At 64.5% G+C, this 110,113-nt stretch carries 106 protein-coding genes, 1 other RNA gene and 8 pseudogenes (2 of these 115 cut by a window edge); 49 read left to right on the top strand and 66 right to left on the bottom strand.

The window, feature by feature from the left end; all coding sequences use genetic code 11:
* From phnD to LOKO_RS17420, 6 genes are all read left to right on the top strand, one after another.
* Positions 1-570: the 3' portion of a phosphate/phosphite/phosphonate ABC transporter substrate-binding protein gene (gene phnD / locus LOKO_RS17445; RefSeq protein ID WP_083517653.1), read on the top strand. It extends 432 nt beyond the left edge of the window; 570 of the gene's 1,002 nt are visible here — the last part of the coding sequence; its start codon lies off the left edge, out of view; its stop codon occupies positions 568-570.
* Positions 571-661: 91 nt separating this feature from the next.
* On the top strand, positions 662-1,468 hold the full coding sequence (gene phnC / locus LOKO_RS17440; protein WP_066451964.1) for a phosphonate ABC transporter ATP-binding protein: 807 nt from the start codon (positions 662-664) through the stop codon (positions 1,466-1,468).
* Positions 1,455-2,273 carry a phosphonate ABC transporter, permease protein PhnE gene (phnE, locus tag LOKO_RS17435; RefSeq protein ID WP_066451963.1) on the top strand — a complete coding sequence of 273 codons (819 nt, stop codon included), beginning with the start codon at positions 1,455-1,457 and terminating at the stop codon, positions 2,271-2,273. The genes phnC and phnE (LOKO_RS17435) overlap by 14 nt, the downstream gene beginning before the upstream one ends.
* The gene (phnE, locus tag LOKO_RS17430; RefSeq protein WP_066451962.1) at positions 2,267-3,076 is read left to right on the top strand and encodes a phosphonate ABC transporter, permease protein PhnE; all 810 of its coding nucleotides are present in this window, start codon (positions 2,267-2,269) and stop codon (positions 3,074-3,076) included. The genes phnE (LOKO_RS17435) and phnE (LOKO_RS17430) overlap by 7 nt, the downstream gene beginning before the upstream one ends.
* A 105-nt stretch (positions 3,077-3,181) precedes the next feature.
* On the top strand, positions 3,182-3,610 hold the full coding sequence (locus tag LOKO_RS17425) for a host attachment protein (protein WP_066451961.1): 429 nt from the start codon (positions 3,182-3,184) through the stop codon (positions 3,608-3,610).
* A gap of 108 nt (positions 3,611-3,718) precedes the next feature.
* The gene (locus LOKO_RS17420) at positions 3,719-5,779 is read left to right on the top strand and encodes a methyl-accepting chemotaxis protein (protein WP_066451960.1); all 2,061 of its coding nucleotides are present in this window, start codon (positions 3,719-3,721) and stop codon (positions 5,777-5,779) included.
* A 21-nt stretch (positions 5,780-5,800) separates the two neighbouring features.
* Here LOKO_RS17420 and LOKO_RS17415 read toward each other — a convergent pair whose 3' ends face one another.
* On the bottom strand, positions 5,801-6,727 hold the full coding sequence (locus tag LOKO_RS17415) for a LysR family transcriptional regulator (protein WP_066451959.1): 927 nt from the start codon (positions 6,725-6,727) through the stop codon (positions 5,801-5,803).
* Between the two features lie 116 nt (positions 6,728-6,843).
* Between LOKO_RS17415 and LOKO_RS17410 the strand changes: the two genes are divergently transcribed.
* On the top strand, positions 6,844-7,650 hold the full coding sequence (locus LOKO_RS17410) for a ferredoxin--NADP reductase (RefSeq protein WP_201025340.1): 807 nt from the start codon (positions 6,844-6,846) through the stop codon (positions 7,648-7,650).
* A 347-nt stretch (positions 7,651-7,997) separates the two neighbouring features.
* On the opposite strand, the gene glnK is transcribed toward LOKO_RS17410, so the two are convergent.
* The 3 genes from glnK to LOKO_RS17395 all read right to left on the bottom strand — a co-directional run bounded on the left by glnK (position 7,998) and on the right by LOKO_RS17395 (position 10,136).
* Positions 7,998-8,336, bottom strand: a complete 339-nt coding sequence (gene glnK / locus LOKO_RS17405; protein WP_043518541.1) for a P-II family nitrogen regulator — start codon at positions 8,334-8,336, stop codon at positions 7,998-8,000.
* A gap of 156 nt (positions 8,337-8,492) precedes the next feature.
* On the bottom strand, positions 8,493-9,743 hold the full coding sequence (locus LOKO_RS17400; RefSeq protein WP_066451958.1) for an ammonium transporter: 1,251 nt from the start codon (positions 9,741-9,743) through the stop codon (positions 8,493-8,495).
* Between the two features lie 54 nt (positions 9,744-9,797).
* Positions 9,798-10,136 carry a P-II family nitrogen regulator gene (locus LOKO_RS17395; RefSeq protein WP_066451957.1) on the bottom strand — a complete coding sequence of 113 codons (339 nt, stop codon included), beginning with the start codon at positions 10,134-10,136 and terminating at the stop codon, positions 9,798-9,800.
* Between the two features lie 285 nt (positions 10,137-10,421).
* Here LOKO_RS17395 and LOKO_RS17390 point away from each other — a divergent pair, with 285 nt between their 5' ends.
* The gene (locus LOKO_RS17390) at positions 10,422-10,775 is read left to right on the top strand and encodes an accessory factor UbiK family protein (protein WP_066451956.1); all 354 of its coding nucleotides are present in this window, start codon (positions 10,422-10,424) and stop codon (positions 10,773-10,775) included.
* A 72-nt stretch (positions 10,776-10,847) separates the two neighbouring features.
* Positions 10,848-12,353 (top strand): YifB family Mg chelatase-like AAA ATPase, encoded by a 1,506-nt coding sequence (locus tag LOKO_RS17385; RefSeq protein WP_066451955.1) that lies wholly within the window; start codon positions 10,848-10,850, stop codon positions 12,351-12,353.
* A 30-nt stretch (positions 12,354-12,383) separates the two neighbouring features.
* Here LOKO_RS17385 and LOKO_RS17380 read toward each other — a convergent pair whose 3' ends face one another.
* On the bottom strand, positions 12,384-12,881 hold the full coding sequence (locus LOKO_RS17380) for a hypothetical protein (protein WP_066451954.1): 498 nt from the start codon (positions 12,879-12,881) through the stop codon (positions 12,384-12,386).
* Entirely contained in the window at positions 12,878-13,855 is a 978-nt protein-coding gene (locus LOKO_RS17375; RefSeq protein ID WP_066451953.1) for an alpha/beta hydrolase, read from the bottom strand. The genes LOKO_RS17380 and LOKO_RS17375 overlap by 4 nt, the downstream gene beginning before the upstream one ends.
* Positions 13,856-14,155: 300 nt before the next feature.
* Here LOKO_RS17375 and LOKO_RS17370 point away from each other — a divergent pair, with 300 nt between their 5' ends.
* Both LOKO_RS17370 and LOKO_RS17365 read left to right on the top strand, forming a co-directional pair.
* Positions 14,156-16,330: a malate synthase G gene (locus tag LOKO_RS17370; RefSeq protein WP_066451952.1), complete on the top strand. Its 2,175-nt coding sequence runs from the start codon at positions 14,156-14,158 to the stop codon at positions 16,328-16,330.
* A 170-nt stretch (positions 16,331-16,500) separates the two neighbouring features.
* Positions 16,501-16,914: a PaaI family thioesterase gene (locus LOKO_RS17365; protein ID WP_066451951.1), complete on the top strand. Its 414-nt coding sequence runs from the start codon at positions 16,501-16,503 to the stop codon at positions 16,912-16,914.
* A 68-nt stretch (positions 16,915-16,982) separates the two neighbouring features.
* On the opposite strand, the gene LOKO_RS17360 is transcribed toward LOKO_RS17365, so the two are convergent.
* A complete protein-coding gene (locus tag LOKO_RS17360; RefSeq protein WP_066451950.1) occupies positions 16,983-17,360 on the bottom strand; it encodes a DUF423 domain-containing protein in 378 nt (125 codons plus the stop codon).
* Positions 17,361-17,455: 95 nt separating this feature from the next.
* On the opposite strand from LOKO_RS17360, the gene thiS reads away from it, so the two are divergent.
* The 3 genes from thiS to trmB all read left to right on the top strand — a co-directional run bounded on the left by thiS (position 17,456) and on the right by trmB (position 19,290).
* Entirely contained in the window at positions 17,456-17,656 is a 201-nt protein-coding gene (gene thiS / locus LOKO_RS17355) for a sulfur carrier protein ThiS (protein ID WP_066451949.1), read from the top strand.
* Between the two features lie 62 nt (positions 17,657-17,718).
* Positions 17,719-18,516 carry a thiazole synthase gene (locus tag LOKO_RS17350; RefSeq protein ID WP_066451948.1) on the top strand — a complete coding sequence of 266 codons (798 nt, stop codon included), beginning with the start codon at positions 17,719-17,721 and terminating at the stop codon, positions 18,514-18,516.
* A 27-nt stretch (positions 18,517-18,543) separates the two neighbouring features.
* Positions 18,544-19,290: a tRNA (guanosine(46)-N7)-methyltransferase TrmB gene (gene trmB / locus LOKO_RS17345; RefSeq protein WP_066451947.1), complete on the top strand. Its 747-nt coding sequence runs from the start codon at positions 18,544-18,546 to the stop codon at positions 19,288-19,290.
* Here trmB and LOKO_RS17340 read toward each other — a convergent pair.
* Complete coding sequence (locus tag LOKO_RS17340) at positions 19,217-20,155, bottom strand: DMT family transporter (protein ID WP_066451946.1); 939 nt, start codon at positions 20,153-20,155, stop codon at positions 19,217-19,219. The two genes, trmB and LOKO_RS17340, sit on opposite strands and share 74 nt — an antisense overlap.
* Before the next feature lie 86 nt (positions 20,156-20,241).
* Between LOKO_RS17340 and LOKO_RS17335 the strand changes: the two genes are divergently transcribed.
* The gene (locus LOKO_RS17335; RefSeq protein WP_066451945.1) at positions 20,242-21,150 is read left to right on the top strand and encodes a LysR family transcriptional regulator; all 909 of its coding nucleotides are present in this window, start codon (positions 20,242-20,244) and stop codon (positions 21,148-21,150) included.
* A gap of 788 nt (positions 21,151-21,938) precedes the next feature.
* Here LOKO_RS17335 and LOKO_RS17330 read toward each other — a convergent pair.
* A complete protein-coding gene (locus LOKO_RS17330) occupies positions 21,939-22,967 on the bottom strand; it encodes an IS110 family RNA-guided transposase (RefSeq protein ID WP_066451944.1) in 1,029 nt (342 codons plus the stop codon).
* A 338-nt stretch (positions 22,968-23,305) separates the two neighbouring features.
* Positions 23,306-24,220, bottom strand: coding sequence for an AEC family transporter (locus LOKO_RS17325; protein ID WP_066451943.1), 915 nt, complete (start codon positions 24,218-24,220; stop codon positions 23,306-23,308).
* A gap of 122 nt (positions 24,221-24,342) precedes the next feature.
* On the opposite strand from LOKO_RS17325, the gene LOKO_RS17320 reads away from it, so the two are divergent.
* Together LOKO_RS17320 and LOKO_RS17315 are read left to right on the top strand one after the other, a co-directional pair.
* Positions 24,343-24,855 (top strand): hypothetical protein, encoded by a 513-nt coding sequence (locus LOKO_RS17320; protein WP_066451942.1) that lies wholly within the window; start codon positions 24,343-24,345, stop codon positions 24,853-24,855.
* Complete coding sequence (locus tag LOKO_RS17315) at positions 24,852-25,448, top strand: SCO family protein (RefSeq protein WP_066451941.1); 597 nt, start codon at positions 24,852-24,854, stop codon at positions 25,446-25,448. Before LOKO_RS17320 ends, LOKO_RS17315 begins: the two co-directional genes overlap by 4 nt.
* A gap of 1 nt (position 25,449) precedes the next feature.
* Here the strand turns inward: LOKO_RS17315 and LOKO_RS17310 are convergent, their stop codons facing one another.
* From LOKO_RS17310 to LOKO_RS17280, 7 genes are all read right to left on the bottom strand, one after another.
* Entirely contained in the window at positions 25,450-26,490 is a 1,041-nt protein-coding gene (locus LOKO_RS17310) for an alpha/beta hydrolase family protein (protein WP_066451940.1), read from the bottom strand.
* A 10-nt stretch (positions 26,491-26,500) separates the two neighbouring features.
* Positions 26,501-27,184, bottom strand: coding sequence for an FKBP-type peptidyl-prolyl cis-trans isomerase (locus tag LOKO_RS17305; protein ID WP_066451939.1), 684 nt, complete (start codon positions 27,182-27,184; stop codon positions 26,501-26,503).
* 124 nt (positions 27,185-27,308) lie between these two features.
* Positions 27,309-27,752 carry a universal stress protein gene (locus LOKO_RS17300; RefSeq protein WP_066451938.1) on the bottom strand — a complete coding sequence of 148 codons (444 nt, stop codon included), beginning with the start codon at positions 27,750-27,752 and terminating at the stop codon, positions 27,309-27,311.
* 32 nt (positions 27,753-27,784) lie between these two features.
* Positions 27,785-29,068 (bottom strand): TRAP transporter large permease, encoded by a 1,284-nt coding sequence (locus LOKO_RS17295; RefSeq protein WP_066451937.1) that lies wholly within the window; start codon positions 29,066-29,068, stop codon positions 27,785-27,787.
* Positions 29,069-29,094: 26 nt separating this feature from the next.
* The gene (locus LOKO_RS17290) at positions 29,095-29,673 is read right to left on the bottom strand and encodes a TRAP transporter small permease (RefSeq protein WP_066451936.1); all 579 of its coding nucleotides are present in this window, start codon (positions 29,671-29,673) and stop codon (positions 29,095-29,097) included.
* Positions 29,674-29,850: 177 nt separating this feature from the next.
* A complete protein-coding gene (locus LOKO_RS17285; protein WP_066451935.1) occupies positions 29,851-30,870 on the bottom strand; it encodes a TRAP transporter substrate-binding protein in 1,020 nt (339 codons plus the stop codon).
* Positions 30,871-30,972: 102 nt separating this feature from the next.
* A complete protein-coding gene (locus LOKO_RS17280) occupies positions 30,973-31,497 on the bottom strand; it encodes a TIGR02444 family protein (protein WP_083517651.1) in 525 nt (174 codons plus the stop codon).
* Positions 31,498-31,670: 173 nt separating this feature from the next.
* Between LOKO_RS17280 and LOKO_RS17275 the strand changes: the two genes are divergently transcribed.
* On the top strand, positions 31,671-33,635 hold the full coding sequence (locus LOKO_RS17275; RefSeq protein WP_066451933.1) for an ATP-binding cassette domain-containing protein: 1,965 nt from the start codon (positions 31,671-31,673) through the stop codon (positions 33,633-33,635).
* A 197-nt stretch (positions 33,636-33,832) separates the two neighbouring features.
* Here LOKO_RS17275 and dtd read toward each other — a convergent pair whose 3' ends face one another.
* From dtd to thiD, 3 genes are all read right to left on the bottom strand, one after another.
* Positions 33,833-34,270: a D-aminoacyl-tRNA deacylase gene (gene dtd, locus LOKO_RS17270; protein ID WP_066451932.1), complete on the bottom strand. Its 438-nt coding sequence runs from the start codon at positions 34,268-34,270 to the stop codon at positions 33,833-33,835.
* A gap of 54 nt (positions 34,271-34,324) precedes the next feature.
* Positions 34,325-35,170, bottom strand: coding sequence for a universal stress protein (locus LOKO_RS17265; protein WP_066451931.1), 846 nt, complete (start codon positions 35,168-35,170; stop codon positions 34,325-34,327).
* An 82-nt stretch (positions 35,171-35,252) separates the two neighbouring features.
* On the bottom strand, positions 35,253-36,065 hold the full coding sequence (gene thiD / locus LOKO_RS17260; protein WP_066451930.1) for a bifunctional hydroxymethylpyrimidine kinase/phosphomethylpyrimidine kinase: 813 nt from the start codon (positions 36,063-36,065) through the stop codon (positions 35,253-35,255).
* A gap of 45 nt (positions 36,066-36,110) precedes the next feature.
* On the opposite strand from thiD, the gene LOKO_RS17255 reads away from it, so the two are divergent.
* Positions 36,111-36,542 (top strand): YqaA family protein, encoded by a 432-nt coding sequence (locus tag LOKO_RS17255; protein WP_066451929.1) that lies wholly within the window; start codon positions 36,111-36,113, stop codon positions 36,540-36,542.
* A gap of 29 nt (positions 36,543-36,571) precedes the next feature.
* On the opposite strand, the gene LOKO_RS17250 is transcribed toward LOKO_RS17255, so the two are convergent.
* From LOKO_RS17250 to LOKO_RS17230, 5 genes are all read right to left on the bottom strand, one after another.
* Positions 36,572-37,975: a TRAP transporter large permease gene (locus LOKO_RS17250; protein WP_201025425.1), complete on the bottom strand. Its 1,404-nt coding sequence runs from the start codon at positions 37,973-37,975 to the stop codon at positions 36,572-36,574.
* 10 nt (positions 37,976-37,985) lie between these two features.
* The gene (locus LOKO_RS17245; protein ID WP_066451928.1) at positions 37,986-38,534 is read right to left on the bottom strand and encodes a TRAP transporter small permease subunit; all 549 of its coding nucleotides are present in this window, start codon (positions 38,532-38,534) and stop codon (positions 37,986-37,988) included.
* A 92-nt stretch (positions 38,535-38,626) separates the two neighbouring features.
* Positions 38,627-39,463, bottom strand: a complete 837-nt coding sequence (locus LOKO_RS17240) for an endonuclease/exonuclease/phosphatase family protein (protein WP_066451927.1) — start codon at positions 39,461-39,463, stop codon at positions 38,627-38,629.
* A 15-nt stretch (positions 39,464-39,478) separates the two neighbouring features.
* Positions 39,479-40,129 (bottom strand): thiol:disulfide interchange protein DsbA/DsbL, encoded by a 651-nt coding sequence (locus tag LOKO_RS17235; protein WP_066451926.1) that lies wholly within the window; start codon positions 40,127-40,129, stop codon positions 39,479-39,481.
* Between the two features lie 179 nt (positions 40,130-40,308).
* On the bottom strand, positions 40,309-40,929 hold the full coding sequence (locus LOKO_RS17230; RefSeq protein WP_066451925.1) for a c-type cytochrome: 621 nt from the start codon (positions 40,927-40,929) through the stop codon (positions 40,309-40,311).
* A gap of 261 nt (positions 40,930-41,190) precedes the next feature.
* Between LOKO_RS17230 and yihA the strand changes: the two genes are divergently transcribed.
* The gene (gene yihA / locus LOKO_RS17225; RefSeq protein ID WP_066452423.1) at positions 41,191-41,802 is read left to right on the top strand and encodes a ribosome biogenesis GTP-binding protein YihA/YsxC; all 612 of its coding nucleotides are present in this window, start codon (positions 41,191-41,193) and stop codon (positions 41,800-41,802) included.
* Between the two features lie 16 nt (positions 41,803-41,818).
* Here the strand turns inward: yihA and LOKO_RS17220 are convergent, their stop codons facing one another.
* The 7 genes and pseudogenes from LOKO_RS17220 to argH form a co-directional block, all read right to left on the bottom strand.
* Entirely contained in the window at positions 41,819-42,574 is a 756-nt protein-coding gene (locus LOKO_RS17220) for an HAD family hydrolase (protein WP_066451924.1), read from the bottom strand.
* Between the two features lie 5 nt (positions 42,575-42,579).
* Positions 42,580-43,494, bottom strand: coding sequence for a tyrosine recombinase XerC (locus LOKO_RS17215; RefSeq protein WP_066451923.1), 915 nt, complete (start codon positions 43,492-43,494; stop codon positions 42,580-42,582).
* A complete protein-coding gene (locus tag LOKO_RS17210) occupies positions 43,487-44,206 on the bottom strand; it encodes a DUF484 family protein (RefSeq protein ID WP_066451922.1) in 720 nt (239 codons plus the stop codon). The genes LOKO_RS17215 and LOKO_RS17210 overlap by 8 nt, the downstream gene beginning before the upstream one ends.
* A 34-nt stretch (positions 44,207-44,240) precedes the next feature.
* Entirely contained in the window at positions 44,241-45,074 is an 834-nt protein-coding gene (dapF, locus tag LOKO_RS17205) for a diaminopimelate epimerase (protein WP_066451921.1), read from the bottom strand.
* Complete coding sequence (lysA, locus tag LOKO_RS17200) at positions 45,074-46,357, bottom strand: diaminopimelate decarboxylase (protein ID WP_066451920.1); 1,284 nt, start codon at positions 46,355-46,357, stop codon at positions 45,074-45,076. The genes dapF and lysA overlap by 1 nt, the downstream gene beginning before the upstream one ends.
* Before the next feature lie 47 nt (positions 46,358-46,404).
* Positions 46,405-46,521: pseudogene (gene lptM / locus LOKO_RS19030) on the bottom strand (LPS translocon maturation chaperone LptM); the annotation flags it as partial.
* Positions 46,518-47,954, bottom strand: coding sequence for an argininosuccinate lyase (gene argH, locus LOKO_RS17195; protein WP_066451919.1), 1,437 nt, complete (start codon positions 47,952-47,954; stop codon positions 46,518-46,520). The gene argH and the pseudogene lptM, both read right to left, overlap by 4 nt.
* Positions 47,955-48,217: 263 nt before the next feature.
* On the opposite strand from argH, the gene hemC reads away from it, so the two are divergent.
* Genes hemC through LOKO_RS17175 form a run of 4 tightly spaced genes read left to right on the top strand, consistent with a single transcriptional unit; the run spans position 48,218 to position 52,775 of the window.
* Entirely contained in the window at positions 48,218-49,156 is a 939-nt protein-coding gene (hemC, locus tag LOKO_RS17190; RefSeq protein WP_066451918.1) for a hydroxymethylbilane synthase, read from the top strand.
* Positions 49,156-49,953, top strand: a complete 798-nt coding sequence (locus LOKO_RS17185) for a uroporphyrinogen-III synthase (protein ID WP_066451917.1) — start codon at positions 49,156-49,158, stop codon at positions 49,951-49,953. Before hemC ends, LOKO_RS17185 begins: the two co-directional genes overlap by 1 nt.
* Positions 49,954-49,959: 6 nt before the next feature.
* Positions 49,960-51,522: a uroporphyrinogen-III C-methyltransferase gene (locus tag LOKO_RS17180; RefSeq protein ID WP_066451916.1), complete on the top strand. Its 1,563-nt coding sequence runs from the start codon at positions 49,960-49,962 to the stop codon at positions 51,520-51,522.
* On the top strand, positions 51,519-52,775 hold the full coding sequence (locus LOKO_RS17175) for a heme biosynthesis protein HemY (RefSeq protein ID WP_066451915.1): 1,257 nt from the start codon (positions 51,519-51,521) through the stop codon (positions 52,773-52,775). Before LOKO_RS17180 ends, LOKO_RS17175 begins: the two co-directional genes overlap by 4 nt.
* Before the next feature lie 197 nt (positions 52,776-52,972).
* On the opposite strand, the gene LOKO_RS17170 is transcribed toward LOKO_RS17175, so the two are convergent.
* Positions 52,973-55,306, bottom strand: coding sequence for a mechanosensitive ion channel domain-containing protein (locus tag LOKO_RS17170; RefSeq protein ID WP_066451914.1), 2,334 nt, complete (start codon positions 55,304-55,306; stop codon positions 52,973-52,975).
* 295 nt (positions 55,307-55,601) lie between these two features.
* Here LOKO_RS17170 and LOKO_RS17165 point away from each other — a divergent pair, with 295 nt between their 5' ends.
* Entirely contained in the window at positions 55,602-55,994 is a 393-nt protein-coding gene (locus LOKO_RS17165; RefSeq protein WP_066451913.1) for a fluoride efflux transporter FluC, read from the top strand.
* Positions 55,991-56,398: a fluoride efflux transporter FluC gene (locus LOKO_RS17160; protein WP_066451912.1), complete on the top strand. Its 408-nt coding sequence runs from the start codon at positions 55,991-55,993 to the stop codon at positions 56,396-56,398. The genes LOKO_RS17165 and LOKO_RS17160 overlap by 4 nt, the downstream gene beginning before the upstream one ends.
* Before the next feature lie 2 nt (positions 56,399-56,400).
* On the opposite strand, the gene pgi is transcribed toward LOKO_RS17160, so the two are convergent.
* The 11 genes and pseudogenes from pgi to LOKO_RS17120 form a co-directional block, all read right to left on the bottom strand.
* The gene (pgi, locus tag LOKO_RS17155) at positions 56,401-58,050 is read right to left on the bottom strand and encodes a glucose-6-phosphate isomerase (protein WP_066451911.1); all 1,650 of its coding nucleotides are present in this window, start codon (positions 58,048-58,050) and stop codon (positions 56,401-56,403) included.
* 49 nt (positions 58,051-58,099) lie between these two features.
* Positions 58,100-58,582, bottom strand: a complete 483-nt coding sequence (locus tag LOKO_RS17150; RefSeq protein WP_066451910.1) for a methylglyoxal synthase — start codon at positions 58,580-58,582, stop codon at positions 58,100-58,102.
* Positions 58,579-58,830 (bottom strand): annotated as a pseudogene (locus tag LOKO_RS20335) (pyruvate kinase alpha/beta domain-containing protein); the annotation flags it as partial. The pseudogene LOKO_RS20335 and the gene LOKO_RS17150, both read right to left, overlap by 4 nt.
* Before the next feature lie 14 nt (positions 58,831-58,844).
* Positions 58,845-58,982, bottom strand: a pseudogene (locus LOKO_RS20765) (hypothetical protein); the annotation flags it as partial.
* A gap of 69 nt (positions 58,983-59,051) precedes the next feature.
* Positions 59,052-59,381, bottom strand: a pseudogene (locus tag LOKO_RS20760) (methyl-accepting chemotaxis protein); the annotation flags it as partial.
* Between the two features lie 282 nt (positions 59,382-59,663).
* A pseudogene (locus LOKO_RS20755) lies at positions 59,664-60,455 on the bottom strand (PAS domain-containing protein); the annotation flags it as partial.
* A 123-nt stretch (positions 60,456-60,578) separates the two neighbouring features.
* The gene (locus LOKO_RS17140) at positions 60,579-61,538 is read right to left on the bottom strand and encodes a carbohydrate kinase family protein (protein ID WP_066451908.1); all 960 of its coding nucleotides are present in this window, start codon (positions 61,536-61,538) and stop codon (positions 60,579-60,581) included.
* A gap of 38 nt (positions 61,539-61,576) precedes the next feature.
* Complete coding sequence (locus tag LOKO_RS17135; RefSeq protein WP_066451907.1) at positions 61,577-62,593, bottom strand: aldose epimerase family protein; 1,017 nt, start codon at positions 62,591-62,593, stop codon at positions 61,577-61,579.
* Between the two features lie 19 nt (positions 62,594-62,612).
* Positions 62,613-63,581, bottom strand: coding sequence for a glucokinase (glk, locus tag LOKO_RS17130; protein WP_066451906.1), 969 nt, complete (start codon positions 63,579-63,581; stop codon positions 62,613-62,615).
* Entirely contained in the window at positions 63,578-65,467 is a 1,890-nt protein-coding gene (gene edd / locus LOKO_RS17125; protein WP_066451905.1) for a phosphogluconate dehydratase, read from the bottom strand. Before edd ends, glk begins: the two co-directional genes overlap by 4 nt.
* Positions 65,468-65,582: 115 nt before the next feature.
* Positions 65,583-66,977 carry an aldehyde dehydrogenase family protein gene (locus LOKO_RS17120; protein ID WP_066451904.1) on the bottom strand — a complete coding sequence of 465 codons (1,395 nt, stop codon included), beginning with the start codon at positions 66,975-66,977 and terminating at the stop codon, positions 65,583-65,585.
* 118 nt (positions 66,978-67,095) lie between these two features.
* Between LOKO_RS17120 and LOKO_RS17115 the strand changes: the two are divergent.
* The 6 genes and pseudogenes from LOKO_RS17115 to surE all read left to right on the top strand — a co-directional run bounded on the left by LOKO_RS17115 (position 67,096) and on the right by surE (position 71,737).
* Positions 67,096-68,228 (top strand): annotated as a pseudogene (locus LOKO_RS17115) (GNAT family N-acetyltransferase).
* A 59-nt stretch (positions 68,229-68,287) separates the two neighbouring features.
* Positions 68,288-68,644 (top strand): cell division protein FtsB, encoded by a 357-nt coding sequence (gene ftsB, locus LOKO_RS17110; protein ID WP_066451903.1) that lies wholly within the window; start codon positions 68,288-68,290, stop codon positions 68,642-68,644.
* Positions 68,637-69,374, top strand: a complete 738-nt coding sequence (gene ispD / locus LOKO_RS17105; protein ID WP_066451902.1) for a 2-C-methyl-D-erythritol 4-phosphate cytidylyltransferase — start codon at positions 68,637-68,639, stop codon at positions 69,372-69,374. The genes ftsB and ispD overlap by 8 nt, the downstream gene beginning before the upstream one ends.
* Entirely contained in the window at positions 69,375-69,884 is a 510-nt protein-coding gene (gene ispF / locus LOKO_RS17100; RefSeq protein WP_066451901.1) for a 2-C-methyl-D-erythritol 2,4-cyclodiphosphate synthase, read from the top strand.
* On the top strand, positions 69,881-70,951 hold the full coding sequence (truD, locus tag LOKO_RS17095; protein WP_066451900.1) for a tRNA pseudouridine(13) synthase TruD: 1,071 nt from the start codon (positions 69,881-69,883) through the stop codon (positions 70,949-70,951). The genes ispF and truD overlap by 4 nt, the downstream gene beginning before the upstream one ends.
* Positions 70,952-70,990: 39 nt before the next feature.
* Complete coding sequence (surE, locus tag LOKO_RS17090) at positions 70,991-71,737, top strand: 5'/3'-nucleotidase SurE (RefSeq protein WP_066451899.1); 747 nt, start codon at positions 70,991-70,993, stop codon at positions 71,735-71,737.
* Between the two features lie 53 nt (positions 71,738-71,790).
* Here the strand turns inward: surE and LOKO_RS19020 are convergent.
* A pseudogene (locus LOKO_RS19020) lies at positions 71,791-72,012 on the bottom strand (pyruvate kinase); the annotation flags it as partial.
* Positions 72,013-72,291: 279 nt separating this feature from the next.
* On the opposite strand from LOKO_RS19020, the gene gap reads away from it, so the two are divergent.
* Both gap and LOKO_RS17075 read left to right on the top strand, forming a co-directional pair.
* Entirely contained in the window at positions 72,292-73,314 is a 1,023-nt protein-coding gene (gene gap / locus LOKO_RS17080; protein WP_066451897.1) for a type I glyceraldehyde-3-phosphate dehydrogenase, read from the top strand.
* Between the two features lie 173 nt (positions 73,315-73,487).
* Positions 73,488-73,733: a hypothetical protein gene (locus LOKO_RS17075; RefSeq protein ID WP_066451896.1), complete on the top strand. Its 246-nt coding sequence runs from the start codon at positions 73,488-73,490 to the stop codon at positions 73,731-73,733.
* 88 nt (positions 73,734-73,821) lie between these two features.
* Here the strand turns inward: LOKO_RS17075 and LOKO_RS17070 are convergent, their stop codons facing one another.
* The 3 genes from LOKO_RS17070 to LOKO_RS17060 all read right to left on the bottom strand — a co-directional run bounded on the left by LOKO_RS17070 (position 73,822) and on the right by LOKO_RS17060 (position 77,646).
* Positions 73,822-75,120 carry an aspartate kinase gene (locus tag LOKO_RS17070; RefSeq protein ID WP_066451895.1) on the bottom strand — a complete coding sequence of 433 codons (1,299 nt, stop codon included), beginning with the start codon at positions 75,118-75,120 and terminating at the stop codon, positions 73,822-73,824.
* Positions 75,121-75,267: 147 nt separating this feature from the next.
* Entirely contained in the window at positions 75,268-76,440 is a 1,173-nt protein-coding gene (nspC, locus tag LOKO_RS17065) for a carboxynorspermidine decarboxylase (RefSeq protein ID WP_066451894.1), read from the bottom strand.
* A 6-nt stretch (positions 76,441-76,446) separates the two neighbouring features.
* Positions 76,447-77,646 carry a saccharopine dehydrogenase family protein gene (locus tag LOKO_RS17060; protein WP_066451893.1) on the bottom strand — a complete coding sequence of 400 codons (1,200 nt, stop codon included), beginning with the start codon at positions 77,644-77,646 and terminating at the stop codon, positions 76,447-76,449.
* A 372-nt stretch (positions 77,647-78,018) separates the two neighbouring features.
* Between LOKO_RS17060 and LOKO_RS17055 the strand changes: the two genes are divergently transcribed.
* Positions 78,019-78,780, top strand: a complete 762-nt coding sequence (locus LOKO_RS17055; protein WP_316935858.1) for a Crp/Fnr family transcriptional regulator — start codon at positions 78,019-78,021, stop codon at positions 78,778-78,780.
* Positions 78,781-78,925: 145 nt separating this feature from the next.
* Positions 78,926-79,291, top strand: coding sequence for a zinc-binding metallopeptidase family protein (locus LOKO_RS17050; RefSeq protein WP_066451891.1), 366 nt, complete (start codon positions 78,926-78,928; stop codon positions 79,289-79,291).
* Positions 79,292-79,959: 668 nt separating this feature from the next.
* Here LOKO_RS17050 and LOKO_RS17040 read toward each other — a convergent pair.
* The 13 genes from LOKO_RS17040 to LOKO_RS16980 all read right to left on the bottom strand — a co-directional run bounded on the left by LOKO_RS17040 (position 79,960) and on the right by LOKO_RS16980 (position 95,650).
* On the bottom strand, positions 79,960-83,169 hold the full coding sequence (locus LOKO_RS17040) for a type I restriction endonuclease subunit R (RefSeq protein ID WP_066451889.1): 3,210 nt from the start codon (positions 83,167-83,169) through the stop codon (positions 79,960-79,962).
* Positions 83,170-83,508: 339 nt separating this feature from the next.
* Positions 83,509-84,249, bottom strand: a complete 741-nt coding sequence (locus LOKO_RS17035) for a DUF3800 domain-containing protein (protein WP_066451888.1) — start codon at positions 84,247-84,249, stop codon at positions 83,509-83,511.
* Between the two features lie 18 nt (positions 84,250-84,267).
* Entirely contained in the window at positions 84,268-85,212 is a 945-nt protein-coding gene (locus LOKO_RS17030; protein WP_066451887.1) for a GIY-YIG nuclease family protein, read from the bottom strand.
* The gene (locus LOKO_RS17025; protein WP_066451886.1) at positions 85,209-86,573 is read right to left on the bottom strand and encodes a restriction endonuclease subunit S domain-containing protein; all 1,365 of its coding nucleotides are present in this window, start codon (positions 86,571-86,573) and stop codon (positions 85,209-85,211) included. The genes LOKO_RS17030 and LOKO_RS17025 overlap by 4 nt, the downstream gene beginning before the upstream one ends.
* On the bottom strand, positions 86,570-88,549 hold the full coding sequence (locus LOKO_RS17020; protein ID WP_066451885.1) for a type I restriction-modification system subunit M: 1,980 nt from the start codon (positions 88,547-88,549) through the stop codon (positions 86,570-86,572). The genes LOKO_RS17025 and LOKO_RS17020 overlap by 4 nt, the downstream gene beginning before the upstream one ends.
* Before the next feature lie 86 nt (positions 88,550-88,635).
* Positions 88,636-89,034, bottom strand: a complete 399-nt coding sequence (locus tag LOKO_RS17015) for a hypothetical protein (protein WP_066451884.1) — start codon at positions 89,032-89,034, stop codon at positions 88,636-88,638.
* A 196-nt stretch (positions 89,035-89,230) separates the two neighbouring features.
* Positions 89,231-89,770 carry a helix-turn-helix domain-containing protein gene (locus tag LOKO_RS17010; RefSeq protein ID WP_066451883.1) on the bottom strand — a complete coding sequence of 180 codons (540 nt, stop codon included), beginning with the start codon at positions 89,768-89,770 and terminating at the stop codon, positions 89,231-89,233.
* A 106-nt stretch (positions 89,771-89,876) separates the two neighbouring features.
* Positions 89,877-90,383, bottom strand: coding sequence for a hypothetical protein (locus tag LOKO_RS17005; protein WP_066451882.1), 507 nt, complete (start codon positions 90,381-90,383; stop codon positions 89,877-89,879).
* On the bottom strand, positions 90,373-90,702 hold the full coding sequence (locus LOKO_RS17000) for a hypothetical protein (RefSeq protein ID WP_066451881.1): 330 nt from the start codon (positions 90,700-90,702) through the stop codon (positions 90,373-90,375). The genes LOKO_RS17005 and LOKO_RS17000 overlap by 11 nt, the downstream gene beginning before the upstream one ends.
* Position 90,703: 1 nt before the next feature.
* The gene (locus LOKO_RS16995) at positions 90,704-93,061 is read right to left on the bottom strand and encodes a toprim domain-containing protein (RefSeq protein ID WP_066451880.1); all 2,358 of its coding nucleotides are present in this window, start codon (positions 93,059-93,061) and stop codon (positions 90,704-90,706) included.
* A 244-nt stretch (positions 93,062-93,305) separates the two neighbouring features.
* Entirely contained in the window at positions 93,306-93,563 is a 258-nt protein-coding gene (locus tag LOKO_RS16990) for a helix-turn-helix transcriptional regulator (protein ID WP_066451879.1), read from the bottom strand.
* A 108-nt stretch (positions 93,564-93,671) separates the two neighbouring features.
* Positions 93,672-94,307: a hypothetical protein gene (locus tag LOKO_RS16985; protein ID WP_066451878.1), complete on the bottom strand. Its 636-nt coding sequence runs from the start codon at positions 94,305-94,307 to the stop codon at positions 93,672-93,674.
* Positions 94,308-94,420: 113 nt separating this feature from the next.
* Entirely contained in the window at positions 94,421-95,650 is a 1,230-nt protein-coding gene (locus tag LOKO_RS16980; RefSeq protein ID WP_066451877.1) for a tyrosine-type recombinase/integrase, read from the bottom strand.
* Between the two features lie 122 nt (positions 95,651-95,772).
* On the opposite strand from LOKO_RS16980, the pseudogene LOKO_RS19010 reads away from it, so the two are divergent.
* Positions 95,773-95,868: pseudogene (locus LOKO_RS19010) on the top strand (transposase domain-containing protein); the annotation flags it as partial.
* A gap of 319 nt (positions 95,869-96,187) precedes the next feature.
* Here LOKO_RS19010 and ssrA read toward each other — a convergent pair.
* Positions 96,188-96,567: a transfer-messenger RNA gene (gene ssrA, locus LOKO_RS16975) on the bottom strand.
* 98 nt (positions 96,568-96,665) lie between these two features.
* Entirely contained in the window at positions 96,666-97,157 is a 492-nt protein-coding gene (smpB, locus tag LOKO_RS16970; RefSeq protein ID WP_043511136.1) for an SsrA-binding protein SmpB, read from the bottom strand.
* A 128-nt stretch (positions 97,158-97,285) separates the two neighbouring features.
* Here smpB and LOKO_RS16965 point away from each other — a divergent pair, with 128 nt between their 5' ends.
* Together LOKO_RS16965 and LOKO_RS16960 are read left to right on the top strand one after the other, a co-directional pair.
* Positions 97,286-97,720 carry a type II toxin-antitoxin system RatA family toxin gene (locus LOKO_RS16965; protein WP_066451876.1) on the top strand — a complete coding sequence of 145 codons (435 nt, stop codon included), beginning with the start codon at positions 97,286-97,288 and terminating at the stop codon, positions 97,718-97,720.
* Entirely contained in the window at positions 97,710-98,027 is a 318-nt protein-coding gene (locus LOKO_RS16960) for an RnfH family protein (protein ID WP_066451875.1), read from the top strand. Before LOKO_RS16965 ends, LOKO_RS16960 begins: the two co-directional genes overlap by 11 nt.
* Positions 98,028-98,061: 34 nt before the next feature.
* On the opposite strand, the gene LOKO_RS16955 is transcribed toward LOKO_RS16960, so the two are convergent.
* Positions 98,062-98,547 (bottom strand): outer membrane protein assembly factor BamE, encoded by a 486-nt coding sequence (locus LOKO_RS16955; protein WP_066451874.1) that lies wholly within the window; start codon positions 98,545-98,547, stop codon positions 98,062-98,064.
* Positions 98,548-98,619: 72 nt separating this feature from the next.
* Here LOKO_RS16955 and fur point away from each other — a divergent pair, with 72 nt between their 5' ends.
* On the top strand, positions 98,620-99,036 hold the full coding sequence (gene fur / locus LOKO_RS16950; protein WP_066452422.1) for a ferric iron uptake transcriptional regulator: 417 nt from the start codon (positions 98,620-98,622) through the stop codon (positions 99,034-99,036).
* A gap of 134 nt (positions 99,037-99,170) precedes the next feature.
* On the opposite strand, the gene recN is transcribed toward fur, so the two are convergent.
* On the bottom strand, positions 99,171-100,847 hold the full coding sequence (gene recN, locus LOKO_RS16945) for a DNA repair protein RecN (RefSeq protein WP_066451873.1): 1,677 nt from the start codon (positions 100,845-100,847) through the stop codon (positions 99,171-99,173).
* A 254-nt stretch (positions 100,848-101,101) separates the two neighbouring features.
* On the opposite strand from recN, the gene grpE reads away from it, so the two are divergent.
* The 3 genes from grpE (at position 101,102) to dnaJ (ending at position 105,048) form a co-directional block, all read left to right on the top strand.
* Positions 101,102-101,731, top strand: coding sequence for a nucleotide exchange factor GrpE (grpE, locus tag LOKO_RS16940; protein WP_066451872.1), 630 nt, complete (start codon positions 101,102-101,104; stop codon positions 101,729-101,731).
* 121 nt (positions 101,732-101,852) lie between these two features.
* Entirely contained in the window at positions 101,853-103,787 is a 1,935-nt protein-coding gene (gene dnaK, locus LOKO_RS16935) for a molecular chaperone DnaK (RefSeq protein ID WP_066451871.1), read from the top strand.
* Between the two features lie 106 nt (positions 103,788-103,893).
* Positions 103,894-105,048: a molecular chaperone DnaJ gene (gene dnaJ, locus LOKO_RS16930; protein WP_066451870.1), complete on the top strand. Its 1,155-nt coding sequence runs from the start codon at positions 103,894-103,896 to the stop codon at positions 105,046-105,048.
* Positions 105,049-105,117: 69 nt separating this feature from the next.
* Here the strand turns inward: dnaJ and LOKO_RS19005 are convergent, their stop codons facing one another.
* Positions 105,118-106,062, bottom strand: coding sequence for an HNH endonuclease (locus tag LOKO_RS19005; protein ID WP_158509958.1), 945 nt, complete (start codon positions 106,060-106,062; stop codon positions 105,118-105,120).
* A 145-nt stretch (positions 106,063-106,207) separates the two neighbouring features.
* Between LOKO_RS19005 and LOKO_RS16920 the strand changes: the two genes are divergently transcribed.
* The 6 genes from LOKO_RS16920 to carA all read left to right on the top strand — a co-directional run.
* The gene (locus LOKO_RS16920; protein ID WP_066451868.1) at positions 106,208-106,489 is read left to right on the top strand and encodes a DUF2218 domain-containing protein; all 282 of its coding nucleotides are present in this window, start codon (positions 106,208-106,210) and stop codon (positions 106,487-106,489) included.
* Entirely contained in the window at positions 106,486-107,397 is a 912-nt protein-coding gene (locus LOKO_RS16915) for a DMT family transporter (RefSeq protein WP_235588895.1), read from the top strand. Before LOKO_RS16920 ends, LOKO_RS16915 begins: the two co-directional genes overlap by 4 nt.
* Positions 107,398-107,507: 110 nt before the next feature.
* Positions 107,508-107,789 carry a type II toxin-antitoxin system RelE/ParE family toxin gene (locus LOKO_RS16910; protein WP_066451866.1) on the top strand — a complete coding sequence of 94 codons (282 nt, stop codon included), beginning with the start codon at positions 107,508-107,510 and terminating at the stop codon, positions 107,787-107,789.
* A 25-nt stretch (positions 107,790-107,814) separates the two neighbouring features.
* Positions 107,815-108,117, top strand: a complete 303-nt coding sequence (locus LOKO_RS16905; RefSeq protein WP_066451865.1) for a HigA family addiction module antitoxin — start codon at positions 107,815-107,817, stop codon at positions 108,115-108,117.
* A 52-nt stretch (positions 108,118-108,169) separates the two neighbouring features.
* Positions 108,170-108,973: a 4-hydroxy-tetrahydrodipicolinate reductase gene (gene dapB, locus LOKO_RS16900; protein WP_066451864.1), complete on the top strand. Its 804-nt coding sequence runs from the start codon at positions 108,170-108,172 to the stop codon at positions 108,971-108,973.
* Between the two features lie 427 nt (positions 108,974-109,400).
* Positions 109,401-110,113, top strand: the 5' portion of a protein-coding gene (gene carA, locus LOKO_RS16895) for a glutamine-hydrolyzing carbamoyl-phosphate synthase small subunit (protein ID WP_201025424.1). 442 nt of this gene lie beyond the right edge of the window; 713 of the gene's 1,155 nt are visible here — the first part of the coding sequence; the start codon lies at positions 109,401-109,403; the stop codon falls past the right edge of the window.

Below are 110,113 nucleotides of genomic sequence, written 5' to 3'. Positions count from 1 at the left end.
ATGGGTTCCGACGACGGCCAGTTTGGCTATACCCTGCAGGTCTACACCCACGTCGATTCCGGCATAGACGACCTTGAAGACCTCAAGGGCAAGCGGGTGGCGCACACCTCGCCCACCTCCAACTCGGGCAATCTTGCGCCCCGCGCCCTGTTCCCCGATCTTGGCATCGTTCCCGACGAGGACTACGAGGTGGTCTACTCCGGCAGCCATGACCAGTCGATGCTCGGCGTGGTGGCCCGCGATTACGACGCCGCCCCGGTGGCCTCGGAGGTGGTCGAGCGCATGGCTGCCCGCGGCCTCTATGACGAAGAGGACGTCAAGATCATCTACGAGACCGATGCTTTCCCCACCACCTCCTATAATTATGCCCACAACCTGCATCCCGATCTGGTCGAGAAGATCGAGGAGGCCTTCTTCACCTTCGACTTCGCCGGCACTGCCCTGGGCGATGAGTTCGAAGGCGTCGACAAGTTCGTGCCCATCAACTACCAGGAGCATTGGGAGGTGATCCGTACTATCCAGGCAGCCAATGACGTGCGCTACACCCGCGAAGACCTGGACCAGGAGTAAGCCCTGACAGACCCGCGGGTCTCCTGTCCAAGATGGTGTGAGCCCCCGGCCGCTGGCCGGGGGTCGGTTTTCTGCATAGCGAGGTGGGTGAATGCTGGAGATCTCCAAGCTGGTCAAGCGCTACGGCCATGACAAGCCGGTACTGCAAGAATTGGATCTCGTGGTGGAGGGTAGCAGCGTGGTCTCCATCGTCGGCGCATCGGGGGCCGGCAAGAGCACCATGCTGCGCTGTATCAACCGACTGGTGGAGCCGACCTCGGGCTCGATCCGGCTAAACGGCAATGAGCTGGTCAAGCTGAGAGGGGCTGCTCTCCGTCGGGCCCGGCGTAAGATCGGCATGGTGTTCCAGGGTTTCAACCTGATTGATCGTCTGACCGTGATGGAGAATGTGCTGGCGGGCCGGCTCGGCTACGTCAGCCTCTACCAGGCCATCTCGAGGCGTTATCCCAAGGAGGATATCGAGCGGGCATTTACGCTCATGGAGCGGGTGGGTATCGCTCACTATGCCAACAAGCGTGCCGACGAGCTTTCCGGTGGTGAACGCCAGCGGGTCGGTGTCGTGCGTGCGCTGATGCAGGAGCCCGAGATCCTGCTGGCCGACGAGCCGACAGCATCGCTTGACCCCCGGACCTCCGAACAGATCATGAAGCTGCTGCAGAGCCTGGCAAGCGAACTGTCGCTGCCGGTGCTTATCAACATCCACAATGTTGCCCAGGCGAAGACCTATACCGAACGTATCGTTGGCCTGCGCCATGGCAAGATGATATTTGACGGGGCGCCGAGCGATTTCACCAAGGATGCGCTTGACGCTATCTATGGTGGCATCGAGGCACCGGAAGAGGAGCTCACCGCCGAGCCCGACAAGGCCCAATCGGGAGTGCCTCATGACCAGACCTGACGCCCCCGGCACGACGCCGGGGCCCAGAACCTGGCGCAAGCCTTCCTTCATCGCCAATCCGGTCCTGCGCTATGGCCTGTGGCTAGTGGTGCTGGTCTATCTGATCTGGGCCTTCGGCAGCCTGCCGTTCAACTGGACGCGCATCGCCGAGGGCTTGCCGAGGGCGGCAAGGATCTTCGGCAGCGGCTTCCCGCCCAGCTTCGAGCGTGGGGGCCTGCTGCTCACCGGGTTCAAGGAGAGCTTCCAGATCGCCATCCTGGCAACCCTGCTGGGGGTTGCGCTGTCGATTCCCTTCGCGGTGATGGCAGCACGAAACATTGCGCCGCTGCCGATCTATCTGTTCGGCCGTGCGGTAATCATCATCTCGCGCAGCTTTCATCCAGTGATCGTCGCCATCCTGTTCGTGGCGGCGGTGGGGTTCGGTCCCTTGGCGGGCGTGCTGACCCTGACTCTCTACTCCATCGGTTTCGTCGGCAAGCTGCTGGCGGAAGAGATAGAAGAGATCGACTGGGGGCAGGTCGAGGCGATGAAGGCGACCGGCGCGGGCTATTTCTCGATTCTGGTCTACGCCGTCTTCCCCCAGATCCTGCCGCGCCAGGTGGGGCTTTCCATGTACCAGCTCGACAGTAACCTGCGAGCCTCGGCCGTGGTGGGGATCGTTGGCGCCGGGGGAATCGGTGGCACCTTGATGAACGCCTTCGGACGATACGACTACGACTTCGCCTTCGCTATCCTGTTGATCATTATTGCGGTGATCCTGGTCAGTGAGGGCATTAGCGGCTGGGTGAGGAAAAAGATATGGTAGATCAAACCGACGCCCTCGCCGCTCGTATCTGGCATCGCTATGACCGCAAGGAGCGCCTGATCCGCTATGCCGTGCTGCTGGTGACCGTGATGGTGGTCTACTGGGCGGTTCGCGATATCGACATCTTCTGGCCGTGGGTGTGGGATGCGCCCAACCAGATCTCGAGCCTCGGTGCGCGGATGTGGCCGCCGGACCCGCGGCGGCTGGAGCAGATCATCGGCGCCATGATCGAGACGGTGCATATCGCTACGCTGGCGACGATGCTGACGATCTTCATCGCCCTGCCGGTCTCCTACATCGCCGCCCAGAACACCACGCCGAACCGCGCCTGCCTGTGGCTGGGGCGCTTCATTCTGGTCTCCAGCCGTTCGGTGAACACCATCATCTGGGCGCTGCTCTTCGTGGCGATCTTCGGCCCCGGTGTGCTGGCGGGGATCCTGGCGATCATGTTCCGCTCCATCGGTTTCATCGGCAAGCTGATGGGCGAGGCGATCGAGGAGATCGATCGTCGTCCGGTGGAGGCCATGGAGGCCACTGGTGCCTCCAAGCTCAAGGTGATTGCCTATGCCGTCGTGCCCCAGGTGATGCCCGCCTTCTTCGCCATCGTCATACTGCGCTGGGACATCAACATCCGTGAGTCCACGGTGCTGGGGCTGGTGGGCGCCGGTGGTATCGGGGTACTTCTGCAGGGTTCCATCGACACCTTCGCCTGGCCCACCGTGGCCACCATACTGATTGCCATTGTCATCCTGGTACTGATCGGTGAAGCCATTACCAGCATTCTGCGGCGCAAGGTCATCTAGACGTGGCTGGGTTTGACCCCGGGAAGCCACCTTGCCATGTTGAAGGGGAAGGCGGGGCATCGTCCCATGGCGTGCCCTTCCGTCAATCCGTATCAAGGAGAGGCTATGACAACGTATATCGTGGTGGCCGATGCAGCACGGGCGCGTGTCTTTACACGCGACGCCCTCAAGCTGCAGGAGAAGGAAAGTCTCGTGCATCCTGCAGGGAGGCTGCATGAGGGCGATCTGGTGACCGATGGCGGTGCCGACGTGCAGGAATCCAGAGGACCCGGGTCACGCTCCTCTTATCGGGAGGACATCGCCTCCGAGCACGAAGACCAGCTCTTTGCCAAGCAGGTAGCCGAGCGGATCTATCGCGCTCGTGTCGAGAATCTCATGGACAAGCTGATTCTCGTGGCGCCTCCCAAGTTTCTCGGCCTACTGCGTGAAGAGCTGGATGCCCCCACCCGCAAGCTGGTCATTCATACCCTTGCCAAAGACTTGAGCAAATCCGATTTGGAGAGCATTCAGCAAGCGGTCAGCGACATGCGCTGATCGCATACGCCCGTTACACCTCAAGAGTCGGGCGCTCTTGCCGATATCAAGGAAGGCACAGCCGCGGTTTGATGCCGCCGAGCTTATCCTTACTCAGCGAGAGCGCCCATGCACCTCAAATCGATCCGCCAGTATGTGGTTCTGCTGGCAGGCCCCTGCTTGCTGGCAGTGGTGGCGGCCCTGGTCGTCTATAGCCTGTTCTCCTCCTCCCGCACCCAGGTGATCGTCGAGAACCACACCCGAGGATTGCTCGAGGGGGCCATTGATGAGCGACTGGCGGTGCTGGCGGATGCCGAGGCGGGCCGCATTCAGCGAGAGCTCGAGCATGCCTTGACCCTGGCTACCCAGCTGGCAACTGCCAATGCAATGATGGGACAGCGCGACGATAGCGGACGCCTGGCCCTGTCCATGAGCCGTCGCGAGCTCTCCAACCTGGTGCGCCAGACCGTTGTCGAAAACCCCTCGCTACTGGACGCCTTCATCGGCTGGGAGCCCGACGCCTTCGGTAGAGACGACCTGCATGCCGACCTGGGCGAGGCGGAGGGATACGATGGCTCGGGGCGTTTCATGCCCTGGTGGTACCGCACCGACAGCGGAAGCGTGGAAGTACTCCCACTGGGCGACACCATGGAGAGTGACACTCTGCTGGGCAGCGGTGTTCGCGAAGGCGAGTACTACCTCTGCCCGCGGGAGACCCTGGCACCCTGCATCATCGACCCGGCGCCCTACGACTTCGGCGGTGAGATGCTGATGGTTACTTCCTTCAACGTGCCGATTCTGGTCGACGGTGAGTTTCGCGGCGTTGCCGGGGTCGATCTGGCGCTCGACTTCATCCAGGCGCTGTTGCTTGAGGCCAACCAGTCTCTCTATGACGGTGCCGGCGAGCTGGCGCTGATCGCCGGCCAGGGCGGTCTGGCCGCCTATACCGCCGATGCCGAGCGACTGGGTATGCCGGCCAGCGATGCGCTGGGAGCGGACATCCTGGCCTCGGTGAATCAGGCCCGCGATGAGGAAGTCACGGCCAGCGTGTTTCGCAATGGCATGATCGAGCGCTATCAGCCCTTCACCATCGGCGCGAGCGAGACACCCTGGGTGCTGATGGTCCGACTGCCGGAGCAGGCAGTGATGGGTGACCTGACGGCCCTGCAGAATCTGCTCGACGATCAACGGCGTACCGACACCCTGGGCATGAGCCTGGTGGGTCTGTTGCTGGCGGCCCTGGGCATGGCGGCGCTGTGGATAGTCGGCGGTCGGGTCTCGCGGCCGCTGCGCCTGCTCGCCGATCGCATGCGCGGGATCGCCACCGGCAATGGCGACCTCACCCAGCGGCTGCCCGTTAAGGGACGTGACGAAGGTGCCGAGCTGGCAGCGCAGTTCAATGCCTTCGTCGACAAGGTGCATGATGTGCTGATCGATGTGCGTGACAGCAGCGAGTCGGTTCGCCTTGCGGCCAACGAGATCGCCATGGGTGGGGAGGACCTTTCGCGGCGCACCGAGCAGGCGGCCGCCAGCCTCCAGCAGACCTCCGCTTCCATGGAGGAGATCTCGAGTACCGTCGAACATACCTCTGCCTCGTCACGGGAAGCCAACGCCCTGTCGAAGTCGGCCGCTCAGGTGGCGCAGCAGTCGGGCGAGGCGGTGAGCCAGGTAGTCAGTACCATGGACGACATCAGCGACGCGTCGCGGCAGATCGGCGATATCGTCAAGGTCATCGATGGCATCGCCTTCCAGACCAACCTGCTGGCGCTCAACGCTTCCGTCGAGGCGGCACGAGCCGGTGAGCATGGCCGCGGCTTTGCCGTGGTGGCCGGCGAGGTACGCCAGCTGGCGACCCGCAGCGCCGAGGCGTCGCGGGACATCAGGGGGCTGATCCAGGCCTCCGGCCAGCGGGTGGCCGCCGGTACGGAGCTGGTCGGACAGGCGGGGGCCACCATGGGCGAACTGGTCGCCAGCGTAAACCGTGTGGCCAGCATGCTGGGCGAGATCAGCGTGGCGGCCAGTGAGCAGAGCGACGGCATCAGCCAGGTCAGCGTGGCCGTGGCGGACCTGGACCGCATGACCCAGCAGAATGCCGCCATGGTCGAGGAGTCGACCACCGCCGCCGAGCGGCTGAGCGACGAGGCGGACCGGCTTGCCGGCGTGATCGGAGGCTTCAAGCTGCGCCAGTGACGGCGTGCCTGGCGGGAGGGGTCAGGGCACCGGCGGCAGGCCGATTTCGTCGCTGCGCTGAATCCCTTCGGTCATCTGTCGGCACAGCCGCAGGAATTCGCGCATGCCGGTGGCGAGGTACTTGTGGCGGTGCCAGATGAAGGCGAACTGGCGGCTCAGGTCCAGCTCCGGCGTGGGGATCGGCACCAGGCTGCCGCGGCGAAAGGCATCGCGCAGGGCCAGCTTCGATACACAGCCGATACCCAGACCCGACTCCACCGCTCGCTTGATCCCCTCGGTATGCTCCAGCTCCAGCAGGATGTTGAAGCGGCCGCGCCGATGGCGGGTGGCATGTTCCAGCGTCAGCCGCGTGCCGGAGCCCTGCTCGCGCATGATCCAGTCGGCACGCAGCAGCTTGTCCATGTCCACCTCGCCGACATTGGCCAGCGGATGACGAGGTGAGCAGAAGACGGCCAGCTCGTCCTCCACCCAGGGCTGCATCACCACGTCCTCATGCTGGCAATCGCCCTCGATCAGACCCAGGTCAAGTTCGTGATGCACGATCCGCTCGATAATGGCACTGGTATTGCGCACCTGCAGCCGTACCCGGCTGTCGGGATGGCGCTGCATGAAATCGCTGATCAGCAGCGTGGCGAGGTAGTTGCCGATCGTCAGCGTTGCCCCCACGTCCAGCGAGCCGACGCCGCGCTGGCCGCGCAGCAGTTCCTCGACTTCCTCGGCCCGGTCGAGCAGGGCCACGGCCTTGGGCAGCAGTTGGAAGCCCAGCGCATTTAGCTTCAGGCGCTTGCCGATACGGTCGAGCAGCTGGCAATCGAACTGCCGCTCGAGCTCCGAGAGCGCCGTGCTGGCCGCCGCCTGAGATAGCGACAGTACCCTGGCTGCGTGGGAGACGCTCTCGTGCTGGGCGACGGCGACGAACACTTCCAGTTGGCGCAGGGTGTAGCGCATGGCATCTCTCCGGGCAGTGGTATATTTACATTATAGATATGCTTTATCCAAACTACCCATTTAACAGATATGCTGCCAGCGCTTAGAATTAGTATCAAAGTTGAAGGGGCGCTGTTATGCGTCAATGGAATATCAAGGAGCCGGTCGTGAGCAAGTTTGCCCTGGAAGAGGTTCTTAGCGTCCACCACTGGAACGATACGCTATTCAGTTTCCGCACCACCCGCGAGCGCAGCCTGCGCTTCAAGAACGGTCAGTTCGTCATGATTGGCCTGGAAGTGAACGGCAAGCCGCTGATGAGAGCCTATTCCATTGCCAGCCCGAACTATGAGGATCACCTGGAGTTCTTCAGCATCAAGGTCCCCGATGGTCCGCTGACATCGCGGCTGCAGCACCTCAAGGTGGGCGACCAGATCATGGTCAGCCGCAAACCGACCGGTACCCTGGTGACTGACGACCTGCTGCCGGGCCGCAACCTCTACCTGCTCTCCACCGGCACCGGCCTGGCGCCGTTCATGAGCCTGATCCAGGATCCCGAGGCCTACGAGCGCTACGAGAAGATCGTGCTGGTTCACGGCGTGCGCAGCGTGAGCGAGCTCGCCTATGCCGACTTCATCCAGAATGAGCTGCCGGCCCACGAGTACCTGGGCGACGAGATCAGCGAGAAGCTGGTCTACTACCCCACTGTGACCCGTGAGGAGTTCCACACCATGGGGCGACTGACCGACCATATCCGCAGCGGCAAGCTGGCCGAGGATACCGGCCTGCCCCAGATGGACCCCAAGCAGGATCGGGCCATGATCTGCGGCAGCCCGGCGATGCTCGACGAGACCAGCGCCCTGCTCGACGACCTGGGGTTCAATATCTCGCCACGCATGGGCGAGCCCGGCGATTACGTGATCGAGCGGGCCTTCGTCGAGAAGTAAATCCCACCGACGGAAAAACCACCTGTGCAGACAGGTGGTTTTTTCTCGTTCATCGCATTTTTGGCGTGAACTTGCTCTGCATAGGCTGCATTGCGGAAGGGGGCTCGACGACAGCGACGCAGGCGCTCCTTGTTGGAGCGCTGGTTCCCATCGCGACTGGCGCCGATAGGCGCCCGGCGGAGGCTGCCGCGCTGGCAATAACCGCGACCATCGGTAACGCCGCCGGGAGTCCTTCGGCCTCCAGTCGTGATCTGAAGATACTCCTACAGCGCGGCCATGACTTCCCTTGCCATTTCACGCCAAAGTGTGAAGATCCTTTTTGGTTCGGCGCCGCCTATTTTCTCTGACTACACGGCATCCTTGCCGGTTTCGCCGGTGCGGATGCGAATCACCTGTTCCAGCGGCGTGATGAAGATCTTGCCGTCGCCGATCTTCCCCGTGTTGGCGACCTGGGTGATGGCATCGATGACCTTCTCGGACATCTCGTCATCCACGGCGATCTCGACCTTCACCTTGGGCAGGAAGTCGACCACGTACTCGGCGCCCCGGTAGAGCTCGGTGTGACCCTTCTGGCGGCCGAAGCCCTTCACCTCGGTCACGGTGATGCCCTGAACGCCGATTTCGGAGAGCGATTCGCGAACGTCGTCGAGCTTGAATGGCTTGATGATGGCGGTCACCAGTTTCATGGTCTTTTCCTCGTAATTCAGGGAGGGCTCGCTGGGTGCAGCCCCTCGCAGTGTGGGGTTTCGTTGGGTTCAAGCATACACCGCGACGAGCGGGAATAAAAAAGCCCCCTCGGAAGGGGGCCAGGTGGAGCACGCCAGCTCACGGGGTCTGCGTCGTTACTTGTTGGCGACGCTGAACTCGGGGTAGGCCTCCATGCCGCACTCGGCAATGTCGACGCCCTCGTACTCTTCTTCCTCGCTGACCCGAATGCCCATGACGGCCTTGAGTATCAGCCAGACAGCCAGGCTGGCAAGGAAGACCCAGAGGAAGATGGACAGGCCGCCGATGATCTGCGGGCCGAAGCTCGCGTCGCCGTTGGTGAGCGGTACGGCCAGCAGGCCCCAGATTCCGACGACACCGTGAACCGAGATGGCACCGACAGGGTCATCGATCTTCAGCTTGTCGAGGCCGACGATGGCGGCCACGACGATGGCGCCGCCCACGGCACCGATCAGGGTGGCGCCCAGCGCCGTCGGCTCCAGTGGCTCGGCAGTGATGGCCACCAGGCCGGCCAGGGCGCCGTTGAGGGCCATGGTCAGGTCGGCCTTGCGGAACCACACCTTGGCGAGGATCAGGGCAGTGATCACCCCACCGGCAGCGGCGGCATTGGTGTTGACCAGAACCTGGGCCACGTTGTTGGCAGAGACCACGTCCGAGAGCTTCAGCTCCGAGCCGCCGTTGAAGCCGAACCAGCCCATCCACAGGATGAAGGTACCCAGTGTGGCCAGCGGAAGGTTGGCACCGGGGATGGCGTGGATGCTGCCGTCCTTGCCGTACTTGCCCTTGCGAGGACCGAGAACCAGCACCCCGGCCAGGGCCGCGGCGGCACCGGCCAGATGCACGATGCCGGAGCCGGCGAAGTCGGAGAAGCCCATGGCGTCCAGCCAGCCTTCGCCCCAGGTCCAGTAGCCCGAGACCGGGTAGATGACGCCGGTCATCACCACGGCGAAGGCGAGGAAGGCCCACAGCTTCATGCGTTCGGCGACGGCGCCGGAGACGATGGACATGGCGGTTGCCACGAACACCACCTGGAAGAAGAAGTCGGCGCGCATCGAATAGTAGGGTGCATCGTCGCCCCCGGCGGTGACGGCCGCCACGCTGTTCTCGCCGCCGATCAGGAAGCCGAGGTTGGGCAGGATGCCGCCTTCATTGCCCGAGTACATGATGCTATAGCCCACCAGCAGGTACATGGTGCAGGCGATGGCGAACAGCGCGATGTTCTTGGTCAGGATCTCGGCGGTGTTCTTGGAGCGCACCAGGCCGGCCTCGAGCATCGAGAAGCCCGCGGCCATCCACATCACGAGCACGCCACAGATCAGGAAGTAGAAGGTGTCGAGCGCGTAACTCAACTCTGCCAGTTCAGTCATTGGAATCTCTCCAGAGCCCTTGAAAACAGCTTGTCATTGCAAGCGGTGTCGTTATCAGACGGCGTCGGCGCCGCGTTCGCCGGTACGGATGCGGATGACATCCTCCAGGGGCGTGACAAAGACCTTGCCGTCGCCGATCTTGCCGCTGTTGGCAGCGTTGCAGATGGCCTCCAGTACGCCTTCCAGGCGCGCATCATCCACGGCGACCTCGACCTTTACCTTGGGCAGGAAGTCGACCACGTACTCGGCACCGCGGTAGAGCTCGGTATGCCCCTTCTGGCGACCAAACCCCTTCACTTCGGTCACGGTGATGCCCTGGACGCCGTTGTCGGCCAGCGCCTCGCGGACGTCGTCCAGTTTGAATGGCTTTATGATGGCGGTAATGAGCTTCATCTCGAATCTCCCGGCTTGGATGGCACGACGGCGCTCTGCCGTCGGATGAGTTACGCTTGCCAAGCGATATGCGTGCCGGTTTGTTATAAAGCTGATTAATTTCATATTGTTACAATATGTTTTTCCGTTGCATTCCTCGCCGCTGACGGCCTATGCGAAGCGCCCTGCACCACAATGATGCCCGGCAATGGTGCAGGTGCTTCGCAATGGGGCGGCAAAGGAGAATGCGCGAGTCAAGGCCGTTGCGTATCCTGTAGACAAACTCAATGCGTTGGAGAGAGAACCATGGCGAGTCAAGATCCCATCAGCCGGCTGGCCCAGCAGCTGGGCGAGCGACTGCAGGGTGCCTCACAGGCACCGGAGGAGATCCACAAGGGGGTGCAGCAGGTCGTGCGCGGTGCCTTCGATCGCCTGGATCTGGTGTCCCGAGAGGACTTCGACATCCTCATGGACGTCATGCAGCGCACCCGCATTCGCGTGGAAGCGCTGGAGCAACAGGTAAGCGCACTCGAGGCGGCGCTGGCATCTCGCCAAGACGAGGTGACCACATCAGGCGAGGCAACAACAGCCGGCAAGGCACCGAAAGTCGACGACGGCCATCCCGAGGAAGACGCTGGCGGCGGCGAAGCCGGGCGTTGACGGGCCGCTCGGCGGTCTTTATGCAGCGGTGCTAATCTATAGTGATCAAGCACACTGACTGCGAGGGACCGCATGATGCTGGCAATCGTTGCCACCCGGGCCGGACTGGGGCTGGAGGCCCCCGAGGTTCTCGTCGAGGTACATCTGGCCAACGGCCTGCCGGGCATGACCCTGGTCGGCCTGCCGGAGACTGCGGTCAAGGAGAGTCGCGAACGGGTGCGCAGCGCCCTCACCAACGCCGGCTTCGACTTCCCCAATACTCGTCGTATCGTGCTCAACCTGGCGCCCGCCGACCTGCCCAAGGTCGGCGGGCGCTTCGACCTGCCCATCGCTCTGGGCATCCTGATGGCCTCCGGCCAACTGCCCGGCGATGCCCTCGAGGGTATCGAAAGTGTCGGTGAACTGGCGCTGGACGGTCGGCTGCGCCCGATCAGCGGCGTGCTGCCGCTGGCCCTGGCCGCGCGCAGGGCGGGGCGGAAGCTGATCGTGCCGCGGGAGTGTGCCGATGAGGCCGCCCTGGCCGGGGACCTTCAGGTGCTCCCCGCCGACCACCTGCTGGAGGTGGTCGCCCATTTGCTGGGCCAGACACCGATCGCGGCGCACCAGTTGGAAGCACCGCCGTTATCTCCGGTCATCGAGGGGGATCTGGCCGAGGTGCGGGGTCAGCACCAGGCGCGCCGGGCGCTGGAAATCGCCGCCGCGGGAGGCCACAACCTGCTTTTCTCGGGCCCGCCAGGCACCGGCAAGACCATGTTGGCGAGCCGCCTGCCGGGCATCCTGCCGCCATTGACCGAGGAGGAGGCCCTGGAAGTGGCCGCCGTCCGGTCGGTCTGTGGCCTGCCGCTGTCGGAGCAGTGGGGGCGTCGCCCCTTTCGTGCGCCCCACCATACCGCCAGCGCCGTGGCCCTGGTGGGCGGCGGCTCCTGGCCGCGTCCCGGTGAAATATCCCTGGCCCACCAGGGGGTGTTGTTTCTCGATGAGCTGCCCGAGTTCAGCCGCCATGTCCTCGAGGTGATGCGCGAGCCCATGGAGTCTGGACAGATCCATATCGCCCGGGCCAACCACGAAAGACGCTTTCCCGCTAGATTTCAACTGGTGGCGGCAATGAATCCGTGTCCCTGTGGCCACCTGGGGGACCCCCGCCAGGCCTGCCAGTGTACCGCCGCTCAGATCCAGCGCTACCAGTCGCGACTCTCGGGGCCGCTGCTGGATCGAATCGACCTGCAGGTGGAGGTGCCGGCGCTGCCGCCGGAACAGCTGACCTCCCGCGAGACGGGGGAAAGCTCGGCGGAGGTGCGTGAGCGAGTCATGGCGGCCCGCGAGCGCCAGTATGCCCGGGAGGCGCTCAATGCCTATCTGGGAAGCCGGGAGCTGGAGGCGGCCTGCGCCCTGTCGACGGCGGATCGTGCCTGGCTGGCCGGGGTGCTCGAGCGGCTGCGGCTCTCCGCTCGGGCCTATCATCGAGTGCTGCGGGTGGCGCTGACCCTGGCCGACCTTACCGGCAAACCGCAGCCGGAGCGCGGCGAGCTGATGGAGGCGATCGGTTATCGCCAGCTGGATCGTCAGCGCCAGGGCTAAGAGGCTGTTTACACGCTACTGCGCTGAGGCCTATAGCGCCGTGGCATCGAAGGCGCCCTCGATCTCGGTCTCCCACAGCGCGCTGTCGGCATCGGGGCGATAGAGCGACAGGGTAAGACGGTAGGGCAGCAGTTCGCGGTCGGAGAGCTGCAGGCGCGGCGCAGTGGCTTCCAGCCGGCTCTCCAGGCGCCACTGATGATCGCCGCTGTCGCCGGCCATGGCGGGGCGCCAGTCCAGCACCTGCGGGCCATCCGAAATCCGCAGCATGGCCCGGGTGAGATTTTCCAGAAAGCGTTCGGAGGCGATGCTCAGACTGGTATCCACCGAAGGCGTATCGAGCAGCAGCACCTGCTCCTGGGGGGGCTGTATTTCGGCCACGTTCATCAGGCGAACGGCGGCACGGTCGCTCAGGTTCTGCAGGGCTCGGCGAATCGGGTCGGGCTCGGGAGGCTGGGTGGCGCAGCCCGCCAGTAACAGGGCCGTCACTAGCAGCGTGGTGTATTTCAGTATCGGACTGAATTTCGTCATCGGGGCAAAGGCTCGTCGGCAATCTGGGAGGGAAGCTCGAGATCGACGATGAAGTCGTCCAGGGCCGCGAACAGCGTATGGCGGATGGCCTCCGCTTCATTGACCAGATGATGACGCGCTTCCGGGTGGCGATGAATTTGCGCATTGGGAAACTTGCGCTCCAGCACCGAAAGATTCCACTCCCAATCTACGGTCAGGTCCTGCTCTCCCTGTAGGATCAGGGTTGGTAGCTGGCTGGGGGGAAGCGCCAGCATCTGCGGCATCCAGCGGCGCATGGCGCTGACCCAGATCATCGACAGGTGCTCGGGCTGCAGCGGGTCCTGCTCACGCAGGAAGGCGGCGAACTCGCTATCGGTGGAGTTTTCCCGGAACCGCCGGGGCAGTGTGCGCACGAAGGGGCCGACCAGCAGATGCAGCCAGCTCGACTGGGACCAGCCAGAAGGGCGTACCAGTGGCGCCAGCAGAACCAGGCCGGACCAGTGCCCATCATCGGGTCGGCTGAGGGCATCGGTGGCGAGGATTGCCGCGCCGGTGCTCTGGCCCACCCCAAGCCACGGTTTTGGTGCAAGGCCACGGTCGCTCAATTGATCCTGCAGGGCGCGCAGGCACTCCCCATAGTGGTCGAAATCGTCGATGCAGGCGCGTCGCCCACTGGAGAGGCCGTGGCCCGGCAGGTCCCAGAGCACCACGCGCCAGCCGCGCTCCAGCAGGCGCTCCAGCAGGTGGCGGTACAGGCCCAGATGATCGAAGTAACCGTGAACCACGAAGGCGGTGCCTATCGCCTGGCGAGGGCTCCAGACCTGGGTCCAGAGCTGATAGCGCTCCGTCTCCAGATACCCGACATAGAGACCCACGTGCTCGGTCAGCAAGGGTGACAGCCCATAATAGTCGAGGTAGTCGGCCAGCGGCTCTCCGGCATCCGAGCCGAAGGGGGCGATGGGCCCCAGGGCCTGCAGTGGGGTGAAGTCGGTCATCATGTCCTCCGACAGGTAAGCCGGTTGTCTTGCGAGTCGTTCATGGCTGCTGGCAGTCGAATGGCGCTGAAGCCGCAGTTTACACAGGAGTCGTCTAGCCTAGCGATAGGCATGGGGCAAAGTGGCTTGACCAAATGGTCAAAATTCTTCCCCTTAACCCTATGTCTAGTGCGCCTGACCCTTCACTTGGGTTTACATATGGAACGATTTTCCACAAAATTGGCGCCATAGAGTGGTTTCACCCCCACGGATTGCGGCTGCGGATTGTGTCTCGTCCGTCGCCATCACGAGGAGATTCCCATGTCAGAACGCATCACTCGCCACCGTCTTCAGGTGGCCGCCGAGCTGGACGCTTTCATTACCGAGCAGGCCCTGCCGGGCACCGGCATCGATGCAGAAACTTTCTGGGCGGGCGTCGACGCCATCTTTCATGATCTGACAGCAAAGAATCGGGATTTGCTCGCAGAGCGCGAGAGTCTGCAGCAGCGGCTCGATACCTGGCACCGGGAAAACCCCGGCCCGGTGAGTGATATGGCTGCCTACCGCGGCTTTCTGAAGGAGATCGGCTACCTGGCGGATGCTCCTGCGCAAGTCAAGGTCACCACCGGTAACGTCGATAGCGAAGTCGCCATTCAGGCCGGCCCGCAGCTGGTGGTGCCGGTGAGCAATGCCCGCTATGCGCTGAATGCGGCCAACGCACGCTGGGGTAGCCTCTACGATGCGCTGTACGGTACCGATGCCATCTCCGAAGAGGATGGTGCCGAGAAAGGCTCGAGCTTCAACCCCAAGCGCGGTGAGAAGGTCATCGCCTATGCCCGTGGTGTGCTGGACCGCGCCGCCCCGCTTGCCACCGGATCGCACCGCGAAGCCGTGAAGTATGTCCTGCGTGACGGCCACCTGGTGGTGACCCTTGAAGGCGGCCGCGAGACCGGCCTCAAGGATGCCGGCAAGCTGGTGGGCTACACCGGCGAGGCGGCAAGCCCCGATTCGGTGCTGCTCGCCAATCATGGCCTGCACCTGGAGATCCAGATCGACCCGACTCACCCGATCGGCAAGACCGACCCGGCCGGCGTCAAGGATCTCGTGGTGGAGGCGGCACTGACCGCCATCATGGACTGCGAGGACTCCGTGGCGGCGGTGGATGCCGAGGACAAGGTGGGTGTCTATCGCAACTGGCTGGGCCTGATGCGGGGCGACCTGGAAGAGCAGGGCGCCAAGGGTGACAAGACCATCACCCGCCGCCTGCATGGCGACCGAGACTACACCACCCCCGATGGCGGCCAGCTGACCCTGCCGGGCCGCTCACTGATGTTCGTGCGCAACGTCGGCCACCTGATGACCACGCCGGCGGTGCTCGATGCCGACGGCAATGAGCTGCCGGAGGGCATCCTCGATGCCATCGTCACCGGCCTGCTGGCGCTCCACGATCTCAACAAGGGAAGCGATGCGCCACGTAACTCGCGCGCCGGCTCCGTCTACATCGTCAAGCCCAAGATGCATGGCCCGAAGGAAGTGGCGTTCTCCAGCGAGCTGTTCGGACGGGTGGAAGACCTGCTGGGCATGGCCCGCGATACCCTCAAGATGGGCATCATGGACGAGGAGCGTCGCACCACGGTCAACCTGAAGGCGTGTATCGCCGAGGCCACTTCCCGGGTGGTGTTCATCAATACCGGCTTCCTCGACCGCACCGGCGACGAGATGCACACCGCCATGGAAGCGGGTCCGATGATCCGCAAGGGCGACATGAAGAACGCCGCCTGGATCGCCGCCTACGAGAAGAACAACGTTCAGGTCGGCCTGGCCTGCGGCCTGCGCGGCCGCGCCCAGATCGGCAAGGGCATGTGGGCCATGCCGGACCTGATGGCGGCGATGCTCGAACAGAAGGTCGGCCACCCCAAGGCCGGGGCCAACACCGCCTGGGTACCGTCGCCCACCGCCGCCACACTGCATGCGCTGCACTATCATCAGGTCGATGTGACCGGCATACAGCGTGAGCTGGAAGCCCAGGGCGAACCGGACCTGCTCGATGACCTGCTCTCGGTGCCGGTGGCCGCCGAGGCGAACTGGTCCAGCGACGAGATCCAGCAGGAGCTCGACAACAACTGCCAGGGCATCCTCGGCTACGTGGTGCGCTGGGTCGAACACGGGGTGGGCTGTTCCAAGGTGCCGGATATCCACAATGTCGGCCTGATGGAAGACCGCGCCACCCTGCGCATCTCCAGCCAGCATATCGCCAACTGGCTGCACCATGGCGTGGTGGATAGTGCCCGGGTCCAGGAAACCCTGGAGCGCATGGCCAAGGTGGTCGACGAGCAGAACGCCGGGGACCCCACCTACACGCCGATGAGCGCCGACTTCAAGGGCTCCACGGCCTTCCAGGCCGCCTCCGACCTGATCTTCAAGGGTCGCGAGCAGCCCTCCGGCTACACCGAGCCGCTGCTGCACCACTGGCGCGCCGTACACAAGTCGAAGTAGGTCTGCGTTGGCCCCCGATGGGCCGCACGCCAGGCGTCACGCCCCCGCGACCCAGCCGCGGGGGCGTTTTCGTTGATGCTGGCGACGTTCGACGACTGGGCGGGGCGGGTCGCCTCGTTTATCGTGGTCCGATCGTCCCACGATTACCTCTTTCCCCAGGGAGCCATGCCATGACCGTGATGACCGCCGCCGCCATCGAAGACTTTCTCGACGAGATATTTCCCCAGCGCGCGGGGACCATCGAGGGCGTCGGCCCGATGCGGGCCACCATGAGCCTGGCCATCGAGGATGAGCACCTGCGGCCCGGGGCCAGCGTATCGGGTCCGACCCTGATGGGACTGGCCGACGTCTGCCTCTACGTGGCCATCCTTGCCCAGATCGGCCCGGAGCCCATGGCCGTGACCAGCGACCTGCACTGCCGCTTCCTGCGCCGGCCTCGGGGGGATCGCGATATTATTGCCAATGCCCGGATCATGAAGCTGGGCCGTCGTCTGGCGGTGGGCGAGGTGCAGCTGTTCTCCGCCGGCGACGAGGCGCCGGTGGCGCTGGTGACGGCAACCTATGTGCTGCCCGACAGCGACTAGGCACTGTCCGAGACTGGCTGCGTTCGGTGACTTTTCTGACCAGTGCCTAGGCACTTGTCAGGTTCGGCCTAGGCGCGGTCGCGCAGGGCACACACCGCCAGTGCCAGCCAGCCGCCGATCATCAGCAGGCCGCCGATGGGTGTGATCATGCCCAGCCCGCGCAGGCCGGTCAGCGCCATGACATAGAGTGAGCCGGAGAACAGCACGATTCCCGCTGTCCAAAGCCCCAGCACCACGCCCTGTCCCCGACGCGGGTGCGCAGCGCGCCAGGCCAGCACGGCCAGCATCGCCAGGGTGTGCCAGGCCTGATAGCGCACCCCCGTCTCGAAGGCGGCAGCCAGCCGCGGGGCCAACTGGCCCTCCAGGGCATGAGCGCCGAAGGCGCCTGCCATGACCACCAGGGCACCAGACACCGCTGCCATGCCCCACCAGGATCGGTCCTGCATCGATGTCACTCCCTGTCGGTTGGTATCGCTGCTCACCGTACCCCGAGGGGACGTAACCGGCTACAATATTGGCCCGTCAACGCAGAGAGGACGCCATGCAGATCCAGCTCAACGGTGAGGCCCATGATCTGGCCGCCGATCTCACGGTGGCGCAACTGATCGATACCCTGGGCCTGACAGGACGACGGATAGCCGTCGAGCTCAACGAGGAGATCGTGCCCCGGAGCGAGCACGACACGACCCGCCTGAGCCAGGGAGACCAGGTCGAAATCGTCCACGCTATCGGCGGTGGATGAGTGGATAGACGAACGCGTCCGATGAGCCGTTCTTTTCCAGATACCCTACGAAGGCATACTCGATGACAGACTTCTTTCAGGATCAACCGCTGCGAATTGCCGGCCACACCTTCGCGTCACGGCTGCTGGTGGGTACCGGCAAGTACAAGGATTTCGACGAGACGGCCGAAGCCATTGCCGCTTCCGGTGCCGAGGTGGTCACCTTCGCCGTGCGCCGCAGCAACCTGGGTCAGGAGGCCGGCGAGCCCAACCTGCTGGACGTGGTGCCGCCCGAGCGCTTCACCCTGCTGCCCAATACCGCGGGCTGCTACACGGCGAAGGATGCCGTGCGTACCTGCAAGCTGGCTCGGGAACTGCTTGATGGCCACAAGCTGGTCAAGCTGGAAGTGCTGGGCGACGACCACACCCTCTATCCCAACGTGGTCGAGACCCTCAAGGCGGCCGAGGTGCTGCTCAAGGATGGCTTCGACGTCATGGTCTACACCAGCGACGACCCGATCGTGGCCCGGGAGCTCGAGCAGATGGGCTGCTGCGCCATCATGCCGCTGGGCTCCTTGATCGGCTCCGGCCACGGTATCCAGAACCCGCACAACGTCCGGCTGATCATCGAACAGTCCGGCGTGCCGGTGCTGGTCGACGCCGGCATCGGCACCGCCTCGGATGCGGCCATGGCCATGGAGCTGGGCTGCGACGGCGTGCTGATGAACTCCGCCATCGCCCATGCCCGTCAGCCGGTGCTGATGGCCAGTGCCATGAAGAAAGCCGTCGAAGCCGGCCGTGAAGCCTTCCTGGCCGGGCGCATGCCGCGCCGCCAGAGCGCCGATCCCTCGTCGCCCTTTGCCGGCCGCATCAACGGCTGAATTTCCTACCAGAGCCCAATCGATTCCATGAGCGACCAGCGCCACGACAACGTCACCTCGAGCACCGGCCCGGAAGGGCCGGATGCCCCCCTGCACCGCCGCGGCATCAAGAGCTATGTGCTGCGTGCCGGACGCATGACCCAGGCCCAGACGCGCGGGCTGGAGGAGGTCTGGCCTCGCCTGGGACTGACCCTGGCGGATGGGCGACAGGACCTCGATGCCCTGTTCGGACGCCAGGCGCCCCGGGTGGTAGAGATCGGCTTCGGCATGGGCGGCTCGTTGATTGAGCAGGCGGAGAGCCACCCCGATACCGACTTCATCGGTATCGAGGTGCATGCCCCCGGCGTAGGCAAGCTGCTCGACGAGGCCGACAAGCGCGGCCTGGGCAACATCCGCATCTATCGCGAGGATGCGCTGGCGGTGCTTGAGCAGTGCCTGCCGGAAGCCAGCCTGGATACGCTGCAGCTCTTCTTCCCCGACCCCTGGCCGAAGAAGAAGCACCACAAGCGGCGCATCGTCCAGCCCGCCTTCGTCGAGCTGATCCGCACGCGCCTGAAGATGGGCGGCACGCTGCACATGGCCACCGACTGGCAGGCCTACGCCGAGTGGATGGCCGACGTCATGGAAGCCGCTCCCGGCTATGCCAACACTGCCTCGCCGGAGACCGCGCCCTACGTCCCCCGGCCGTCGTTTCGCCCGCTCACGAAGTTCGAGGTTCGTGGCGAGCGATTGGGGCACGGGGTCTGGGACCTGCTGTATCGACGCTGTGCATAGCCAGGCCCGCGCCGGCGATGGCGATCGCCATGCCGGCGATGCCCTGGGCACTCGGCAGCTCGCCGAACATGGCCGCCGCCCAGAGCAGGGTCACCGCGGGGGTAAGATAGACCAGCGATGAGGTCATGGTCACGCCGAGCCGGCGCAGGCTCGCGACGAAGAAGCCGTACCCTCCCAGGCTGGAAAGCATCACCAGCCAGCCGATCGCGGAGATGCTGAGCCGATCGGTGGGCAGGGCCGGCGCGCCCCCCGCCACGATCATTGCCGCCAGGGTAAATATCCCGGTGGCGGCGAACAGCTGTACCATCAGGGTCGCCGCCAGCGGCATGGCGGTCGCCCAGCGAACGGAGAGCAGGCTGCCGAGAGTCACGGCCACTACCGAACCCAGCGGCAGCGCATAGGCCCACAGCGGCGCACTGCCGCCGCCATGCTCGATATCATCCACCACATAGAGCAATACACCCAGCGTGGCGATGGCCATGCCTGCCCAGCCCCGGGCCGACAGGCGTTCACCGAGCCAAGGCCCTGCCAGCGCCGCGGCGAGCAGCGGCTGCAGCGCCGTGATCAGGGCGGTCACGCCGGTGCTGACGCCCTGCTCGAGCGCCAGTATCACCCCCAGCAGGTAGCCGCCCATGGTCAGGCTGCCGACGGCCATTTCCCGCACCACATCGCGCTGGGCCAGTCGAATACCACTGACCAGTCGCCACCAGAGCGCGACCAGCAGGCTCGCCAGCAGAAAACGCCAGGCGAACAGCGACAGCACGGGCGTATCGGCCTCGGTCGCCAACCTGCCTCCGACGAATCCGGAACTCCAGCACACCACGAAGCCCATGGCGATAAGCGGTGAAACCCATGACGCTCGCATTTCTCCTCCCTCCTGGGTGAACGGCCTTGAGCATGAGGGAGAAATGGATTTCAATGAATCGATAACTATTCGAGTGAGCATTCAACATGTCTGAAGTCTCGTCTGCGGCGCTGGACCTGGAGCTGTTGCGCAGCTTTCAGGCGGCCGCCCAGCTGGGGTCGCTGGCCGCCGCGGCACAGCAGCGCCATCGCACCGTCGGCGCCATCAGCATGCAGATCAAGCGCCTCGAGGAGGCGCTGGGATCTCGGCTGCTCGAGCGGGGCTCCCGGGGCGTGAAGCCCACGGCGGTAGGCGAGGCCCTGCTGCTGGAGTCCCGCGAGCTTTTGCGGCTGCATGACGGCATGCTCTCGCGCTTCACCGGGCGCGGCCTGGGGGGCAAGCTGCGCCTGGGCTTGCCGGAAGACTATGCGCGGGAGCTGCTGGGCAGCGTGCTGCCGGAGTTCATGGCGCACCACCCCGATGTCCTGCTCGAGATCGTGACCGCCACCAGTGGCGAGCTGGCCCGACAGCTGAGCCGCTCCCAGCTGACGCTGTCGGTGCTGCTGGACCGCCCCAACCCGCTGCCCGGTGGCGAGGTACTGTGGCATACCTCGCCGGTGTGGGCCGGCCCCCGGGTCGGCGACCTGAGCGACAGGCCACGCCTTCCCCTGGCACTCCACGAGGTGGATTGCCCCTATCGGGCCCTGGCCATCGAAGCGCTCGAGGCGATCGGCCGGCCCTGGCATGCGGTCTTTACCAGCACCAGCATCCACGCCGTCGAAAAGGCGGTGGAAATGGGCCTGGCGATCAGTGTCCTCGACCGCGAGCGACTGACCGGGGCCATGCGCGAGCTGGGCCCCGCGGAGAATATGCCACCGCTCAAGCGCTGTGAGGCGAGGCTCCATTTCGCCCCGCATATCCCCCCCGCCTCCCAGCCGGCGGCAGAAGCGATGGCCCACCTGCTACGCGATCGCCTGACCCATCGCGGGCCCTGGCGCGGTGCTGGCGCGCCCTGAGAGAAGCGGCAGCGTCGGCGGATAGGATCGCTGTTGGAGCGCTCGGTTCGGCGCTCCGACTCTGCATCGCGACTGGTGCCGTCAGGCGCCTTGGCGGAGGCGGTAACGCTGGTGCTCATCGCCAGCGCTGGCAACACCGCCGGGAGCCCTTCGGCCTCCAGTCGCCGATGCGTCGGACCGGAGCTAAAGCTTCCTCCAACAGCGATGTGGCAGCGTCGGTGGAGAGAATCATTGTTGGAGCGCCGCTCCGCGTCGCGACTGGCGCCGCCAGGCGCCTCGGCGGAGGCGGCAACGCTGGCGGTTACCGCCAGCGCTGGCAACACTGCCGGGAGCCCTTCGGTCTCCAGTCGTGAGCTAAAGCTTCCTCCAACAGCGATGTGGCAGCGTCGGTGGAGAGAATCATTGTTGGAGCGCCGCTCCGCGTCGCGACTGGCGCCTTGGCGGAGGCTGAAACGCCGGTGATGGCCGCGAACGTTGGCAACCCCGCCGGGAGGCTTTCGCCTCCAGTCGCGATCTAAAGATGCTTATATGGACCAGTCCCGTTGTGCAAGCCCGAAACGTATCGGCGGGGGTGAGACTGCACGCTTATATCCGGCCTGTCAGCGGCACTGCATCGGTGCCTGGCCATGATGGGATGCGCGCTCTCCGAGCTGATCTCCGACTCGGCCTCAACAGCGGCCATACATCTTCACAGCGTGGCGGAGAGCCGGTCTGACCTGTCCTGCCATCTACGTTCGTACCTGCGCAACCTCGGGGAAAAATCGTGACTATGTCATCGCGTCATCGCATTACGGGGTGGCCGCGTAGACCGTGTCTCGCACCATCACCGCCCAGCAGATCCTGCCCAGCTTGTTCGCCAGGGCGACAGTGGCCTTGGCCGCCCCACGCCGTGCCGCCAGGGCGCATGCCCAGCGAGCCAGCCGATCCGGCTGCTGCTGGCACTGAAAGGCACGCAAGGCCGCTCGGGCCCCATGCACGAGCTGCCGACGCACCTCACCGTTGCCCCGTTTGGAGATGCTCAGCAGTCGTTCCTTGCCGCCGCTCGAGTGCTGGCGGGGCACCAAGCCAATCGAGGCACTGAAGGATCGACCATTGGCAAACCGCCTGGGGTCACCGATATGACTGGCCAGTAAGGTCGCATTGACCGGCCCGATGCCGGGCACGCTCATCAGGCGTCGACAAACCGGCGTCGCCCTGGCCAGCCGTGCCAGGCGCTGATCGTAGGCATGAATGCGCGCATCCAGCGAGAGCCACTGATCCAGAACATCATCCAGCACCACGAAGAGGTCGTCGCCGAGCTGGGCCCGGTGCTCGGCGAGTAAGCGCCGGACCTCACCCTGGCGAAACACCGAGTGACCCTTCGCCACGCAGATGCCCATTTCGGCGAGCAAGCCATGCAGCTCATTGCCCAGGGCCGTGCGGTTGGCAATCGCCCGGGAGCGCACGCGATGCATGGCTTGCAGCGCCTGCTGTTCCAGTGTCTTGGGCGCCACCCGTGGCGTGGCATCGCGGGCCGCTGCCTCGGCGATCGCGCGGGCATCCCGGGCATCGCTCTTGTGGCCCAGCACAAAGGGCTTCACGTACTGGGGAGGGATCAATTGGACCTCATGCCCCAGGGCCTGGATCTCCCTTGCCCAGTAGTGGGCACCACCGCATGCCTCCATGGCGACGCGGCAGGGAGGTACCTGGGCCAGCGTCAGGCGTAAGCCCGAGCGAGACACCTTCTTGCTGAATATCTGGCGGCCTTTGGGATCGACCGCATGAAGTTGAAAGACATGCTTGGCAAGATCAATCCCGACGATGCTAATGTGATTCATGGATGGACCCTCTCTTCAAGATGCCGTGTGGTGCCCCATGCACCCAGATGGCGTTGCAAACTCATCTTGGCACAGGGAGGGACGGGTCCATCCCATTTCCAACAGCGGTGTGGCAGCGTCGGTGGATAGAATCGCTGTCGGACCGCAGCTAACAAAAAAAGCGCCCTCAGGGAGGGCGCAGGCAAGACCGTGACTAGCAAATGAGGGGAGAAACCATAACGAGGAACTGGCGATCCTCTTATGGGTGTGGCGCCTCATCAAACGCCACACCCACACTGTAATCATTCTCGTTTATGCCGTCAACACAAATGCGAATACTTTTTATTAAGTTTCATTGACTAGCCGACCAGTCGCAGCCAGAGCGGCAGCGTAGCCATGGCCAGCAGCGTTTGGCCGGTGATCAGGGCGGCCATCAGCTCGGCATCTCCTCCCAGTTGGCGGGCCAGGATATAGGCCGAAGTGGCGGTAGGTAGCGCGGCGAACAGCAGCGCCACGTCACGGCTGACCGGGTCCAGCCCCAGCACCATGGCGAGCAGCAGCACCACGGCCGGCATCAGCGCCAGCTTCACCAGGTTGGATGTCCAGACGCCGCGGTCCAGGCGCATCAGCGCCCGGGGGCGCAGCGCCACACCCACCGCGACCAGGCCCAGTGGCAGGGCGGCTCGTCCCAGCAATTCCACCGTGGCGCCGCTCCAGCCGGGAAGTCCGATGCCGGTCAGGTTCAGGGCGATGCCGACCAGGCAGGCAAGAATCAGCGGATTGCGTACCAGCGCCAGCAGGCTCTTGCCCAGACTGGAGGGGCCCAAGGTGCCGGCGGCAATGAAGCTCCCCACGCAGAGGACGTTGACCACCGGTACCATCAGTGCCACGGCCACCGCTGCCACGGTAGCACCGGCAGAGCCGTGCAGAGCCGCCGCCCCGGCAACCCCCACGTAGGTGTTGAAGCGCACGGCGCCCTGAAATACCGAGGTGAAGGCCGCCGAGTCGATTCCCAGTTTCGGCCGAATGACCCAAAGCAGGGCGGCGAAGAGCAGCATGGTGCCGAGCAGTGCCAGGGCCAGGCGAACAACGGGTACCTGGCCGACATCGGCGTTAGCCAGGGTGGCCACCAGCATGGCCGGAAACAGCAGAAAGTAGATCAGCCGCTCCATGGCGGGCCAGAAGTTGTCGCCGGGCAGCCGGCGCCAGCCCAGCACGGCGCCCAGCAGTATCAGCAGAAACAGCGGTCCCAAAGCCTGCGCCACACCTTCCATTCGTACTCCTTTCAACCCTTGCAAGGCCGCTGCCCTGCGACATCCATCCACGGTCGACGCCCGGCAAATGCTGTTAAGCTTACCGCTCTGTCGCCTCTCATCGGAGTGTTGCTTTCACCGTCATGAGCTCACCCTCTCACCCAGACCAAAGGGAAATCCGCTTTCCCGGCATTCGCCTGATGATGCTCGCCACCCTGGTGGCGCTGGCGGTTGCCTTATGGTACCTGGTTTCTCATCTGGTGCGGGGCGACCAGAGCATCGCCTGGTATGCTGCGGCTACCCCCTGCGAGTTGCACCGGTCGTCCTGTCAGGCGATGCTGGGCGGCTCCCGTCGCCTGAGCCTTGCGGCCGATGCGCCGGGGGGGATTCGGGCGCTGGACCTGCTGCCCCTGACGGTAACGCTGGAGGGCGTGGAGGCCACTGCCGTTCATGTCGACTTCGTGGGACGCGATATGGAGATGGGCTTGCACCGCTTCCCCCTCGAAGCGCAGGATAATGGCCGCTACGAGGGCTTGGCCCAGGTGCCGATCTGCACCGAGGCGACCATGCCCTGGCTAGCCCAGGTCGTGGTGGAGACCGCCGATGGCCGACTGGGCAGCCGGTTCGATTTTACTGTGGAGCGAAGTGGGCCATGAAGCGACAGGGTATCTGGAAGGTGTTGGGTGTCGTGGTCGTGCTGGCCGTGGCTCTCGGTGGCTACGGCTGGTATGAGCAGCAGAGGACTGCGGACGAAAGCGGTCCTCGGGGTGGTCCGGTAGAGATGCCCTCTACGCAGGGAGACTTTTCGTTGACTCAGATGGATGAGGACCAGGTTGCCATCCTCTTCTTCGGCTATACCTACTGCCCGGACGTCTGCCCCATGAGCATGGCGGTGATTCGTCAGGTGATGCAGGGGCTGGATGACGAGCAGCGCCAGCGCGTGGTGCCGGTGATGATCACGGTGGACCCCGAGCGCGATACGCTGGAGCGTCTGGAAGAGTACGTGGGCTTTTTCGGCGATGACTTCATCGGTGTGGCCGGCAACGAGGAGCAGCTAGAGGAGCTGGCAGGGCGCTATAACGTGGTATGGCGCCGGGTGGAAACGCCGGATTCGGCAATGGAGTATACCGTCGACCACAGTTCCTCGCTCTATCTGGTCGACCGTGACGGCCAGATCCTGCAGCGGGTGCTCTATTCGCCGACGCCGCACCCGCTTCGCTCGGCGCTGGAGAGCGAGCTGGGCGGGTAGGTCATTCGTCCCCGGCCGGTTGCTCCTCCAGTCTGTCGATCATGGCCATCAGCGCTCGTACCTGGACCCCTTCACGGGTGTCGTGCAGGGGGTCGAGCTGCCAGGTGCTCTCGGTAAAGCCCCACCAGTCCCAGCAACCCTGGGGATTGGCCAGGCTAGTCTCGGCCTGGGGGTAGAGCACCACCCGTTGATTGGCCACGGCCCATTCGTTGAGGCCACTGTGGCGTACGAAGGCCTCGCCGATTTGCTTGCTGTCCATCCCGCAGCCATGCAGGGCCAGAGTCAGGTCACAGCCCCCCGCCTGGCACGCCTCGGGGATCAGCGCATACCCCACCGAGCCCATCCCGCGTACCGCAAAGTCCTCCTGATCGAAGCGCAGCAGCTGCGTCATATCGACCTCTTGCGCCGGGGCAAGCTCACCATGCAGCCAGGCCAGTGCCTCGCCGGCAATGTCCGTGCCGCAGGCCAGCAGGTGAGTTCCGCCGCCGCCGCGACACTCGGCCAGCCAACTGGGCGGAATCTGCTCGTCGGATCGTATCGGCCAGCCGTGGCCGGCTGTCGGAGCCAGGTTCACCTTCAACTGGTCCCTTGGGTTGGCCAGCCAGCCGGACAGCTGCTCGGCCAGGGCTTCTCCCAGAGAGGCATCGACCACGTTGTCGGCTTCGCCGTGCCAGACATAGGCACGCAGCTCGGCCAGGTCGGAGGCATCACCCACCAGCTCACGTGCCTGGTAATCGCGCAGCTTCAGGTTCAGGGCGGCCAGGTCCGGTGGGCCGCGTCGGGTTGACATGCACTGGCCCAGTGCGCGGCCGAGGCCGCCCTGGGCGCAGCTCCAGGGGCCGGCGGCGAGTACCGCCAGGCCCTCGAATCGCTCCGGCCATGCCACGGCGAGCTGGGTGGCCATATAGCCACCTGACGATATTCCTATGACGCTGATAGCATCGGGCGACGTGCCGAGTGGTGGTAGCTCCGGCAGCGGGTCGTTCGCCAGGGCGCCGGCCGAGAAAAGCAGGCCGGCGACAAGTGGGGGGAAGGCTCTCATGGGTTGGCTGTCAATCCATCACGTCGAGGAGTTCGACCTGGAAGATCAGCGTCTCGTTGGGTCCGATGGGTCCTTGCCCCTGAGCGCCATAGGCGAGCTCCGGGGGAATGAAGAGCATCCAGGTGTCGCCGACGCTCATCAGCTGCAGTGCTTCCTGCCAGCCTTCGATCACCTGGTCCACCCGGAAGTTGACAGACTCGTTGCGATCGAAGGAGCTGTCGAAGACGGTGCCGTCGACCAGCGTGCCTTCGTAGTGGACTTCCACGTGGGAGGTCGGACCGGGACTGGCGCCGTCACCGGCTTCCAGCACCTCGTACTGCAGGCCCGTTTCGGTGGTCTCGACGCCCTCCCTGTCGGCATTCTCGGCCAGGAAGGCTTCCCCCTCGGCGAGATTGAGCTCGGCTATTTGCTCGTTTTCGGCCTGGCGGTTGGCAATGGCCTGCTCCTGAAACCGGCTCAGGGTCTCGGCCATGTCATCGGCACTCATGGCCAGTTCATTCTCTTCGATGACATCACGTATGGCGTCGGTGAAAGCATCCACGTCCAGGTCGGCATACTCCTGTGCGATGCTCTGGCCATAGGCAATCCCCAGGCTGTAGCTGAGGCGCTCATCCTCGGTCTCCGGTGCGGCCAGGGCAAGCGGTGCTGCGGCCATCAAGGTGACCAAGGAGGCGGAAGTCAGGAGTGTCTTCATGCAGAATCCTTTGGTAATAGAAGCAGTGAGGCGTGAACCCGTTGGCAGCTAATCGGACTCTAACAGGGCCGGTCCGGTTCCGCACCCGCTGACAAAGGGGGGACCGGGCCGGTGTAGGGGTAGGTCAGACCACCAGCGTCGGGCAGTGGGCGGAGCCCGCCACGCGCTGGGCGACGCTGCCCAGCAGCAGGCTCTTTTCCCCGTTGGTGCCCTGGGCGCCGATCACGATCAGGTCGCACTCACGCTTGCGGGCGAATCGCACGATAGTGCGTGAGGGCCGCCCGCCCTTGACGAAAGCCCGCAGGCGCGAGGGATCGGTGCCCAGTTCCACCGCTTCCCCCTTGGCATGCACGGCGATCTCGGTGGCGTACTCCTTGAGCGCGTCATCGGGAATATCCAGCTTGTCGGGGCGCACCATGGAGAGCGAGGCTTCCAGCAGGCTGTGGTGCTTGAACACACAGAGAACATAGAGTTCGGCACCGGTCAGCAGGTGTAGCCCCACGGCCTTTTCCAGCGCCTTCATCGCGCCTTTCGAGCCATCCACCGGTATCAGTATACGATTGAACATCACCATCTCCTTAAGCAGGTCGTGCTCACCGATCAACGGAAGGCCAGGTCACGCAGGAACAGCGCGATCTGCGGGAACATGATGATCAGGGCCGCCGAGAGGACCAGCATGAAGACAAAGGGTGGCGTGCCGCGGATCACCTCCCAGTAGGGTCGCTTGAAGATGGCGATGGCCGTAAAGATGTCACAGCCGAAGGGTGGTGTCGCCGAGCCTATCGCCACCTGCAGGGTGATCAATACACCTACATGCACGGGGTCCAGGCCCGAAGCGGCGATGGCCGGTGCAAAGATAGGCGTCAGTACCAGGATGACCACGATGGGATCGACGAACATGCAGGCGACAAAGAAGGCAATGGAGATCGCGATCAGTACACCAACCGGGCCTGCCTCGTTGATGCCGAAGGCGGCGAGCAGGGTCTGCGGGATCTGGGCGAAGGAGATGATCCATGAGAAGCCGTTACCCACGGCCACCAGGATGAACACCACGGCGGTGATAAGGCCGGTGGACTTGGCGATGGTGTAGATATCCGGCATTTTCAGCGAGCGGAAGATCACGAACTCCAGCAGTACCGCATAGAGCACGCAGGCGGCAGCCGCTTCGGTCGGGCTGAAGATACCACCATAGATGCCGCCAATGATCAGCACGGGGAAACCCAGCGGCCATAGTGCGTTACGCACAGCAAGCGTGCGCTCCTTCCAGCTCGACTTGGGCTCGGTGGGCACCTTGTGGTAGATCGCGTAGAACACGCAGTAGATCGAGAACAGGAGCAGGATCAGCAGGCCCGGGCCGATACCGGCAATGAACAGTTCGCCGATGGAGGTGCCGGAAATGACCCCGTAGATGATCATGCCGATGCTGGGGGGGATCAGGAAGGCGATATCGCTGGAGTTGATGATCAGCGCCAGGGTGAAGGGATCCTTGTACCCGGCCTTGAGCATGCGCGGGCGCAGCGGCGAACCGACCGCCACCACGGTGGCCTGGGTGGAGCCGGAAACGGCACCGAACAGGGTGCAGGAGGCAGCGGTGCTGACGGCAAGGCCGCCCTTCACGTGGCCGACGAAACTCATGACCATGTCGATGAGCCGCCCGGCGGACTGGCCGCGGGTCATGATGTCGGCGGCGAGAATGAACATGGGCACGGCGATCAGCGCCGTGGGCCGTATGCCCCCCATCATCTGCTGGATGAGGGTCTCCATCTGTCCGGTGCCGCCAAAGGTCATGTAAAAGCCGACAAAAGCCGCCGTGACCAGAGGAATCATCATCGGGAAGCCGAGCAGCAGCAACACGATCATGAGGGAAACGATTATGGTTGTCATGGTGGTGTAATCCTCTCGTGCTCAGCTCAGACTTCGGTTTCCGTGTCCTTGTAGCCATCGACCACATGGGTCGACAGATAGACATCACGGGAGGTGAGGTTCTTGATGGCGGTGAGCAGGTACTGGATGCCGGTGATGGTGAACCCGACCGGGACCCAGAGGTAGATGATCCAAACCGGAATACTCAGAGAGGGGAGGACCCGTCCACGGCCATACAGCGTGCTGATATAGCCGATGGAGTAGTAGCAGAGCACGAACATCACCAGAGAGGTGAACAGACAGATGAAGATCATCAGCCAGCGCCGGCCACCGGTGGGCAGGGCATCATAGAAGGCGGACATGCGGATATGACGACCGTGACGGGCGGCATAGCCGAGCCCGGCGAAGGTGATCATCACGATCAGGATGCGGTTCACCTCTTCGGCGAAGTGCAGGCTCTCGCCGAGCAGGAAACGACTGAGCACGTTGGCCACCGTGTTGATGGCCATCAAAATCACCCCCACGGCCAGGATCGTTGACTCAGCCTTGCTGATCCAGGTGTCGACGACGCCCAGGGGGCCGGGGAGCGTCGAGCGATAGTTCTTCTCGGATTCTTCTTCTGTCATGCGACCGGACTCCTGAGTCTTTCCCTGCGAAGGGAGTGAAATGCCATATCCACCCTCAAGGGTAAGCAGCGCGGTACGGCTCCGTCCCGCGGGGCGTCAACGCTGATTGGCCGGGACGGAAACAATAAGGGGGTAGCCGGCGGGCTACCCCCTCGCACGATGAGTCGCCCTTGAGGCTTACTCCTCGCCGGTTACGGCTTCCAGGTCGGCCTTGAACTGCTCGAGCAGCTCCTGGCCGCGCTCACCGGTCATTTCGATGAAGCGCTCCTCGACCTGCGGGGCACGCTCGCGGAAGGCCTGGATCTGGTCTTCGTCGAGGCGGGTTACGGTAACTTCGTCGGATGCCTCCTGGATCTTTTCCAGGGATTCATCGGCGAGCCCGGAGATGTGGTCGATGATGTGCTCATAGGCCGCTTCGGTGGCGTCACGGACCAGCTGCTGTTCCTCTTCGGAGAGACCGTCGAAGAAGTCCTGGTTGGCCATCATGGCGGTGGTGAACCAGCCATGGCCGGTGAACACCAGATGCGGCGACACCTCGTAGAGACCGCCGGACTCGATCCAGAAGATCGGGTTTTCCTGCCCCTGGATGATGCCGGTCTGCAGGCCGCCGTACACTTCGCCCCAGGGCAGCGGGGTCGGGGTGGCGCCGAAGGCGCGGTAGGTCTCGGAGAGCAGCGGGTTGGTCATGGTGCGGATGTTCTTGCCGCGCAGATCGTCCGGGCTGGTGAAGGGTTCATCCAGGGTGACGACCATCTCGCCTTCCGGGTACATCTTGAGAAGCTCGAGGCCCTGCTCTGCATAGAGCTCCGGGAACATCTCGTTGATGGCCTCGCTGGTGTTGAAGAACTCGATGACCGACTCTTCATCGGTGGGCAGCAGGTAGGGAATGAAGAAGATCTGCGCTTCGGGAATCAGCGAGCCGGTGAAGCCGGGGGACTGGTTGACGAACTGCAGGATCCCGGCCTGTGTCTGCTCCATGATGTCATCGGACTCGCCCAGTTCGCCAAAGCGGTAGATCTGAACGGTGTTATCGGAATTCTCCTCGATATATTCCTTGAAGGCGACGGCGAATACGTCCTGCACATCACCCTCGAATTCCTCATGCGCATAGCGCCAGTTGGCGGATTGTGCCGCGGCCGACATGCCGAACAGCAGCGCGCCGATACTGGCAGTGGTCAACAGCTTGGTTGCCTTCATTATTGTGTTCTCCTCGCAGGTTGGGCCTGTGAAACTCGATCACATCTCCAGGCATCGCGCAGCCTCATGGACTGCATAGCTTTTTTCAGGCTAGCGTGGCACTTAGGGGGGGTCAAGCTGGCTTTCGATGGTTTGAAGCGCTAAAAGTTGTGCTTTTTTCTGCAATTGCCAGCGCGATGCCAGAGAAAATGCCAGTTTCGAGCGACAAGTCGGTTGGCAAACGAGACCTTCGCCGCGCTCGGCCAGTGCCTGCATGCGAGCCAGAGTTTCCTGCTCAGCGGCAAGCTCGGCGCGTTGCACCTGCTGTCGCACTTCGGCCACGCCGGGGCTTTTTTCGGCCTCGCCTTTCAGTTGCCGGCGCAGGGCGCGCAGCACCGACGTGACCTCCCGCTGCCACCGTCGGATCGCCGCTAGTTCATCAGGCTCCGCTTCCAATGTCAGGCCATGGTGGTGGAGCCAGCAGTGCCACAGCAGCTCGCAGACGTCCACGCCGGCTTCATCCTGCAGTGCCAGGCAGGCGGTCTCCACGCCGGGACGCGTATAGAGTGCCAGGGCGAAGTCCCATAGCGGATCCGCCGCCAACCGGCTCCGCAGAGCCCTCTCCAATCGGGTAGAATCGACACTCATGATCAGGCTGTCGCCATTTACCGTTACTGTCTTCTATTGGGTATTGCCGCCGGCGGGCGGCAGCATCGTTATCTACTAAGGAAATGCTGAACAAATCGACGAGCGAGATGAAGCGCAACGAAGCGATTCACTCGCACAGTCATTTGTGCAGTGTTTCCCTAATTGGAGTCTGCATGATTGCACTGCGCCAGGTCACCCTGCAACGCGGCACCCAGACCCTGCTCGAGGGGGCAGAGCTGACCCTGCACGCCGGCCACAAGGCCGGTATCGTCGGGGCCAACGGCGCCGGCAAGTCGAGCCTGTTCAGCCTGTTGCTGGGAAGCCTCGCGCCGGACCGGGGCGAGGTCGAGATGAGCGGCGGCCAGCGCATCGCCCACATGGCCCAGGATGTGGCGGCACTCACGCGTCCTATCGTCGACTATGTGCTCGATGGCGACCGGGAGCTGCGCGAGACCGAAGCGGCCCTGGCGCGGGCGCAAGAGCAGGGCGAGGCCCATCGAGAAGCCGAACTGCACGGTGCCATCGAGGCCCTCGACGGTTACAGTGCTCCGGCCCGTGCCGCCCAGCTGCTGATCGGCCTGGGCTTTACCCAGGCTGACCTCGAGCGCCCGCTATCGGACTTCTCCGGCGGCTGGCGGATGCGCGTCAACCTGGCGCGCACGCTCTTCATGCCGTCGGACCTGCTTCTCCTCGACGAGCCCACCAACCACCTGGACCTGGACGCGCTGCTGTGGCTCGAGCAGTGGCTGACGCGCTACCCCGGAACGCTGCTGCTGATTTCCCACGACCGGGATTTCCTCGATGCCGTCTGCGACCACATCGTGCATTTCGATCGCCGCTCCCTGGTGCTCTACCGCGGCAACTACTCTCTCTTCGAGCGTACCCGGGCCGAGAAGCTGGCACTGCAGCAGGCCGAAGCCGCCAAGCAGCAGGCCCGCCGAGCGGAGATCGAACAGTTCGTGGCGCGCTTCCGGGCCAAGGCCACCAAGGCGCGCCAGGCCCAGAGCCGCCTGAAGATGCTCGAGCGCATGGGCGACATCGCCGTCGCCCATGCCGATTCCCCCTTCCACTTCACCATTCCCTCCTCCGACAAGACCTCACATCCGCTGCTGGTGCTCGATGAGGCTCGGCTCGGCTATCGGGACGAGTCGGGCAGCGAGCCAGGAGGGGAGAAGGTGCAGCTCGACGGGGTGAAGGTGAGCCTGTTGCCGGGGCAGCGAATCGGCCTGCTGGGCCCCAACGGGGCCGGCAAGTCGACGCTGATCAAGTCCCTTACCGGCGACCTGCCGCTGCTGGCCGGCAAGCGCATCCCGGGCGAGCACCTGGCCATCGGCTACTTTGCCCAGCATCAGCTCGAGAGCCTGGACCTGACCTCCACGCCGTTCCAGCACGTCCTGCGACTCTCGCCCACGGCAAGCGACCAGGCCATCCGCAACTTCCTCGGTGGCTTCGGCTTCCACGGTGATACCGTCTTCGCCGAGGTGGGCAGTTTCTCCGGTGGCGAGAAGGCGCGCCTGGCCCTGTCGCTGGTGGCCTGGCAGAAACCCAACCTGCTGCTGCTCGACGAGCCGACCAACCACCTCGACCTGGAGATGCGCGAGGCGCTGACCGAAGCCCTGGCCTCCTTCGAGGGCACGGTGATCATCGTTTCCCACGACCGTCACCTGCTCCGGGCCACCGTGGATGAATTCTGGTGTGTGGCGGACCACCGGGTCGAGCCCTTCGACGGCGACCTGGAGGATTACCGCGCCTGGCTCAAGGCTCGGCTGGAGGGCGTGCGGCGTGAGGCGCGGGCCGACAAGGCCGAGCGACAGGCGGAGAGCGCCGCACCGAAGGAGGACCGCAAGGCGGCCCGCCGCGCTGCCGCCGAACTGCGCGAGAAGCTGCGGCCGTTGAAGAAGGCGCGCGACCGCGCCGAGCAGGCCATGGAGAAGGTCCAGGGCGAGCTCGCCACGGTGGAGGAGGCGTTGGGCGATGCCGAGCTCTACACCGACCCGGCACGCAAGGCCGAGCTCACCGAGCGGCTGGCGCGCCAGGGCGAGCTGAAGTCGCGTCTCGATACCCTCGAAGCGGAATGGCTGGCCGCCGAGGAGGAGCTGGAAGCGATGGAGGCGGAGCTGCAAGAAAACGGGGCCTGACTGACCGGCTATGTCACCGACCGTCAGCAGAGCGAGCCATGTCTGTGTGGCCCGCGGCTGATCCGGCGTCAGGCCCCGGGGCGCCGGACCGTCGATGAGGCGCTGTGAACCCATCCCTGGGCGCTACATTTGCCATCCATGGCAAATGACCTCCTCTTCGGCCTGCCCCCGGCGCCGCTCGTTTCGGCGGCGCTGCTTCAGCTCTCCAGCAGAAACGTCACCGGCCCGTCATTGACCAGCTCCACCTGCATGTTGGCGGCGAACTCGCCGCAGGCGACCTTCGGCCAGGCCGCCCGGGCGCGGTCGAGCAGGTAGTGGAACAGCCGCTCGCCCTCGGCCGGCGGCGCGGCGCTGGAGAAGCTGGGGCGCAGCCCCTTGCGGGTATCGGCGGCCAGGGTGAACTGGGAGACCAGCAGTAGCCCGCCGTCGACCTGCTGCAGGTCGAGGTTCATCTTGTCGGCTTCGTCGGCGAAGACCCGGTAATGCAGCAGCTTGTGCAACAGCTTGTCGGCGGCGGCCTCGTCGTCCCCCTTCTCCACGCCGACCAGGGCCAGCAGGCCACGATCGATGGCCCCCACGGTCCGCTGGTCGACCACTACGCTGGCGCGCCGTACGCGCTGTATCAGGGCTTTCATCCGGCAAGCTTCCCTCTGGCTGTGGATCAGCCGGAAGGGTATCACGCACCCTGTCTACCAGGCGCGGCACAACATGATGTCGCAATGCGGCTCCGAGAGCAGCGCCTCGGTGATATGACTATGGCGGCCGAGCTGGCCACGGCTGCCCAGCGCCAGCAGGTCCGGCGGCTGGCGGCGCAGCCGGGTCAGCAGCACCTCCAGGGGATCACCCTGCTCCAGCACCAGCTCCAGGTCCGGTACGCTGTCGAGCTCTCTCATCAGCTCTTCGGTTTCACGTTCCAGCTGGTAGCGCAGGCGCTCCACCTCCCGGTCGCGCCAGCGGGCATACTCCTTGTCGGAGCCCAGCTCCCGCTCGCCGGGGATGTCCCAGGCGTGGAGCAGCGTCAGGCGCGCCTCCGGAAAGCGCTTGAGTGTTTCGCGCAGGACATGGCGGCTGCCCAGGGAGAAGTCCACCGGGACGAGGATATCCTGCCAGTCGCGGTTGGCAGGCTGGCTGACCGAGAGCACCGGGCAGGGGGCGCTGCGCAGCACTCTTGCCAGGGTGGTGCCGGCGACCAGGTCGGGCTGGCCGCGCTTGCGGTGGGCACCGAGTACGATCATGTCCACTTCACGGTCATGGGCTTCGCGGATGATCTCGGCATAGGTGGCCCCGGCCACCGTCTGCAGCAGGGTGCGTGGTTCGGGCAGGGCGTAGTCCTCGCGGATATCCGTCAGCATGGCCTGCATGTCGGCCACCACCGCTTCCTCCAGGTCGTGAAGAACCCGGCGTGGCAGGTAGGGGTCCAGCACATGAATCACATCGAGGCGTGCGCCACCTTCATGGGCCAGACGAATGGCTCGTGCGTAGGCGGCGCGGTTCTCTTCCGAGAGGTCGCAGGCAAACAGCAGCGTCTGGGTCATGATGTCGCTCTCCGTGAAGGTGGGCCTGACGGGGACAGACTTCAGCATGGGTGGGAGCCGGCACGCGCGCAAGGCGGGTTTGCTACCACCAGCGGTGAAAGTGATGCACCGGGCCGTGTCCATGACCCACATCAAGCCGCGTGCTCTCGGTCAGCGCCGTTTCCAGCCACTGCTTGGCACTGGCCACGGCCTGGGACAGCGGATCGCCCAGGGCCAGGCGGGCCGCGATGGCCGACGACAGCGAACAGCCGGTGCCGTGCAGGTTCGAGGTCGCGATGCGGGTTCCCTCCAGCCACCGGCGTTCGCCAGGGGTTATCAGCAGGTCGGGGCAGCTCTCGCCCTGCAGGTGGCCCCCCTTGAGCAGGACGGCCCCGGAACCCAGAGCCTCAAGCTGAGGAGCCATGGCTTCCATGTCGGCGCGAGCCAGGGGGGTGTCGCAGCCCAACAGCACTGCGGCTTCCGGCAGGTTGGGCGTCATCAGGTCGGCCAGCGGTACCAGCACCTCGCGTACGGCGGCGATGCCCACGTCCTCGACCAGGACATCGCCGCTCTTGGCGACCATCACCGGATCGAGCACGATCCAGCGGGGACGCCTGGCTTCGAGCGCATCTCGGATGGTTTCGGCCACCTCGCGGGAGGCGACCATGCCGATCTTGACCGCATCGATGGCCACATCGTCGAGCAGCGTGTCGAGCTGCAGGCGGATGAAATCCTCGGGCACCGGGTGCACGCCGCGGACGCCGCGAGTGTTCTGAGCGGTCAGGGCGGTGACGACGCTGGTACCATAGGCGCCCAGCGCGGAGAAGGTCTTGAGGTCGGCCTGGATCCCGGCGCCGCCGCTGGGATCGGAGCCGGCGATGGTCAACACATTGGGAATGGAGCGATTCGAGGTCATGACGTCATTGTCTCGCAAGCGGGTCAAGGGTAGCCAGGGGTCGACATGCTGAGTCTGTTCGTGGTGGCGCTGGTCAGTGCCACCCTGCTGCCGGGTGGCTCCGAGGTGTGGCTGGCCCGGCTCTGGTGCCTGGGCGAGCCAGTGATGATGCTGTGGCTGGTGGCCACCTCCGGCAATACCCTGGGCAGCCTGATCAACGTCTGGATGGGGCGCTATGCCCGCCGTTTCCAGGACCGGCGCTGGTTTCCCGCCTCGCCCCGGGGGCTGGCCCGGGCCGAGCGCTGGTATCACCGTTTTGGTGAGTGGAGCCTGCTGATCTCCTGGGCGCCGGTGATCGGCGACCCGCTCACCGTACTGGCCGGCGTCTTCCGGCTGCCCTGGTGGCGGGCCATCCTGCTGATCACCCTGGCCAAGGGAGCCCGCTATGCCGTGGTTCTTTACCTGGCGCAGGCCTGGTTGGCGCCGCTCTGTCAGTAAACCCAGTTCAGTTTGCCGCAACCTTGCCGCTACAGCACCGAAGGCAGCCAGGTGGCCAGCCCCGGGAACAGGGCCAGTGCCACCAGCATGCCCAGCTGGATCAGGATGAAGGGGATCACGCCCCGGTAGATCGCCGAGGTCGGCACCGACTGGGGCGTGACCCCGCGCAGGTAGAACAGGGCGAAGCCGAACGGCGGCGTCAAAAACGAGGTCTGCAAGTTCACCGCGATCATGATGCCGAGCCAGATCGGGTCGAGGCCCATCATCAGCAGCACCGGCCCGACGATCGGCACCACCACGAAGGTGATCTCGATAAAGTCGAGAATGAAGCCCAGCAGGAAGATCACCAGCATCACGATCAGGGTCGCCCCCACCACGCCGCCGGGCATCGCCTCGAACAGTCCGGTGACCAGCTCTTCGCCGCCATAGGCGCGGAAGACCAGTGAGAACAGCGCCGCCCCGATCAGGATCAGGAAGACCATGCTGGTCACCTGGGCGGTGGTGCGCACCACCTCGCGCAGCATCGGCAAGTTGAGGCGACGGTTGACCAGGGCCAGCAGGAAAGCGCCCATGGCGCCGACCGCGGAGGCCTCGGTTGGCGTAGCGAAACCGCCGAGTATGGACCCCAGTACCGCGACGATCAGCAGCACCGGGGGGATCAGGCCCTTGATCAGCAGCGGCCAGACGCTGCCGCGATGGCCCAGCTCATCCATCAGTGACTGACGGTCGGCGGCGGGGGCGGTTTCGGGTTTCAGCCAGGCTACCGCCGTCAGGTAGACGATATAGGCCACCACCAGCAGCAGGCCGGGGATCAGCGCGCCGACGAACAGGTCGCCCACCGACACCGTCTTGGGGCTCCACACCCCCATGGCCAGCTGGGCTCGCTGATAGGCGTTGGAGAGCACGTCGCCCAGCAGCACCAGGGCGATAGAGGGGGGAATGATCTGGCCCAGGGTGCCGGTGGCGCAGATGGTGCCGGTGGCAAGCGAGGGCGAATAGCCGCGCTTGAGCATGGTGGGCAGCGACAGCAGCCCCATGGTCACCACGGTGGCGCCAACGATGCCGGTGGAGGCGGCCATCAGCATGCCCACCAGGATCACCGAGATTCCCAGGCCCCCGCGCAGCGTGCCGAACAGAAGCGCCATGGCATCGAGCAGGGTTTCGGCGATTCGCGACTTCTCCAGCAGCACGCCCATCAACACGAACAGTGGCACCGCCAGCAGGGTGCTGTTGGTCATGATGCCGTAGAGCCGGTTGGGCATGGCGCCCAGCATGCGCGACTCGAAGTGAACCGGCACCCCCATGTTCTGCAGCAGGATGCCGAGGCCGGCAAACATCAGGGCGGTGCCGGCCAGTGCCAGCGCCACCGGGTAGCCCAGCATCAGCACCAGGCAGACGGTAAAGAAGAGAATCAGCGGCATGAAATCGAGCAGGAATTCCACGTCAGAGCACCTCCCCGTGGTCGGGGGTATTGCCCGGCGCCTTGCCGCGCAGAATCAGCACCTGACGGATCACCTGGGCAACGCCCTGAATGAACAGCAGGGCCATCATCACCAGGATCAGCGACTTGAGCAGGTAGACCCCGGGTATACCAGCGTCAGGCGAGCGCTCGAGAATGGCCCAGCTGCTCCTGACATAGCCATAACTGCCAATGCCGATAAAAAGCACCACCGGGAACAGCAGGAACAGCGTTCCCAGCAGGTCGATCCAGGCGCGGCCACGGTCGGACAGCTTGCGATAGAAGATGTCGACACGCACATGGCCATCGTGGCGCAGGGTCCAGGCGGCACCCAGCATGAATACCATGGCATGCATGTACATGACCGACTCCTGCATCACGACGCTGTGAATGCCGATGACGTAGCGCATCACCACGATGGCGAATTGCACCAGCATCATGATGATCACCAGCCAGGCGATAAAGCGGCCCACGACCTCGGTAAAGCCGTCGAGCCATGCGAGCAGGACCGGGTCACGGTTCGCGGTTGGCATGGGGGTCTCTCGTTGTCGAAACGGATAGGGGACGCATCATCGCCGATTCAGCGTGACGCGTCATCCCCACGTCTCAACGACAGGGGATGAGTTCAGGCCGGATGGAAGCGGGTATGGTGCTTGAGCAGGTCGTCGAGTATGTCCCGGCACGCTGCGGGGAGCGCCAGGTCGACGGCGATCGGCAGGTGGTCTGAAAAGAGATGATCGAGTACGCGGACGTCGCGAGCCTCAAGCGAATCGGAGATCAGGATGTGGTCCAGGGCGCGGCGGGGCTGCCAGGAAGGGTAGCTGAGCAGCGGACGCACGGGATGCAGTGGCAGCGAAGCGCAGAAGCGTGAGTGGCTGTGCAACTGGTCCGGGGTGCAATTGAGATCGCCCATCACCACCACATGGCGCAGCGGCTGGATGATCTCGCTGAGGTAGTCGAGCTGGCGAACCCGGCCGCGATGGCTCAGGGCCAGGTGGGCGACGAACAGGTGAAGCGCATCCGGCCCATCCCCGTAGCGGGCATGGATGGCGCCCCGGCCGGGCAGCGTGCCGGGCAGGCGATGCTCTTCGATCTGCGTGGGAGCGAGGCGTGACAGCAGCCCGTTGCTATGCTGGGCGAAGCGCCCCAGGTTGCGGTTCAGCTGTTGGTAGTGGTGGGGAAAGCCGCCATGGGTGGCCAGGTACTCGACCTGATTGACATGGCTGGAGCGAAAGCTTCCCCCGTCGACTTCCTGCAGCCCCACGATGTCGAAGCGTCCCAGCACCTCGCTGACCATGCTGAGACGGTTCATGCGCTTGGGGTGCGGCAGCAGATGCTGCCAGCTGCGTGTCAGGTAGTGATGATAAGCCGACGTCTGAATCCCCACCTGCATGTTGAAGGTGAGGAGTTTCAGATGACCGCCATCGAGCGGCGGTGTCTTCGCGTCGGCTAGCCGGGACATCTCTTTCGACACGGCTTATTCTTCTCGTTCCTGACGCACCCTTTCTACCAGGGCATCGGCTATCTGGGGCATGTTGTCCAGGCTGCCGGCACTGCTGGGCGTAACCAGGTAGCGGCCGTCCACGACCAGCGCCGGGACGCCCATCAGGCGCATGGCACGCATGCGGGCATGGGCCTGATTGACCCGGGACTTCACGGAGAAGGCATTCAGCGCCTGGCGCGCGTCGTCTTCGCTGACGCCGTAGCCGCTGAAGAAGGCGGCAATGCTGTCGGGGTCGGTCAACTGCTGGCCATTCTGATGGATGGCATCAAAGATGTCGGCATGCGCCTCTTCGCGAATACCCAGCTCCTCGGCGGCATAGAAGACCGCCGCATGGGTATTCCAGTCGCCCCCCATGGTGGCCGGCAAGTGGACGATACTGACGTCTTCGCCAAGCGTCTCGTACCAGGCTTCGACGGAGCTCTGCAGGTTGTAGCAGTGAGGGCAGCCGTACCAGAACGCTTCGGTGACCTCGATCTGGTCGTCGGCGACACGGGTCTCGACGCGCTCGGGCAGCACCTCGTAGTGCTGGCCTTCCACCAGGGTGGCGGCTGAAGCCAGCGTCGACAGGCCGAGGCCGGCCAGGGCCATCAGTGTGGTCTGGATGAAGCGGGTAGACTGGGACATTGTGTTGTCACTCCTTGGGAATGCCGTTTTCGCCTGGCGAATGGCGGTTCAGCGCCGGTTACGCTCGTCACTTGGAGCCCCGGGAGAGGCCAGGGTTCCGAGTCGGCGCGAAACAGCGAAGGCGGCCAAAGGCCGCCTTCCTTGATCGGCCAATGAGCCGGGCCGCGCTGATGCCTGAATCAGTGCAGGCCGAGGATGTAGTTGGCCACGGCTGCCATGTCATCGTCGCTCATCTTGGCGGCGATATCGCTCATCATGTTGCTGGGGTCATTTGTCCGCTCACCCGAGGCGAAGTCCTGCAGGGTGGCAATGGTGTACTCGGCGAACTGGCCGGAAAGGGCCGGGTAGATGGCAGTATGAATGCCTTCGCCGGCAGGACCGTGACAGGCTGCACAGGAGGGGATGCCCTTGGACATGTCGCCGGCGCGGTAGAGTTCCTGGCCGCGGGCGATCAGCAGCTCATCGGGGTCGGCCTGGCCGATGTTGGCATCCTGCTCCGCATAGAAGGCGGCCACGTCCCAGGCGTCCTGGTCGGAGAAGTCATCGACTTGGCCGATCATTTCAGGGACCAGCCGTTCGCCGTCACGGATATCCATGATCTGCTTGGCCGTGTAGGTCATCTGCTGACCCGCCAGATGCGGGAAGGAGCTGGCGGGGCTGATGCCGCTTTCTCCATGACAGGCGGCGCAGGTCTGCGCCAGTTCGCGTCCGGCTGCCGCGTCGGCATCCGCTTCCAGGTCCGCGTGGGCGGCGCCAACGGCGCCGATGGTAAATGCCAGGCTTGCCAGTAACTTTCTCATCGCTGTTTCACTATGCCGTTGTGTTGTTTACCGGTACGCACCCTGGGTGCCGCCCGGTCCTCGCAGGTTCCAGGCCGGGTTTGCCCTGTCCGAAGCGCCGGTTGCGCCGGTCGCTGACGGCAAGAGCGCGGTGGTACACTAGCGCGCCCAGGTCGCAGAGAAAAAGACGCTGCATTATAACGAATCAAGCCCGTCTCGGGAATGCAGGTCAAGCCCCCGGGGACGGGATACATCTACTCCTTTCGGCAGGACCTCGACGCCATGGCCCAATTCAATTACCAGACTGCGCGCTTCATGACCAGTGCGCCGACCCTCGCCCATTGCCCGCCCGACGAAGGGGCAGAGGTCGCCTTTGCCGGCCGCTCCAATGCGGGAAAATCCAGCGCCATCAACACCCTGACGCGGCAGAAGGCCCTGGCGAGGACCTCGCGCACCCCGGGGCGCACGCAGCTGATCAACCTCTTCTCGCTGGGCGACGACACCACGCGACGGCTGGTCGACCTGCCCGGCTATGGCTATGCCAAGGTGCCCGAGGAGGTCAAGCGCGAGTGGCAGCGCCACCTGGCGGAGTACCTGCGCGCGCGCCAGTCGCTGAAGGGCGTGGTGCTGGTCATGGACGTTCGCCATCCGCTCACCGAGTTCGACCAGACCCTGCTGGGCTGGGCCGATGAACAGGAGATGCCGGTTCATATCCTGCTGACCAAGTCGGACAAGCTGAAGTCCGGTGCCGCCAAGAGCGCGCTTCAGCAGGTGCGAACCCGCCTGCGCGAGTGGGATGACCTGGTCAGCATCCAGCTCTTCTCTTCGCTCAAGCGCGAAGGCGTCGACGAGGCCAGCCGGCGCCTCGACGGCTGGTTGGCCGGTCCCGAGTAGCCGTTCCGGTACGTTATCAGCCTTGCTCCCCCCCGACCAGCCGCAGCAGCTCGGGCAGTTCCCGCACGTGATTCAGCCGGTGGATGCCGGCAGGCAAGGGCATGTCATCGATATGCGGTGAAATCCAGGCGACCTGCATGCCCAGGCGGTGAGCCGGTTCGACGTCCTCGCGCCAGGAGTCGCCCACGTGGAGGGTCCGGGCGGGCGTCGTGCCGAGCCGAGCCAAGGCAGCCAGGAAGGGGCGCGCATCGGGCTTGGGGGCGAGGAGCTCACCGGCGGCGATGGCCACCGGGAAGTGGCGGCCCAGCGGCAGTCGATGTATGTCCACGTTGCCGTTGGTGATGCTGGCGAGCCGGTAGTGCTGGCCGAGCGTCGACAGCAGCGACTCCACCTCCGAGTGCGGCGTGACTTGATGGCGCAGCACCATGAAACGCTCCATGGCGGCTGCGGCCCACGACCGGGCGGCGTCGCTGTCCAGCCCATACGCTACCAGCAGCCTCTGCAGGGCCTGTTCACGCAGCCAGGTGAAGTCCCCGCGGCGCAGCGGGTAGGCGGCGGCCAGTTCACGGCGTTGGTCCAGGAAGGCTTCCAGCGGAAAACGCTCGGCGAAGCGTCGTGCCGGGGGCTGGCCGCGGTTGCGCTGCCACGCCTCCAGCGCCTCGTCGAGCCAGGCATAGTGTCCGGTCTCTGTCTCGACCATGACGCCATGGTTATCCCACAGGGTATCGTCGAGGTCGAAGGTCAGGGCCTGGAATGGCGTCGTTGTCGGCATTTCGGTCACTCCCCGGACGGGTCGGCGGGGCGTCGGCGAGCGCGGGGGTGCGCCGCGTCGTAGGTGGCGGCCAGGTGCTGCCAGTCGAGCTTGGTGTAGACCTGGGTCGTGGAGAGGTTGGCATGCCCCAGCAGCTCCTGGACGGCACGCAGATCCTGGCTCGACTCCAGCAGGTGGCTGGCGAAGGAGTGGCGCAGCCGGTGCGGGTGAAGATGCTCCGGCAGGCCCCGGCGCCGGGCCAGTTCGGCCAGGCGCTTCTGGATGGCGCGATGCCCCAGCCGTGCCCCCCGCGAGCCGACGAATAGTGCTTGTTCCCCCGGGGCTGCCAGGGCGGGGCGTAGGCTCAGCCATTGTTCCAGTGCCCGCCTGGCACTGCCGCCTACCGGTACCTGGCGCGGCTTGCTGCCCTTGCCCATCACCCGCACCCGGCGCGGCTCCAGGTCGCCCAGGTCGAGACCGGCGAGCTCGGCCAGGCGCAGCCCGCTGGAGTAGAACAGCTCCAGCATCGCCTGGTCGCGGGTCGCCAGGGGCGAGCCGTCATGGGGGGTGTCGAGCAGGTGGGCCAACTGGTCCACGTCCAGCGGCTTGGGCAAGTGGCCGGGCTGGCGCGGTGTCGGCACCAGCTCGACCGGGTTGTGGCCCAGCAGGCCGGCGTGGCGCAGGAAGTTGGCGAAGTGCGAGGCGGCCGCCCGGCGACGGGCCAGGCTGCGTGGCGCCAGCCCGCGGCTGCGTTCGGCCCCGAGGAAGCGACGTACCGTGCCGACCTGCAGCTCGGCCCCGTCCTCGATTCCCTGCGACTCCAGGAATACAGCCAGTGCAGCCAGGTCCTGGCGATAGGCCGCCACGGTAGCGGGGCTTGCGGTGCGAGCCAGCTCGCCCAGGCACTCGTCGAGCTGGCGGCGAAGGGCGCTCTCAGCCATGGGGCGAGGGGCTCAGGCGCATCAATAGCCGTGCCAGCACGTCGCCGAGGTACTCGGTGAACAGGGTATCCATGCTGGCTCGGAAGTGGTCGGGGTCGGGGCTGGCCATGACCAGGTAGCCCATCGGTTCCCCCAGGGTCAGGCGTGCCAGGGCGCAGGAGCCGGCCTGGCGGGGCGCCTTGGCATGGGGGAGCAGGCGGCTCCAGTCGGTCTGGGTCAGCCGGGTGCAACGGCTGGCGCGGCCGTCGAGCAGGGCGGCCAGGCGGACGCCGGCATGATCGTCCAGCACCTGGCGCGGGGCCTGGGGAGGCAGCGGTTCATGATCCGTGAGCTCCGCCGGGCACCACAGGGCCACGGCCGGTATCTGGAATCGCTCGGCCATCTGGGTGGCCAGCGTCTGGCCCAGGGTGTCGGCATCTTCGGCTTCGAGCAGCGCGAGCACCAGTTCGCGGGTTCGTCGGAACTGGGCTTCGTTGTGGCGCGCAGACTCCAGCAGCTGTTCCAGGCGCCATTCGGCCTGCTCGGCGCGACGCCGCAGGTCATAGACCAGGCGCTCCAGTAGCGAGGTGGTGCCCTGGGCTTCGGGGTGCGGCACCTTGAGCTGCTGCAGCAGCCCTTCGCGGCCGACGAAGAAGTCCGGATGGCGTGCCAGCCATTCTGCTACCCGATCGGGATCCAGGGTCTTGCGCGGTTCGGGGGCGGCTCGGGTCATGCAGATGCTCCTTGATGATGGGCTTCAGCCCGGGTCAAGCCAGGGCGACGCGACCGTCGAAGACGCGCTCGGCGGGGCCGGTCATGCGCAGCGAGGCCTCCTCGGCCGGCCACTCGATGCGCAGGTCGCCACCTCTGAGATGCACGGTGACCGGGCTTTCCAGCAGCCCCTGGCGGATGCCGCAGGCCACCGCCGCGCAGGCGCCGGTGCCACAGGCCAGCGTCTCCCCGCTGCCGCGCTCATGAACCCTGAGGCGGATCTCGTGGGGCGACACGACCTCCATGAAGCCTACATTGACCCGGCGTGGAAAGCGCGGGTGATGTTCGATGGCGGGCCCGAGGCGCTCGACGGGCGCCCGCTCGACGTCGTCGACCCGCAGTACCACATGGGGGTTGCCCATGGAGACCGCACCCACCTCGACGCGTTCACCGTCCACCTCCAGCTCATGGCGCAGCAGGTCCTCGTTGGCCTCGAAGGGCAGCGCCTGGGGGGCGAAGCGCGGGACGCCCATGTCCACCGTCACCTGGCCGTCGTCCTCGACCAGCAGGGTCAGGGGGCCGCCGGCGGTCTCCACATGGATCTCGTGCTTGTGGGTCAGGCGCTGATCGCGCACGAACCGCGCGAAGCAGCGCGCTCCGTTGCCACAGTTCTCCACTTCACTGCCGTCGGCATTGAAGATGCGGTAGCGGAAGTCCATGTCCGGGTCCCGCGGCGGCTCGACGATCAGCAGCTGGTCGAAGCCGATGCCGAAACGGCGATCGGCCAACTGTCGAACCTGCTCGTCCCGCAGCCGGGCGCGCTGGGTGACCAGGTCGATGACCATGAAGTCGTTGCCGAGGCCATGCATCTTGGTGAAGTGGAGCAGCATCAGCGTGTCTCCCCGGCGGCGTCGTCGGGCAGCAGAGACTCGCCGGCCCACAGGTCCTCGATCGACTCGCGTTGGCGCACCACATGGTAGGTGTCGCCATCCACCATGACTTCGGCCGGGCGCGGGCGGCTGTTGTAGTTGGAAGCCATGGTGAAGCCGTAGGCGCCGGCCGAGCGTACCGCCAGCAGGTCGCCGGGGGCGATGGCGAGTTCGCGATCCTTGCCCAGGAAGTCGCTGGTCTCGCAGACCGGGCCCACCACATCGTAGAGCGCGCTGTCCCTGGGATGACGCGCATCCACCGGAATGATCGCCTGCCACGCCTGGTAGAGGGACGGGCGAATCAGGTCGTTCATGCCGGCATCGATGATGGCGAAGTTCTTGGTCTCACCGTGCTTGAGGTACTCCACCTGGGTCAGCAGTACGCCGGCGTTGGCGGCAATGGAACGGCCCGGCTCGAACAGCAGGGTCAGGTTCGCACCATGGGGCCACTGTCCCAGGCGTTCCAGCAGCGAGGCCGCATAGTCGAAGGGCTGGGGTGGGCGCTCGTCACGGTAGGGCACGCCCAGGCCGCCGCCCAGGTCCAGGTGCTCCACCGTGATGCCGCGCTCGCGGAGGCGCTCCAGCAGCAGCAGCAGGCGGTCAAGGGCATCGAGGAAGGGAGCGAGCTCGGTGAGCTGCGAGCCGATATGGCAGTCCAGGCCAACGATCTCGATGCCGGGCAGGGTGCTGGCCAGTTCATAGACCGCGAGCGCCTCGTCCACCGGAATGCCGAACTTGTTGCCCTTCAGGCCGGTGGAGATATAGGGGTGGGTGCCGGCGTCGACGTCCGGGTTGACCCGCAGCGACACCGGAGCCACCTTGCCCAGCCGTTGGGCCACGGCGCTGAGGCGCTCGAGCTCCGGCCGCGACTCCACGTTGAAGCACTTGATGCCCACTTCCAGCGCCCGGGTCATCTCGGCTGCCTGCTTGGCTACGCCGGAGAAGACCACCTTCCCCGGGTCGCCGCCGGCCGCCAGCACACGCTCCAGCTCGCCCACGGAGACGATATCGAAGCCGGCGCCGAGACGGGCCAGCAGGCCCAGCACCGCCAGATTGGAGTTGGCCTTCACCGCATAGCAGATCAGGTGGGGGTGGCTGCCCAGCGCCTCGGTATAGGCGCGGAAGTGTCGCGCCAGGGTCGCCTTGGAGTAGACGTAGCAGGGGGTGCCGACCTCATCGGCCACCCGCGATAGCGGGACTTCCTCACCGTATAGCACGCCGTCGCGGTATTCGAAGTGGTCCATTTTCAGCTCTCGTCTTCGGAGTCGGCCGCATCGGAAGCGGCCGGGTTGCCGTAGCGCTCGGCGGCCTGCTCGTCATCCGGCAGGTAGAGCGGCCCCGTCTGGCCGCAGCCGGCCAGTAGCAGTACGGCCAGGATCAGGGGGGCCAGGGCGAGTCGATGGCTCATGCCCGGTCGCTCCGGAGCCCATGGGAGGCGAGTGCGGCCAGGGCGTCGCGGGCCCGCTGGGCGGCGGCCCTCACCTGGTCCGGGGCGGTGCCGCCGATATGGTTGCGTGCCGCCACCGAGCCCTCCAGGGTCAGCACCTTGAAGACGTCCTCGTCGATGGTGTCGGAGAACTGACGCAGCTCCTCGAGGGTCATCTCGGACAGATCCCGCCCTTCACGCAGGCCGAAGGCCACCGATTGGCCGACGATCTCGTGGGCGTCGCGGAAGGCCACACCGCGGCGCACCAGGTAGTCGGCCAGGTCCGTGGCGGTGGAGAACCCGCGGCGGGCGGCCTCATACATGCTCGCCTTGCGCGGCGTGATGGCCGGCGCCATGTCGGCGAAGGCCTTGAGGCAGTCGCGCACCGTGTCGAGAGTATCGAACAGCGGCTCCTTGTCCTCCTGGTTGTCCTTGTTATAGGCCAGGGGCTGCGACTTCATCAGCGTCAGCAGGCCGATCAGGTGGCCATAGACGCGACCGGTCTTGCCGCGAACCAGCTCGGGTACGTCGGGGTTCTTCTTCTGCGGCATGATCGAGCTGCCGGTGCAGAAGCGGTCGGGCAGGTCGATGAAGTCGAACTGGGCGCTGGTCCACAGCACCAGCTCCTCGCTCATGCGCGACAGGTGCATCAGCAGGATGCTGGCGAAGGCGGTGAATTCGATGGCGAAGTCGCGATCGCTCACGGCGTCCAGCGAGTTCTCGGCGGGGCGCTCGAAGCCCAGCAGCTCGGCGGTGACATGGCGGTCGATGGGATAGGTGGTGCCGGCCAGCGCCGCGGCGCCCAGCGGCAGCACATTGACACGCTTGCGGCAGTCGAGCAGGCGCTCGTGGTCCCGTGCCAGCATCTCCTGCCAGGCCAGCAGGTGGTGGCCGAAGGTCACCGGCTGGGCGGTCTGCAGGTGGGTGAAGCCGGGCATGATGGTGTCGGCCTCGCGGTCGGCCAGCGTGATCAGCCCTTCGCGCAGCCGGATCAGCTCGGCTTCCACCACATCGATCTCGTCGCGCAGGAAGAGGCGGATGTCGGTGGCCACCTGGTCGTTGCGCGAGCGGCCGGTATGGAGCTTCTTGCCGGTGATGCCGATCTTGTCGGTGAGCCGCGCCTCGATGTTCATGTGTACGTCTTCCAGCGCGACCGACCACTGGAACTCGCCGCGCTCGATCTCGCCACGGATCTCGGTGAGGCCCGCGACGATGGCGTCGCGCTCGTCGTCGGTCAATACGCCGACACGGGCCAGCATGGTGGCATGGGCCACGGAGCCCTGGATGTCCTGCAGGGCAAGGCGCTGATCGAACGTGACCGAGGCAGTGAAGCGCTCGACAAAGGCATCGGTTGGCTCGCTGAAACGGCCGCCCCAGGACTGGTTGGTGCCGGGGGATGTGGAACTAGGACTCATCGGCGTGGGCATCCTGCTTGGTGCGTGCTATGTATTCACGGAGGGGCTGCGCGCAGCGGCCCCGGATCATGGTTTCGCAGTGTACCAGAGTCGGCGTAAGTGGCGAGGGGCGCCCACCGGCGGGGCTGTGCGACATGGCGGCAGGTTTTCCTGCCCCGCCAGGTGCTTTATGATGAGAGGCAGATACTATCATTGGCCGCGACTGTCTGCGGCGCCAACAGCAGAACAAGGCCCGCTCGGGCCCGCTGCATGGGGAGAACTACGTGCGATCCATCAATACGCTGCGCATTGCGACCCGCAAGAGCCAACTGGCCATGTGGCAGGCCGAACACATTCGCGACCTGCTCATGGCCCAGCATCCCGGGTTGGAGGTGGAGCTGGTGGCCATGTCGACCCGTGGCGACAAGATTCTCGACACGCCGCTGGCGAAGATCGGCGGCAAGGGGCTTTTCGTCAAGGAACTGGAGGAGGCGTTGCTCGACGGTCGGGCCGATATCGCCGTGCATTCGATGAAGGACGTGCCCATGCACTTCCCGGAAGGGCTCGGCCTGTCGGTGATCCTGGCCGGGGCCGAGCCTACCGACGCCTTCGTTTCCAACCACTACGCCTCGCTGGACGAGCTGCCCCAAGGGGCCAGGCTCGGTACGGCCAGTCTGCGCCGCGGCCTGCAGATGCGCGAGGCGCGTCCCGATCTGGAGATTCTCAATCTGCGTGGCAACGTCCAGACCCGCCTGGGCAAGCTCGATGCCGGCGAGTTCGATGCGATCCTGCTGGCAACTTCCGGGCTCAAGCGCCTGGGCCTCGAGGCGCGCATCGCCCAGGAGCTGCCGCCGGAGGGGTGTCTCCCCGCCTGCGGCCAGGGCGCGCTGGGTATCGAGTGCCGCATCCACGACCCTGAACTGGTCAGCCTGCTGGCGCCGCTGGACGACCCCATCACCGCCACCCGGGTGCGGGCCGAGCGCGCCATGAACACGCGCCTGGAGGGGGGCTGCCAGGTGCCGATCGGCGGCTACGCCGCCTTCGAGAACGACGGTGAGACACTGTGGCTGCGTGCGCTGGTGGGCAACCCGGAGGGCACCGAGGTGCTGCGTGCCGAAGGCCGCGGCTCCATCCATGAACCCGAAGCACTGGGCATCCGGGTGGCCGAGGAGCTGCTGGAGCGGGGTGCAGGCGAGATACTGGCTCAGGTATACGGCGGCTGATGCCCGCGGTGCGGCCGGTCTTGATCTGCCGCCCGGGATCGCGCTCCCGGGCCCTGGCCTCGGCCATCGAGGCTGCCGGCCTGCCGGTGGCCAACCTTGATGTAATGGTGCTGGAACCCGTACCGGAGACTCCGGCGTTGCGCAGTATCTGGCTCGACTTCGACCACTTCCACAAGGTGGTGGTGGTGAGCCCCTTTGCCGCCGACTGCCTCTACGAGGCGCTCGACCGCTACTGGCCCGCGCTTCCCCTGGGAACCGCCTGGTATGCGGTGGGTGCGGCTACGGCCCAGACCCTGCACGACAGGCTTGGGGTACGGGTGCATGTGCCGCCGGTGCAGGCCGGCGAGGACACCAGCGAAGCGCTGCTGCAGCTGGCATCGCTGCGTGACCTCAAGGAACAGCGCATCCTGCTGGTGGCAGGCGAGGGAGGCCGTACCCTGCTGGCCGATACCCTCACGGCCCGAGGCGCCCGGGTGACCCGCCTCTCTCTCTATCGGCGCCATCTTCGGTCCCCCGTTCCCGCCATGCAGGCCAGGCTCGCCAAGGGTGATTTCCGTGCGCTGGTGGTCAGTAGCGGAGAATTGCTGGAACATCTGGCAAGATGGTGTACCGAGGCCACGTTGAACCAACCGCTAATCGTCTCCAGTCGCCGTTTAGCTACACTGGCCGACAACTTGGGGTTTTGTACTCGGGTGGTGGCGTCGGGTGCCACGCCGGCTGCCTTGGCCGCTGCTGTGGTCGAGACCTGCGACCCGGAGCGTGCCGATGTCGATCACGACGATCTCGAAAAGGGCTAGCGACAGATGAGCAAGCAGACTAACGAGCAGGACGAACAGAAGTCGCCTTCCGGTGAGGCTCAGGACGGCAGTCGCCGTGAGGCCGGTGCCACCGGCAAGTCCGGTGGTGCCGTGGACAAAAACCGCTCGAAGAAGCGCGGCAAATCGTCGCAGCCGGAGGCGGGCGGCGACAAGCCGGCCACCGCACCACCGGATCGTTCGGCATCGGCATCGGCATCGGCACCGGCTTCGACAGGTGAAGCGGCCGCGCCGTCTCCCGAGACCCCGCCGGCCAAGCCGGCAGTTAGCGAGGATGGCAAGGCCACGCCCGCTGCCGCCAGCGACAAGCCCGCCCCCGGCGGGAGTGCCACTGGCACCGACAAGCCCAGGCCTGACGCAAAACCGTCCGGTGCCAAGCCGGACGGCAAGGGAGAAGACAAGGCCTCGGCCGGCAAGACGAGTGACAAGCCAGCCGGTGCCAGGCCCGCGTCGGCCTCTACCGGAGCCGGCCAGGTGCCGCCGGGCGCCAGCAACACGACGGGCGGCCGCAACGGTGGCGGCAAGGGCACCCTGGCCCTGGTGTTGGTGCTGTTCCTCGGTATCGGTGCGGGCCTGTTCGCCTGGAAAGCCTGGGAGCGCATGGACAGCCAGCAGCAGCGCCTGGCAGAGCTCGAGGAGCGGGCCGGAACCGCCGCCTCGGCCGACCAGTTCGCTGAGCTGGAGAGCCGCGTCGAAAGTCGTCTGGAGGCCTCCGAGAGCGAGAGCGCCGACGCCGTCGAGTCGATACGCAGCGAGTTTGCCAGCTATCGCAGTGAGGTCGACTCGGCACTGGACCATGTCCTCGACGAGCTCTCCCGCGAGCAGGAGCCCGACGAGCGCGAGTGGCTGCATGCCGAAGCTGCCTACCTGCTGCGCCTGGCCAATCAGCGCCTGCAACTGGAGCGCGACGTGGAAGGTGCTGCCGCCCTGCTGCGCACCGCCGATGATCGCCTGAACGAAGCCGACAATCCGGCGCTGCTCTCCATTCGTCGCGCCATTGCCTCGGAGCTGTCGGTACTGGAAAGCGTTCCTCAGGTTGACCGCACCGGGCTCTATATGGCGTTGAACGCCCAGCAGGAGCGCCTGGCAGAGCTGCCGCTCTCCCGCGAGCTTGAGGAAATCCCCGCCCGTTCCGGCATGCAGGAGGCTCCCGCCGGTGGCTGGCAGGAGCAGCTGTCTCGCTTCGGCCAGGAGCTCAAGGACCTGGTGGTGATTCGTCATCATGACGAGGCGCTGGAGACCCTGGTCACGCCCGAGCAGGAATCCTACCTGCGCCAGAGCGCACGCCTGATACTGGAGCAGGCTCAACTGGCCCTGCTGCAGGAAGAGCAGGCACTCTATGAGGCCAGCATCGACAAGGCGTTGGCTCTGCTCGATGCCTACTACGACACCGAGCGCAGCGAAGTCCAGGCCGTCATCGAGCGTCTCGAAACGCTCAAGGGCGAGACCATTCGCCCCGAATTGCCAGACATCAGCGGCTCCCAGCAGGCGCTGGCCCAGTTCATCGAGCGTCGATTCGGTTCGCGTGGCGAGCGGGGAGATGACGCATGAGAAAACTGCTCCTGATCGTACTCCTGGGGCTGGCGCTGGGGGCACTGTTCGGCCAGCTGATGGTCTCGGTGCCCGGCTACTGGCTGGTGCGGGGCGGCGACACCCCCTACCCGACCTCCTTCTGGTTCGGCCTGATACTGCTGCTGGCGCTCTTCCTGGTGCTGCACTTCGTGCTGCGGTTGCTGATGCGCATGAGCCATCCGGTCAGCCGGCTGAAGGTGTGGAACAGCCGGACCCGTCATCGCAACGCCATGAAGCGGACCGTGCAAGGCCTGGTGGCCCTGGCCGAAGGGCGCTGGAAGCGGGCCGAGAAGTCGCTGGTGAAGGCCGCCGACGACTCCGGCACACCGCTGGTCAACTACCTGTCGGCCGCGCTCGCGGCCCACTACCAGGGCCGTTATGAGCAGGCGGATACGCTGCTGAAGCGGGCCCATCTCAGCACCGACGGGGCCGACACCGCGGTCGGCTTGATGCAGGTGCAGCTGATGCTGGACCGCCAGCAGTACGAAGAAGCGCTGGCGATCCTGACCCGGCTGGATCGACAGCTGCCCAACCATCCGCAGGTGCTCAAGCAGCTTAAGCAGGCCTACCTGAGCGTCAGCGACTGGGAGGGGCTGCGTCGCCTGATGCCCCGGCTCGCTTCGCGGCAGCTGATCTCGCCCCAGGAGCGTCAGCAGCTGGAACTGCGTGCCTACAAAGAACTGCTGATTCACGAAGCTCGCGACCCGGGCAACGTGGAGCGGGTACGCAGCCTGTGGGCCGACATGCCGGACCCGCTGCGCAACAACGTCGAGCTGGTGGTGCTCTATACCGAGGCGCTGGTGCGTGGCAACGAGGAAGGCATCGCCGAGCGCCTGCTGCGCCACTCGCTCAAGGAGCACTGGGACAGCCGCCTGGTGCTGCGCTACGGGCTGCTCAACGTGGACCCGGCGCGTCAGCTGGTGCATGCCGAGAAGTGGCTGCAGGAGCGCCCCAACGACCCGGACCTGCTCCTCACCCTGGGCCGTCTTGCGCTGCGCAATGCCTACTGGGGCAAGGCGCAGGAGTATTTCGAGACGAGCCAGCGGCAGCGCCCCAGTGGCGTGGTCTGCGCGGAGCTGGCGCGGCTCTTCGCCAACCTGGGCGAACACAACAAGAGCCAGCTCTACTATCGCCAGAGCGTCGAGCTGCTCGACAAGTCCCTGCCGTCGCTGCCGCAGCCGGCCGAGCCGCCGCCTCAGGACGAAGCCGGCAAGGGAGGCAAGAAGAAGTAGCACCGTAATGGGCGCGATGACGTGGCACTGCGCCCTGCGGTATCGGCAGATACAGCATGCCGCTCGGCGCAAGAGGTCGTAAATGCCGCCGGTAATGGGAAGCCGACAGAGAAGGGGCGCATGGTCGCCCCTTTTGTGTGTCCATAACACCGCGGGGGCTGCCAATGGCAGCCCCCGCGGTGCGTTGGTGGACGCTATCAGTCCTTGTCGTCGTCGTAGTCGCCCTTGAAGGTCGGGTTGGGCTTCGAGCGGGGGTCGTCCTCGCCGGAACGACTGCTCTCGCCGGAGCTTGGCTGCCCGCCCGGACGACCGTTGATGTCGAAGGGCTGCTGCATGACGCGCAGGTTGGCCGGCGGTGCCTCGCCCTCCTTGCCCACGCCGAAGTAGAGCGTGGTGTGAGGGAAGGGGATCTCGATGCCCTTGCCGTCGAAGTGCAGCTTGACCAGCCGGTTGAAGGCGCGGCCGGTGCTCCACTGGGTGCCCGGTGTGGTCTTGATCCGCACGCGGATATTCACCGAGCTGTCGCCGAGGCCGGTTACCCCGGCCACTTCCAGCGGTGCCAGGATATTCATCTTGTGCGCCTCGTCGGCCGCCAGTTCATCGAAGGCCTCGCGCAGGGCGACGATGGCGTCGTCGATGCTCTCGCGATAGGCGATGCCGTACTCGCCCACGTGGTAGCCGAACTCGCGCATGTAGTTGGAGACGGTGTCGACGCTGGAGAAGGGCACGATATGGTAGGTGCCCGAGATATCGCGGATACCCACGGAGCGGATGCTGAGCCGCTCGGCGGTGCCGGTGATGCCGCCCACCGTTACCACATCGCCGGTATTCATGGCGTTCTCCACCTGAATGAAGATCCCGGTGATGATGTCCTGCACCAGCTTCTGGGCGCCGAAGCCGATGGCCAGGCCGAGTACACCGGCACCGGCGATCAGCGGCCCGATATTGATGCCGATCTCGGCCAGCACGATCATCATCGTCATGGTGATCAGGGCGATCGCCAGGGCATTGCGGAACAGCGAGAGCAGGGTCTTGGCCCGCGCCGTGGGCTCGCCGGTGCCGGTTTCCGGGTTCAGCTTGTGCTCGATCAGGCTGGCCAGGCCCAGCCAGGCGGCAATGGCGACGACCAGGATCGTTGCCACGCTCGCAAGCGTGCCCACCAGGCCGCGCCCCGGCTCGGAGGCATACCAGGCCATGAGATCGAAGGCGCCCCAGGCGTGGAGCACGAGCAGGATCACCACGATCAGAATGACGGTGCGAATGACGCGCAGGGCGTTGGGCACATAGCTGTTGAGGCGTGGCTCCAGCAACGGCAGCTTGCGGCGCAGGTCGTCGGAGAGGCGAATGCGACGCCCGATGGTCTGGGACAGCAGGCTCGACAGCAGCATGCCGACCACCACGATGGCCAGTGTCTTGAGCGTCGCCAAGAGTACGAAGGGCAGCGCATCCGCCGGCCGGGTCAGGGTCAGCACCAGCACCATCAGGAAGTAGGCCAGGGCGAACAGGTGCCAGGTGCGGGCAAACAGCGTCAGGGAGACCCGGGTTGCCGTCAGGTCGCTGCGCCCTGCCAGCTCGTCGAGGTTATTTCGAATCCGCCCCCGGTTCTTGAGTACCACCGCGATGGCGTAGAAGAAGGCACCGAAGATGATCAGGGCGCCGATGCCCTGTCCCAGGGTCGGGGCGAGATAGACGTTGGCCAGCGGCACCACCACCATCAGGCCATAGCCCACCAGGCCGATGAGCCGAGCGATCCAGCGATTCCAGTAGGAGGCTTCCGAAGCCGAGATGGGCAGCAGGCGAAGCCCCTCGTAGCGTGACGAGAACAGCATCCGCACGGCGGCCTTCAGCAGTTCGATGATCAGAAAGGCGTTGAGGAACAGCGATGCGCGAGTTGAGAGCTCGCCGGCCTCGCCGATGGCGAAGGTGGCGATGAGGTTACCGCCCATGTAGGCCAGCACCACGATCATCACGTCCACCAGCGCGGCCAGGGCCACGCAGAGCACCAGGCGCACGACTGGCGTTAGGCTATTGGCCTGCAAGGACCAGCCGCTGATGCGGGTGAACAGCGGTCTGGCAAGGTGGCGGAAGGCGATGAAGAGGAGGAAGGTGGCCAGTATCACCAGGCCCAGGTTGATTGCCGCCGAAGTGAAGGCTGCCGTATCAAAGGCGGTGGCGGTGGTTTCACCGGTGAATAGCCCGGTGACAATATTCACCAGGTTGCGCAGCTCCCCGCTGATATCACTGACAACGCGGCTGGTCATCTCCGCCAGCTGCCGTGGTGCCGACACCTGTTCCGGCTGCTGGCCCTCCTGCACGGCTTCGGCACTAGCCAGGGCGCCCTCATCGATCGCCTGGCGGCGCAGGTGGTCGATGAGCTGCTGTCGGGATGACTCATCCTCCAGCAGGTCGGCCAGCGTCGCGTAGGCGGGGCCGTTGGTAGCTTCGATTGGCTGGGCCAGGACAGGTGTCGCCGCCAGGCTGGCCAGCAACAACCAGCCAAGCAGCCAGGGAATGAAACGTGTCGGTATCACGCAGTGACCTCCATCTCGGGCGTGTAGGCGGGGAGCGTTTACCCCAGTGCGGCTCATGATACGGTTTTTGTCACCATGGGACGAACGGGGATGGATTGATCGGTTTTTTCGATGCAGTAATTGTACACTCTGCACAGGTTGTGTCATATTGCTCCTGTGCCTATCCCTTGGCATGAATCCCTGCACTAAGCTCGATCCTCTTGCCACTCGTCCTGCGAGTGGCTTTTCTTTGTGTGTTCGTAACGACTTCGCTAGCATCGGTTGGCATCATAGGGTCCGCTGGGGATACAGCAGGATGAGCATCGGATGGGCCGCGATAGTTCTGGTGGGGGTAGGAGGTGCTGTGGGGGGCATGGCCCGCCTGGCGGCTTCCCGGCTCCTGGCCCGCTGGCTGGGCACCGGTTTTCCCTGGGGGACGCTGGCGGTCAACCTCAGCGGAGCGCTGCTGGCCGGCTGGATCGCCGGTCGCCTGGGTGTGCCTCAGGGTCTTGACCTCTCCTCGGCATGGCTGGGCCTGATGATCGGTGTGCTGGGCGGCTATACCACGGTCTCCTCCCTCAGCCTGCAGACGCTTGCGCTGTGGCAAAGCGGCCGTGTGTCAGCGGCGCTGTCCAATATCGGCACTACCTGCCTGGCGGGGCTGGCGCTGGCCTGGCTGGGCTGGTGGCTGGCAGGAGGGGGGCTGTGAACGGCTGGCGCGACTATGCCGCGGTGGGGTTGGGCAGCGCCCTGGGCAGCGTGCTGCGCTATCTGGTGTCGATTGCCTCGCTGGCGGCACTGGGTCCGGCCTTCCCCTGGGGCACCCTGGTGGTAAACCTCTTGGGTTCCTGGCTGATCGCCGCCTTCTCCGCCTATGCGGCCTGCCGCCAGGGAGGGCGCGTGGCACGCTGGCAGCCCTTCCTGGTGGCCGGCTTCTGCGGCGGTTTCACGACATTTTCGCTGTTCAGCCTCGAGACGCTCTATCTGGTCGAAAGCGGCCTGCCCTGGCTGGCGCTGCTCTACGTAATGGCCAGTGTGCCGCTATGGCTTGCCGCCGCCTGGCTGGGCGATCGCATGGTCCGGGCGCGGCTGGCGCCCGGTCGTCCCGGATAGATTCAGCTCTCCTTCTTGCGTGCCTTTTTCTCACTCCTTGCCGGCGCCGCGGCGGCCGGGGGCGCGGCATGGAAATGCTCGCGCACCAGGGCCAGCAGCCCCTGGGTCGAGGCATCGAAGTCCTGGGTCTGGGTGTCCAGGCGCTCGCTGATCTCGCCGGCGATACGCTTGCCCAGCTCCACCCCCCACTGGTCGAAGGAGTTGATGTTCCAGATCACCCCCTGGACGAAGACCTTGTGCTCGTAGAGCGCGATCAGTGCGCCGAGGTTCTTGGGTGTCAGCTCGTCAAGCAGCAGCACGCTGGAGGGGCGATTGCCGGGGCAGCTGTAGGGGTCGAGCCGACCGCCGGTCTGGCTTCCCTCCATGAAGGCGTTGGCCTGGGCCAGCATGTTGGTGAGCAGCGCGAAGTGGTGCTCCTCGACGCCGGGCTCCGGCTTGAGTGAGGCGATAAAGTCGATGGGCACGTAGCGGGTACCCTGGTGCAGCAGCTGGAAGAAGGCGTGCTGGCCGTTGGAGCCGGTCTGCCCCCAGACGATGGGGCCGGTCTTGTAGTCCACCGGGTGGCCGAAGATATCCACCGACTTGCCGTTGGACTCCATGTCCAACTGCTGCAGGAAGGCGGGCAGCTGATGCAGCGCCTGGTCGTAGGGCACGATGGCCTGGGTCTCGGCGCCGTGGAAGTTGAGGTTCCAGATGCCGACCAGTGCCATCAGCACCGGCATGTTCCGGTCGAAGGGGGCGGAGAGGAAGTGCTGGTCCATCTCGTAGGCGCCTTCGAGCATCTCCATGAAGCCGTCGAAGCCCACGGAAAGGGCGATCGGCAGGCCGATGGAGGACCACATGGAGTAGCGTCCACCCACCCAGGCCCAGAACTCGAAGACGTTCTCTTCGCGCACGCCGAATGCCATGGCGGCCTTCTTGTTGGTCGAGGCGGCGACGAAGTGCGCCCCCACATCGGCCTCTTCGCCGGCCTGTTCCACGAACCAGCGGCGTGCCGTCTTGGCGTTGAGCAGCGTCTCCTGGGTGGAGAAGGTCTTGGTCGAGACGATGAACAGCGTGGTGGCCGGGTCGAGACGGGAGAGCACCTTCTGGATATGGGCGCCGTCGACGTTGGAAACGAAGTGGAAGCCGAGCTCCGGGTGGCGGTGCTTGAGCAGTGCCCGGCTGGCCATGTTGGGCCCCAGGTCCGACCCGCCGATACCGATGTTGACCACGTCCTTGATGCGCTTGCCGCTGTAGCCCTTCCACTCGCCGTTGCGTACGGCGTCGGCGAACTGGCGCAGCTGCTCCCAGGAACGGCGGATCTCCGGCATCACGTCCTTGCCGTCGACCATCACCGGGCTATCGCCCAGGTTGCGCAGGGCGGCGTGAAGTACCGGGCGGTCTTCGGTGACATTGATGATGTCGCCGGAAAACATCTGGGCGCGCCGCTGGACCAGCGCCGAATGGTCGGCGAGCTCGAGCAGCTTGGCCAGCACCGCATCGGAGATCTGGTGCTTGGAATAGTCGAGAAACAGGCCACCGACCCGCAGGCTCATCTTCTCGAAGCGCTGGGGGGCGGCGGTGAAATAATCCTTGATGCGGTCATTGGCGGTTTCCTGCTGCAGCCGTTTCAGGGCCTGCCAGGTGACGCTACGGGTAAGCTGGAACATGCGGTTTCCTCAGGCGCGATAGTCGGGCGAGGCTGGCGAGGGCCGCCTGTCAGCCCTGTGAATTGCGTGATACCACCCATGCCTGGGCATCGGGAATGGTCATCTCGTAGGGTTCTGACAGCCAGGGGGAGCTGACCAGGAAGTCGGCGCTGGCGGCGTTGCAGGCTACGGGTATATTCCACAGGGCGGCGAGTCGCAGCAGCGCCTTGACGTCGGGGTCGTGGGGCTGGGGTGCGAATGGATCCCAGAAGAAGATCAGCAGGTCGAGGCGCTGTTCGGTGATGCGAGCGCCGATCTGCTGGTCGCCGCCCAGTGGCCCGCTCATCAGGCCTTCCACCGTCAGGCCCAGCTGCGCCGAGATGCGTCCGGCAGTGGTTCCGGTACCGACCAGTTGGTGGTCGGCGAGGGTCTGCTGCCAGCGTGAGGCCCACGACAGCAGCTCTTCCTTCTTGCCGTCATGGGCGATCAGCGCGATGCGCTTGCGGGCCGGGAGGGTACGCTGCACGGTGCGCGTAGGGCGCGGATCGGTCATGGTCTTCCCACCTCGAGTATCTTCAGCGTGTTGGTGCCGCCATGGGCGTTCATGTGATCGCCCCGGGTCAGAATGACATCTTCCCCCGGCTTGGCAATGCCCTGCTCGACCAGCAGCGCCAGCGCTCGCTCATTGAGTTCGGTGGGCGCCATCTCGCTGGTGTCGAAGGGCAGCGAGACCACGCCGCGGTAGAGCGCCATGCGCCGCTGGGCCACCGGGCTGTGGGCCAGGCCGACGATGGGCAGGCCCGNGCCAGCAGGGCCCGGGCATGCCCCATGTCCAGGTCGCCGCGTTCGAGCAGGGTCTGCACTTCCGGATCCAGCGTCAACAGACGCAGCAGGTTGGCCACCTGGGCACGGGAACGACCAACGGCATCCGCGACCTGCATGCTGTCGGCGCTGGTCTGGGTTGCCTGGTCTATCTCGCCGATGGCCTGGCTGATCTGCTCGATACCTTGGCTCTGCTCTGCGGCGGCGGCACTGATTTCCTGCATCAACCCGTTGACGCGGTGGCTGGCTGCCTTGATCGCCGTCATGGTATCTTCCGCTTCTCCGGCATGTGACCGGCCCGCCTCGATTTCTTTTCGCGCCGTGTTGATCAAGTCTTGCACACGATGAGCAGCGCCTGCTGATTCACTGGCCAGCTTGCGGACTTCTTGCGCGACAACGGCAAAGCCTCGCCCATGTTCCCCGGCACGGGCGGCTTCCACCGAGGCGTTGAGGGCCAGGATATTGGTCTGAAAAGCGATGCTGTCGATGGTGCCGACGATACTGGCCATGTTATCGGCCTGGCGAGTGATCTCCTGCATCGACGTTGCCAGTCTCTGCATCACCTCGGCGGCTTGGTCAGCCGTTGTTACGCTGCCGAAAGTCACCTCACCGGCTTGATGGGCATGCTCCGCACTCTGGCTTACCGTGGCGGTGATCTGCTCGGCGCTGGCGGCGGTTTCCTGTACCGCCGATGCCTGTTGCTCGAGCCGGCTGGCCATGGCGTCGTTGTTTCGCACAAGGTCCGTGACCGCAGGCTCGACCACGCCGATGCGGCGTTCCAGGTCGCCGATCAGTGCTCCCAGGGACTGGCGCATGAAGGCCAGCGAGCCGAGCATGCGGCCCAGCTCATCATGGCGCTGGACAGGCAGATCAGCCTTGAGGTTGCCGGCCGCGACCTGCAATGAAAAGTCGTGGGCCTGGTGGAGCAAGCGGCGCATCCTGGCGTTGCCTTTCCAGTTCAGCCAAGCCAGCAGAATGCCGCCGAGAACCCCTGAGGCGAGCACCCCTTCGTCAATTAGTGATGCCGAAGGTGTCATGGCGCTCCAGGCGGTCATACCCAGGGCGGCAGGCAGCACGGCGATGGCGAGGCTAGCGAACAAGCTTCGTGTGGAGAGGCTGCGCCAATCGATGCGCTTCACCGCATGCAGGGCACCGCGCCGATAAGGGCGTCCGTGCTTGACCGTGTAGCGTCCGCCGTTTTCACGGATGTCACGATAGACCGCTTCGGCATGAGTGGTTTCTGCGGCACTCGGCTTGACACGTATGGAGGCAAAACCCTTGAGTTCACCGTTTTCGCGGATGGGAACCACGTTGGCTCTGACCCAGTAGTGATCTCCGTTCTTGCGCCGGTTCTTGACCAGGCCGGACCAGAACTCTCCTGTCTGAAGATCATGCCACATGTCGGCGAAGACGCTGGGTGGCATGTCTGGATGACGCACCAGGTTGTGTGGGGCTCCATGCAATTCCTCGTAGTCATAACCGCTGACGTCGATGAAGCGCTGATTGGCATAAGTGATGATGCTGCGTGTATCGGTCTTGGAGATGAGGACATCATCGTCTTGAAGAAGATACTCCGACTGGGTTACCGGGCCGTTCTGTCGCATTCATGATCTCACAGTAAAGTTGTACATAAGCGCAACGATTTTACGTTATGTACAGCTTTTGTACCGCTAGTGATCATTTTTGTATAGCTATTTTCTGCTATGACGACGATAGCTTAAACAGCGTCAGCCACGCAGCATGGCCAGGTCCTCACGGGTCGGCAGCGCGGCATAGGCGCCGGGGCGGGTGACCGCATGGGCGCCACAGTGACAGGCAATCTTGACGGCTCGTTCGAGGAAGGCGTCATCCTGGTGCCAGTCACCTTCGATACCCCGCTCGGCCAGTTCCGCCAGCAGGCCGCCGATGAAGGCATCACCGCCGGCGGTGGTATCCACGGCCTGCACTTTGGGTGGCGTGATCCGGAAGTCTCTGCCAACGCCCAGTGTTCGCACCGGGCCCGCTCCATCGGTGATCACGATCAGCTTCACGCCGGTGGCAAGCCGCTCGGCCAGCCAGGCTTCCACCGGGTGGTCGCCACGCAGATAGTCGAGTTCATCGGTTGAGAGCTTGACCAGCCCGGCCTGGTCGAGCAGGCGGGTGGTCAGGGTGATGTCGGCGACACCGCTCTCCCAGAGGTTGTGCCGGAGGTTGGCGTCCACGCTGACCAGGCAGCCGGCACGATTGGCCATGTCGGCCATGGCCAGGGTGGTCTCGCCAATCTTGGATTCGGTCAGGCTGTTGGTACAGAAGTGCACGATGGCGGGGTGGGCGAAGATCCCTGCCGGCAGGTGTTCGAGCCGATACAGCAGATCGGCGGCCGGCGGCCGGTAGAAGTCGAAGGTGCGCTCGCCCGCCGCGTCGCGGGAGACGAAGGCCAGTGCCGTGCGCGCCTCGCGGGTACGTGCCGTGCCCGAGAGGTCGACACCGTGGGACGCAAGCTCCGTGGCGATGAAATCGCCAAAGTAGTCATCACCCAGCATGCCGAGAAAACGGCTCGGAACCCCCAGTCGGGCGCAGGCCACGGCTACGTTGGCCGGGGCGCCGCCGGCATAGGGTGTGAAGGTCTCGGGGCCCTCGGTGGCGTCGCCGAGGCGGCTGGAGAGCATGTCGACGAGGGCCTCGCCGAAGGCGATCACGGGGGTCATGAAGGTATCCTCGTTGGCTGTTGGAGCAAGCGAAAGCCTCAGGCCGTATCCGGCTTCGCCAGAGAGATTGTGGTTCCCAGCAGGTGCTGGGCACCGGGTACCAGCCACACCGGGTCCAGGCGGGTATTGGCCGATTCCACGCAGAGGAAGCGGCACGAGGCCCCGGCCGGCGTATCGTCGGGTGGCGCCTCGCCCGGATGCCAGACCACAGCGGAGTCGCTGCCCTGGCGGGCGACCCGCAGGCGCCGGTTGCCATCGTCGAGAGTCAGCTCGGCATTGGTGTGGTAGATGCGGTCGAGGCCGCCACGCACGGCGAGTTCGCCCTGCTGATCGCGCTCGGCGAAGCCGGACAGCTTGTCCAGATAGCGGGCCCCGGCCAGCCCCTCCAGGCGACAGGCGAAGCTGTCGGTCACGGCGAGGTAGGTATGCAGGGCGCCGCTCAGCTTGACCGGGGTCTCGCCGACATGCTCGGTGATCAACTCCACGTGCAGGCGGCGGGCGTTGGCCTGTATCACCGCACGGGGGGCCAATTGGGTATGCAGGGGCTCGGTGGGAGAGAGGTGCAGCTCGATGCCCTCTTCATGTTCATCCACTGCGTCCAGCCGCCAATCGGCCTTGCGCGCCGGGCCGTGGAAGGGCCCCGACCGGTCCGGTGTCTCGTCGGCGCCCCTGTCATCGGCAAACCAGGGCCAGCACAGCGGGATGCCGCCGCGAATGGCGCTGGGCAGCGGCTGCGGCGTCGGCGTCACCCACAGCCAGCCGCCGGGCACCAGCGCCTCTTCCTGCTCGACCGGGCCGGCAGCATCGGTGTCAGCTCGCGTGTCGTCGGACGCGCTGGCCGTGCGCGCGGCTTCGGCAGTGTGGGCGCGCGTGCGCGTGGCTTCGGACGCTCTAGAGAGCGGCGCCGGTAAATAGTGAAGTACCTGGGCGCCCTGCAGGCAGACGGCAAGTTCGCCCCAGCTTTCGCGAGCCAGCCACACGGGGCGGCCGGCCCATTCGCACTGACGCTGGCCATCGGTCTCGTCGAGCAGGACTCGCAGGCGTGACGGGATCATTCGCTCTCCTTGTTTCAGATCATTCCACTTCTTCGTTGTGCAGGGCCTCGGCGGCGCCCAGCAGGCCCGACCAGGGGGCGGTGACCACGTGAACCGGGATGGCGCGAGTGTAGTCGCTCATACGTCCCTTGGCGGTGAAGGCTTCCACGAAACGGCTCTGGGGCAGCCAGTCGAGCAGCCTCGGCAGAATACCGCCGCAGAGATAGACCCCGCCGCGAGCGCCCATGACCAGGGCCGCATCGCCACTGATGTCGCCGAGGATCTTCAGGAAACGCAGTAGCGTATCACGCGCGATGGCGTCTCCGTGCGAAGCGGCCTCGGTCACTTCGGCAGGCGTGGCGTGGCGTGGTGGCGCCCCCTTCAGCGAGCAGTGGGCCAGGTAGAGGTCGAGCAGCCCCTGGCCGCAGAGGATGCGTTCCACCGAGACCCGCCCATAGCGGTTGCGAAAGTGCCGCAGCAGGTTCTGCTCGCGTTCGTCGGTGGGAGCGAAGGTGAAGTGGCCGCCCTCGGTGGGCAGCGGTATCCAGGCGCGGCGTCCCGGGAAGATGCCGGCCACGCCCAGGCCGGTGCCGGGGCCGATCACCAGCTGGACGCTGTGCTCGCGGGCCTCTCCCGGCTGGACTTCGACCAGGTCCTCGGGCCCCAGGTGGGGCACGCCCAACGCCTGGGCGGTGAAGTCGTTGATCACCTTCAGTCGCGTCAGCCCGAGTGACGCCTGGGCCTCGCGCCGGGAAAAGGACCAGTGATTGTTGGTCATGCGGACCAGGTCGCCATCGATGGGGCAGGCGAAGGCGAGGCAGGCCTCTTCCGGTGCCTGGGTCCCGTTCTGCTCGACCTTCGCCAGGTAGTCGCGCACGGCTTCCACCACGCCGGGATAGTCGGCGCAGGGCAGGGTCTGAATGTCATAGGGCTCGAAGGCCCCCGGCGCCACCAGCGCGAAGCGCGCGTTGGTGCCACCGATGTCTCCGATCAGCGCCGGTCGAGTCATTGATCCTCCTGCTCGATCGTTTCGAGCTGCCGTGCCAGTACCTCCGCCTCGAAGCCGCCGAACACGCCGGCTCCCTCTTCGGCCTTGGCGGCCAGGTGGCGGAAACCGCCGAACAGCTCGCGGCCCATGCCGAAGTGGCTATGTTCCAGATTGATGTCGACGAAGGGGCGGCCGTTGAACTCGGCGGCATCGACCAGCACGCGCAGCTCGCCGCTGTCGGCATCCAGGCGCACCACGTCACCGTCGCGAAGCTTGGCCAGCGGGCCGCGATCGATCGCCTCGGGGGTCACATGGATGGCAGCCGGCACCTTGCCGGACGCGCCCGACATGCGGCCGTCGGTGACCAGTGCGACCCGATAGCCGCGATCCTGGAGCACGCCCAGGAAGGGGGTGAGCTTGTGTAGCTCCGGCATGCCGTTGGCCTTGGGGCCCTGGAAGCGAACCACCACCACCACGTCGCGGTCGAGCTCCCCCGACTCGAACGCCGCCTTCACCTGATTCTGGTCGTCGAACAGCTTGACCGGCGCCTCGATGACGCGGTGCTCCTGCTTGACCGCCGAGATCTTGATCACGCCGCGGCCGAGATTGCCGTCGAGCACCGTGAGGCCGCCGGTGGGGGAGAAGGGAGCTGCCACCGGACGCAGCACATCGCGGTCGTGGCTCTCCGTGGGGCCTTCGCGCCACACCAGCTTGCCCTCCTCGAGGAAGGGTTCCTGGGTATAGGCGTGCAGGTCGGTGCCGAACACCGTGGGAATGTCGCCATGAATGAGGCCGGCATCGAGCAGCTCGCGAATCAGCAGGCTCATCCCGCCGGCGGCCTGGAAGTGATTCACGTCGGCCTGGCCGTTGGGATAGATGCGGGTCATGCTGGGCACTACTGCCGAGAGCTCGGTGAAGTCGTCCCAGTCGATGGTGATGCCCGCCGCGCCGGCCATGGCCACCAGGTGCAGGGTGTGGTTGGTGGAGCCCCCCGAGGCGAGCAGTCCGACCATGGCATTGATGATGGCGCGTTCGTCGATCTGGCGGTAGAACGGGCGGTAGTCGCCGCTCTGCTCGGTGTTGCGAATCGCCTGCTCCGTGGCGTAGCGGGTCAGGGCGTCACGCAGCGGGGTGCCGGGGTTGACGAAGGAGGCGCCGGGCAGGTGCAGGCCCATCATCTCCATCATCAGCTGGTTGGAGTTGGCGGTGCCGTAGAAGGTACAGGTGCCGGGGCTGTGATAGGACTGGGACTCTGCCTCCAGCAACTCGTCACGACCCACCTTGCCCTCGGCATAGAGCTGCCTGATGCGCGCCTTCTCGTTATTGGGCAGGCCACTGGTCATGGGGCCACCGGGCACGAACACCGCCGGCAGGTGGCCGAAGCGGGCCGCGCCGATGAACAGGCCGGGTACGATCTTGTCGCAGATCCCCAGATAGAGCACGGCGTCGAACATGTTGTGGGAAAGCGCCACGGCGGTGGCCATGGCGATCACGTCGCGGGAGAAGAGCGACAGCTCCATGCCCGGCTGCCCCTGGGTCACGCCATCGCACATCGCCGGTACCCCGCCGGCAAACTGCGCCGTGGACCCCATCCCGCGTGCCGCCTCCTTGATGGCGGCGGGGTAGTCCTCGAAGGGCTGGTGGGCGGAAAGCATGTCGTTATAAGACGAAACGATGCCCAGGTTGGCGCTGTTCGTCAGCTTGAGCCGGTCCTTGTCGGTGTCGACATCGCAACCGGCGAAGCCGTGAGCCAGGTTGCCGCAGGAGAGCTCGCCACGATGTACGCCCTGGCTGTGCTGGGCCGCCATGTGGGCTTCGTAGAGCTTGCGCCGCTCCTGTGAACGCTTGCGAATGCGTTCGGTAACCTGGTGGACGGTTGAGTGAAGAGCTGCGGATGGGCGAGCCATGGGGTACCTCGCATCGTTGAGTGGTTTTTGCGGTAAGTTTACAAATTATCGCGCACTTTTTCCCGTCATGATACGTGCCTTTTGGCTGCTATGTAGTTTTATTACGTATTTTTGCTCAAAACCCCATCAGCCGGTAGAGCCAGTGCCGGTAGGGCGGGTTGAGCAGCCTCACGCTGCTGCGCCTGGCCTGAAGGAAGACGCTGCGCTGGTGGCTGAAGCGCAGGAAACCGGCCTCCCCCTGGTACCCGCCCATGCCGCTCCCGCCCACGCCGCCGAACGGCAGGTTGGGGACGGCGTTATGCCAGAGCGTATCGTTGAAGACGACGCCGCCGGAGTGGGATTCCTCGAGAATGCGTCTGCGCTGCTCGGGGTCGTTGGTAAAGGCGTAGAGCGCCAGGGGGCGAGGCCGTTCGTGAACGAAGCCTAGGGCGTGATCCAGGTCGCCGATGCCGATGATCGGCAGCCAGGGGCCGAAGATCTCCTCACGCATGATGGCCAACTCGCCATGCGGGTCGATCACCAGTGTCGGCGGCAGCTTGGCGCCCCGGCTGAGTTCGAGCGTCTCGCCCAGCGGGATCACCCTGCAGCCGTGATCCCGTGCTTCTTCCAGCATGGCGTCGAGTCGCTCGCGGTGCGACTCACCGACGATGGCGCTGTAGTCGTCGCCGGCCGGGCCGCTGGGGTGAAAGCGCTTCACCACTTGGGTCAGGGCCGCCACGAAGGCGGTGAGATGCGGCTCATGCACCAGCACATAGTCCGGGGCGAGGCGGGTCTGACCGGCATTCAACCACTTGCCGAAGGCGAGGCGCTCGGCCGCCTGCTCCAGGTCGGCATCGGCGCCGATGATGACCGGGGTCTTGCCGCCCAGCTCCAGCGTGACCGGGGTGAGGTTGGCGGCGGCGGCCAGGGCGACCTCCCGCCCGGCCCGGTCGTCGCCGGTGAACAGCAGGTGGTCGAAGGGCAGGGCGGCGAAGGCCCGACCCGTGCCTGCGTCGCCGGTGATGACCTTGAGTTCCTGTGGGGAGAAGTAGTGTTCGGCCAGCCGTGCCATCAGGGCACTGGTCGTCGGCGATCTTTCGCTGGGCTTGATCAGCACCCGGTTGCCGGCCGCCAGGGCATCCACCGCGGGCAGCAGGGCCAGGCTCCAGGGCGAGTGGCTGGGGGCGATGATGCCCACCGTGCCCAGAGGCTGTCGATGTACGCGCACGCGGGCCGGCCATAGCCGCCAGGGCACGGCCGCTCGGCTGGGCCGCATCCAGCGTTTGAGGTGTCGGCGAGCATGGCGCACGGCCTGAAGCACCCGGGCGATGTCCAGCAGCCGGGTCTCGGCCTCGGGGCGATAGCCGAAGTCCTGGCGAATCGCCTTGATGATGTCCTGACGATGCTCCCGGGTCATGTCGCCCAGTCGTCTCAGGCGGTCGCGGCGCACGGCGAGGGTCGGGTAGCGCTCGGCATCGAAGGCCTGGCGCTGCGCGTCGAGGTGCGCCGACAGCTGGCTGGCGTCGGCCATTCGCGTCTCCCTGTATGAGGGTGATGGAAGGAGCGGGTGGGTCTGGGCACAATGTAGGCGGTTTGCCGGTCGCTTGTCAGCCGGCGGTATCGGTCTTCACCGAAAAAGCAGGAGTCGCATGTCCGAGCTCGTCCTGAAAAAGCTCCCCGCCATCGAGGCAGTGACAGCCGATGCGTGGAATGCCCTGGTTGGCCACGACCATCCCTTCCTGCGCCATGAATTCCTCCATGCTCTGGAGGCCAGCGGCTCGGTGGGGGCCGCCACGGGCTGGGAGCCGCGCCACCTGACGCTGTGGCAGGGCGAGGCACTGGTCGGGGCCATGCCGCATTACCACAAGTATCACTCCTACGGCGAATATGTCTTCGACTGGAACTGGGCCGACGCCTGGGAGCGCGCCGGCGGACGCTACTACCCCAAGGGGCTGACGGCGATTCCCTTCACGCCGGCGCCGGGCCCGCGGCTGGCGCTGGCGGAAGGTGTCGACCCGCTGGCGGCTCGGAACCTGCTCGCCAGCGCCGGGAGGGCGGCTCGCTGTCGAGCTGGCACCTGCTGTTTGCCGAGCGGGAGGAGGTGGACGGCTGGCTGGCGGCCAGGCCGACGCTGGTGGTCCGCCACGGGGTCCAGTTCCAGTGGCAGGATCGGGGCTACGGCGACTTTGCCGGCTTTCTGGCGGCCATGACCTCGAAGCGGCGCAAGGCGATCCGCCGCGAGCGACGCCTGGTCGCGGAGCAGGGGCTGACCCTGCACCGCCTGGAGGGCGAGGCGATCGGCGCGGAGGACCTGGCGCACTTCTACCGCTGCTACGAGATCACCTATCTGGAGCGCGGCCGCCATGGCTATCTGAACCTCGACTTCTTTCAGCGGCTTCACCGTACGCTGCCCGAGGCGCTGGTGCTGGTTCAGGCGCGCCTGAAAGGCAGGCCGGTGGCTGCGGCGCTCTGCCTGCAGGGTAGCCGGACACTTTACGGACGCTACTGGGGCAGTGAGGTGGTGGCCGACTCGCTGCATTTCGAGGCCTGCTACTACCAGGGTATCGAGCACTGTCTGGCCCGGGGCCTGACCCGCTTCGACCCCGGCACACAGGGCGAGCACAAGCTGAGCCGCGGCTTCGCACCGCATCGGTTGCGCTCGCTGCACTATCTGGCCGATCCGGGGCTGCGTGCGGCCGTGGCGCGATTCTGTGACGAGGAGCAGCGCCATGTAGCGGCCTACAGTCGGATCGCTGAGCAGGCACTACCGTTCAGGGCGTGAGCCGGCGGGACGAAGGTGGCATAATGGCGACCGTTTCGAATCAGTGAGGAAGGACCCCGATGCTCAGGTGGCTCGCCATCGCCCTGCTAGTGATGCTGGCGCTGCTGCAATACCGGCTGTGGTTCGGCGACAGCGGGGTGCAGGAGTTGCGCGAGATCCGCGAGCGGGTCGCCGCGCTGGATGCCGACAACAAGCCGTTGCGCGATCGCAATGCGCGTCTCGGCGCCGAAGTGGTCGACCTCAAGACCGGGCTGGACGCCATCGAGGAGCGGGCCCGCAGCGATATCGGCATGGTGCGTACCGACGAGCACTTCTACTGGGTTCCGGGCGTGGTGATCGAGGGCAGCCTGTTGGAGGCGAACGCCGGCCTGGTTCGCCAGCCCTCCTCCGCTTCCGGAGGCGCTGCCGATGAGTGAAGCGCTCTGGCTGGTGGTGCCTGCCGCGGGGCGGGGGCGGCGGATGGGCGCCCAGTGGCCCAAGCAGTACCTGACCCTGGCGGGCAAGCCGGTGATGGCTCATACCCTGTCGCGCCTGCACCAGGCCTTTCCCACGGCGCGGCTGTGCCTCTGCCTCGACTCGGACGATGCCCTGTTCGACCCGGCCTGGGTACCCTTCGCCGACTGGCAGCGGGTTGATGGCGGAGCCGAGCGGGCCGACTCCGTGGCCCACGCCCTGGCAGCGCTGGCCGGTAGGGCGGGCGACAACGAAATGGTTCTGGTGCATGACGTGGCCAGGCCCTGTGTCTCCGTCGATGACCTGGTGCGACTCTACGAAGAACTGCGTCACGATACCGTAGGGGGACTGCTTGCCGCCCCGGTAGCCGACACCATGAAGCGTGACGATGGCGCAGGACGGGTGGCTGCCACCGAGTTGCGACAGGGGCTGTGGCATGCCATGACCCCTCAGGGCTTTCGCTACGGACTGCTGTGCCGGGCCCTGGCGACGGCCCGGCGGCAGGGGCTGGCCGTGACCGACGAGGCTTCCGCCGTGGAGGCCCTGGGTCTGGCGCCACGCCTGGTGGCCGGTCGGCGGGACAATCTCAAGATCACCCATCCGGAAGACCTGGGGCTGGCCGCACGGATTCTTTCGGCCCAGCATGCCGAGGGTTCGGTAAACGCTACGGCGTCTTGCAGGGAGAAGCGCTAGATGGTCAGAATCGGTCATGGATTCGATGTGCATCGCTTTGGCGAAGGCGATCACCTGATGATTGGTGGCACCGCCATTCCCTTTGGACAGGGCTTCGTCGCCCACTCCGATGGCGACGTGCTGCTGCATGCCGTCTGCGATGCCCTGCTTGGCGCCTGCGCCCTGGGTGATATCGGCCGCCACTTTCCCGATACCGATGAGGCCTGGGCGGGCGCCGACAGCCGTGCCCTGTTGCGACACGTGCATGGCCTGGTCTCTGCTGCCGGCTACCGGGTCGGCAACGTGGATGCCACGGTCATCGCCCAGGCGCCCAGGCTGGCGCCGCACATCGCCGCCATGGTGGCCTGTATTGCCGCCGACCTTGCCCTCGAGCCGGGCTCGGTCAACGTCAAGGCCACCACCTCAGAGCGGCTGGGCTTCACGGGGCGTGGCGAGGGCATCGCCGCTGAGGCGGTGGTGCTATTGCTGACCCGTGATGACCAGGCAGCGACAGCGGGAGCCTCACGATGACCCCGACCGGGACGGCCGATCCCTGGCCGCGGGTGCTGGATGCCGAATTTGGCCCGCCGCCGGCCGGCGACTATCGCGCCACCCCGGAGGATTTCGTGGTCGAGGAAATCCTCGACTTCGCCCCGGAGGGACAGGGTGAGCACCTCTGGCTCTGGGTAGAGAAGCGGGGGCTTACCACCCTGGAGGTGGTGCGCCATCTGGCTCGCGCCTGCGAGGTGACGCAGCGCGCCGTGGGCTATTCCGGCATGAAGGATCGCATCGCCGTGACCCGGCAGTGGCTGTCGGTGCATCTGCCGGGCCGCGAGGGCCCCGGTGACCTGGCCGAGCGCCTGGCGAGCCACGGCGTGCAGGTGCTGGAGCAGGTGCGCCATCCCCGCAAGCTCAAGCGTGGCGTTCACCGCGGAAACCGCTTCTCGCTGGTTATCACCGGGGAGGCGGTGCAGGCGCCCGGGCTGGAGGCGCGCTGGGAGTGGCTGTGCCGCCATGGCGTGCCCAACGGCTTTGGCCCGCAGCGTTTCGGCCCCGACGGCCGTAACCTGGTACGGGCGCAGTCAGTACTGGCCCGCGGCTGGCGCAAGCGGGACGATCGGGAGGGCATGATGCTCTCCACTGCGCGCAGCTATCTGTTCAACGAGCTGCTGGCCATGCGCCAGGGGGATGGCAACTGGGACCGGTTGCTGCCGGGGGAGGTGGCGATGCTCGATGGTACTGCCAGCCAGTTCGTTGTCGACACCGTCGATGCTGAGCTGGCCGAGCGAGCCGCCCGACTCGACCTGCACCCAAGCGGGGTGCTCTGGGGCGTCGGCTCGTCGGCCACGGCGGGCAGCGCGGCGGGGTACGAGCAGCGCCTGCGCGAGCGCCATGGGCCGCTCTGCGATGGTCTGGAGAGAGCCGGGGTGAAGCTGGCCCGACGGCCCCTGCGCATGCGCCTGGGAGAGCCCCGCCTGGGTCGCGAACCGGCGTGCCTGCGGTTCGATTTCATCCTGCCCCGTGGCAGTTTTGCCACGGCGGTGCTGCGCGAGCTGATCGAGCACCCGACATTGGGTGCGACACCGGCGTTGACCTGAACGGAAACTGAACCCTCTGGGGGAGAAGAGACCATACCGATGCGCAGACTCTTGCTATCCAACGACGACGGGGTACATGCCCCGGGACTGCGTGCCCTGTATGACGCGCTGGACGCACATGCCCGCCTGCGGGTGGTGGCGCCCGACCGCGACCGCAGCGGTGCCAGCAACTCTCTGACGTTGAACCGGCCGCTGTCGCTGACGGCGCTGGACAACGGCTTTCACTGCGTGGACGGCACGCCGGCAGACTGCGTTTATCTAGGCGTCAACGCCCTGTGGGACGAGAAGCCCGACCTGGTGATCGCGGGGATCAATCATGGTGGCAACCTGGGTGATGACGTGCTTTATTCCGGCACCGTGGCAGCGGCCATGGAGGGGCGCAACCTGGGCATGCCGGCCATCGCCATGTCGCTGGTGGGCTCTCGTCACTTCAATACCGCCGGCCGGGTGGCGGCGAGCCTGGTAGGGGCGGCGGACCAGCTGTCATTGCCGCCGCGCAGCCTGCTCAACGTCAATGTGCCGGACCTTCCCTGGGACGAAATTCAGGGTTTTCGCGTGACCCGAATGGGCTACCGCGGGCCCGCCGAGCGACCCATGGAAGTTCGCGACCCACGTGGGCGGCTGCGTTACTGGATTGCAGCCGTCGGCCGGAATGCCGATGATGGGCCGGATACCGACTTTGCCGCCGTCGAGGCGGGCTATGTGTCGATCACGCCGCTGCAGACCGATCTGACGCGTCATGCGGCCATCGAAGACGTGCAAGGCTGGCTGGATGCATTCACCTGAACAACTGCCCGAGCTGCTGCGCGGGGTGGGCATGACATCGCAGCGAACCCGAGACCGGATGGTCGCACGCCTGGCCGACNTCGGGCGGCGATCTCGCGCACCCGCTCGAGGCGGCGGCGGTGGTCGTCGGGCGAACCGTGGGAGAAGTTGAGGCGCACCACGTCGACGCCGGCCTCGATCATCGCTTCCAGCACGCCGTCGCGGTCGCTGGCCGGACCCAGGGTGGCGACGATCTTGGTGCGACGAAGGGGAGAGCGAGGTTGGCAGTGGGGCATGGAGAGTCCTCCTTGTGGCGACGCCGGTAGTTAACAGGATGTCACCACCTTAGCTGTGCGTGCGTAATATTACTACAATATTTTCCTGCTTCCCCAACCCCTCTTGGCGCGGGATGGAGGCCGCTGCACCAGCGTTCTATGCGTATTTTGCGGTGCGGCGAAGCAAGGTGACAGCGTGGCGCCCTCAAAAGTGTTGTAATATTACCAAAAAAACTTGAGACTCAACGGCAATTGCACCACATTAAAATAATTGCTACCCACTCCCGGGAGGAAGATGCCATGACACTCAAGGTTGCCATTAACGGATTCGGTCGCATCGGTCGAAATGTCCTGCGCGCGCTCTACGAAAACGGCTATCGCAATCGCGTCCAGGTGGTTGCCATCAATGATCTGGGCGCCCCGGCGCTCAATGCCCACCTGCTGCGCCACGACACCGTACATGGCCATTTTCCGTTTTCCGTGACGCACGATGACGAGACGTTGACCGTGGATGGCGATCGCATCGCCATCCTGTCGGAGCGCGATCCATCCGCCTTGCCCTGGAAAGACCTGGATGTCGATCTGGTCATGGAATGCACCGGTCTGTTCACCAAGCGTGAGGCTGCAGCTAAGCACCTGTCCGCCGGTGCCGGGCGAGTGCTGATTTCGGCGCCGAGCCCGGATGCCGATGCCACCATCGTCTTCGGCGTCAACGAGGGCGTGCTGAAGCCCGAGCACAAGGTGGTCTCCAACGCCTCCTGCACCACCAACTGCCTGGCGCCGATCGCCCAGGCGCTCAACGAGTCGGTGGGCATCGAGAATGGCCTGATGACCACGGTGCATGCCTACACCAACGACCAGAATCTCTCCGACGTCTACCACAGCGACCCCTACCGGGCCCGCAGCGCCACCCACTCGATGATTCCCACTAAGACCGGCGCCGCCGCCGCCGTAGGTCTGGTGTTGCCGGAGCTTGCCGGCAAGTTCGACGGCCTGGCAGTGCGCGTGCCGGTGATCAATGTGTCGCTGGTGGATCTGGTGTTCACCGCCAGTCGTGACACCACCAAGGAGGAGATCAACGCCATCCTCGTGAAGGCGGCGGAGGCCTCGCCGGTGCTGGCGGTCAACGCCCAGCCGCTGGTCTCCATCGATTTCAACCACGACCCCAACTCCTCGACCTTCGACGCCAACCACACCCGGGTGAACGGACGCCTGGTGAAGGTGATGGCCTGGTACGACAACGAATGGGGCTTCTCCAACCGCATGCTCGACACGGCCCTGGCCATGCAGGCAGCGAGTGATGCCAAGCGGGATGCCGCCTGACGCGGTAAGCTTGTCAGACGTCGGACCCAGTGAGCGTGGGGCGATGAAACGCCTCGGCGCTTGACGTGCATACGATGGAGATGCCGTGACACAGCGTAACAAGGCAGGCGTTGCCGCCCACCGCGACTCTTGACTAGGGTGAAATTGTACATCCATGGAACAGGAGGTAAGTCATGAGCCGTTATGGACTGCGTAGCGCATTGATGGTCTTTGCCGCCTCGCTGATGCTGGCGCTTGCCGGCTGTGGCACAGGTACCGGTGAGCGTGCCGCCAGCGGAGCCGGCATTGGTGCTGCCGTGGGCGGCGCCGCTGGTGCCGCTACGGGGGGCAGTGCCGTGCGTGGTGCGGCGATCGGGGCCGGCGCGGGTGCAGCCACTGGGGCCGCTACCGATGAGGATGATATCGACCTCAGTGATTGATTGAAGGCTGGATGATCGAGGCCGCGCCTCCGAGTTGATCGGGGCGCGGCCTTTACATGGCTGGATAGTCGACTGACCAGGCCTGGTGTCAGTCCGGGATATGCCAAGTCTCGGGGCAATCCCGGCTATGGAAGAGGCGCTGGGCGGTGGTGGCGTTGCGTCTCTCGGCAAGGGCCTCGCGGCCTTTGCTCAGCTCGTCCATCATGCCCGCTTGGGGGTGGCGTACGGTGAGCAGTGTCAGGTTGTTCTCCCGGCTCACGTCATAGTCGCCTTGCAGCGACTCCACCAGCGGGTCGAGCCGCTCTGGCTTGTCGTCGAGACACAGGGCGAAGCGCATGGCGCTGCTGTCGACCAGGTTGGCATGCATGCCGGCCTCCACCAGCCGGCCGAGTATGTCGTGCAGGCGTGGCTCATCCATGAACGAGAAGTTGCGCGGCCTCACTTCGAGCCATACCTGGTCCTGGCGCAGGATGCAGGAGGGCACGTCGGCATCGAAGCGCTGTTCGGCATCGATCACAGAGGGAGCGGTATCGGGGGCCTCGAAGGAGCGCACCATCAGCGGAATCGACTTCTCCTGCAGAGGCCCCAGGGTCTTGGGGTGGATCACCTTGGCGCCGTGCCAGGCCAGCTCGGTGGCTTCGGCATAGGAGATGCGCTCGAGCTGCACGGCGTTGTCGAAGCGGCGCGGGTCGGCGTTGAAAAGCCCGGTGACGTCCTTCCAGATCACCACTTCCTTCGCATCGAGGCAGTGAGCGAAGATGGCTGCGCTGAAGTCGGAGCCTTCGCGACCCAGCGTGGTGGCCTCCCCCTCCTCGGTACCGCCGATGAAGCCTTGGGTCAGGAGCACGCTATCACTGTCCTCCAACTGCTGGCGAATGGACTCTGCGGTGGTTGGCCAGTCGATGTTGGCGGCTTGGTAGCGGCTATCGGTGCGCACCAGCTTGCGGGCGTCGTGCCAGTCGGTGGCGATGCTGCACCGGTTGAGCCAGGCGGCAACGATGGTGGTGGAGATGAGCTCGCCGTAGCATACGGTCTGGTCGTAATGTTTGGCGTAGGGGCTGCTGCGGTGCTTGCGGTGCTGGGCATCTAGCTCCTGGAACAGAGCCGAGACCCGCTCGGCGGGAGACTCGCCAGAGTCGCCGAAAAGTGCCTCCATCGCCTCGCTATGCTCGGTTTTCAAGGAATCGAGGCATTGGCGATATTCGTCAGTTCGACTCTCGTCGCGGGCAGCGGCCAGCAGCGCTTCCAGCTTGTTGGTGGTCTTGCCCATGGCCGAGATCACCACCACCAGAGGTCTGTCTTCATGGGCCTCGATCAGCGGTGTCAACTGGCGTATGGCGTCGGCGTCCTTGATCGAGGCGCCGCCAAACTTGAAAACGGTGGTCATCGTAGCTCTCCCTGGCTGGTGAGATCAGTTTCCATACCATGCGTGAAAGCGTAGCAGGGGAAAAGGGGGGCGGGGCGAGGAGGAAAACGAAGGTGCAGAAACGCAACAGGCACCCGAAGGTGCCTGCTGCGCAGCGAGCGGAAACCCCTAGCTGAGGCGCTGCTTGTAGTCCTCGTAACCGAAGGTCTTCACCGTGCGTATCTCCCGGCTTGTCTCGTCCACGCGGCAAATGGCAGGCAGGCGCATGCCGTTGAAGGTGGTGGTCTTCACCATGGTGTAATGGGCCATATCGGTGAACACCAGGCGGTCGCCGATGGCCAGCGGTGCATCGAAGCTGTAGTCGCCGATGACATCGCCGGCGAGACACGTCAGGCCGCCCAGGCGATAGGTGTGGGCCTTCTCGCCGGACTCACCGGCGCCGATGATATGTGGCCGGTAGGGCATCTCCAGCACGTCTGGCATGTGTGCGGTGGCGGAGGTGTCGAGGATAGCGATGGGGCCGTCATTCTCGACGATATCCAGTACCGAGCAGACCAGATAGCCGGTGTTGAGCGCGATGGCCTCGCCGGGCTCCAGGTAAACCGTAAGGTGCGGGTGGCGTGCCTTGAAGTCGCGGATCATCCGCACCAGCCGTTCGACGTCGTAGTCCTCGCGGGTGATATGGTGCCCGCCCCCGAAGTTGACCCACGCAAGGCTTGCCAGGTACTGGCCGAACCTGGCCTCGAAGGCGCCCAGGGTCTCCTCCAGGGCGTCGCTGTTCTGCTCGCAAAGGGTATGGAAGTGCAGCCCCTCGAGACCTTGGAGATCCGCAGGCGACAGGTCCGCGGCCCGGGTGCCGAGGCGTGAGCCCGGCGCGCAGGGATCGTAGAGCGGTACCGCGCCGGTGGAGTGCTCCGGGTTGACCCGCATGCCGCAGGAGATCCGGCGAGGTGCGGCCGCGACGGTGTCGCGGAAGCGCCGCCACTGGGTGGGGGAGTTGAAGCTGAGGTGGTCGGCATAGCGCAACACCACCTCCATCTCCTCCTCGGTGAAGGCCGGCGAGTAGCAGTGCACCTCGCCGCCGAAGGTCTCCGCCCCCAGCCGCGCCTCGTCCTGGCCGCTGGCGGTGGTGCCGACCAGGTACTCCCGCACCATGTCGAAGGTGTCCCACATGGCGAAGCCCTTCAGCGCCAGCAGGATGCGCGCACCGCTCGCCTCCTGGACCTGCTTGAGCAGGACCAGGTTCTTGCGTAGCAGCGCGTCGTCGACCACATAGGCCGGCGACGGGCACGCCTGAACGTCAAAGGGGTAGGCCGGCGTTTCCCTATTCAGTGAAGCCATGCGCGATCAGGCCAGCGGATCGTCTTCGGGGTCGAGCTCGACCACCTGCCAGGGCAGGCCCATCTCGCCGATGCGCTCCATAAAGGGGTCCGGGTCGAGCTGCTCGACGTTGAACACGCCGGAGCCCTTCCAGGTCCCGTCGAGCATCAGCATGGCGCCGGTGACCGCGGGCACGCCGGTGGTGTAGGAGATCGCCTGGGACTGCACCTCCCGGTAGCAGGCCTCGTGGTCGCAGATGTTGTAGATATGCACCTTGCGCCGCTTGCCGTCCTTGATGCCGTCGGCAATGATGCCGATGTTGGTCTTGCCCTTGGTGCGCGGACCGAGTGACGCCGGGTCGGGCAGCACCGCCTTGAGGAACTGCAGCGGAGAGATCTCGCAGCCGTTCACCTCGATCGGCTCGATGCTGGTCATGCCGACGTTCTCGAGCACCTTGAGGTGGGTGATGTATTTCTCGGAGAAAGTCATCCAGAAGCGAATCCGCTTCAGCCCCTTGATGTTCTGGCTGAGCGACTCGAGCTCCTCGTGGTAAAGCAGGTAGATGTCCTTCTCACCGATGCCGTCGAAGTCGAACTTGCGCTTCTCGGCAAGCGGCGGGGTCTCCACCCACTCACCCTTTTCCCAGTAGCGGCCATTCGCGGTGATCTCGCGAATGTTGATCTCGGGATTGAAATTGGTGGCGAACGGGTAGCCGTGATCGCCGCCGTTGGCATCCAGAATGTCGATCTGGTGAATCTCGTCGAACAGGTTCTTCTGGGCGTAGGCGCAGTAGATGTTGGTCATGCCCGGGTCGAAGCCGCAGCCCAGCGTAGCCATGACGCCTGCCTTGGCGTAGCGCTCCTGGAAGGCCCACTGCTCCTTGTATTCGAACTTGGCCTCGTCCGGGTGCTCGTAGTTGGCGGTATCGAGGTAGGGCACGCCGGTGCGCAGGCACGCCTCCATGATGGTCAGGTCCTGATAGGGCAGCGCCACGTGAATCAGCAAGTCGGGTTTGAACGACTCGATCAGGGCGACCAGTGCCTCGACGTTGTCGGCGTCAACCTGGGCGGTCTGGATTCGGCGATCCAGCTGGGCCGCTATGGCGCGACACTTGTCTTCATTGCGACTGGCCAGGCAGATCTCCGAGAAGACCTCGGGATGCTGTGCACACTTGTGGGTAACCACGCCACCGACGCCACCGGCGCCGATAATCAGGACTTTGCTCATTGGTTCTCGAATCCCGGTCGTAAAATGTCTTTCAAATATAGAGTCTTATCGGAATGGGGGCCAACCTGATTTGCCCGGACCCGATGCCACCCCGGTCTCGCTCACGCGCTGGGCGCGATGATGGCGCCCAGTGAAGCCGGGAGCAAGTGATTTTATTGTGATATACGAGACGAAAGGAGGTGGAGGCATAGGCAGCAAAACGTATAAGGGCCTTTGCGAGGCCGCAAGCGGGGCCTGGTTGCCACGGGTAGCTGCGCGCTGAATGGACGATCGCCATTTAACATAATTCACTTTCAATAACATACGTTATGAGTCGATGCATAAGCTTATGTTTTATTATGTTGCCTTCCACTACTAGCCGGAACGCGGAATGTGACTCTACTCGACACCGTTGTGATGCAGGGGCTCGACAGCCATGGCGTACTGACGGCTGATGACAAGACCTTGCTCTTGAGCCTGGAGCTCAATGCCCGGCGAGTGACGGCTGGGGAGGTGTTGTGGCAGGAAGTGGCCGATGTAGACCTGTTCTGCGTGGTGAAGGAGGGCTGGGCCTACTCCTACCGCAATCTCGGCAATGGCTCGATGCAGATCCTCAAGATCTATCTGCCAGGCGATATCATTGGCATGCGGGATTTTGGCTTCTCGCGACGCTTGGCGGGCGTGGCGATGATCAACGAGGGTGTGATCTGCCCGTTTTCGTATCAGCAGCTCTTTGAACTCTTCGCCCGCTCATCGTCCCTGGCGGCCGGTATCATTGCCACGACGGTACGCCAGCAGGCGATGCTCACCGAGCGGCTGGTCTACCTGGGGCGCTACGCGGCGCACGAACGATTGGCACATTTCCTCTACGAACTCTACCTGCGCCTCAAGCGGATCAATGCGGTGGAGGAGAACGGCTTTTTCATGCCCCTCTCCCAGGAGCAGATCGGCGATGCCCTGGGGTTGAGCGCAGTGCATGTGAGCCGGACCTTTTCCATGCTGCGCGATGAGGGACTGGTCGAACGTGACCGCCAGCACGTGGTGCTCCCCGATCCCCAGGCACTGGCTCGCCTGGTCGAGTTCAACGATACCTATATCGATGAATCCCTTCCCCCCGCCTTTCAGAATTTTCTTTCGCTGAATCGAATCGCCTGACCCGGCACCAGGAAAGCCCTTGTATGGCTTGGGCCATTGATAGCATGCGCCAAGCCGGGCAGGACCGTCCGCATCATTCGCGCATCGGTATCGCCTGCTATACGTTAAGGCTGCAAGGGTCGTACCCATCAGCCAGAGAATCCATATGCCAACGATCGATACCGATGGCCTCGTCGCCGACCTGATGGCGATGCTGGCGATTCCCTCCCCTTCCCTCCATGCTCAGCCGATGGTGGACTGGCTGGCACCCCGGCTAGAGGCGGCTGGCCTGGAGGTGGCCACCACTGCCCGCGGTGACCTCCATGCGCAGCGCAAGGGAGATGCTCCCCGGCGTGCCATAACCGCGCACCTCGATACCCTGGGTGCCATGGTGGTGCGCCGGCGTGACGATGGTCGCCTGGCGGTACGCCCCATCGGCCACTGGAACGCCCGCTTCGCCGGGAGGTGGGGCAGCCGAGCCGCCGCCTGTTCAGCGGGGCCGGGCATGACGGCCTGGCAATGCATGCCCTGACCGATATCGGCATGCTGTTCCTCCGCTGCAGGGATGGGCTGAGCCACCATCCTGACGAAGCCATCACGGCGGAAGATGCTGAGGCAGGTACGCGCGTGATCATGCAACTGCTGACAAGCATGGCCACGGCTTGCCGAAAGGAAACCGGGGAGGGCTGAAAGGGAGGCCGATAAACGAAAAAAGCACCCGTAGGTGCTTGATTCGTCTGGCTAATTGGTGGAGGCGGCGTCCCGTGAAAAATATTTATAACATATTGAATAAATAGGATTTATAAATTCCATCTTCTTAGAGATGCCCCCAGATATGCCCCTTTAGGGCGGCTTCTGCCGCAACCTTGATGGATCAGCGCAAACGCCATGGTCCGCTCTCGCCGACTCTCTCAGTCAGGCCTTCGGCTTCGAGAGTGCGCATGATGGCAACACCCCAGTATTGCTGGTTGGACTCGGTAGCTTTCAGTTGGTCTCCCCAACCCAAACCACAATCCCTAAATATCCGCGCGAGCCTGATTCCTTCCTGCCCAGGCTGGCATTCCGGCCGCGACCGCATGTAATCGAGAAATAGCCCCTTAGCCAGTTCTCGAACACCCCAACCCCGCTGCTCAAAGCTCTCCATATCGCGCCCCATGTCATTTTACTGAAAGGCAGCACTATCCGTGCCTGCATAGCGTTTCACCGTTGCGCTTGTACTTCCCTCCCCGCCAGCAGCTTGAGGATCAGCAGCGCAAACTTCCTGCCCGTCTCCTCGTCCTCCAGCAGTGGCATGCTGAGCTTCTCGTGGTCGTTCATGGCGTCGAGCACGGCCTCGGTGACCTCCTTCGGGAAGAGGCCGTGCATCACCTGGTCCTCACTGTGGTTGCGCACCTGGGCCATCACGGCCTCGTCGCGTTCGATGCGGTCGGCGATGCCGTTGGCGAAGTGCAGCTTGTCGTCGTCGCTGACCTCGGCGCCGTAGAGGTCGTTGAGCCGGTCGATGATCTCGGCCAGGCGCTGCTTCTCGGGATCAAAGGGCTTGCCGGAGCCCACCTCACTGACCGGCTGGAGGCCATAGTCGCCATCGGCCTCTTCGAGCTGCAGGCGCTTCTCCTCGCGCTTGGTAAGCCGGTAGTGGGTCAGCTCCAGCTCGCTGACGTCGATGGCTTCCTCCTCCAGCAGGCGGTCGGTACGCAGCAGCGGGTAGAGGTGGCGGGCGTAGACGCACAGCTGCTCCAGCTCGGAGTCGTCGAAGGTGACGATCTGGCTGAGGAACTCGTAGGCGCGCACGAAGCTCTGCAGGTTCTTGCGGAACAGGTCGAGTTCGTCCCGGGTGGTGCCGGCCTCCTTGAGCTCCTGCTCGGCGCGCTTCAGGCCCTTGTCGTCACCATTGCCCTCGGCGATCTGGCGGGCTTCCTTCCAGGTCTGCAGCTGCTCCAAGGTCAGCCGGTAGCGCTGCTTGAAGCGGTCCTGGGCGGGACGGCAGTGGTAGCTGAGACTCGATGCCGGCGCCTTGGGGTCGAAGAAGGCCTTGGCGAAGGCTTCCACTTCGGGCCAGTGGTAGATGCCGCTAGCGTCCAGGCTGCGCTGCAGATCGATGACCACCTGGGGATCAGAGACGTCGGCCAGCTCGGCCTTGCGGTAATAGGGGGCGAAGGCGTCGAGAATCTCCTGCTCGTCGTTGTAGAAATCGAGGATGAAGGTCTGTTTGCCGGGGAATAGCCGGTTGAGCCGCGAGAGGGTCTGCACGCAGTCCACGCCCTGCAGCTTCTTGTCCACGTACATGGCGCAGAGCTTAGGCTGGTCGAAGCCGGTCTGGAACTTGTTGGCGGCGATCATCACGTTGAAGTCGGCAGTATCGAACGCCTCAGCCAGGTCGCGTCCTTTGAGCCCGGGATTGAGCAGCCGGCTGGTTTCGGTGACCTCCTCGGGAACCACCTCGTCGGGCGGCACGCTGCCGGAGAAGGCCACCATGGGGTGTACGTCCTCGTAACCCTTGTCCTTGATGTAGCCCTGCATGGCCAGCTGGTAGCGCACCGCCTCCTGGCGGCTGGCGGTGACCACCATAGCCTTGGCCTGGCCATCGAGGAGGTGGCGGACGTTGTCGCGGTAGTGCTCGACGATCACCTCAACCCGCTGGGCGATGTTGTAGGGGTGCAGGCGCACCCACTTGGCCAGGGTGCGAGAGGCCTTCTTGGAATCGACCTCCTGCTCCTCGCCCTCGGGATGGGCCAGCTTCCAGGCGGTGCTGTAAGTGACGTAGTTCTTGAGCACGTCGAGGATAAAGCCCTCCTCGATGGCCTGGCGCATGGAGTAGAGATGGAACGGCTCGGGCTTGTTATCGGCGCTGGCCGGCAGATCCGGATCCGGCGGGCGGCCGAACAGCTCCAGGGTCTTGGCCTTGGGGGTGGCGGTAAAGGCGTAGTAGCTGATCCGCTCGCTGGGGCGCCGTGAGGCCACGGCGGCGTCAAGCATGGCCTCTGCGCTGATTTCGTCACTATCGCTCTCTGTGGCCTCTCCCGCGGCCGCCAGCAGCGCCTTGAGCTTGCTGGCCGAGCTGCCGGTCTGCGAGGAGTGGGCCTCGTCGGCGATCACCGCGTAATTGCCCTCGGCGAGCTGTGGTCGCTTGTCCAGGGCATCGAACAGCGCCGGGAAGGTCTGAATGGTGACGATGATAATCCGTGTATTGCTAGCCAGGGCCTCGGCGAGCTGCTCCGACTTGCTCTGGTTGCCGATGTCGCGGGTGATCGGGCAGACCACGCCGTGGGCATGCTCGAACTGGTAAATGGTGTCCTGAAGCTGGCTGTCGAGCACCGTGCGGTCGGTGACCACTATCACCGAATTGAAGAGCTTCTTGCCGTCATCACCGTAGAGATTGGCCAGCTGGTGGGCGGCCCAGGCGATGGAGTTGGACTTGCCTGAGCCGGCGCTGTGCTGCACCAGGTAGCGCCGCCCCGGCCCCTCAGTCAGGGTGCCCTGGATCAGGCGGTTGACCACTTCCCACTGGTGATAGCGCGGGAAGATCAGCGTTTCCTTGACGCTGCGGCAGCCGTGGAAGTCCTCGGTGGTCGTCTTCTCCAGGTGCAGGAAGCGGCCGAGCACCTTCAGCCAGGCGTCCGGTGAGAACACCTCTTCCCACAGGTAGGCGGTGGCGTAGCTCTGCTCATCCTGCGCGGGCGGGTTGCCGGCGCCGCCCTCCTCCGAGCCGCGGTTGAAGGGCAGAAAGTACGTATCCTTACCGGCCAGCTTGGTGGTCATGGCCACTTCAGCCTGGCTAACCGCGAAATGGACCAAGGCGCCGCGCTTGAAGGTCAGCAACGGTTCCGGCTTGCGGGTGACGGGGTCCTTGATCGGGCGGTCCTGGCGATACTGCCGCTTGGCATTCTCCACCGTCTGCTTGAACTGGCTCTTGAGCTCCAGGGTCGCGGTGGGGATGCCGTTGACGAACAGCACCAGGTCCAGGCGGGGGTTGTAGTTACGACCAGAGCTCTCGCTGCCCTTGCCCTTCTCGCGGGCGTGGGGCGAGTAGGAGACCTCCGGCACCACCCGTAGGCGGTTGGCGCGGTAGCGAGCCAGGGAGTCGGGGTTCATGCCGTGGTCAGGCTGGAAGCTGCACAGGCCGAACGTTACTCCCGGCACCTTGAAGCCGTGGCGCAGTACCTCCAGCGTGCCGGCCCGCTCCAGTTCGCGCACTACCTTCTTCACGAACACCGACTCTGGCGCCTGGGGGTTGGCCTTGCAGAACTTCTCCCAGCGCTCCGGCCAGGCCTCCCGCACGTAGCCGAGCAGATCCTCGGTGTAGAGCGCCGAGGCGCGATCGAAGCCGCTGGCGATGCCGGCCTTCCAGCCGTGGGCCGTCATGGCCTCGATGATGTCCTGCTGGAAGCGGGCTTCCCTGCTGTCCGCCATGGTATCCCCTGCACTTGGCGTAATTATTCGTAACAGCGTAGCGCTTTAGGGGTAGGAGGAGAAGCCTACTTAGGCTGAGATATTCCCCACAGAGGAGCGTTGTCGCCAGTCGTCAGGGAAGCCACTCCCATGCTATCGACTCCCGCTGGATCACCCGGCAGCGCTGACCAGAGGAAAGTAACCCCCCAAGGTGCGCTTCCGAGAGAGGCGTGGGGGGGTGTTGTTGCCGGGCGAGCCGCTGTGGTTGCCATGATCGGCCTGACTGCCTATCATATGACTATGGATTGGGAATGCCCGATCGGCAAGGGGCCTCGGCGAATGCGTCGGGGCCTTTTGTTTTCAAGGATATACCTTCAGCCCCCACCCCTTGATCTGGCCCGCCCGACTACGCCGGAATTTGCCATTAAGAATATCGTAGGCTCGATTGGATTGACCAGGGTTCAATAGGTGCCGACCTATGGGGCGTGCCACCATGTCGGCTAGCTGCAGACCCGCCGAATTCACTTTCTTGCTGGCCATGACAATATCCAGCGTTTCTTCCAAGCCTTCCATCCGTGACCGGTCTTTGATGCGTCGAAACTCAAGTTCTAGAGCTTGATCCTCTTGTAGCCCTCTCTGCTCAAAAACCACATGGGTTAGCTGGCCACGTTGGCGACGACTTTGCAGTTCCATGAAGACGCGCTCCAGGCCAAATTCCATCGCAACATGATAAGGGTTTCCATCAACACCATGCTTCTTTGAAAACTCTTCTTTCATGATGCAACTAGCCACTAGGGTGAAAGGAGAGTTCTCTATAATAGCAGATAGGTCTCCCATGAAATCACGCCTGACGTTAGGGTTGAGAAGAATATCAAATGGCTTTCTTGACTTGCGTATCTCTGCCTCATGAAGAACAACCATATCATGGCCAAAATAGCGGAACTTCAGCTCTTGTAATTTAGGCACAATCTGAGTAAGGTAATCTTGCTTGTGGATAATACAGAAGGCCAAGACAAAAACGGGGTAGTCAGGGTTAATGTTCCTGAGACCATGATCACCGCTTTCATCCACGTAAATAATATACTCTCCAAAATCGCCCATTCCACCCTCTGCTCTTTTCTATTCACCTGCTTCATTAACCGCAACACTCACTTGGCGATCCTGCCATTCCCCGTAGGTCAGGCCACTGTCTTCCGCCTTCCAGGAGGTTCGGCCGTTGGCGCTGCGGCCGGAGACCACCGCGGCGGCGGCGCTGGGGCTACTGAAGCTCTGGTCCTCGTTGAAGACTCGGGTGTCGTTGCTGCCTTCCACCAGCACACCATCCTCGCAGAGCTGGTTGTACAGGCTCTGGTAGCCGCGCTCGGTGCCGACCCAGTTGCCCCGGGCCAGAGAGCCCTTAAAGACATAGAACTCGCCGTCGATCTCCTGACCAGTGGCGCGAATGCCGTGACGCGGCACTTCCAGGGTGAAGCGGGGCGATGCCTCTAGCTCGGTAGCCGGGGTTGCCTCCGGTGCCCGTGAGGGGCGAGAGGTCTCACGCAGGAAGTCGTAGCCCAGCACCGGCAGCACGGTGCGGATCTGCTCGACGAAGAACGCCATATCGGCGCGGTCAGACTCTGGCAGGTTGACGTAATCGTGGGCAGTGCCGTTGATCAGCTTGCAGCGACCTACCTGGCCGGCGTTCTGGATCAGCAGGCTCTCCAGGTACTTCACGTGGGCCTTGGTCAGGTTCTGGTCCTTGCTGGTGACCAGGCAGACCTTCTCCCAGAAATCCTTGCCGCCACCGGAGCCAGAAACAGCCTCTGGGCGGTTATGCTGCTTGAGGCGGGTGCTTACGTCGTCGCTCTCACCAATGTAGACCAGCGGGCGCAGGCTGTTCTCGGGATCCGGGCCGACCAGGAAGTAGATCCCGGTGCGGCCGCACTCTGGGCGCTGCACCAGCTCGCTGAGCTTGCTGCGCGGCCCGGTGAGCACATGGCCGGTCCAGTTCATAATCTCGGCGGTGAGCAGGCCATTGGGCGTGCCGTCCACCAGAAAGAGCCGGATGCTGCGTCCTTGCGTCATACCGCCTCCGTCTGGGTGGTTTCAGCGGGAGCCAATAAGCCCGCCGGTTGCTGCCAGCCGCGGACATCAATCTTGCCGGTCACGGCCGCGGAGATCAGGGCAGATCGACGTTCTTGGAGCAATTCAACAGATCGTTCTGCGTCTATAGCTAGACGATCCAGGCGCTGGGTCTGGTCTTTTAGGTACTTCATTACCAGCTCTTGCTCATATTTCGGAGGAAGCACCAAAGGGGCATCAGCAACGTCGCTCAGGCTTAGCCCTTCCTTCAAACCATATTGCTCCACCCTAAAAAACGACTGAATTGATTCTGAAGACAGCGCATAGCCCACAAATTCAGGTAAAGCATTAACCTGATTAAGCCGAACAAGAGACAGGTGCTGATTTATGAAAGCTGAGACTGGCGGGAGGTCGGATACTGCTACTCGCCCGGTGTTGGCGCCGGTTATACAAACAAGCACATCACCACAGTTTATTCGAGTCCTGGCTCCCTCAGCACCCATGGGAGAGCGTATACGTTTCGCATTCTCAAAGTTGACGCCAATATGATCATCTAGGTCACCGCTCTGAACAAAAATCTCCTCGCCAGATTCGGTAAGATAATCAGACCAGCCCCGTGGACCAGAAGTTATGAATGAGGCTACATTCTTCACGCGCCCAACTTCCCAATGTGCCGGCACTGCACCCAGCCACTCCACCCCGGAGTCCTTCAACGGCACATCGGGATCCAGTCCCTTGGTGACGGCATGGGAGATCACCGCCTGGCGTTTCTCCTTGAGCAGCTCGATCAGTCGTTGCTGTTCCTTCACCAAGGCGTCGATGCGGGTGGTTTCGTGGTCGAGAAATCTGGTGATTTTTACTTGCTCATCAGCCGTTGGCACCGGCAAGAATATTTCTGCAGCATCAGTCCATCTAAAGTCTGTAGATCTTTCCCGGATACCTTTCGCCAACGACGCCACAAACCCAGACAGCGCCATGTGTCGAAGTAGCCTGGCATAGTAATAAGGAGACACATCAGGGGATACCGGAACGCAAACAGAGTAGACAGGTGAAGACTTTCCATCTGAATCGGATACCCCGATTGCACCCGCAAATGCATCCATGGCGTGGATAACCAAGTCGCCTGAGCGAATACCTTGGTAACCAATTTCCTGCAGCGCATTCGTAAAACCTTCTGAGCGACGGTTTTTACGAAGCGTGACCATGCCATCTCTGAAGCACGTAACTATTTGATCTTCCTCTCTGACACCACGTTTTTGAATATCAAAAAGAAATTTCAACCTTTTACTTTGCCAATGGGCCGGCACCTCCCCCAGCCACTCGACGCCGGAGTCCTTGTATTCGGGGTACGGCGGGAAGCTCATGCTGACAGCTCCTCGATCATCTGTTTGATCCGATCGGTGCAAGCCTTGAGGTCGGCGTCGATCTCCTCCAGCGGGCGCGGAGGCTTGAACTGGTAGAAGTGCCGGTTGAAGGGAATCTCGAAGCCGACGATGCCGATACGGTCATCCAGCGGGTCGCGCTTCTCCTCGTCGATCCAGGCGTCGGGTACGTGGGGCTTCACCTCGCGCTCGAAGTAGTCGAACACCGACTCGCCCAGCGGCACGTTCTCGTTGTCGCGCAGGCCGGTGTCGGGCTCCGGGTTTCCCTGCTTGTCCCGGCAGATGCCCGCCTCGGGGTCACGCTCGGAGAGGGCGCTGAGAATGGCCTTCTGCACCGGGGCGCCGATCTTCAGGCCAGCCTCCTTCAAGGCGGCCTTTAGCGACTTGAGGAAGGCATCATGGTTGGTGAACCGCTGCTCCGGGTCCAGGGTGGCGCAGGCGGCCTTGATCGCCTCGCGCTCGGCCTCGTCGAGCTTCTGGAGCGGCTTCTCGTCATCGAGCCGGGCCAGGCGCTCGGGGCTGGCCTGGAAGTTGAGGCGCAGCGGGCGCTCCACGGTGATGCGCCGGTAGCCGAAGGCCTCCACAGGGAACAGCTTGCTCTCTTCGCTCTCCTGGAAGGCGCCGTAGAGGCGCACGATCTCCTCGATGTCGCGGTCGGCGACGAACTGGCGTTTGCTGCCCAGCGACTTGCGCATCTTGCTGGCCCGGCCGGTGGCGTTGATCAGCTGGACCTGGCCGCGGCGCTCGGCGGGCTTGTGGTTGGAGAGGATCCACACGTAGGTGGCGATGCCTGTGTTGTAGAAGAGGTCGGTGGGCAGGCCGACGATGGCCTCCACCAGGTCGTGCTGCAGCAGGTAGCGGCGGATCTCCGATTCCCCGCTGCCGGCGCCGCCGGTGAACAGCGGCGAGCCGTTGAGGATGATGCCGATGCGCGAGCCGCCCTCCTGGCGGGGACGCATCTTGCTCACCAGGTGCATCAAAAACAGCAGCGAGCCGTCGGAGACCCGCGGCAGACCGGGGCCGAAGCGGCCCTCGTAGCCCTTGTGGTTATGCTCATCGGTGATCGCCTTCTGCACCTTCTTCCATTCCACGCCGAAGGGCGGATTGGAGAGCATGAAGTCGAAATGCTCGCCGGGGAGCTGGTCGTCGGAGAGGGTGTTGCCGAGCTTAATCTGCTCCACCGCCTGACCCTTGATCAGCATGTCGGCCTTGCAGATAGCGTAGGACTCGGGGTTGAGCTCCTGGCCGTGCAGCGAGACGGTCACCCCCTGGCTGCCCTGCTGGATATACTCGTCCCTCTCGGAGAGGAAGCCGCCGGTGCCCGCCGTGGGATCATAGACGGTGACGATGCCGTGGGGGCGAAGCTTGTCGTCCTGGCCGGTGAGCACCAGCGAGGTGGTCAGGTGGACGATGTCGCGCGGGGTGAAGTGCTCCCCCGCCGTCTCGTTGGAGCTCTCGGCGAACTTCCGGATCAGCTCCTCGAACACCAGGCCCATTCCGTAGTTGGAGAGCCGCTTCGGGCTCATGTCGATGGCGGCGAAGCGCTGCACCACCTGGTAGAGCAGGTTGTTGGCCGAGAGCTGCTGGACGAAGCCCTCGAACTCGAAGTGCTCAAAGATCTCCCGGGCGTCCTGGCTGAACGACTGCACGTAGCTCATCAGGTCGTCGGCGGTCTGGGTGTCGGAGAGGCTGCCCAGGGTCAGCGGCGAGGCGTTGAAGAAGGGCTGGACGGCGGCGCGCAGCAGCAGCTTCTCGCGCACGGCGTCGGGCTTGGCCTGATGCTCCCGCGCGGCACCCAGCACGTCGGCCTTGGTGGGCTCCAGCACGCACTCCAGGCGTCGCAGCAGGGTGAAGGGCAGAATGATGCGGCCGTACTGGGATTGCTTGAAATCGCCGCGCAGCAGGTCCGCCACGGACCAGATGAAGGCCGCCAGCTGAGAGTGACTCTCCGTGTTCACGATGCTTCCCCGCGTTCGTAACTGATATGTGACTGTGGACGGCCATCATACACAGCGAAGGGGAGTGAGGGGGAGCCGTTGTCCTGTCAGAAGCTGCTGGCGCTGTTCAGGTCCTGGAGCCACTCGCTCAACGACTGCCACTCAAGCTCTTCCAGTAGGTCAGGATCCTGCACGGGTGCGCTATCCAGCTCGGCTGAGTAGAGCAGGTTGCTGAGACTATCAGCGAACAGCACATTCTGTGCGATTTCGTCGGGGGTGAACGCCGCTCCCCAAGTCACCGATGAGATGTCCGGGTCGATATGCAGCAGGCTCTGGACGTCCTCGCCGCTATCCTGAGCATCTCTCACCAGACGTCTTACCTTGTTGGTGATCGCGGACTCCAGAACGTCGTGGTTCATCTGCTGCGTTGGGCTGGTAGGCACCATCAGGACGCGCTGGGCTGCTTCGGAGAGGTTGGTCGGTCTCCACACAAATGACTGTGTCATGGCGGCTTTCCTATTCTGGGCGATGTGCTCCTCAGCTTAGACGTCTGTGGCCGTTGACAGACTTGCACGCCCTGCTGTACCGCGAAAGGTGCTCTTCACGGGCTAACGGTAACTAAGGAAGGCCGATTCAGTTGCCAGAGCTGAACTAGGGTCGGCCGCGGCGGCCAGTGGAGTACTGGCCGCTGTGGTCAGAGTGTCAGGAGATCCCGAGCTTCTTGGTGAGCTCACGGATGCGGCTGTGAAGCTCCTCGTCGCTCAGATGCGCGTAGGGGTTTTCGGAGTCGGCTGGCTGCTCCTCATCAAGCTGATAGGCCTGCCGCTCTCCCTTCACGAGCTTCATCATGGCGTCGATGCCGGCATTGAGGCTGCGCGAGAACTTGTCGTGGTTGTCGTCCGAGATCTCCATGGTGGCCAGGTGTTGGGCCAGGCGCTCGGCGATCAACCGCCACTGGGCAATAGACTTACGGTGGGCCTCGACGATTGAGGTCACATCGTCACTGGCCGCCTGGACGATTTGCGCATCATCTGCATGCGCGAGATCCGTGCGCGAACTGCGCGAGAGCTTGGCTCGGGTCGCCGCTCGGACATCTTCAGTGAGATCCCGCTGCCAGCCCAGCGCTCTGGCCTTGCTGCGAACGGTTGATTCGGGGATGCCGTGATTAGTGGCGAGATGGCGGATGGAGAGCTGGCCGGCGCGGTAGTCGCGCTCAATGGCTTCCCAGTCGTACTTGCTCATGGTGCGATCCTCCCGGATGGCATGGTGATAGCCCCAGCTTACGCCGGGGCCGGCGGTCGTCAATGGGGGATGGACGTTGGTGCCTGGCGAGCGTGGCTGGCTGCTGTCATCTGGCGTTTGCCCGGAGCCCCTCAGCCAGATACTGACCGGTGACACCGAGGCGTCTAACCCGATCCAGCACTCTCGCGACGCGAGCCGAGAGGGGCTGCTGCAGGCGTTCCACCGGGATCGCCAGTCGCCAGGCGGCCCAGGCCTGAGAGGGGCTGAGGCAGCCCGTTCCGGCGCCGTTGATGGCAGCCTGCTGCAGTGTGCGCGGCGTAAGCGCTGCGCCGTGGGTGATTGTCACCTGGGCGCGGCGATCGCTGATCGCCTGCAGGGTGCCTACCAGGCTCCTGATCCGCACCCTGACCAGTCCGGCGAGCGTACCCGCCGGCAGGTGGTCATCAATACGCTCCAACGCGTCGAGGGCAAACGGCAGTACATTTTCGACAGGGTCGTGCTGCAGTGCGCGAGAGAGCAGATCGGCCTCATCCAGAGTTGCTCGATCAACGTGCATGGCGCGCAAGCTGGACTGAAGGCGGCGGGCTTCATGGAGGGCTTCGTTAATCAGCATCGGTCAGCACCTCCACGTCAGCGTCAGGCCAGCGAGCCTGGGCAGCCCGATGGGCCTGCTCTCGGGTATATGGGATACCGGCCAGCACCAGGCGCTTGCTTCCCACACGGATCGTCCACGCCATACGGATGCCTGCCGGCAAGCAAGGAGGCTCAGGATCGTTGGCGGTAGCCAGCTCCTCCAGTAGCTCGGTGCGGTGAGCCCTGATCCACTCCCGCACCACGGGGGTGATGTTTTCCTTGGGCCACACGGCCAGCCGGTTGCTCTTCTCGATCTCTGCATTGAGGTGGTGCAGCTTGAGGTAGTCGATAGCAGCCATCTCAGAACACCTCCCGGTCGGCATCGCCCAAGGAAACTTCCCGAACCGATGTCCCTGAAGTCCCAATGTCCCAACTATCGGCATCAGACTTGGGACTTCGGGACATTGGGGACATCGCTTCAGGAACTTTTATTCCCACGCGCCACCGCACGACACCTCCGCTCCCCTTGCCGAAGCAGCGGCACTCGATGCCCAGCTGTCGAAGGGCGGGTGCTGCCCTGCGCATCGCATCGCCCAACCCCTTCGCGGAGCGCGGCCAGGTATCCGACCCCTGGGGCTTGTAGTCCGTCAGGATCTCCAGCCACCGCTTGGCCGGCTCGTCGCGCACCTCGCCGGGGTGGATCTCCGCCCAGTCCCGGATGGCGGTCGCCACTGGGCTCGCCTCGAGGGTGCGCTCGAGCCCATCCTGCCGGGCGGCATCGTATTGCCGCATGAACTCCTCCGGGTCGCGCCCGATTGCCTTGGCGACGGCCATGCCGAGGTGTGCGAACTCGAGGAGACGGGGGCGGCGTGCCGCCGGCAGCGACATCTCCGGCAGGATCTCCAGGGCGCGGGCGGCGATGTCCAGCAGGGCGCCGATGATCTCAGGCCGCTTGACCTCGAACTCCTCCTCCAGCTTGTCCTTGGCCTGGGCGTCTTGGATCACCGGCACCTCGACCGTGACGGTACGGCTCACCAGGTCCTGTTGCGTAACGGCGGCGGAGATACCGTTGAGCATCACCGGGCGCTTGAGCTGGATCACGCTCTCGTCGGCGTCGGTGTACAGCTTGCGCCGGGCGAACCCGCCCCCGGTCGCCACTACGCACAGTGCATCCTGCAACGGAGCCGGGAGGTGGCTCACGTTCTCGATGGAGATCACGTGGTTGACGCCACCGCTCACAAACAGGTCCTCTGCAGACTTGGGGGCGCCCCTGAGGTCAGCTGCATTGGGGTCGATTAGCCGACGCAGTGCCGACTGCGTGCCAGACTTGCCGCTGCCTTGCTCCCCCAGCAGCTCCAGCACCGGGAAGGGCGTATCGGGACGCAGACACTCCACCAGCCACGCCACCACCAGCAGCCGGGCCTGCTCAGGGACGTTGGCCACCTTCCACAGCGGCTCAAGGCTGCCGCCAGCCACCGGCTCCGGCAGGGCCTGAGCGCTCTCCGACCGGCAAAACATCAGCTCGCTCTGCTCCTCCAGGCTCCATGCGTCAGCGCGGAGGAAAACGCAGCGGCTACTGCCTGGGAGGCCAAGGTCGAGCCAGTAGCGACCGCTCCCGCCGGCCACACGGATATGAACCGGGCGATGGTCCTTCATCGCGATGCCCTCGAGGGTCATCCGGGCTTCGCGGAGCGATTGGTCTCGCAGCGCCTTCTCGTGCTGGTCATAGAACTCTGCCGTCAGCCAGTGCCGAAACGCTCGGCTACCGAGGGCGCGGACCTCGCCGGTGCCTCGATGGCGGGCATAGGCAACATCGTTGTCATCGTGGAACAGGTCGTTCCAGGTCTGTACGAACTCGACGATCAGGTCGGTTTGGGACTGCTTATCACGGTTGCCCTCCCCCTGGCTTTCCAGCTCAGGCTCGAGCTCCACCTTGGGCAGCTCGTGACCACCCTGAGTGATAAGGTCTTGAAGCTGCCCTAGCGTGCCGCCAGCGTCGAGCCAATCGCTCACATCGCCCTTTTCCGGCAGGTTGCGCAGCAGGACCACCAGCACCTCGGCTTCAGCTGCCTCCAACGAGGCCTTCACCTTCCGCGCATGGTCGATACCTGGCTCGTCATTGTCCGGCAGGATCACCACACGCCGACCTGCCAGGTGCCGACTGTGCTCGTCGGTCCACTTCCCGGCACCACCCGCGTTGCAGGTGGCCAATATGCCAAGCTGTTCTAGCCGATGAACGTCCTTCTCCCCTTCGACCAAGAACACATCGGCCTCGGGCTGGGCGTAGAGTTTGTCGAGGTGGTACGGGATGCGCGTCTCGATTCCCTTCACCCCCGGGACGAAACGGCCATGCTCATTGACATCTCCCTGGCGGAAGGTCTTGGGCTCGAACCTGACGACAAAGAACCTCGGGCTACCTTGGGCATCGTTGTAGCGGTACCGCTCTACCTCAATGAGTGGCTGGGGCTTAGGTGCCGACTCTTGCTTATCACGAAAGCCGCTCTCCTCCAGCCAGGCCAATTGAAGGTGGCGCTCGCCGCGTCCAGTCTCCCGGCTAATCAGGTCCAGCACACCTCCCCCACGCTGCTCCTCGTGGCTGTACCAAGTACCGGCATCGAGATCGATGGCCAGACTACCGTGGGTACCGAAACGCAGCTCGTCCTTCCGTGAGAGCTCCTTGTTTGGTTCGCCCAGCAGCTCGCGTGCGACGGGCGCCATTAGGGGCGCCAGCTCGCTGGAAGGTGTAGAATGTCGTGAAGAAATCGCGCTCACAGGCGCTTGTGCCGGCCCTCCCGAGGGGGCCGGTTTTTTTATGCTCGTCATGGTGATTACCTCCGGTCATCTCGACGGTGGTTCTTGTTCGCGTGCGCCTGATGCCAGCGTCGAACATGCTTGGCGAGCCATCGGCAGAGTGCGAAGGTGTCGCTAACCAGGGCATCAAAGTTAAAGGGATGAAATTTCATCATTGAGTCCCTCCGAGGCAGTTCGCGCCATTCCGGTTGGGTCGAGCCTGTGAAATTCGTTCCTCGATCCAGTGATCGATCTCAGTTTCGACCCATGCGACGGCGCGGGGGCTCAGCGGGACTGGCGCCGGAAAGTCCCCTGTATTGATCAGGCGATGGAGGGTGGAGTTGGATATGCCGCAGCGATGTAGAACATCGGGGCGGCGGAGGAGGCGCTGCTGCTTACGCTCGATGGCCTCGCGTATGATATTTGCCATGTCTCGGTTCCTCTCGGAATGGAGTGTCTATATCCCTCACGGGACGTGCTGACATGGCGAATTCTAAATGCCGAAATGTCCGTTGTGCTTAGTACTTGTTCGTTTCCGTTATTGCCAGCCTCCTTTACGCCACTTCCTGATTGTCTTGGCTGTTACTTTCATACCCATGGCGGTCATGCGCTTGGCGACGATCACGGATAGGCCATGCGTTGGCCTAGTCGCTGCCAGTTCGTCCCATATCCGCTTGGCCACGACCTTCCGCTCGGCTGCGGTGGCTTTCTTCGTTTCTGCCCCGCGGAGCCCTCCAACCTGGCGCTTCAAGTTGCCTTGAAGGACCTTTATCTCAGCTTCAACCGCCTTGCTATGTCGGACGTGGCTGGGCATGGTCAGTGTCCCGTAGAGATACCCTAGAACCAGCAGAAACTGACCGTTGCTCATCGGATCCAGTTGTTTGTCAGGGATATGTGTCCATAGCTGGCGGACCATCCCCAAGCACATGCTGGCCGCATACTCCGAGGAGGAGGACTCATCTGCATCCGATGAAGGCAGCTGCCGAAGCTCATAGGCCATTTGTAGCAGCATCTCCTTGCCATGGATAAGGCTGCCGTCCTTGTCGATCATCTCCAGGTGTTCGGCTGTCACCTTCTTGGAGTGACCCTTCATCGCACCATCAATCAGACCTTGGCCACGGCGCTGGATAGTGGCGGGTATGTCTAGCCCGAATTGCTGCTCGTCATCAGACATTGCGCTACTCCTCATGCGTTCCAGGTAAGGAAAGGCTGGCGAGCATGGTGGAGTGGCCATGCTTTCGGGCTATTAGCCCTTGCCAGCCAACGGTGGCGTTGTTGCCGCTTGTCTCAAGTGCCGGTTTGGATCGGTACCACGTTGTCTGCTCTACCTCTCAGGGCATCCAGGTAATCGGCCCATGACTGCAACATCTCTCGGCGCTGCTCCAGGTGCGAGGTCCGGTTATAGGCGCGGCCGTTGCTGTCCTTCACCGCGTGCGCCAGCTGCTGCTCGATGTAGTGCTCGGGATAGTTCAGTCGCTCGGCCAGGATCGTGCGGGCCATGGCCCTGAATCCGTGTGCTGTCATCTCACCCTTGAAGCCCATGCGATCCAGCGCGGCTTTGATCGTGGCGTTGCTCATCGGGCGCTTGCTGCTGCGGATGCCGGGAAAAACGAACTCGGTGCGCCCGGTTAAGCCGTGCAGATCGCACAGGATCGTCACTGCTTGGTGGGGCAGGGGGACAATCAAGGGCTGCCCGGTCTTGCTGGCCTCAAAGGTCCAGGTGGCGGCCTCCAGGTCGATGTCGGCCCAGCGGGCCTGGCGCAGCTCGCCTGGGCGAGTGAAAACCAGGGGCGCCAGCTTTAGTGCAGCGATGGTGGTGGGCTGGCCGCCATAGCCATCAATAGCGCGCAGGAGCTCGGCCACCTCCTTGGGGTGTGTCAGGGCAGGGTAGTGCTTGGTCTTGCTGGGCCGCAGGGCTCCGCGCAGATCAGGTGTCGGGTCACGCTCGACGCGCCCGGTGGAGATGCCGTAGCGGAAGACTTGGCCGCACAGCGTCTTCACCCGGTGGGCAGTCTCGACGTGGCCGCGCTCTTCGATACGGCGCAGGCAGCCCAGCAGCTCGGGTGGGGTGATCTCGGCGATGGGGCGCTTGCCGATGATCGGGAAAGCGTCTCGCTCTAGGCGACGCTTGTTGCGCTGGTAGTGGGCCGGCACCACCTCATGCTGGTGAACCTTCTCCAGCCACTCGATAGCCACGGTCATGAAGGTGTTGGCGGCGGATTGTTCGCCATGCTGGCGAGCGATGCGCTTGGCGGTGCTGGGGTCGATGCCCTGGGCAAGCTGTCGCTTGGCGTCCTCGCGGGCTTCTCGCGCTTTCACCAGCGAGACATCCGGGTAGACGCCGATGGCCAGACGCTTCTCCTTGCCGGCGTGGCGGTACTTCATGCGCCAGTACTTGCTGCCGGTAGGGGAGACCTCCAGGTAGAGGCCGCCCCCATCAGTCATCTTGAACGTTTTCTCTCTGGGCTTGGCCATCTTCACGGCGGTGGCAGATAGCTTATTGGTCTGGCGGCTCATGGGTAACCGGCTGGTGAACCCATCTACCGGAGAGGCTCGCCTTCTGTGACGTTAGGTGCCCACTTATTAATAGATGGGCACCTATCATGACTACCCCAAGCACTCAGGGTGAGATTCGCCGTCACGCCTATCTCCGAGACGTGCTGGAACGGCTGCCGACCCAGAAGGCCAGCCAGATCCACGAACTCCTGCCTCACCACTGGCAGCATACTGCCTGATCACTGACAAGCGGTGATGCCCGGTCGCTTACGCTCATGGGGGCACCTCACGATGGTGACAGCCTCATGCCCCCTTTCAGCTGTGCCGGATGCCCCCAAGGCTGGGGGCAGGCGATTTGCCAGCCAGGCCCGGTTGGCGCGGGGTATGGCGGAGTTGGGGGCATCAGGTGGTTGGCTTCGACGCTGTGCCCCCAGATATGCCCCCTCAGGTGGGGGCATGTCAAGGAATGTTGTGAAATGTCCAGACACGAGAAAGGGGCCCGGAGGCCCCTGTTCATGCGGTTTCTGAAGTGTTGTGGAACCTCCTGAAACCTTGGTTTGGTGGAGGCGGCGGGAATTGAACCCGCGTCCGCCGGTACTCGCTCTTCGGCTCTACATGCTTAGGTCCGTTTTTTGATTTAACGCATCTGGCTCCAACGGGCAGGATCCAGCTACGCGATTCCTCTAAGATTTAGCGACTGGCGAGAGGACACCACCAACCGCGATCCCATCATTTTTAGCTCATATCCCGTCCGCAATGAATGGGCACATCGCTTCGGGGCCGGGCTAGAAGCTAACAGCTATTAAGCTGCCAGCGCGCCCTGAGCGTAGTTGTCGTCGTTTGCGACTATTTAGTCGTGATGTTGGATTTACGAGATACATCACGCTCTCGGCATGCACCTAGGAGGTTGTCACCGGCGTCGAAGCCATGTCGCCCCCGTAGCAGGCCCATCATATCAGCATGGGCAATTGTGTGACACCTGTTTGCAGGGTGGGTTCCGTCGTTTCGCGATAGATCGATTCCCCCCTGCGGCCGGTCAGGCCTTGGTCTGTTCCCGCATGATGCGGCCCTTCTGACGCTGCCAGTCCCGATCCTTCTCGGTGGCGCGCTTGTCGTGGAGCTTCTTGCCGGTCACCAGAGCCAGTTCGCACTTGACCTTGTTGCCCTTCCAGTAGAGCTTCAGCGGCACGCAGGTGTGCCCCTTCTCCTGGGTGCGCGAGAAGATCTTGGCGATCTCCTTGCGGTGCAGCAGCAGCTTGCGGGTGCGCGTGGGATCGGCCAGCACATGGGTGCTGGCGGTGTTGAGCGGCATGATGTGGCAGCCAAGCAGCCACGCCTCCGCATCCTTGATCAGGATGTAGGTGTCGGTGAGCTGTGCCTTGCCGGCGCGCAGGCTCTTCACTTCCCAGCCTGCCAGGACCAGCCCGGCCTCGAAGGTCTCGTCGATGTGATACTCGAAGCGCGCCTTCTTGTTCTGGGCGATGGTGCTGCTGCCTGGGCCCTTGCCCTTGGCTTTCTTGTTGGCCATGGTACCTCGTATCGTGTTCGGCCTTTGGCTAGCTCCCCTTCGATATGGGGGGAAGCGTGATACCATTCAAGGCATGAAATAACCGCTCATGATACGCCCTGGGCACTGTGAAGTCAGCGGAGAGCTCCATGCCAACGGTCAATCGTTCCGCCCTGGTGCGGCACACCCCTCGGAACATGTTCGAACTGGTCAACGACTTCGAGCGCTACCCGGAGTTTTTGCCGGGCTGCCGTCGGGCACGGCTGCTCGAACGCGATGAATCGCACCTGATCGGCGAAATGACCCTGGGCCGGGCCGGCATAGAGCAGAGCTTTACTACCCGCAACGACCTCATCGAGCCTGAGCGCATCGAGATGTCACTGGTGAGCGGTCCCTTCAAGCGGCTTCGCGGCCGCTGGTTGTTCCTGCCCATGGGCGAGGATTCCTGCAAGGTCAGCCTGGAGCTCGAGTTCGAATTCGCCAATCGCCTGCTGGGGATGGCCTTCGGCAAGCTGTTCCAGCAGGTGGCCGGACAGCTGGTGGACTCCTTCACTCGCCGGGCCGATGAAGTCTATGGCCGTTAGCGAAGGGCGTATTCACGTCGAGGTGGCCTTTGCGCTGCCCGAAAAGCAGCGCATCGTCGAGCTGGACGTGGCCGAGGGCACCACGGTGCGCCAGGCCGTGGCCCAGGCCGAGCTGGCCAGGCATTTCCCGGAAGTGGCGGCCGACACCTTCGAACGTGCCGACCTGGGCATCTTCGGCAAACCGGTACGGGACCCCGACTCGCAGCTTCTGCGGGAAGGGGATCGGGTCGAGGTCTACCGCTCCCTTGAGATCGACCCCAAGGCGGCCCGTGCCGAGCGCGCGGCGCGCGCTCGGCAGCCAACCTGACCCTTCACGGGTATGCCCTTTTGCCGGGTTTCGACTAGAGCTCCAGCGGCTCTGTCGTGGCCGGTTCGCCACCGCGTGGCAGCGTGCCGCCTGCATCCGGCGCGGAGCGAGGCGCGGCTTCTGGCTGGGTCTCCGGCAGCTCTCCCATGGGGCTGGCGCCATCGACAGCCGGGCCAACGTCATCCTGAGCGCGGAGCTGAATATCCTCGGACAGGTCGCCTCGCTGATTGATATCGACCAGGCGGTCATTATCAAAGGTCAGCGTCACACGGCGCTGCTGGACGCCGCCATACGCCTTGTCGAGTCGGAAGATGTAGTCCCACTGGCTGGCGTCGAAAGGCGCTTCCAGCAGTGGGCGTCCCATGACACCCACGACTTGGCTGCGGCTCATGCCGGGTTGCAGCTGTTCGACCATGCCTTCGGTAATGTAATTACCCTGGGCCAGGTCGCGCTTGTACACACAGCCACTGACCAGGGTCAGGGCGAGGATAAGAGTGGCGGTCTTGATCAGCTTTTGCATTTGGGTCCGTTCTTCACTATCGTGGATTCGGTCGATCATACCCGACCCTACCTGATACTGCGAAGAGCGAACATGGCCGACCAGAACCATGAACTGCGCAAGGCGGGCCTCAAGGTCACCTTGCCCCGCGTGAAGATCCTGCAGATCCTCGAGAATGCCACAGGCCAACACCACCTGAGTGCCGAGGATGTGTACAAGTCACTGCTGGATGCTGGCGAAGACGTTGGTCTCGCCACCGTCTATCGTGTGCTGACCCAGTTCGAGTCGGCCGGCTTGGTGATTCGCCACAATTTCGACGGCGGCCATGCCGTGTTCGAGATTTCCCAGGAAGAGCACCATGACCATATGGTGTGCCTGGACAGCGGTGAAATCATCGAGTTCTTCGACGAGACCATCGAGCGTCGCCAGAAAGAGATCGCCGAAGAGCACGGCTTCGAGCTCGTCGATCACGCCCTGGTGCTCTACGTGCGCCCCCGCGGCTCTGTCTGATCCGTCGTAGCGCACCAGTGGTGCTCCAGACATAGCCGGGCCATTTGGCAGGCTTGACAGCGACCCCGCTCCGAAAGGTGCGGGGTCGCTGTCGTCTAGGCGGTGGATGGTGCTGGGAGCCTGGAAGGTGGCGCTCAGTGGTGTGCGTTCTGCTGGCTGCCGTCGAGCATCTCCCGGGCGTGGGCCAGGGTGCGGTCGGAGAGGTTGACCCCGCCCAGCATGCGCGCCAGTTCGGTGACCCGCCCGGCCTCGTCGAGTAGCGCCATGCGCGTCTGGGTGGTGTTGCGCTTCGCCTGCTTCTCGATATGCAGATGATGATGGGCCTGGGCTGCCACCTGGGGCAGGTGGGTCACCGTCATTACCTGCCCGCCGGTGCCGAGCCGTCGCAACAGCTGGCCGACGATCTCTGCGGTGGCGCCCGAGACACCGACATCCACCTCGTCGAAGACGAGGCTGGGAATGGTCGAGTGGCGTGCCGCCACCACCTGGATTGCCAGGCTGATGCGCGACAGCTCGCCGCCGGAAGCCACCTTGGAGAGCGGGCGAGGCGGCTGGCCTGGGTTGGCGCTGATCAGGAAGCGAACGCCCTCCAGGCCATCGGCGGCCGGCAGCTCGCGGGCTTCCACTTCAACCTCGAAGCGCGCCTTGCCCATGGCCAGGAAGGCCAATTGCTCCTGTACCGCCTTGCCGAACCGGGTGGCCGCCTTCTGCCGCGCCTCGCTAACGCTACGGGCCTGCTGGCGCCAGGTATCGCGCAGGGCCTCCACCTCCGCACGCAGCGCTTCCAGGTCGTGCTCTCCTCCCTCCAGGCCTTCCAGCTCCGCCTGCAGCCGCCGGTGCAGGCTGGGCAGCTCTTCGGGCATGATGTGATGCTTGCGAGCGATGCGATGGACTTCGCTCAGCCGCGACTCCACCCAGGCCAGCTGCTCCGGGTCCAGCTCGGTGGTATCCACGAAGCGGTGCAGCTCCCGTGCCGCCTCTTCGATCTGGATGCGAGCCTCGCCCAGCATGCTCAGCGCCTCGGCCAGCCCACCCTGGGCATGGCCCGGCAGTACGCCAAGGCGGCTGGTCGCCTGATGCAGCAGCGCAAGTGCGCCGCCGTCGTCGCTGTCGCAGCAATCGGCGGCGAACTGGGCCTCGCGAATCGTCTCCTCGGCATGGGCGAGCTGCTCCTGTTCTTGCTCCAGGGTCGCCAGCTCGTCGTCTCCCAGGGCCAGAGCGTCCAGCTCCTCGACCTGATAGCGCAGCAGCTGTCGCCGCGCCTGCACTTCGTCGCCGCTTTCGGCCAGACGCTTGAGCCGGCGGCGGGCGGCCTGCCAACTGCGGAAGGTTTCGGCCAGTTCGGCCACCGCCGTGCGCTGGCCGGCGAAGTCATCGAGTAGGCGCAGGTGGGTCTCCTCGCGAAGCAGCGCCTGATGGGCGTGCTGGCCGTGAATTTCCACCAGATGCTCACCCAGCGCCTTGAGGTCGGCGATGGTTGCCGGCTGACCGTTGATCCATGCCTTGGAGCGGCCCGCAGCGGTCACCACGCGGCGCAGCAGGCAATCGTCGGCGGGCAGTTCGCGCTCCGTGAGCCAGGCGCGGGCGGCTGGCAGTGCAGCGATGTCGAAGCGGGCGCTGAGGTCGGCACGCTCGCAGCCATGGCGAATACTGCCGGCGTCGGCGCGCTCGCCCAGGCACAGGCCCAGGGCGCCGAGCAGGATCGACTTGCCGGCCCCGGTCTCACCGGTAATGGCGGTCATGCCACCGGCAAGCTCAAAGTCGAGGCGGTCAACGATGGCGTAGTCACGAATGGCAAGCTGAGTCAGCATCTTTCCTCCCGGCACCTTAGGCTCTCGCCAGCGCGTTGCGACAGCTGGTCTGAGCGGCAGGCTGGATATTCATACACCTTTATTGGGTTTTTATACAGTAGACCAGTCTCTCTCTCAATGCACATGTCAATTCCTTGGCCATTTATTCTTGAGTTTCTGGCCACGGCCCCCATATAGGCGGCAGATTGCGATGCTATCGCCAACCCGAATGCTGTTCGGCCCGCGGGGCCGATTCACCGTTTCAGGAGATGTTCATGGCTAAAGAACCCCAGACCCCGCTGGACGACGAGCTGGCAAGGCGCGAAGAGGAGGCCGAACCGCAGCCTGTAGAGGGCACGCTGGAAGATGAAGCCATCGAGGCGGCCGAGGAAGCCGAGGCCCTGGGCGAGCAGGCCGAAGTGGGCGACAACCCCGAGGCCGAGATGCTGGCCGCCCAGGTTGCGGAGCTCGAGGAGAGCCTGGCCGAGGCCAAGGACCAGGTGCTGCGCACGGCTGCCGAGGCGCAGAACGTGCGCCGGCGCGCCGAGCAGGAGGCCGAGAAGGCGCGCAAGTTTGCCCTCGAGAAATTCGTGAAGGAGCTGCTCCCGGTGGTCGACAGCCTGGAGAAGGCACTGGAGGCCATGGGTGATGATGCCAGCGAGGCCCACCGCGAGGGTGTGTCCATGACCTTGAAGATGCAGCACGACGTGCTGGGCAAGTTTGGCGTCGAGTCGGTTGACCCGCAGGGTGAGCCCTTCGACCCCCAGTACCACGAGGCCATGGCCATGGTGCCCAACCCCGAGCTCGAACCCAACAGCGTGATGGAAGTGATGCAGAAGGGCTACCTGCTCAATGGGCGCCTGGTGCGTCCGGCGATGGTGGTGGTCAGCAAGGCTGCCGGCTGAGTTTACACATCGGAATCGGGGGCAGGACTTGAAATAAGAGACTCTGCCCCCCAGATAGACGACAACCCCGCGGCAAGCGCCGCAGAGACGAATTCAAGCAACGACTTTTCGAGGATTTCCTATGGGACGCATCATCGGTATTGACCTGGGGACCACCAACTCCTGTGTGGCCGTGCTCGACGGCGACAGCGCCAAGGTGATCGAGAACGCCGAAGGTACTCGCACCACGCCTTCCATCATCGCCTACACCGATGATGGGGAGATCCTGGTGGGGCAGTCGGCCAAGCGCCAGGCGGTCACCAACCCCGAGAACACACTTTACGCCATCAAGCGCCTGATCGGCCGTCGCTTCAAGGACGATGTCGTCCAGAAAGACATCAAGATGGTGCCCTACGGCATCACCGAGGCCGACAACGGCGACGCCTGGGTGGAAGTGAAGGGCAAGAAGCTGGCACCGCCGCAGGTCAGCGCCGAAGTGCTGAAGAAAATGAAGAAGACAGCGGAAGACTATCTGGGTGAAGAAGTCACCGAGGCGGTCATTACCGTGCCGGCCTACTTCAACGACAGCCAGCGCCAGGCCACCAAGGATGCCGGCCGCATTGCCGGCCTCGAGGTCAAGCGCATCATCAACGAGCCCACGGCGGCGGCGCTGGCCTACGGCATGGACAAGGCGCGCGGCGACAAGACCATTGCGGTCTACGACCTGGGCGGCGGTACCTTCGATATCTCCATCATCGAAGTGGCCGATGTCGACGGCGAGACCCAGTTCGAGGTGCTGGCCACCAACGGCGACACCTTCCTGGGCGGCGAAGACTTCGACATGCACCTGATCAACTATCTGGTCGATCAGTTCAAGTCCGACAGCGGCATCGATCTTTCCGGCGACAACCTGGCCATGCAGCGCCTCAAGGAAGCCGCCGAGAAGGCCAAGATCGAGCTCTCCAGCGCCCAGCAGACCGACGTCAACCTGCCCTACATCACTGCCGACAACACCGGCCCGAAGCACCTCAACGTCAAGGTGACCCGGGCCAAGCTGGAGTCGCTGGTGGAGGATCTGGTCCAGCGCTCCCTGGGGCCGTGCAAGACCGCGCTCGCCGATGCAGGCCTGTCGGCCTCCGAGATCGACGACGTGATCCTGGTCGGCGGTCAGACCCGCATGCCGATGGTGCAGAAGAAGGTCGCTGACTTCTTCGGCAAGGAAGCCCGCAAGGACGTCAACCCGGACGAGGCCGTGGCCGTGGGTGCGGCAATCCAGGGCGGCGTGCTGGGCGGCGACGTCAAGGACGTGCTGCTGCTCGACGTCACCCCGCTGACGCTCGGCATCGAGACCCTGGGCGGCGTGATGACCCCGCTGATCGAGAAGAACACCACCATCCCGACCAAGAAGACCCAGACCTTCTCGACCGCGGATGACAACCAGACCGCCGTGACCATCCACGTGCTGCAGGGCGAGCGCAAGCAGGCGGGCGGCAACAAGTCGCTGGGTCGCTTCGACTTGGCCGACATTCCGCCGGCGCCCCGTGGCGTGCCGCAGATCGAGGTCGCCTTCGACCTGGACGCCAACGGTATCCTCAACGTGTCCGCCAAGGACAAGGCCACCGGCAAGGAGCAGTCGATCGTGATCAAGGCCTCCAGCGGCCTGTCCGACGACGAGATCGAGCAGATGGTTCGCGATGCCGAGGCCCATGCCGACGAGGACAAGAAGTTCGAGGAGCTGGTGGCGCTGCGCAACCAGGCCGACGGCATGGTCCACGCCGCTCGCAAGACGGTGCAGGAAGCCGGCGAGCACGCCACCGACGAGGAAAAGCAAGCCATCGAGACGGCTGCCTCCGAGCTCGAAGAGGCGCTCAAGGGCGACGACAAGGACGACATCCAGGCCAAGCTGGACACCCTGACCGAAGCCTCCGGCAACCTGGCCCAGAAGATGTATGCCGCCCAGGCCGAGGCTGCTCAGCAGGGCGGTGGTGAAGAGGGCCAGGAGCCTGGCGCCAAGCAGGAAGATGACGTGGTCGACGCCGAATACGAAGAAGTCAACGACGACCAGAAGAAGCCGTAATCGTCGAGGGTATGCCACGGCCGGCGGCAGCGCGGGGGGATGACTCCCGCGTTGCCGTTTCCGCGGATCAGGCGATAACTGCCTAGACCAGGAGGCGCATGGACCCATGTCCAAACGCGATTATTACGAAGTGCTCGGCGTCGAGCGCGGGGCCGATACGAAAGACATCAAGAAGGCCTACCGGCGCCTGGCACAGAAATACCATCCGGACCGTAATCCGGATGACGAGAGTTCGGCCGAGCGGTTTCGAGAGGTCTCGGAAGCCTACGAGGTCCTGAGCGACAGCGAGAAGCGTGCCGCCTACGACCAGTTCGGCCATGCCGGCGTCGACGGCCAGGCGGGCGGCTTCGGTGGCGGCGGCTTCGGCGGTGGTGCGGGAGCCGGCGGCTTCAGCGACATCTTCGGCGACGTGTTCGGCGACATCTTCGGCGGTGGCGGTGGCCGGCGCAGCCCCCATGCGCCGCAGCGGGGCAGCGACCTGCGCTACAACCTGGAGCTCGATCTGGAGAGTGCGGTTTCCGGCACCACCGTCGATATCCGCGTGCCCCGCCACGTGGAGTGCGACCGCTGCGACGGCCAGGGTGCCGAGCCGGGCTCCAGCAAGGAGACCTGCCCCACCTGTAACGGCCACGGCCAGGTGCGCATGCAGCAGGGCTTCTTCGCCGTGCAGCAGACCTGCCCCACCTGCCACGGCAACGGTGTGCATATCAAGGTGCCCTGCCACAAGTGCCACGGCGAAGGCCGCGTGCGCGAGACCCGCACCCTGTCGGTGAAGATCCCCGCCGGCGTCGACACCGGCGACCGCATTCGCCTCAACGGCGAGGGCGAGTCCGGCATCAACGGCGGGCCCCCGGGCGATCTCTACGTGCAGGTGGCGATCAAGCCGCACCACATCTTCCAGCGCGACGGCAAGCACCTGCACTGCGACGTGCCGATCAACTTCATCGACGCCGCACTCGGCGGCGAGCTGGAAGTGCCGACGCTGGATGGCCGGGTCAAGCTCAAGATCCCCGCCGAGACCCAGACCGGCCGTCTGTTCCGCCTGCGCGGCAAGGGCGTCAAGCCGGTGCGCGGCGGCCCGCCCGGGGACCTGCTGTGCAAGGTCGTGGTCGAGACACCGGTTAACCTCAACGACGAGCAGAAGGATCTGCTGCGCCAGCTTCAGGAGAGCCTGGGGGGCACCAACAGCGCCCACCACTCGCCCAAGAAGAGCGGCTTCTTCGACGGCGTGAAGAAGTTCTTCGAGGATATGAAGCCGTAGCAAAGGTGGTCGCGCACCATGAGACGCCGCCCCGGTATCGCTCGATGCCGGGGCGGTGTCGTTTTCAACTCAGCGTTGCAGGTGATCTAGTCGCCAGGTCAGAGCGCCCTGGGCCGGATGCCAGCGGCTATCACGAGGCAAGGCCAGCGGGTGGCCGTCCAACTCGCAGAGCCAACGGTTATCCGACACCAGTGCATCGATGGTGGGGCTGACGTGCCACTTGTGATCCGGCCCTGGTGCAATGAGGTGATTGTCCATGGCCCAGTGCAGATTGGGAGTGAGTGCCAGTCCGTTGGTGGGATGGTCGTCCTGACTCTCGGTGAAGGGCACCAAGTGAGCGGCCTCGACCAGGTAACGGTAATCTGGCGAAATGTAGCGTAGGCGGCTGGCCGCGCATCGATAATCGTAGGCTTCCAGTACCAGTGAGCGGAATGCGGCTGAGCGCGCTTGGAGCTGGCTGGCCTCATGTACTCCTTCTTCCAGTCTCTCGGGGTTCTTTTCGTATTCGCCACTTGAGAAAGCCAGGCCAAGGTAGTCGTGAAGTGCCTGCTGTGCGGCTGGGGAGTGCCCAAAGTATTGGCCTATTACTACGGCCGCAGCTTCAAAAGCCAAAGGCTTATCCTGTGCTGCGCGAAAGAGAGCGCTATCCAGGTCGGCGGCAACAAAGCGGTGTTCGATATCACTCATCGACTTAGGTTGGCCGAACTGCTTGGCGATCTTTTCCAGTTTGTCATGAAACACTGGTGCCCAGAGGCGGCCATTCGGTCCTGCATCCGATGACAGGTGCCATAACGGTAACCAGGGGTTGGCCTTCTGTCGCTCACCGGTTGCGATTTCGTATAGCTCGCAGTAACGCGTTACCAATCGGGTATCGATAGGGATTCGGCTTGAGGCGACATGACCCGCCTGGATCTCACAAATAAGAGCGAGAATCAGGCACGGTTTATTGGAGGCCGGTGCGCCCTTGCTTTGGCCCACTCGTAGCCGTGTCAGGCTCTTGAGTGCCGGGTTCATGCCGCCTCCCTGCTTCAGTATTGTAAACGTTTCGTTCAGCCTATCACGACGAGGCGAATATTCGCTGAAGAGTGGTGCTGCGGACTGGCATTGGCCATCCGCTCGTCTTAGTCTTGAGTTCAATCGAATACGAAGGGAGGTCGTCATGCCGATGTCGCGAACGGAGATCGCTACCGAGTCAGCTGCGAAGCTGATGAACCGGCTGTGCAAGCACTGGGCGCACAAGCTGGAGGTGGAGCAGGGCGAGACCGAGAGCCGGGTGGTCTTCGAGGAGGGCTCCTGCCTGATGCAGGCCGAGCCGGACAAGCTGGTGGTTGCCCTCGAGGCGCTGGACGAGGAGGGCCTCGACCGCCTGGAGGGCGTGCTGGATGCCCACCTTCAGCGCATGGCGGGTGACGAGGATCTGGATATCGTCTGGGAAAATTGAACGTCACGGCGTCGCCCCGCGCCGCCCACCTGGGGATGCTGCTGTGGGCGGTACTGGTGGGGCTGTCGTTTCCCGCCGTCGAGCTGATGAGCCAGCTGCCGCCGCTGTCGCTGACCGCGCTGCGCTTCGCCATCGCCTGCGCGGGGCTCTGGTGGCTGGCGCGCCGCTCGGCCGATTTCCTGCCCTCCTGGCGGCTACTGCCCCTCTACAGCCTGATGGGCCTCTGCCTGGCCGGTTTCTTCGGCGCCATGTTCTGGGCGGCACATCACGCCACGGCGCTCTCCATGTCGACGCTCTACGTCACCGTGCCGCTGCTGGCCTTTATGCTGGGGCTGGGCTTTCGCGTCGAGTGGTTGACCTGGCAACTGCCGGCGATTCTTGCGCTGGGCGCCCTGGGGGCGCTGGGCCTGGCCGTTGCCGAGTCGATGGGGCATGGCGAAGGGCTCGAGTTCGGCATCGGCGAGGCGGTGTTCTTCCTCGGCTGTGTCTCCTCGGCGCTCTACCCGGTGCTGAGCAAGTGGGGGCTAGCCCATGGCTGGCTGCCGGAAGCGGCCTCGGTGCGCACCTTCTGGAGCCTGGGAATGGGCGGGGTATGGATTGGCCTGCTGGGGTTGGCGATAGAGCCCGCCGCCGAGCTCATGTCGATGCGCTGGCATGACCTGCTGCTGGTGACCTACCTGGGGCTCTTCTCCAGTGCCCTGACCTTCTGGCTGATGCAGCGGGCCACCTCGGCGTTGACCCCCGGTGCCGTCACCGCCTACGGCTATCTGGTGCCCTTCGTCTCCATGCTGCTGCTGTTCGTCACCGCGCCGGAACAGATCGGCTGGCACTGGCTGCCGGGCAGCCTGCTGGTGCTGACCGCCATTGCGCTGCTGCTGCGCAACGGGCGCAGCGAAGCGCCGTCATGAGTCGTCCGACGAGGCCGCGTTGGTTCGCTGCCAAGTGTCGGTGGCAGCCGCGGGTGGTCAGGTGGATAATCCTGTTTGACGTATAACGCAGCGCGTAATAGCATGATGACATGATCGAGTCCTTTGCCTGCAAGCGAACGCAGCGACTTTTCGAGGGGGCGGGGTGCTCCAACTCATTTCGTGCCTTCCGGCGCCAGGCCGAGCGCAAGCTCCAATTGCTGGATTCGGCGACTACGCTGGATTTCTTGCGCTCGCCACCCGGTAACCGTCTCGAGGCGCTACGCGGTGACAGGCAGGGGCAGTACAGCATTCGTATCAACGATCAGTGGAGAATCTGCTTTCGCTTCGAGAACGGGGCCGCCTTCGATGTCGAAATCGTGGATTATCACTGACCTCTGTCAAACAGGAGTTGCCATCATGATCAAGAATGGCATGCGACCTATCCATCCAGGCGAGATGCTGCGGGAAGACTATCTGGAGCCGCTGGGGATGAGCGTCAACGCCCTGGCACGTGAGCTGCGTGTGCCCTCGACCCGGTTGCACGAGATCGTCAAGGAGCGCCGTGCGATTTCGGCGGATACAGCCCTGCGTCTGGCGCGTTATTTCGGTGGTGATGCCCAGTCGTGGCTGAACCTTCAGGCAGCGTATGAGCTCAAGAGAGTCGAGCTCGATCATGGCGACGAGATCGAGCGCAGCGTATTGCCACGAGATGCAGCCTGAGCCTCTGGTATACTCGCGGCATCTTAACGCCACCGCATTTGCAGGAGTCCGCATGACCCGTATCGCCATCGTCGGCGTCGCCGGCCGCATGGGCCGCACCCTGGTCAACGCCGTGCAGCAGGATGCCGGAGCCACCCTGGCCGGCGGTATCGTCGAGCCGGGCAGTTCGCTGGCCGGTGCCGATATCGGTGAGCTGGCGGGCGTCGGCAGGCTGGGGGTGACGGCGGTGGACTCCCTCGAGGCCATCGTCGATGATTTCGACGTGCTGATCGACTTCACCAGCCCGCAGGTGACGCTGGCCAACCTGGCGTTCTGCGCCAAGCACGGCAAGCGGATCGTCATCGGCACCACCGGGCTCTCCGACGAGGAGCTGGCCGCGCTCGACGCCTACCGTGACAGGCTCCCGCTGGTCTTCGCGCCCAACATGAGCGTCGGGGTCAACCTGACGCTGAAGCTGCTGGAAACCGCGGCCCGGGCGCTGGGCGACGAGGGCTACGACATCGAGGTGATCGAGGCGCACCATCGCCACAAGGTGGATTCCCCCTCGGGCACCGCGCTGAAGATGGGCGAGGTGGTGGCCGAGAGCCTCGGCCGCACGCTCAAGGAGCACGGCGTCTTCGCCCGCGAGGGCCAGTGCGGGCCGCGCACGGACAAGGAAATCGGCTTCGCCACGGTGCGTGCCGGGGATATCGTCGGCGAGCACACGGTGATGTTCGCCACCGAGGGCGAGCGCATCGAGATCACCCACAAGGCGTCGAGCCGCATGACCTTCGCCAAGGGTGCGGTACGCGCGGCGCGCTGGGTGGCCGACCGGCCCAACGGCCGGTATGACATGCAGGATGTGCTTGGCCTCTGAACCTGTGGGGCGGCCGCCGACCGAGGGGCGCCGAGGACAGGCCGAAGAGGAGGTCCGATTCCAGGGATGGAATCGGTAGCGCCCAGGGATGGGTTCACAGCGCATCCTCGGAGTCCTGTGCTCGGATCAGCCCCGGATCGTCAGCGTGGACATGAGGTTCAGGGCGCAAGATGGTAGCCAGGTGAGGCCGGATCCTGTAATATCCCCAAAATTTTGGCCGGGCGCCTGAAAATAGCAGTCATTACTGCGCGCTTGTTGCGTTTGCCAGCCCCCGAAGAATATGACAACAAGCGGGATGAAACCGGTTCTTTTATCGGCTTCGTCCCGCTTTTTTACGAGCCGAATCTGTCGCAGCGACGATAGCCGCGGAGCCTGCGCCCCTCAGGCTCCCACAGCATGGGAGGACCTTGTCTTGAACAGCCCCGCATTGAACAAACCCGCGATACTGGCCCTGGAAGATGGCAGTCTCTTTCACGGCACGGCCATCGGTGCCGATGGACAGACCAGCGGTGAGGTGGTGTTCAATACGGCCATGACCGGCTATCAGGAAATCCTCACCGACCCCTCCTATACCCGGCAGATCGTCACCCTCACCTACCCCCACATCGGCAATACCGGCGTCAACGCCGAGGATGTGGAGTCCGGCGCCATCGCCGCCGCGGGCCTGGTGATCCGCGACCTGCCGCTGATCGCCAGCAACTTCCGCTCCGAACAGTCGCTCTCCGACTACCTGAAGAGCCAGAACGTGCTCGGCATCGCCGATATCGATACCCGGCGGCTGACCCGCATCCTGCGCGACAAGGGCGCCCAGAACGGGGCGATCCTGGCCGGCGACCTGGCCTCCGGCGAAGACGCCGTAGAGCGCGCACTGGCGGCGGCGCGGGAGTTTCCCGGCCTCAAGGGCATGGACCTGGCCAAGGTGGTTTCCTGCCAGGCTCCCTACGAGTGGACCGAGGGCGAATGGACCCTGGGTGAGGGCTACGCCGACACCAGCCAGAGCGAGCGCCCCTTCCACGTGGTCGCCTACGACTATGGGGTGAAGCGCAACATCCTGCGCATGCTGGCCAGCCGCGGCTGCCGCCTGACCGTGGTGCCGGCCCAGACCCCCGCCGCCGAGGTGCTGGCCATGAACCCGGACGG

Source organism: Halomonas chromatireducens, assembly GCF_001545155.1.
Taxonomy (GTDB): domain Bacteria; phylum Pseudomonadota; class Gammaproteobacteria; order Pseudomonadales; family Halomonadaceae; genus Halomonas; species Halomonas chromatireducens.
This window is presented reverse-complemented; position numbering and strand designations above follow the sequence as displayed.

What these genes read in the sequence shown, in the direction of transcription:
- phnC (WP_066451964.1), top strand. Translation starts at nt 662, where the DNA reads ATGCTGGAGATCTCCAAGCTGGTCAAGCGCTACGGCCATGACAAGCCG.
- phnE (WP_066451963.1), top strand. Translation starts at nt 1,455, where the DNA reads ATGACCAGACCTGACGCCCCCGGCACGACGCCGGGGCCCAGAACCTGG.
- phnE (WP_066451962.1), top strand. Translation starts at nt 2,267, where the DNA reads ATGGTAGATCAAACCGACGCCCTCGCCGCTCGTATCTGGCATCGCTAT.
- LOKO_RS17425 (WP_066451961.1), top strand. Translation starts at nt 3,182, where the DNA reads ATGACAACGTATATCGTGGTGGCCGATGCAGCACGGGCGCGTGTCTTT.
- LOKO_RS17420 (WP_066451960.1), top strand. Translation starts at nt 3,719, where the DNA reads ATGCACCTCAAATCGATCCGCCAGTATGTGGTTCTGCTGGCAGGCCCC.
- LOKO_RS17415 (WP_066451959.1), bottom strand. Translation starts at nt 6,727, where the DNA reads ATGCGCTACACCCTGCGCCAACTGGAAGTGTTCGTCGCCGTCGCCCAG.
- LOKO_RS17410 (WP_201025340.1), top strand. Translation starts at nt 6,844, where the DNA reads ATGCGTCAATGGAATATCAAGGAGCCGGTCGTGAGCAAGTTTGCCCTG.
- glnK (WP_043518541.1), bottom strand. Translation starts at nt 8,336, where the DNA reads ATGAAACTGGTGACCGCCATCATCAAGCCATTCAAGCTCGACGACGTT.
- LOKO_RS17400 (WP_066451958.1), bottom strand. Translation starts at nt 9,743, where the DNA reads ATGACTGAACTGGCAGAGTTGAGTTACGCGCTCGACACCTTCTACTTC.
- LOKO_RS17395 (WP_066451957.1), bottom strand. Translation starts at nt 10,136, where the DNA reads ATGAAGCTCATTACCGCCATCATAAAGCCATTCAAACTGGACGACGTC.
- LOKO_RS17390 (WP_066451956.1), top strand. Translation starts at nt 10,422, where the DNA reads ATGGCGAGTCAAGATCCCATCAGCCGGCTGGCCCAGCAGCTGGGCGAG.
- LOKO_RS17385 (WP_066451955.1), top strand. Translation starts at nt 10,848, where the DNA reads ATGATGCTGGCAATCGTTGCCACCCGGGCCGGACTGGGGCTGGAGGCC.
- LOKO_RS17380 (WP_066451954.1), bottom strand. Translation starts at nt 12,881, where the DNA reads ATGACGAAATTCAGTCCGATACTGAAATACACCACGCTGCTAGTGACG.
- LOKO_RS17375 (WP_066451953.1), bottom strand. Translation starts at nt 13,855, where the DNA reads ATGACCGACTTCACCCCACTGCAGGCCCTGGGGCCCATCGCCCCCTTC.
- LOKO_RS17370 (WP_066451952.1), top strand. Translation starts at nt 14,156, where the DNA reads ATGTCAGAACGCATCACTCGCCACCGTCTTCAGGTGGCCGCCGAGCTG.
- LOKO_RS17365 (WP_066451951.1), top strand. Translation starts at nt 16,501, where the DNA reads ATGACCGTGATGACCGCCGCCGCCATCGAAGACTTTCTCGACGAGATA.
- LOKO_RS17360 (WP_066451950.1), bottom strand. Translation starts at nt 17,360, where the DNA reads ATGCAGGACCGATCCTGGTGGGGCATGGCAGCGGTGTCTGGTGCCCTG.
- thiS (WP_066451949.1), top strand. Translation starts at nt 17,456, where the DNA reads ATGCAGATCCAGCTCAACGGTGAGGCCCATGATCTGGCCGCCGATCTC.
- LOKO_RS17350 (WP_066451948.1), top strand. Translation starts at nt 17,719, where the DNA reads ATGACAGACTTCTTTCAGGATCAACCGCTGCGAATTGCCGGCCACACC.
- trmB (WP_066451947.1), top strand. Translation starts at nt 18,544, where the DNA reads ATGAGCGACCAGCGCCACGACAACGTCACCTCGAGCACCGGCCCGGAA.
- LOKO_RS17340 (WP_066451946.1), bottom strand. Translation starts at nt 20,155, where the DNA reads ATGCGAGCGTCATGGGTTTCACCGCTTATCGCCATGGGCTTCGTGGTG.
- LOKO_RS17335 (WP_066451945.1), top strand. Translation starts at nt 20,242, where the DNA reads ATGTCTGAAGTCTCGTCTGCGGCGCTGGACCTGGAGCTGTTGCGCAGC.
- LOKO_RS17330 (WP_066451944.1), bottom strand. Translation starts at nt 22,967, where the DNA reads ATGAATCACATTAGCATCGTCGGGATTGATCTTGCCAAGCATGTCTTT.
- LOKO_RS17325 (WP_066451943.1), bottom strand. Translation starts at nt 24,220, where the DNA reads ATGGAAGGTGTGGCGCAGGCTTTGGGACCGCTGTTTCTGCTGATACTG.
- LOKO_RS17320 (WP_066451942.1), top strand. Translation starts at nt 24,343, where the DNA reads ATGAGCTCACCCTCTCACCCAGACCAAAGGGAAATCCGCTTTCCCGGC.
- LOKO_RS17315 (WP_066451941.1), top strand. Translation starts at nt 24,852, where the DNA reads ATGAAGCGACAGGGTATCTGGAAGGTGTTGGGTGTCGTGGTCGTGCTG.
- LOKO_RS17310 (WP_066451940.1), bottom strand. Translation starts at nt 26,490, where the DNA reads ATGAGAGCCTTCCCCCCACTTGTCGCCGGCCTGCTTTTCTCGGCCGGC.
- LOKO_RS17305 (WP_066451939.1), bottom strand. Translation starts at nt 27,184, where the DNA reads ATGAAGACACTCCTGACTTCCGCCTCCTTGGTCACCTTGATGGCCGCA.
- LOKO_RS17300 (WP_066451938.1), bottom strand. Translation starts at nt 27,752, where the DNA reads ATGTTCAATCGTATACTGATACCGGTGGATGGCTCGAAAGGCGCGATG.
- LOKO_RS17295 (WP_066451937.1), bottom strand. Translation starts at nt 29,068, where the DNA reads ATGACAACCATAATCGTTTCCCTCATGATCGTGTTGCTGCTGCTCGGC.
- LOKO_RS17290 (WP_066451936.1), bottom strand. Translation starts at nt 29,673, where the DNA reads ATGACAGAAGAAGAATCCGAGAAGAACTATCGCTCGACGCTCCCCGGC.
- LOKO_RS17285 (WP_066451935.1), bottom strand. Translation starts at nt 30,870, where the DNA reads ATGAAGGCAACCAAGCTGTTGACCACTGCCAGTATCGGCGCGCTGCTG.
- LOKO_RS17280 (WP_083517651.1), bottom strand. Translation starts at nt 31,497, where the DNA reads ATGAGTGTCGATTCTACCCGATTGGAGAGGGCTCTGCGGAGCCGGTTG.
- LOKO_RS17275 (WP_066451933.1), top strand. Translation starts at nt 31,671, where the DNA reads ATGATTGCACTGCGCCAGGTCACCCTGCAACGCGGCACCCAGACCCTG.
- dtd (WP_066451932.1), bottom strand. Translation starts at nt 34,270, where the DNA reads ATGAAAGCCCTGATACAGCGCGTACGGCGCGCCAGCGTAGTGGTCGAC.
- LOKO_RS17265 (WP_066451931.1), bottom strand. Translation starts at nt 35,170, where the DNA reads ATGACCCAGACGCTGCTGTTTGCCTGCGACCTCTCGGAAGAGAACCGC.
- thiD (WP_066451930.1), bottom strand. Translation starts at nt 36,065, where the DNA reads ATGACCTCGAATCGCTCCATTCCCAATGTGTTGACCATCGCCGGCTCC.
- LOKO_RS17255 (WP_066451929.1), top strand. Translation starts at nt 36,111, where the DNA reads ATGCTGAGTCTGTTCGTGGTGGCGCTGGTCAGTGCCACCCTGCTGCCG.
- LOKO_RS17245 (WP_066451928.1), bottom strand. Translation starts at nt 38,534, where the DNA reads ATGCCAACCGCGAACCGTGACCCGGTCCTGCTCGCATGGCTCGACGGC.
- LOKO_RS17240 (WP_066451927.1), bottom strand. Translation starts at nt 39,463, where the DNA reads ATGTCCCGGCTAGCCGACGCGAAGACACCGCCGCTCGATGGCGGTCAT.
- LOKO_RS17235 (WP_066451926.1), bottom strand. Translation starts at nt 40,129, where the DNA reads ATGTCCCAGTCTACCCGCTTCATCCAGACCACACTGATGGCCCTGGCC.
- LOKO_RS17230 (WP_066451925.1), bottom strand. Translation starts at nt 40,929, where the DNA reads ATGAGAAAGTTACTGGCAAGCCTGGCATTTACCATCGGCGCCGTTGGC.
- yihA (WP_066452423.1), top strand. Translation starts at nt 41,191, where the DNA reads ATGGCCCAATTCAATTACCAGACTGCGCGCTTCATGACCAGTGCGCCG.
- LOKO_RS17220 (WP_066451924.1), bottom strand. Translation starts at nt 42,574, where the DNA reads ATGCCGACAACGACGCCATTCCAGGCCCTGACCTTCGACCTCGACGAT.
- LOKO_RS17215 (WP_066451923.1), bottom strand. Translation starts at nt 43,494, where the DNA reads ATGGCTGAGAGCGCCCTTCGCCGCCAGCTCGACGAGTGCCTGGGCGAG.
- LOKO_RS17210 (WP_066451922.1), bottom strand. Translation starts at nt 44,206, where the DNA reads ATGACCCGAGCCGCCCCCGAACCGCGCAAGACCCTGGATCCCGATCGG.
- dapF (WP_066451921.1), bottom strand. Translation starts at nt 45,074, where the DNA reads ATGCTGCTCCACTTCACCAAGATGCATGGCCTCGGCAACGACTTCATG.
- lysA (WP_066451920.1), bottom strand. Translation starts at nt 46,357, where the DNA reads ATGGACCACTTCGAATACCGCGACGGCGTGCTATACGGTGAGGAAGTC.
- argH (WP_066451919.1), bottom strand. Translation starts at nt 47,954, where the DNA reads ATGAGTCCTAGTTCCACATCCCCCGGCACCAACCAGTCCTGGGGCGGC.
- LOKO_RS17185 (WP_066451917.1), top strand. Translation starts at nt 49,156, where the DNA reads ATGCCCGCGGTGCGGCCGGTCTTGATCTGCCGCCCGGGATCGCGCTCC.
- LOKO_RS17180 (WP_066451916.1), top strand. Translation starts at nt 49,960, where the DNA reads ATGAGCAAGCAGACTAACGAGCAGGACGAACAGAAGTCGCCTTCCGGT.
- LOKO_RS17175 (WP_066451915.1), top strand. Translation starts at nt 51,519, where the DNA reads ATGAGAAAACTGCTCCTGATCGTACTCCTGGGGCTGGCGCTGGGGGCA.
- LOKO_RS17165 (WP_066451913.1), top strand. Translation starts at nt 55,602, where the DNA reads ATGAGCATCGGATGGGCCGCGATAGTTCTGGTGGGGGTAGGAGGTGCT.
- pgi (WP_066451911.1), bottom strand. Translation starts at nt 58,050, where the DNA reads ATGTTCCAGCTTACCCGTAGCGTCACCTGGCAGGCCCTGAAACGGCTG.
- LOKO_RS17150 (WP_066451910.1), bottom strand. Translation starts at nt 58,582, where the DNA reads ATGACCGATCCGCGCCCTACGCGCACCGTGCAGCGTACCCTCCCGGCC.
- LOKO_RS17140 (WP_066451908.1), bottom strand. Translation starts at nt 61,538, where the DNA reads ATGACCCCCGTGATCGCCTTCGGCGAGGCCCTCGTCGACATGCTCTCC.
- LOKO_RS17135 (WP_066451907.1), bottom strand. Translation starts at nt 62,593, where the DNA reads ATGATCCCGTCACGCCTGCGAGTCCTGCTCGACGAGACCGATGGCCAG.
- glk (WP_066451906.1), bottom strand. Translation starts at nt 63,581, where the DNA reads ATGACTCGACCGGCGCTGATCGGAGACATCGGTGGCACCAACGCGCGC.
- edd (WP_066451905.1), bottom strand. Translation starts at nt 65,467, where the DNA reads ATGGCTCGCCCATCCGCAGCTCTTCACTCAACCGTCCACCAGGTTACC.
- LOKO_RS17120 (WP_066451904.1), bottom strand. Translation starts at nt 66,977, where the DNA reads ATGGCCGACGCCAGCCAGCTGTCGGCGCACCTCGACGCGCAGCGCCAG.
- ftsB (WP_066451903.1), top strand. Translation starts at nt 68,288, where the DNA reads ATGCTCAGGTGGCTCGCCATCGCCCTGCTAGTGATGCTGGCGCTGCTG.
- ispD (WP_066451902.1), top strand. Translation starts at nt 68,637, where the DNA reads ATGAGTGAAGCGCTCTGGCTGGTGGTGCCTGCCGCGGGGCGGGGGCGG.
- ispF (WP_066451901.1), top strand. Translation starts at nt 69,375, where the DNA reads ATGGTCAGAATCGGTCATGGATTCGATGTGCATCGCTTTGGCGAAGGC.
- truD (WP_066451900.1), top strand. Translation starts at nt 69,881, where the DNA reads ATGACCCCGACCGGGACGGCCGATCCCTGGCCGCGGGTGCTGGATGCC.
- surE (WP_066451899.1), top strand. Translation starts at nt 70,991, where the DNA reads ATGCGCAGACTCTTGCTATCCAACGACGACGGGGTACATGCCCCGGGA.
- gap (WP_066451897.1), top strand. Translation starts at nt 72,292, where the DNA reads ATGACACTCAAGGTTGCCATTAACGGATTCGGTCGCATCGGTCGAAAT.
- LOKO_RS17075 (WP_066451896.1), top strand. Translation starts at nt 73,488, where the DNA reads ATGAGCCGTTATGGACTGCGTAGCGCATTGATGGTCTTTGCCGCCTCG.
- LOKO_RS17070 (WP_066451895.1), bottom strand. Translation starts at nt 75,120, where the DNA reads ATGACCACCGTTTTCAAGTTTGGCGGCGCCTCGATCAAGGACGCCGAC.
- nspC (WP_066451894.1), bottom strand. Translation starts at nt 76,440, where the DNA reads ATGGCTTCACTGAATAGGGAAACGCCGGCCTACCCCTTTGACGTTCAG.
- LOKO_RS17060 (WP_066451893.1), bottom strand. Translation starts at nt 77,646, where the DNA reads ATGAGCAAAGTCCTGATTATCGGCGCCGGTGGCGTCGGTGGCGTGGTT.
- LOKO_RS17050 (WP_066451891.1), top strand. Translation starts at nt 78,926, where the DNA reads ATGCCAACGATCGATACCGATGGCCTCGTCGCCGACCTGATGGCGATG.
- LOKO_RS17040 (WP_066451889.1), bottom strand. Translation starts at nt 83,169, where the DNA reads ATGGCGGACAGCAGGGAAGCCCGCTTCCAGCAGGACATCATCGAGGCC.
- LOKO_RS17035 (WP_066451888.1), bottom strand. Translation starts at nt 84,249, where the DNA reads ATGGGCGATTTTGGAGAGTATATTATTTACGTGGATGAAAGCGGTGAT.
- LOKO_RS17030 (WP_066451887.1), bottom strand. Translation starts at nt 85,212, where the DNA reads ATGACGCAAGGACGCAGCATCCGGCTCTTTCTGGTGGACGGCACGCCC.
- LOKO_RS17025 (WP_066451886.1), bottom strand. Translation starts at nt 86,573, where the DNA reads ATGAGCTTCCCGCCGTACCCCGAATACAAGGACTCCGGCGTCGAGTGG.
- LOKO_RS17015 (WP_066451884.1), bottom strand. Translation starts at nt 89,034, where the DNA reads ATGACACAGTCATTTGTGTGGAGACCGACCAACCTCTCCGAAGCAGCC.
- LOKO_RS17010 (WP_066451883.1), bottom strand. Translation starts at nt 89,770, where the DNA reads ATGAGCAAGTACGACTGGGAAGCCATTGAGCGCGACTACCGCGCCGGC.
- LOKO_RS17005 (WP_066451882.1), bottom strand. Translation starts at nt 90,383, where the DNA reads ATGCTGATTAACGAAGCCCTCCATGAAGCCCGCCGCCTTCAGTCCAGC.
- LOKO_RS17000 (WP_066451881.1), bottom strand. Translation starts at nt 90,702, where the DNA reads ATGGCTGCTATCGACTACCTCAAGCTGCACCACCTCAATGCAGAGATC.
- LOKO_RS16995 (WP_066451880.1), bottom strand. Translation starts at nt 93,061, where the DNA reads ATGGCGCCCGTCGCACGCGAGCTGCTGGGCGAACCAAACAAGGAGCTC.
- LOKO_RS16990 (WP_066451879.1), bottom strand. Translation starts at nt 93,563, where the DNA reads ATGGCAAATATCATACGCGAGGCCATCGAGCGTAAGCAGCAGCGCCTC.
- LOKO_RS16985 (WP_066451878.1), bottom strand. Translation starts at nt 94,307, where the DNA reads ATGTCTGATGACGAGCAGCAATTCGGGCTAGACATACCCGCCACTATC.
- LOKO_RS16980 (WP_066451877.1), bottom strand. Translation starts at nt 95,650, where the DNA reads ATGAGCCGCCAGACCAATAAGCTATCTGCCACCGCCGTGAAGATGGCC.
- smpB (WP_043511136.1), bottom strand. Translation starts at nt 97,157, where the DNA reads ATGGCCAACAAGAAAGCCAAGGGCAAGGGCCCAGGCAGCAGCACCATC.
- LOKO_RS16965 (WP_066451876.1), top strand. Translation starts at nt 97,286, where the DNA reads ATGCCAACGGTCAATCGTTCCGCCCTGGTGCGGCACACCCCTCGGAAC.
- LOKO_RS16960 (WP_066451875.1), top strand. Translation starts at nt 97,710, where the DNA reads ATGGCCGTTAGCGAAGGGCGTATTCACGTCGAGGTGGCCTTTGCGCTG.
- LOKO_RS16955 (WP_066451874.1), bottom strand. Translation starts at nt 98,547, where the DNA reads ATGCAAAAGCTGATCAAGACCGCCACTCTTATCCTCGCCCTGACCCTG.
- fur (WP_066452422.1), top strand. Translation starts at nt 98,620, where the DNA reads ATGGCCGACCAGAACCATGAACTGCGCAAGGCGGGCCTCAAGGTCACC.
- recN (WP_066451873.1), bottom strand. Translation starts at nt 100,847, where the DNA reads ATGCTGACTCAGCTTGCCATTCGTGACTACGCCATCGTTGACCGCCTC.
- grpE (WP_066451872.1), top strand. Translation starts at nt 101,102, where the DNA reads ATGGCTAAAGAACCCCAGACCCCGCTGGACGACGAGCTGGCAAGGCGC.
- dnaK (WP_066451871.1), top strand. Translation starts at nt 101,853, where the DNA reads ATGGGACGCATCATCGGTATTGACCTGGGGACCACCAACTCCTGTGTG.
- dnaJ (WP_066451870.1), top strand. Translation starts at nt 103,894, where the DNA reads ATGTCCAAACGCGATTATTACGAAGTGCTCGGCGTCGAGCGCGGGGCC.
- LOKO_RS19005 (WP_158509958.1), bottom strand. Translation starts at nt 106,062, where the DNA reads ATGAACCCGGCACTCAAGAGCCTGACACGGCTACGAGTGGGCCAAAGC.
- LOKO_RS16920 (WP_066451868.1), top strand. Translation starts at nt 106,208, where the DNA reads ATGCCGATGTCGCGAACGGAGATCGCTACCGAGTCAGCTGCGAAGCTG.
- LOKO_RS16910 (WP_066451866.1), top strand. Translation starts at nt 107,508, where the DNA reads ATGATCGAGTCCTTTGCCTGCAAGCGAACGCAGCGACTTTTCGAGGGG.
- LOKO_RS16905 (WP_066451865.1), top strand. Translation starts at nt 107,815, where the DNA reads ATGATCAAGAATGGCATGCGACCTATCCATCCAGGCGAGATGCTGCGG.
- dapB (WP_066451864.1), top strand. Translation starts at nt 108,170, where the DNA reads ATGACCCGTATCGCCATCGTCGGCGTCGCCGGCCGCATGGGCCGCACC.